Here is a 115,343-nt window from a genome sequence, read left to right as displayed (position 1 = left end):
CAAGCCGCTCGCCATCTCCGGCGCGCCGTTCATGATGCGCGACTTCAATCACTGGAAGGCCTATCGCGACAGCAAGCTGTTTCGCGATATCGCCAAAGGTTACGAAGACAAGACCAAGCACAAGATCGTGGCCCTGACTTACTATGGCGAACGCATGGTCACTGCCAACAAGGCCATAACCAAGCCCGAGGATATGAAGGGCATGAAGCTGCGCGTGCCGCCCGCGCCGCTTTATCTGATGTTTGCCAAGTCGGTTGGCGCCAACGCCACGCCGATCGCCTTCGCCGAAGTCTATCTCGCTCTTCAGCAAAAGACCGTGGACGGTCAGGAAAATCCGCTGCCGACCATCATGGCCAAGAAGTTCTACGAAGTGCAGACGCACGTGATGCTGACTGGCCACATCATCGAATCGCTGCTCTCGATCGTCGGCGCGACGACCTGGTCCAAGCTCTCGGACGCCGACAAGAAGGTGTTCGAGGAGGTGTTGGCGCAGGCCGCGGCCAAGGCGTCGGACGAAATCCGCACCAGCGAGCAGAAGACGGCCGATCAACTTCGTCAGCTTGGCAAGACGGTGGTTCAGGTCGACCGCGCGGCCTTCCGCAACGCGGCGATCGCGCTCCATAACGACGCCAGCGCCGGCGCCGGTTGGAGCAAGGCCGAATACGACGCCCTGCAGGCGCTGAAGTAAGCCAACTGCGGCGGCCGCGGCGGCGACAATTGCCGCGGCCGTCCTTTCTCATTTGCCAGAATTGTTGATCGCACGAGCGAGTTTTCGTTGCGTGCGACTGAGATGGAAATCTGTCGATGACCGGAGTAAATTCCGCCGACGGTGCCGCGAAGGACGCCGGCAGCGAGCCGTTGATCGTTGCTCACGATGAGGAAGTCGTCATCGAGCATCATCCCGAAGACTGGCTTGCCTTCGTGCTGTTCTGGGCGCTGGCATCGATCGTCTTTCTGCAGTTCTACACGCGCTACATCCTTAACGACAGCCTGGCCTGGACCGAAGAGATCGCGCGCTACGGATTGATGTGGATCACCTTCATCGGTGGCGGCATCGTCGTGCGCAAGCAGGCCAACATTGCCGTCGAGGTTCTGCTGCATTTCGCGTCGAAGCCGGTTCGGCGCCTTCTTCTCGTGGTCATCGACATCATCAAGCTCGGCTTTATTGCGCTGCTTGCCTACTTCTCGGTGACGATAACGGAACGGATGGCTGTGCAAACCATGACCGTGATCGACTGGCCGATGTCCTACGTCTATGGCGGTGTCGCCGTCGGTTGCTTCCTGATGTTCGCCAGGCAGATCCAGTGCTTCTGGCGTAACGCCCGCGACGGCTGGCGCGCGGCATCGGAGAACGTCGGCACCGGCGTGCAGATCGATTGAGGAATGTGAAATGGCTCTTCTGTTCGTTGCTTTCTTCGTATTGCTGATTGTCGGCGTTCCGATCTTCATCGCGCTCGGTCTGTCGTCGTTGATCTACACTCATTTCATTTCTGGCATTCCAGACTTCGTCGTGCTGCATCGAATGGCGGGCGGCGTCGACAGCTTCCCGTTGCTGGCGGTGCCGTTCTTCATCCTGGCCGGCAATCTCATGAATTCGGCTGGCATCACGAACCGAATTTTCGGCTTCGCGACGGCCGCGGTGGGCTGGCTGCGTGGCGGTCTCGGTCACGTGAATGTCGTCGGCTCGGTGATTTTCGCCGGTATGTCGGGAACCGCTGTGGCGGATGCCGGCGGCCTCGGTACCATTGAGATCAAGGCGATGCGCGATCATGGCTATCCGACGAATTTTTCCGTCGGCATCACGGCCGCGTCCTCGACCATCGGGCCGATCATTCCGCCGTCGCTGCCGATGGTGATATTCGGCGTCATGGCCAACACCTCGATCGGTCAGTTGTTCGCCGCCGGGTTTGTGCCGGGGTTGCTGATGGCAGCGTCGCTGATGATCTATACGACCTGGTTTGCGCGGCGGCACGGCATCGGCAGCGACCAGGCATTCCGCTGGCTTGAGCTTGGCCGGTCGTTCCTGGCGGCCGTTCCGGCGTTGATGACGCCGGCGATCATTATCGGCGGAATGACCTTCGGCTGGTTCACGCCGACCGAGGCGGCGATCGCCGCTTGCGTCTGGGCGCTCATCCTCGGCGCGTTTCTCTATCGCACGCTGACGCTCAAGCAGTTCTATAAAATTACGCTCGACACGATCGAGACCACCGCGGCGGTTCTGTTGATCGTGGGCGCAGCCTCGCTGTTCGGCTGGGTCCTGACGACGACGCAGGTGACTGACAAATTCGCGGCGCTGGTCCTGTCGATCACCGACGACCCCCTGCTGATCCTGCTGATCATCAACGTCCTGTTGTTGATCGTTGGCTGTTTCATGGAGACCATCGCTGCCATCTCGATCCTGGTACCAGTTCTGATGCCTGTCGTCCTCAAGGTCGGCATCGATCCGGTGCAGTTCGGGGTCATCATGGTGCTGAACCTGATGATCGGGCTGCTGACACCACCGGTCGGCATGGTGTTGTTCATCCTGGCGAGGGTCGCCAACATTCCCTTCGACCGGACGGTGAGGGCGGTGTCGCCGTTTCTCATTCCGCTGCTGATCGTGCTGTTGCTGATCACGGCGATCCCCGAACTGACGCTGGTTGTGCCTCAGTATTTCTATCGCTGACGAGGATCAGATGAACGCGCCGCGCACCATTCGTCTTGCCGCCGACGATAACGTCATCGTTGCGGTCGATCAGATCGGGCAGGGTACGGCTGTGGCCGGTGCGACCGCGCAGGCACGCATCCCGCGCGGCCACAAGATGGCGATCATGCCGATCGCGTTGAACGAGCCGGTGCGCAAATACGGCCAGATCATCGGGTTCGCGTCGCAGGCCATTGCGCCGGGCGACTGGGTTCACGAGCACAACGTCGTCATGGGCGACTTCGCGCGCGACTATCGCCATGCCGAGGACGCCCGGAACGACGAGGTTTTGCCGCCGGAGCTGCGCGCCACGTTCGAAGGCTATGTGCGACCGAACGGTCGCACGGGTACGCGCAACTATGTCGGCATTCTCACATCGGTGAACTGCTCGGCGAGCGTCGCCAAATTCATCGCCGAGGCCGTCAATCGTTCCGGCATTCTGAATGAGTTTCCGGAGATCGACGGCATCGTGCCCTTCGTCCACGGCACCGGCTGCGGCATGGCCAATCGGGGCGAGGGCTATGATGTGCTGCAGCGGACGCAATGGGGCTACGCCACCCATCCCAACCTCGGCGCGGCGCTGATGGTCGGGCTCGGCTGTGAGATGTTTCAGATCGAGCGCATGAAGAGTGAGGGACACCTCGTCGAGGGCGATCACTTTCAGTCGATGACCATCCAGGCCGTTGGTGGCACGAAGAAGACCGTGGCCGAAGGCGTCGAGCGCGTCAAAGCCATGCTGCCCGTCGCAGCGAAAGCCCGTCGCGAGACGCGGCCGGCGTCGGAAGTGGTGCTGGCGCTGCAATGCGGCGGTTCGGACGGTTATTCTGGTATCACTGCCAACCCGGCGCTCGGCAAGGCGGTCGACCTGCTGGCGAAGCACGGCGGCACCGGCGTGCTGGCCGAGACGCCGGAAATCTACGGCGCGGAACATCTGCTGACCCGCCGTGCGCTCAATACCAAGGTCGGCGAGAAGCTGGTCGAGCGCATCCGCTGGTGGGAGGACTACACCACGCGCAATCGCGGAGAGATGAACAACAATCCATCGCCCGGCAACAAGGCCGGCGGCCTCACCACCATCCTGGAGAAGTCGCTCGGCGCCGCCGCCAAAGGCGGATCGAGCACATTGCGCGCTGTTTATGAATATGCCGAGCCGATCACGGAGCGCGGTTTCGTATTCATGGATACGCCGGGCTACGATCCCGTCGGCGCGACCGGGCAGGTTGCCGGCGGCTGCAATGTGATGTGCTTCACGACCGGGCGCGGTTCGGCCTTCGGCTGCAAGCCGACGCCGTCGATCAAGCTCGCCACCAATCATTACGTCTACGAGTCCATGACCGACGACATGGACATCAATTGCGGCGATGTGCTCGACGGCGTGTCGCTCGAGGACAAGGGCAAGGAGATTTTCGACAAGGTGCTCAAGGTCGCCTCCGGCGCGCACACCAAGTCGGAAGACCTCGGCTATGGTGAGCTCGAATTCGTGCCCTGGCAGATCGGCGCGACGATGTAATCTATCTGGTGCCGTAGGCGCGGTCGCCGGCATCGCCAAGGCCGGGAACGATGAAGGCGTCGTCATTGAGGCCGTCATCAATGGCCGCGGTCCAGACATGGACGTCGGGGTGTATGCCGCGGATGCGCTCCAGGCCTTCCGGCGCGCTGATCAGGCAGACGAGGCGGATGTCTTTCGCGCCGCGTTCCTTGAGCCGGTCGACGGCGGCGACCGCCGTGTTGGCCGTGGCGAGCACCGGAACGACGACGATCACCAGACGCTCGTCGAGGTCGTGCGGCGTCTTCATGTAGTATTCGACGGCGGAGCGCGTCTCCGGCTCGCGGTACATGCCGATATGGGCGACGCGCGCCGCCGGCAGGAGATCGAGCATGCCTTCCGCGAAAGTGAGTCCGGCGCGCAGGATCGGCGCAATGACGAGTTTCTTGCCGGCGAGGATCGGCGCCTTCATCTTCGCCAAGGGCGTTTCGATGTCGATCATTTCCAGCGGCAGGTCGCGCGTGACCTCATAGCCGATCAACATGCCGACTTCGGTCAGCAGTTCGCGAAAGGATTTGGTCGACCGCTCCTTGTCGCGGATCAGGGTCAGCTTGTGCTGCACCAGCGGATGGTTGACGACGGTGACGCCTTCCATTTTGACCTCTCCAGAACTTCAGAACACAGTGCCGTCGCTGATGACGGTGATTGGCGGCGCGCCGCCTTCGCGCTTGTCGCGGGCGATGGCGCGGCCGGCGGCCCAGGTGCCGCCTTCCAGTATCTTCGCGAGCGGCAGCGTTTCGGCATTCATGCCGAGGCGGGCACGGATGACGTCGGCGAGCTTGTCGAGCAAGGCGACAGTGAGACTGCGCCATTCGACGACAAGCTCGGACGATACGTCATGCGCTTCGAGGATACGCAACGGTTCGTGCAGCTCGAGCACGGAGGCATCCACGAACAGGCCGCCGTTACGATATTCGGCGAGACCGGTGAGACCGTCGATGTTGGAGACGGTCACGCCGGCGCGCTGCAGCGGCTCTATCAGCGAGTAGGACAGCCATTGCGACAGCTTGTGCAGCGGCACGAGGCCGCTGGTTGCATCGTCGGTGACCAGCATGCGGTGCCGCCAGCAGTCGCCGAGCGGCACATTCCCGAGAGAAAGCCGGGACGGCCAGATCGGACCGAGTTCGCGGAGCAGGGCAGCGAGGATGTCGGGTGCGGTGAGAGCGTTGCCGTGCTGTGCGACGAGGTGGTCGAACAGACCGCCGGGTCGGGCGCTGTCGTTTCGCGCGAACACGTCCGGTTTGGCAAGCGCCAGTTCGCCGAGGCGGCGCAGCAGCGCCGCGCGGCCGTCGAGCCCGACCAAAGGATTTGCGTCGCTGACCTGAAAGCCGCAGGCGAGATCGTCGGCGGTGAGTTGCGCCAGCTTGCCGGCATCGACACGCAGCGGGTCCTTGCCATCCGCCGAGAACAGGCCCGACGTGAACATGTCGAGGCTGGCCAGCGCCAGACCTTCCGAGCGGCCAATCTGCTCGCCGGTCTTTGCGTCGGTGTAACGCCACTGCGCGCCGGCGCCGGCATCGAGGAATACGCTGACAATGGCGAGATCGAACTCGGTGCGCGCCTGCGCGGCGCTGTCTTTCTTCTTCGCCAGCACCGCAAAGCGATCCGCACCCTTGTGCACAAAATGCCGCCAGCGCGAATGGAATGGCACATCGAGCGACGGATAGGCCGCGCGCGTCACGGCGATGACACGATCGGCGACCTTGTCCAGCTTCGACAGGTCGACGCGGAAGTGCGGCAGCCGGCCCTCGACGCCGAGCGCCAGCAGTTTATGCGCACGGCTGCGCACCGCATCGGCGGTGAGAAGAGAAAAAGCGGCGTCGGTCTCCGAACTCATTCGGGTTCCCATCATTTCGTGTGGTGGGGAAAACGCGCTCAGTACTTGTTGAGCGCGCGGCCGACGGTACCGGTCAGGTCGTCTGGCTTGACCGCCTCGGGCGAAAAATAGCCAGCCGCCTTCTTGGCCGCGATCTCGACATGAGCATCGGCCGGGATCATGTCGTCGGGGATCGAGACGCGCTCGACGATGTCGATGCCTTGCGAGACCAATGCGTCGTGCTTCATGTCGCTCATCGAGATGAAGCGGTCGAGCCTTCTGAGGCCGAGCCAGTGGAGCACGTCGGGCATCAGTTGCTGGAAGCGCGCGTCCTGCACGCCGGCGACGCATTCGGTGCGCTCGAAATAAGCGGCCGCGGCGTCGCCGCCTTCCTGACGCTTGCGCGCATTGTAAACAAGGAACTTGGTGACCTCGCCCAGCGCGCGGCCTTCCTTGCGGTTATAGACGATGACGCCGAGACCGCCGTCCTGCGCGCCGCGCACGCATTCCTCAATGCCGTGGATGAGGTAGGGCCGGCAGGTGCAGATGTCGGAGCCGAACACGTCGGAGCCGTTGCATTCGTCATGGACGCGGCAGGTGATCTTGGTCGCCGGCTTGTTCAGCTTGCCGACGTCGCCGAACAGGTAGACCGTGATACCGCCGATCGGCGGCAGGAACACCTGCTGATCAGGCCGCGTCACCAGTTCGGGAAACATGCCGGCGGTCTGCTCGAACAGCACACGACGCAGCGCGCTTTCGGACGTGCCGAAACGCTCGGCGATGCCGGGCAGGTACCACACCGGATCGACTGCGATCTTGGTGACGCCGATGCTGCCGTTCTCGCGCACGAGGTCACCGTCGGCCTTGATGCGGCCGGCGCGCAGCGCGTCCTGCATTTCGATCAGATCGAGTCGCGCCTTGGTGATAGCGATGCTGGGACGGATATCGACGCCTTCGGCGATCTCGCTCTTGAAATCGTCGGCGACACGGTGGCCCCATGGATCGAGCGACACGATGCGCTTGCTCTCGGCCCATTGCGCGAAGGGGCCGATCTCCTCGGCCGGATGCGTATTGTGGAGGTCGGGACGGCGGATCGGATCGAGTGCGCCGGACGATACCGCCAGTGCACGATAGACCGAATAGGAGCCGCCATGCGTACCGATGACATTGCGGTCGCCGGGCCGCGACACGGTGCCAATGATCGGGCCGCGTTCGCGCGCGGTCGGCGCGCCCCAGTGAATGGGAAAGCGCGGCTTGCCGCCGGGAACGGGATGCGAGGTGAGACGGATATGGTCGGGTCGATTGGAGCGTGTCATTTGTAAAACCGGAGTTGTTTTCGCCTGAATTCAGGAAAACCAAAAGCACAAAGCCCGCCTGCGACGACGGGCCAGCACGTTCGGATGCTTACTCGGTTTTAAAGGCCGCCTCGTTTCCCCCGCCGGATCGAGCGATCCGGTCGTTGAGGCCGTCCCTTAAAAGAAAAATATAGCGTCTTTTTTGGATTCCGCAATCGCCTTCCTGCATGTCTCACATTCTGACATGTGTCACACAGGCTTAATCAAGGCTTTCAGCCGTTTGTTTATATGTTCGGCGAATACGGCGGTGGCGACCGGGAGATTGCGTTCGCGCAACTGGCCGAACACCAGCTTGGCGGGCGGCACGTCGCGGCCATCGATTTCTTTGGCAACGAGGCCGAGCTTGTTGCCTTCCGGCATGGTGCCGATGGCGATCTGAAAAGAAACAAGGTTGGCGTGCAGCACCAGTCCGCGCAGCAGTTCGAAGGAGTTCGATTCAGCGGCAATGTTGAACTTCAACCCGGTGCGCGACATCGCTTCTTCCAGCAATTGCCGTCCGCCGATCGAACGCTCGGCCAGGGCCACCGGATAGCCGGCGCAATCGCGCAGCCTCACCTTCGGTTGTTTCGCAAGAGGATGGCTCTTGGACACAACAGCGACGAGGTTCTGCTCCAGCGTCATCAGGGGCTGAAAGTTCGCCAGGAAAGGCGGTCGAAACACCAGGACGAGATCGACCTCGAAGGCCGACAGCGCGGTCATGGCGTATTCATGATCGACCACCTTGACGTCGAACTCGACCTTGGAGTGTTCCTTGCGGAAATCGGCAATAGCGCGCGGCAGGAAATCCAGCGCCAAGGCCTGGCTGCAGGCAATGCGCACCGTGCCGCGGCGCAAACCCTTCAGATCTTCAATCTGAGATTTCATCCGCTCGGCTTCGCCACCTTGCTTGCGCAGATAATTGACGAAGACTTCGCCAGCGGCGGTTAAACGCACGCCACGCGGCAGACGCTCGAACAAATCTGCCCCCAGTTCTTCCTCGAGATCGGCGATGCGGCGGTTCACCGCGGAGGCGGTGACGTTGAGATGCTCGGCCGCCTTGCGGATCGAGCGGGCCCGGGCGACGGCGTCGACATAGTCCAAAATCCGCTGATGCTTCATTGGGTTACCCTGATGCGGCGAGGAGGTCGCTTCTGTCGGCGTGGGACAGGCGCGCGCTTGGTGATGCCTTTTCGGCACCACTATAGCAAAAAATCAGCAGCAGAAGGCAACGCTCGACCGCGCTAGCTTCGGCATCGCGCTTGCATGGTTCGACGCATGGTCCGCGCCGAACGCCGAGATGACCTGAACGAAAAGCTTCGACGCATTCCGAAACGATAGCGGACGGTAAGCCGGAACCGGGATCGCTTCTCGCCACCCTCCTGACAGGAGTTCGAACATGACGTTTTCGCCTCGCTCTTTCCTGGTCGCCGCAGCCGCGGTGATCGGGCTGACTGCTCCGCTTCTCACGCCAGCGCCGGCCGCCGCGCAGACCAAGCTCAAGATGGTGCTGAACTGGAAGTATCAAGGCCCGCAGGGCTGGTTCTTCCTCGCCGAGGACCGCGGCTACTTCAAAAAGGCCGGCATCGACATTCAGATGGACCAGGGCAATGGCTCCGGCGCGCCGATCCCGCTGGTTGCTAACGGCACCTATGACGTCGGCTTCGGCGACATCAATGCGCTGATCCAGTTCGCCGCCACCAAGCCGGCGGAAGCGCCGATTGCCGTTTACGTCATGTACAACCAGCCGCCGTTCACGGTGGCGGTGCGCGCCGACAGCCCGATCAAGACGCCGAAGGATTTCGAAGGCAAGAAACTCGGCGGTGCGGCTGGCGACGGCGCGCTCAAACTGTTCCCAGCTTTGTGCAAGATCGCCAAGATCGACTGCACGAAGGTAGAGATCACCAACATGCAGCCGAACCTGCGCGAGCAGATGCTCATGAACAAGCAGGTCGATGGCGTGTTCGGTTACGTCAACACCATCCGCTTCTCCGCCAAGCTGATGGGGGTCGCCGACAATGACATCCGCTACGTCAATTACGGCGACTATGGCATGAACCTTTATTCGAATGCCATCATCGTGTCGAAGAAACTGGTGGCCGAGAAGCCCGAAGTGGTGAAGGGGCTTGTTGCGGCGATCAATCAGGGCCTGCAGGATGCGCTGAAGGATCCGGATGCTGCGATCGCCGCAGTCGCCAAGCGCGAGCCGCTGATCAAGCCGGCGGTGGAGAAGGAACGCTTCATGGCGACGCTCCATGACGAGATGAACTCGCCCGAGATCGCCAAGATCGGTCTCGGCAATGTCGATAAGGACCGCCTGAAGAAGTCGATCGACATCCTGGTCGAGGCCAACGGTCTCACCCGCACCCCGACTGTCGATGAGGTCTTCACCGACAAGTTCATTCCGCCGGTCGCCGAGCTGCCGAAGAAGCTGTTCTAGAGCATGATCCCGAAAAGTGGGAACCGGTTTTCGGGAAAGATCATGCTCAAACAAAAGCCGGACCACGGTCTAATTCGACCAAGATAGATCGTGGTCCGGAGACTGCCCGCCAACTTGCCGTTCCCCTCAAAAAGGGGAACGGCGTCCCTTCGGCCCGCGGGATCGATCGGGGCCACGCTATTCAGGTGATATGATGGATTTGAAGCTCGCCGGCCGCGTCGCCATGATCACTGGCCCGGCCAAAGGGATGGGTGCGGCCATCACCAGGGCCTTCGCCGCCGAGGGCGCGAAGCTGTCGCTGATCGGCCGCGACACCGCGGCGATCGAGCCGGTCGCCACGGAGGTACGTCAGGCGGGCGGGGAAGCCATCATCATTGCCTGCGACCTCACCGATCCCAAGCAGTGCGAGGCGGCGGCGCAGAAGACACGCGACGCCTATGACGGCCGTATCGACATTCTCGTCAATGTCGCCGGCGGCTCGGGTCCTGTGGGAAAGACCGGCGTCGAGACCACGCCGGAAGAGTTCGACGAGATTGTCACGCTCAACATGAACGGGTGCTTTCACACCATGCGCGGCGTGCTGCCGGCGATGATCGCACAACGCTACGGCAAGATCGTCAATGTCGGCGGCACCTTCGGTATGCGCGGCCGTGCCGGGCGCATGTCCTACTCCGCGTCGAAGTGGGGCCTGCGCGGCATCACCAAGAGTTTCGCCCTCGAAGTGGGGCAGTACAACATCAACGTCAATTACGTCGCGCCAGGCATGGTCGATGGCCCGCGTTTTCGCGACAAGGTCTGCGCCGATATGGCGAAGAAACTCAACATTACCGTCGAGGAGGCGATGGAGCGCCACGCCTCCGAATATGCGCTGCGGCGCGTGACGGTCGATGCCGACGTCGCCAATGCCTGTCTGTTCTTCGCCAGCGATGTGTCGCGCCAGATCACCGGTGCCGATTTGCCGGTCGACGGCGGTTGGGCGGCGTTGTGAGGAGTCCGAAGATGAATTTCGGCGACAAAATCAATTCTCCGTTCACCCCCGCGAAAGCGGGGGCCCAGTCCTGTCTTGCCAAGGTCTGGGTTCCCGCTTGCGCGGGAACGAACGGAGTTTGGGACGGCGTCCTGATTCCCCGTGAGGTGTTGTGATGAGCGCAACAATCGCCGACCTCATCATCACCAACGGCAAGATCGTCACGCCGGACAGCGTGTTCGAAGGCGCCATCGCCATCAAGGACGGCAAGGTTCTGGCCGTTGGCGAGGCCAACGCAATGCCGCCTGCGACGGAGACTTTCGATGCCGGCGGCCTGCACATCCTGCCCGGCGCCATCGACGACCATGTGCACTTCCGCGACCCGGGCCTCACGCACAAGGAAGACTGGGAGAGTGGTACGGCCGCGGCTGCCTTCGGCGGCGTGACCTGTGTGTTCGAAATGCCGAACACGCTACCGCCCGTTGCCACGGGGGAGATCCTCGCCGCCAAGCACAAGATCGCCTCGTCGAAAGCGCATGTCGATTACGGGCTTTATGGCCTGCTCGGCGATGAGACCATCAAGGCCGTGCCGGAGCTGATCGAGAACGGGATCATCGGCTTCAAGCTCTATATGGGCAACACCTTCGGCAAAATTCCGTCTCCCGACACCGGTGCGACGCTGGAATGCTTCGAGGTAGCGGCGGAAACCGGCAAGCGCGTCTCGCTGCACGCCGAAAACAACGACATCATGGTGCGCCGGCAGACGCGACTGATGGCTGCCGGCATCAAGGATCAATGGGCGCATCTGGCGGCGCGGCCGAATGTCGTCGCCATCGAGGCTGTAAGCCGCGCGGCGATCCTGGCCGAATGGACCGGAGCGCGCATTCACGTTCTGCACATCTCGACGGCGGAGGAACTGCGGCCGCTGCGCGAGGCCAAGGCGCGCGGCGTGGACATCACCGGCGAGACCTGTCCGCACTATTTCCTGCTCTCGACCGACGACTACGCCCGTGTGCCCGGCATCATTGCCGTCAATCCGCCGGTGCGCGAGAAGCAGAACCAGCAGCCAATCTTCGACGCGCTGTTGGACGGCACGATTGACGTTATTGCGACCGATCACGCGCCGCACGCCTACGAGGAAAAGACGCGCAACGACATCTGGACCGTCGATTGCGGTTTCCCCGGCGTCGAGACACAAATGCCGTTGATGCTCACGCAGGTGAATGCCGGCCGCATGACGATCTCGGACTATGTGCGCGTCAGCGCCTACAATCCGGCGCGCATCTGGGGACTTTATCCGCGCAAGGGCGCGCTGCTGCCGGGCTCCGATGCCGATATCGCCATTGTCGACCTTTTCCGCGATCACGCCATCCGCGATGCCGAGACGCAGTCGCGCTCCAAGGTGTCGCCGTGGGACGGCTATAAGGTGAAGGGCCTGCCGATGCACACTTTGGTGCGGGGGCGTTTCGTCATGAAGGATCGCAAGCTCGTTCCCGCTTCGAAAGGCTGGGGACGCTCCGTGCACACGATCCAGGCGATGCCGGCGCCGGTCGTGAAGAACGCGGAGCACACGATGCGAACCATCACTCAAGGAAAGGCGTGAGAGGGCAGGGACATGACCGGCGAACTATCTCCGCGCACTGACGGCACTTTCGTCGAGCTTGAAAACGTGACGCTGGCCTATGGCCGCGGCGATCGGCAGGTCGTGGCGCTCGGCGAGACCAACCTGCGCATCGATCAGGGTGATTTCGTCGCGCTGGTCGGGCCATCGGGCTGCGGCAAGTCGACGATCCTCAAACTGGTGACGGGCCTGATCTCGGCGACCTCCGGCTATGTCTATGTCGCCGGACGCGAGGTTGGCGCCGAGCAAGTGCGTGTCGGTATGGCATTCCAGAACCCGACCATGCTGCCGTGGCTCACGGTGCGCGACAATGTGATGATGCCGCTCAAGATCGTGCCGCCGTTCCGGCAGGAATATCAGAGCAAGAAGAAGACCGAGTTCCGCGACCGCGCCGATGCCCTGCTCAAGGAAGTCGGGCTTGCCGGCTTCGGCGACAAGCATCCCTGGCAGTTGTCCGGCGGCATGCTGCAACGCGCCTCGCTGTGCCGGGCGCTCATCCACGAGCCGCAGCTCCTGATGCTCGACGAACCGTTCGGCGCGCTCGACCAGTTCACGCGCGAAGAACTCTGGGCGGTCATGCAGGAGCTGTGGCTCAAGCTCAAACCCACCGTGCTTCTCGTCACACATGACCTCAAGGAAGCCGGCTATCTCGCCAACCGCATCTGCGTGATGCGCTCGCGTCCGGGCCAGATCATCGACGATGCCGCCGTGCCGTTTGCGCGGCCGCGCACCATCGACATGTCCTACACCCCCGAATTCGTATCCATGACCCAGCGCCTGCGCGAACTGATCGTCTCGGCGCGTCCGGTAAGGGAGACCATGTGATGGATCAGCAATTGCGCCGCCGCCTCTGGTCGGTCCTCCTGATCATCGGCTTCTTTGTGATGTGGCAGGCGTTCTGCTGGATATTCCATATCAGCGACATCGTGCTCCCGAAGCCAAGCCAGATCATCGTCACGCTGGTGCAGCGCATGCCGGCGTTGTGGCCCCATGCGGTGCAGACGCTGTACACGACACTGGTCGGCTTTGCGCTGGGCATTCTCGCCGGCGTCCTGCTCGGCGTCATGATTGGCTCGTCGCGGCTCGCTTATGACGTGGCTTATCCGTTGCTCATCGGTTTTGCGTCTATCCCGAAGGTCGCGGTGGTGCCGATCTTCGTGCTGTGGTTCGGCTCCGGCGCCGTGCCCGCGATCCTCACTGCGATGATCATGAGTCTGTTCCCGATCGTGGTGAACGTCGCGACGGGCCTCGCCACCACCGAGCCGGAGCTCGAGGATGTCATGAAGGCGCTGCGCGCCACCAAGCTCGACATCCTGTGGAATGTCGGCCTGCCGCGCACCATGCCGTACTTCTTCGCCTCGCTGAAGGTCGCGGTGACTTTAGCCTTCGTCGGCACCGTCATCTCCGAAACGGTGGCGTCGAACCGCGGCATCGGCAACGTGATGATGATCGCGTCGTCGAATTTCGACGTGCCGCTGGTGTTCGCCGGGCTGATCATTCTCGCCATTATGGGCGTCGCGCTCTACGCGGTGTTCTCGCTGATCGAGATCCGGATCACCGGCTGGGCGCACCGCAAGGACGAATTCGCGATGGGCTGATCGCCTCACTTCCGATTTTGCCGGTTATCGACCAACAGGAGTCTGTCTATGTCTGTCATCCGTTTCGGCATCGCGCTGGTCACCGCGCTATGCCTGTCCGTATCGGCCCACGCGCAAGAGCCGACCAAGATCCGCTTCACCCTCGACTGGAAGTACCAGGGCCTGCACGCCTACATCTTCTGGGCCAAGGACAAGGGCTACTTCGCCAAGGAAGGCCTCGACGTCTCCATCGACCAAGGCACCGGCTCGGCGGCGACCGTGTCGCGCATCGTCTCGGGAACCTATGACGCCGGCTTCGGCGACATGAACGCCATCATTCAATTGGCCGGCACCAAGCCGGGTCAGCAGCCGGTGATGGTCTACATGATCTACAACACGCCGCCTTTCGCGCTGATCGTGAAGAAGGATTCGCCGATCAAGACGCTCAAGGACCTCGAAGGCAAGAAGATGGGCACGCCCGCCGGCGGCGCCGCCGGCGTTCTCTTCGCGGCGCTGGCGAAATCCAACGGCATCGACCCGGACAAGGTGCCGGTCGTCAACATGCAGCCGCAGCTCCAGGAGCAGATGCTGGTAAAGGGCGACGTCGACTTCTCAGCGATCTTCACCGTCACCAGCTACGCCAACCTGATCGGCATGAAGATGGACCCGCTCAAGGACTTCCGCTGGTTCTACTACTCGGATTACGGCATCGACCTTTATTCCAACGGCATCATGGTCTCGAAGGCGCTCATCACCGAGAAGCCGAAGGCGGTCGCCGGGCTTGTCCGCGCGCTCAACAAGGCCATGATCGAGGTCGCTGCCAATCCGGCGGCCGGCGTCAAGGAAATGCTCAAGGTCGAGCCCTTGATGAACGGGGACATCGAGGTCAAGCGCCTCGAATACGCGCTCAAGACGCACTTCGTCTCCAAGGAGACCGACGCCAACGGCCTTGGCGACGTCTCCGATGCGCGCATGGAAAAGGCGATCAAGTTGCTCGCCGACACCTACAAGCTGCCGAACACGCCAGCAGTGAAGGACGTGTTCGACCGCTCGTTCCTGCCGCCCAAGGCCGAGCGCACGCTCAAGCTCAGATTCTGAGTTAGGACGACACACGTCATGAATCGGACCGTCGCGGCCTCCTGGCTGCTTTCAGGAGCGGGCAGGGCCGCGGCCGCCAACCAGGCCATCGCCATCGGCGATGGCCGCATCGACAGCGTCACGGCGGGCGAGGGTAGCGGCACTCTCGTCATGCCCGCGCTCGGCAATGCGCACGACCACGCCCGCATCGCGCGGCTGAGCCAGACCGGCAGCTACGACGTGCCGCTCGAGGCCTGGCTGCCGTATCTCACATTGCTGCCGGCGGTCGATCCCTATCTGTCGAGCGCAGTGTCGTTCGCGCGGTCGGCGCGCGGGGGAGTCGGTTCCGTGATGGCGCATTACACGCGCGTGCAGGGCCTCACCGATTTCCCGACCGAAGCCCGCGCGGTGGCCAAGGCCGCGCGCGATGTCGGCATCCGCATGGCACTCGCCGTGCATTGCCGCGATCTCAATCCGCTGGTCTACGATCCGCATGAGAAGCTGCTCGCCGAATTGTCGCCCGAAGCTTGCGACTGCGTGACGCGGCGTTTCCTGCGCAAGCCGGTACCGGCACGCGAGCAGGTGGCGATGGTCGAAGCCGTCGCCCGCGATATCGAAGGCGGCGGCGTCACGGTGCAGTACGGCCCTGCCGGCGTGCAGTGGTGCACCGATGAGATGTTGCGCCTGATTGGTGAAGCCTCCGCGGCGTCGAAACGCCGCGTCCACATGCATCTGCTCGAAACGAAGTATCAACGGCAATGGGCCGATCGCACGTTCCCGCAGGGTATCGTGCGCTATCTCGACGAGATCGGCCTTCTCAACGATCGGGTCTCCTTTGCGCATTGCATTTACCTGCGGCCGGACGAGATGGACCTGATCGCAGAACGCGGCGCCACCATCGTGGTCAACACCTCGTCGAATTTCATCGTCAGTTCCGGTCTTGCGCCGCTCGGCGAATTCATCAAGCGCGGCTGCCGCGTTGCCATGGGTCTAGACGGTCTTGCCTTCGACGAGGACGAGGACGGCTTACGCGAAATGCGGCTCGCCTATAACGTCCACAAGGCCTCCGGCTTCGATGTCCGCGTGTCGCAAGCCGATTTGCTGCGTTTCGCTACGTCCAACGGCCGCTTCGCCGTTACCGGCATGAAGGACGAAGGTCTCGTACCCGGCGCGCCGGCCGATCTGGTGACGCTCGACTGGAAGGCCTTGTCCGCCGAACTGATCGAGCCGAACGTGCCGCCGTTCGAGTTGCTGCTGGCCAAGGGCGTCAAGCAATACATCACGGGTCTCATCGTCGCTGGCCGCGACGTCGTCAGTAACGGCAAGGTTGTCGGCGTCGATCTGCCGGCGCTGGAGGCCGAGTTGCTCGCGATGCTGCGTGCCAAATATTCCACCACCGCCGATGTGCGTGCTGCCATGCCGGAACTGAAGTCGGTGTTGCGCAAGCACTACACCGGCCCACTGTACTGTGCGTGACGTTATGCCGATCGCCAAGGTTCACCGCATCTCCGCCGCCGCGCCGAACGATGTCAGCGGCATCGAGGCTGCCATTGCCGCCGGCCGCGTCGATCCGAAGGGAGTCATGGCCGTGCTCGGCAAGACCGAGGGCAACGGCCTGGTCAACGATTTCAGCCGCGGCCTCGCGACCACGGCGCTGACGCTGCTGTTCGAGCGCCATCTGCCGAAGGCGGAGGCCGCGCAGGTCTGCCTGGTCATGTCCGGCGGCACCGAAGGCGGCATGGCGCCGCACTGGATCGTGTTCGAGCGCGGGGAGGGTGAAGGTGGGGCTTCGCCTTCTCTCGCGATCGGGCGCGCGCACACGCCGGCTTTGCCATTCGAACATCTCGGCCGCGTTGCCGAGGTTGAACAGGTGGCGGCCGGCGTGCGCGCTGCGATGAAGGACGCGGGTATTGTCGATCCCGCCGATGTTCATTTCGTGCAGATCAAATGCCCGCTGCTGACGGCGCAACGCATCGCCGAGGCCGATGCGCGCGGCGTGTTGGTCGCGACGCGCGACACCCTGAAGTCGATGGGGCTGTCGCGGGCGGCGAGCGCGCTCGGTGTCGCCGTTGCGTTGGGCGAGATCGCGGCTGAGAAGATCGCCGACGCGCAGATCGGCAGCGACTGGTCGCTGTGGTCAGGCCGCGCCTCGACATCTTCGGGCATCGAGCTCGTCAATCACGAGATCGTCGTGCTTGGCATGTCGAAAGCATGGTCGGGTCCGCTCGCGGTCGATCACGCGGTCATGGCCGATGGCATTGATATCGAGCCAGTGCGCTCGGCGCTGGCGCGGCTCGGCCTCGGCACGCCGGGACAACTCGATGCGGCGCAGAGGCAGAAGCTTGTCGCGCTGCTGTCGAAGGCCGAAGCCAGCCACGACGGCCGCCTGCGCGGTCATAGGCACACTATGCTCGACGACAGCGACATCGCCTCGACACGCCATGCCCGCGGTTTCGTCTGCGGCGCGCTGGCCGCTCTTGTCGGCCACGCGGAAATCTATGTTTCCGGCGGCGCCGAGCATCAGGGCCCCGATGGCGGCGGCCCGGTGGCGGTGATTGTGGATAGATCTTAGCAGGAGCGTGCGGCAAACTCGGCGCGCTCCCTCTCCCCTTTGGGGAGAGGGTTGGGGTGAGGGGGCAAGTGAGCCCATTAGTTTGTAACCCCTCACCCGACGCGCTATCGCGCGTCGACCTCTCCCTATGGGAGAGGTGAAGCGTGTCCGGCGTTACCGCCCCAGCAACTCCTTCGCCATCATCACATGCACGCCCTTGGCGACGTTGACGAGCTGCGTCACGCAGCAGTCGCCGGCGACGCTGATCAGCGAGAAGGCATCTTCGCGCGATAGCCCGTTGATTTCGCCGATCTTCCTGATCATGGCGCGCAGGGCGAATTCGGCGGCGAGGTCGAGATCCTCGTTGAAGCCCATGGTGATGATGTGCGTCGGCGTCTGGGCCCAGGGATGATCGATGCCGGTTTGTTTCAGCAGCGAGACGCGTAGCTTGCCGCGCAGCGCAGTCTCGATCGCCGTAACGCAGACCTCGCCGTCGCCCTGAACGGCATGGCCGTCGCCAACCGACAGCAGGCCGCCATTGTTGAACACCGGCAGATGCAAGGTCGAGCCGACGCCGAGATTCTTGTTGTCCATGTTGCCGCCGAAGGAACGGGGGATGTTGGAGATGCAGGCGCCATCGGCGGGCCTGGGCGCCACGCCCATCACGCCGAAGAACGGCGAAACTTTCAGTTCCAGCCCCCACGGCATGGTGACCACGCCGCGCTTCTCGTCGATCGACACGTGAATCGTGCGTAACTTGTCGAAATCGTTGGGCAGGGCGCCGAGGCCCGGCTTAATCATGTTCCAGCCCCAGGGTTGGGCGAAGCCAAGTTCTAGCACTTCGATGACCAGTTCGTCGCCCGGCGCGGCGCCGGCGATCTCGATCGGTCCCGTCATGAAATGGGCGCCGATGCCGCGCGGTACCTGCGCTAGCACTCGCTGGTGTTCGGGCGTCAGTGCAAAACCGGAGTCGGGCGGCGGGAGATTCTCGTCATTGGCCGTAATGGTCGTCACTTCGACGGTGTCGCCGGACTCGATCCGCAGTGCCGGCTTGATGCTGGCATCGAACACGCCGCGATGCACGGTGCCGACGTCGCCGCGAAGAACGTGATGTTTGCTCATGGCGCGCGCTGCTCCGTTTCCTGATGCCGGCGGCCCGTGCGCACCGGGCGAATGCCGAGCGCTTTCATGCGCGAGGCGAGGGTGGTGGGTTTGACATCTAGCAGTTCTGCGGCGCCGCCGCGCCCGAAAACCTTTCCGCCGCAGGCGGCGAGCGCCGCCATGATGTTGCTGCGGTCGCGCTCGCGGCGGTCATCGTCGGTCAGCACCTGCGGCTTTACCACGGCGGTCGGGCCACGCCGGCTGCCTCCCGAAGTGGGTACATCCGGCAGGTCGAGACGGATGCGGCCGCCTCGCGCCAGGATGGCGGCGCGCTCGATGACATTCTGCAATTCACGCACATTGCCCGGCCAGTCGTAGATGGTCAGGCGGCGAGCATCGCCCTGTGTCATCCGCAATTCGCCGGTGTTGAGCTTCTTGGCGGCATTGCCGAGCAGGTGCATGGCGATGAGTGGGATGTCCTCTGTCCGTTCGCGTAGCGGCACGAGGTGAATCGGAAACACGTTCAGCCGGAAATACAGGTCTTCGCGAAAGTGCCCGCGCTTCACCTGCAGTTTCAAGTCGTGGTTGGTGGCGGCAATGACTCGGACATCCACCTTGCGCGTGCGCGCTTCGCCAACGCGCTCGAACTGGCCTTCCTGCAACACGCGGAGCAGCTTGCCCTGAAGTTCGGGCGGGATTTCCCCGACCTCGTCGAGGAACAAGGTGCCGCCGTCGGCGAGTTCGAAGCGCCCGGTGCGGTCGCGCAGCGCGCCGGGAAAGGCGGCCTTGGCATGACCGAAGAATTCGCTCTCGAACAGGTCGCGTGGGATGGCGGCGCAATTGACCCGGATCAGGGGCCGCTGCGCCCGTCGGCTGGCCTCGTGAATGGCACGCGCCACCAATTCCTTGCCGGTGCCGCTCTCGCCGGTAATGAGCGCGGTGGCGTCGGTCGGCCCCACCAGTTCGACTTGTTGCAGCGTCTGCTGGATCGCTGCGCTGCGCCCGATAATGCCGTGATGATTGCCGTCGATCCTGATCTGCTCCTGCAAATAGGCGTTCTCAAGCTCCAGGCGCTTGCGCAGCATGTCGACTTCTTCGTGCGCGGCGCGCAGCTTCTCGGCGGCCTCGTGCCGCTGCGTGACGTCGCGAAATACGATGACGGCGCCGATGAGGCCCCTTTCATCGCGGATGGGAGTTGACGTGTACTCGACCCAGAACGAGCTACCATCCTTGCGCCAGAATTTTTCGTGCTCGACAGTGTGGACCACGCCGTCACGGAACGCGGCGTAAATCGGACAGTCATGGGCATGATAGTGCGAGCCGTCCGGATGGGTGTGATGCACCATGGTGTGCATGTCGCCGCCGACGAGGTCTTCCGCCGCCCAGCCGAGCATGCGTTCGGCCGCCGGATTGACGAAGGTCGTCTTGCCCTCGGCGTTGACGCCGTAAATGCCTTCACCCGCCGCCCGCAGGATGAGCTGGTTCTCGCGCTCGATGCGACCAAAAGCGGCATCCGATCTGACATCTGCCTTATCGGTATGCACAGGCCGTGTGCCGCTCATGCCGTCGTCCTCCAACTCATGCGACATTCCGCCCGTTAAAACTACGAAAGTTCGTGGACTACGAAATATCGTTAGCAAGAAGTGGGCCAGTTACAGGCACTTAGGGCCTGTGAGCCTCCCGGACAAGCTTGCCCTGACCACTTGGCACTGAAGTTGCTCTTCTTCCCGGCAAGTGCCGAGGACCAACTGGGAGCGACATTCATGTCCACCTTCGACAATCCATTCGATGCCAAGCGCGGTCTCAGTCACACTGGTTGCTCCTGCGGCCAGCATGCGACCCAGGCCGAACACGATGGCGTTGCTGATCTCAATCTGCGGGCGGTGACGCCGGATGTCAGCGAAGAGAAGGCTTACGAGAATATCGTCGCTTCCGCCGTGATGCGGCAATTGTTTCCGCAGGATGTCGGCCGCCGCGCCTTCCTCCAGTCGCTCGGTGCGTCGACGGCGCTTGCCGCGCTCTCGCAGTTTTTCCCGATCAAGGCCGCGACCGAGGCTTTTGCCGCGTCCGGTCCGGTCGAAAAGAAGGATCTCAAGGTCGGCTTTATCCCGATCACTTGCGCCACGCCGATCATCATGGCCAAACCTATGGGCTTCTACGAGAAGCACGGCCTCAATGTCGACGTGATCAAGACCGCCGGCTGGGCGGTTATTCGCGACAAGACGCTGAACAAGGAATATGACGCGGCGCACATGCTGTCGCCGATGCCGATCGCGATCTCGATGGGCGTCGGTTCGCAGCCGATCCCCTATACGATGCCGGCGGTGGAGAACATCAACGGCCAGGCGATCACCCTGTCGATCAAGCACAAGGACAAGCGCGATCCGAAGGACTGGAAGGGCTTCAAGTTCGCCGTTCCCTTCGACTATTCGATGCACAACTACCTGTTGCGCTATTACCTCGCCGAGCACGGCATCGACCCGGACAAGGACGTCCAGATCCGGGCCGTGCCGCCGCCGGAAATGGTCGCCAACTTGCGCGCCGACAATATCGACGGCTTCCTCGGCCCCGATCCGATGAACCAACGCGCCGTTTACGACGGCGTCGGCTTCATCCACATCCTGACCAAGGATATCTGGGAAGGGCACCCGTGCTGCGCCTTCGCGGCGTCCAAGGAATTCGTCACGACGGCGCCGAACACCTATGCGGCGCTGCTCAAGTCGATCATCGACGCGACCGCGTTCGCGCATAAACCGGAGAACCGCAAGCAGATCGCCGAGGCTATCTCGCCGGCGAACTACATCAACCAGCCGGTCACGGTGCTCGAGCAGATCCTCACCGGGACCTACGCGGACGGCCTCGGGACAGTGAAGAAGGACGCCAACCGCATCGATTTCGACCCGTTCCCGTGGCAGTCCTTCGCCGTCTGGATCATGACCCAGATGAAGCGCTGGGGTCAGGTCAAGGGCGACATCGACTACGACAAGGTTGCCAAGGACGTATTCCTGGCCACCGACACGGCGAAACTCATGAAGGAAGTAGGGCTTACGCCGCCGACCGCGACGACAAAGACATTTGTCGTCATGGGCAAGACCTTCGATCCGGCGAAGCCCGAGGATTACATCAAGAGCTTCAAGATTCGGAAGGAATCATGAGCGTTTCGTTGACATGGCGGGCGGCCATCGTTTCGGTCGCTCTCTTTGCCTGCTTCGTCCTTGCGTGGCACTTGGCCACGCAAGGCGCAGGCGCGACCGCCAAGATGGATCCGGAATATGCCAAGCTGATGGGCGCGACCGCGACGCAGGGCAAGTCCGCCATGCCGGGGCCGCTCGATGTCGGCGCGACGTTGTGGGGACACATCAAGCGTCCGTTCTACGACAACGGCCCGAACGACAAGGGGCTCGGCATTCAGCTTGGTTATTCGATACTGCGCGTCATGATCGGCTATTCGCTGGCAGTTTTGTTCGCGGTGCCGGTCGGGTTTCTCATCGGCATGTCGCCTTTGATGAGCCGGGCGCTCGATCCTTACATTCAGGTGCTCAAGCCGATCTCGCCGTTGGCGTGGATGCCGCTCGCGCTCTACACGATCAAGGACTCAAGTCTGTCGGCGATCTTCGTCATCTTCATCTGCTCGGTGTGGCCGACATTGGTTAACACGGTATTCGGGGTGTCGCAGGTACGCAAGGAGTGGCTCAACGTCGCCAAGACGCTTGAGGTCGGTGCCTTCCGCCAAGCCGTAACCGTCATTCTTCCCGCTGCAGCGCCTACCATCCTCACCGGCATGCGCATTTCCATCGGCATCGCCTGGCTCGTCATCGTTGCCGCCGAAATGCTGGTCGGTGGAACGGGCATCGGGTACTTCGTCTGGAACGAATGGAATAATCTTTCGATAACGAATGTGATTGTGGCGATTGTGGCGATCGGGGTGGTCGGGATGATCCTCGACCTGATCCTGGCGCGGCTGGCCAGACTCGTGACGTTCCCGGAGTAGCCGCGCATGGCCGACAGCTTCATTTCCATTGAGGGAATTTCGCGCCGCTTCGGCGCCACGACGATCTTCGAGAACTTGTGGCTGTCGATGAAGCGTGGCGAATTCGTCTGCGTCATCGGCCATTCCGGATGCGGCAAGACCACGGTGCTCAACATCCTCGCCGGCCTCGACGCCCCCACGGAAGGCGCCGTCATCGTCGATAACAAGGAGATCAGCGGCCCGAGCCTCGATCGCGCCGTGATCTTCCAGGGCCACTCGCTGCTGCCGTGGCGCACCGTGCTCGGCAACGTCGCTTACGCCGTGTCGTCGCGCCACCGCGACTGGTCGCGCGCGCAAGTCAACGCGCATGCGCAGAAGTTCATCGACCTCGTTGGCCTCACCGGCTCGGAGCACAAGCGTCCTTCCGAACTGTCAGGCGGCATGAAGCAGCGCGTCGGCATCGCGCGGGCGCTTTCCATCGAGCCGAAGATCATGCTGATGGACGAGCCGTTCTCCGCGCTTGACGCGCTGACGCGCGGCACGCTGCAGGACGAGGTGCGCCGCATCTGCCTCACCACCGGGCAGACCGTGTTCATGATCACCCATGACGTCGACGAAGCGATTTATCTTGCCGACAAGGTGGTGCTGATGACCAACGGCCCCGGCGCAGTCCTTGCGGAAATCGTCGACAACCCGCTGCCGAAGGCGCGCTCGCGCACCGACTTCCACAAGCACCCGCTCTATTACGCGGTGCGCAACCACATTCTCGACTTCCTGGTGGAGCGCAGCCGCACGTTCAAGCTTGAAGCCGGCGCTGCTTACGATCCGCGCCGCGTTGCGCACGTCACGCCGGGCCTGCCCGAGCCCACCATCGCCACCGACACCGCATTCGCGTCCGCCAGAAGGAGCATCTCATGAAGCGCGCCGACCTCACCGAAAAGCTGCTCGACATCAAGCGCGAGAAGGGCTGGACGTGGAAATACATCTGCGACGAGATCGGCGGCATGTCGCCGATCCTGGTGACGGGCGCGGTGCTCGGCCAGCACAAGATGACCAAGCCGATGGCGGCGAAGGCGGCGGCTTTGTTCGGGCTGTCGAAGACGGAAGAGGCGCTGCTCAACGAGGTGCCGATGCGCGGCACCGCGACGCCGATGCCGCCGACCGACCCGCTGATCTACCGCTTCTACGAGCTGATCCTGGTGAACGGCCCGGCGATCAAGGTGCTGATCGAGGAGGAGTTCGGCGACGGCATCATGTCGGCGATCGACTTCGACATGGACATCACGCGCAAGGCGGACCCCAAGGGCGACCGCGTGCAGATCGGCATGACCGGCAAGTTCCTGCCGTTCAAGTATTACGGCGCCAAGGGCAACGAGATGCAACTCGGGTTCAAGGAGGAGTAGGGGGCTTTCTCTTCACCTCCCCCTGGAGGGGGGAGGTCGGCGAGCGCAGCGAGCCGGGAGGGGGTGAGCTTGCTTCTTATGAAGTGACAAGGCCGTTCACCCCACCCCGATTGGCCTTCGGCCAATCGACCCTCCCCCTCCAGGGGAGGGTGGAAGAAAGCGTCTCACTGCTCGCGTTGCCCGCGATTGCCGCCCGCCTTACCATGACGCGGCGAAACCGCGAGGAAAGGCCGATGATCGAAGGCGTCATCCGCACCGTCATGACCAATTTCACGGTGACGTTTTTCGTCATCGGCCTTGCGTGCGCGGGCGTTGCGCTGATGCGCGCGCCGCGCCCGCTCGGCGGCGTGCTGATCGTGGAGAAACTGCTCGCCTGGTTCGTGTTCTGGACCGTCGGCGTGCTCTATCTCTACAACGGCATCTTCCATGTTTTCTTCGGCAAGATGGCGGCGGCCTATATCGGCTGGGCCGACAGCCCGTTCCAGCTCGAGGTCGGCGTGGCGAGCTTCGGCTTTGCCTTCATCGGCTTTTTCGCGGCGTTCCGCAGCTTCGAGCTGCGCGTCGCGGCCATCGTCGGCTCCGCCATCTTCCTCATCGGGGCGGCCATCGGCCACGCCTATCAGATCGCGCTCACCCACAACATGGCGCCCGGCAATGCCGGCATCATGTTCTACAGCGACATCGTGCTGCCGATTATCGGCGTCGTGCTGTTGGGGTTGCAGTGGAAGTGCGGGAGACCGGAAGGAGCGTTGGCATGAGCGGCAAGTTCCTGCCGTTCCGCTATTACGGCGACAAGGGCAACGAGATGCAGCTCGGGTTCAAGGAGGAGTAGGGGGCTTAACCAGCCGCTCGCAGGCGCACTAGTTCGTTCTTGAACTCCGACGTCAGTTCCTCCGCCTCGTCGGCGGGTAACGAAGCCGCGAGTTGCGGGAACAGCTTCTCCCAGCTTTCTGCTTCGCCTTCGCTCCACGGCATGATCTGCGCGTCCCGGGCGATGCGCAGGAGGCGGTTGAGGCTCTTGCGGATATGGACGAGGTCCGGAGAACGTTGTTCCGGCTCTGAGCGGGTGGTACGGAAGAGGGGAAGCTGACTCATGGCGAGACCATAGGCGGATCGCGCCGGAAGTTCACCCGGCAGTCAGTGCCGCGTTACGGCGTCCGGGCTCGTTCTCCACAAGATTCCGTTCGTCGGGCGTAAGGGCGTAAAGATCGTAGAGAATCTCGTTCAACGCCCGCTCGTCGGCCTCGATGGCCGCAACCTCTTCGGCCAAATCGGCGACGCGCTCGATGAACTGAGTGGCGGCGGGGGCGTCGGTCGGGGCTGGCGGCCGGCGCAGTTCACTCGCAAATTTCTCGGCTTCGCGCGCGGTTCCACTCAGCAGAAGCCAGCGCCAGTAGGCGGCCACCAAGGGACCGGTGGCCTCATCGAGATAGATCTTTTCCAGTGCGACGGCGCCGCTCATATAAAGCCGAAGCTCGCCGCGCTCGAAACGTACCTGGCGCCGCCCGCCGCGATCAAGTGCCGCTTGCAACGCCTCGACACGCGCCGCTTCAATTTCATCGAGCCGTTCGTTGGCCCATTTGCGGCGGTCGGTCGTTAGGCGAAGCGCCTTGGGCGCCTGCTCGATAATCTCCGGCAAAGTCGGGAGGTCGGGCCAGAGCCAGCGAGCCTCGTGTGGCGCGCGCGCCAGCACGGATAATCTGTTGGCCGCCTCCTGCAGGAGATGACGGCGGTGCGTCCATCGCTCTTGGAGCCGCTGCGCACGCATCGCGAGGTCAGTACGGGATTCTCTCGAAGTGTTGGGAATAGGCAAAGGCGCAATAAACTGTTTGTTAGCCTCGTACCAACCGCCCTGTTTCGGTTTACCGATACGTCGAAAAACAAAATCAACAACGGGGCCGTTGAGTACGCTGAGCAGATAATTTTGATCTGTGGGCTCAGTGGCCAGGATAGCATTGACACGAACGTTATTTAGATACTTCGTTCCGTGAAAGTCGGCGCAAACGCGCATCTCGGGCACGGTTTGGGCGACTATCAGTTTGGGGGCGTCCTGTTTGTCGAGGTTTTGGTTTCGGCCGAAACGATACCAAGCCACGTCGTTGAAAGCATCTTTCTCGCGTGACCGTAACTCTTGCTCCCAGCGGCGGAGATGTGCCCAAGCCAAGGGGAATCGCTGTTCCATTTCATCAGTTGGGATCAATTTCATTACGCCGCGAGCGTCACGCTCATAAGGGAACAGCAGATAGGTGGCGGTCTCCGGATCTTCGTAACGTTTTGCCTCAGGGCCCGATACGAGCGGCTTCATAATCTCATCTTCTATCATGACCTCGTATGACGCGGCGCCTTTGCCTTTTGGCGTGCATTTGTAACGGCCGGCCCCAAGTCTTTCTAGGTGATAGATATGGTCGGCGCTCGTTTGAATCCCGACGATGATCCCGCTCGTAATCGATGGATGATCAAGCCGCACGCAGTGTCCTGCCAGCCGTCGGATAAGCGCTCGCTCTGTTCCGGTGGCCATCAGCCACTCCTTGGACTCCTGAAGCCCATCGTAGGAAACTGCGAGCTCCGCATTAGACCAATCGATATCGGCCATCTCGCCCTTCGGCGCCGTCGCTATGCGCACAGTGTCGTTCGGCTCGCGCGTGTAGAATTGCAACGCCGTATAGGTAATGACATCCTCAAAAATCTGGTGAGCTTTGAAATCAAGCCAGCGATCGAGATGCTGTCCCTGGCGCACAAGGCCGCGCAGGCCTTCGCCATACTGGTTCACGGTCCAGAGGCTTGGCGCGATGTAGGCCATGCGTCCGCCCGGCGCGAGCAGCCGCAGGCCTTTCTCGATAAAGGGAAGATACAGGTCGAAATTTCCGGTGCGGGCGCTCTGGTAGGTGTCGCCGCCGCGTTCCGCCGACAGATAGGCGACCACGTCCGGATCGACCGTCATAAGGTTCTGCAGCTTCACATAAGGCGGATTGCCGAGCACAATATCGAAACCCCCATCGCCACCTTTGGGCCAGACTTCCGGAAAGGCGATGCGCCAGTCGAACGCCCTGACGCGCTCATCGCCGTCGGCGGTTCGCTGCCGCCCCGCCCAGAAGTCCGGACCGACCAGGCTGTTGCCAATGCGAATTGTGTGCTCCAGCGACGACAGCGGCTTCGAGGCGCGGGCGGAATGCAGCCATAGCGCCAGCTTCGCGATCTCGACGGAGGCCGGATTGATGTCGACGCCATAAATGTTGTCGCGCAGGATTTGTGCAATGATTGGCGCTTCCTCGATGGCTCCCGGAACGGCGCCGTTCGTCCGTGCGACATCGCGCTCGGCAGCGACCCGCTCCTGCAACAGCCGTCGAAACGCGGAGATGAGAAACGCTCCCGAGCCGCAGGCCGGGTCAACGATACGGATCGCCTTGAGGCGCTCAACATAGGCTGTGGCCGACGCGGCCGTCGGAGCGCCTTCTTCCGGGGTCGGATAGCCGCAGGTCGCCTTCGCGTCCGCGAACCATGGGCCGAGCGTCTGTTCAACCAGATAGTTCACCACAGCTTCCGGCGTGTAATAAACGCCGTCGCGTTTGCGTTTCGACAGCTTCGCGACCGTATCGCGGCCTTCGAGCTCGCCCTCGCGATATTCCAGTTCGGTAATGGACTGCTCGAAGATATGGCCGAGGGTATAAAGGCTGAGACTTTCCTTTACGTCACCGCGCGCGGCGTAATTATAGGCGCCACAAAGATACAGAAGCGTCTGCCGGTCGCTTTCGAGCGATGCCTCGTTGGCGCCTTGTCCCGCCTTTGCGAAGACATGGTTCGGAATGTTCAGCCCGTTGATCAGTGGGTCGGGCTGGAACAGGCCGCCATTGATCTCTGGCAAGGTGATCCGATTCAAGGCGCCGCCGGTGTTCATTTTTTCGAACACACGCTTGAACTGTTCCCACAGTTCAGAACCATTCTCGTCATAAAATGGTTCACTGCTGCGGTTGCGCATGAAGTCGCGGATCAGCTGCGGCGGGAACATCAGCCTTTCGCCCATATCCTCGCAGAAGAATGCGAAAATGAAGCGATCAAGCAATTTCTGAGTCAGCCGCAGCAATTCGCCAGGGCGGCCTGGAAAATCCGGGTTATTCAGCCGGATGACATTGAACAGCCGCTCGCGGACGTCCTTATATCGGTCGTAGAATTCACCTTCAAGCTTGCGGCCCCTTACCCACTGCCGCTCGACAAGACGCAGCAATTGCGGCCGACCCGCTTCGGACAGCAGCATGTCACGGGCAAACAGCTTTGCGAAAAGGTACCTATCGAAGCGAGCATCTTCGGAATCTGCCAGGAGATCGTAACTGCCCGAAAGCAGGTCCTCCCGCCGAATGATGAAGCGAATGTATTCCGACGGCGCCCGGTCCCACCAGTAGAGGCGAAACTCGTTCATGTCGGTAACAAGACCCCACCAAGGCTGGACGGTTTCGTTGCCGAACAGGCCGCGTCGTGCGCCGCGCACGTAGTTCAGGCATTGCTCTACCGGCGTGCGGGTACTGCCCTTGCGGTTCTGCTTGGCGTCGAGCCGGGAGCGAATGTCCTTGAACTCACAGAGGACTTGCGGAATGGCATTCCGCCTGCCGCGAAACCAACCGAGCGCCAGATCGGCTTCACCGGCTCCGCCGCCGGCGCCTTCGCCGGGAACCGGCAGCTTGGCGATGATTGTGTGCTCATCGGGTGCAACACGGCCGGCATCGCCGTAGCCCCACAGCTCGACAAAGAAGGTCTGAGTAAAAGCCCCTTCGGCCTGCGTTTCCGTGAGAGGAGGGCGGGCGTCCCAGCCGCGCAATTTTGCAAGCATTTCGGCATCGCGCTCCGCCGTATAGGCGCGATAGTCGAGATCGAACTCGGCGCGCAGGAAGGCTCGGGTAACAAAGGACCGGCTGTCGTCAAACACGAGCTATCTCCCGGCGCTGAGGCGCGCGGTCGAGATTGACGCGAGAGGTGCCTGGTAGCGCGAACATTCCGGCTTTTCTAGCCCAACCTGAACTTGCACAGAAGGGGCAACCGTTACCCGGTTGGAGCCATGAATCAGGCCGCTGAGGATATCCCGGATTTCGTTCTGCTCCATAGGGCTATGGATTTGCCCATCCTTCGAGACGCGACCTTTCGGCCGCTCCTCTGGGTGAGGGCGGGTGAGAGGCATGAATTCGCGGATGCGCCAAAAGAAAGTCTGGGTCCCCGCTTTCGCGGGGACGAACGGGAGGGCGGGGCACTGCGGGCTGCTTGTGCGGGGACGTGTAGGGTTGGGGGACGCTTCGGCCGCCCTTCGTTCGAGGCGCGCCCGCGTAGCGCCGTGCCTCACGCCCTCATTTGCCACACACCAGCGCGAGCGCCTGCGGCGTTGACAGGTCGAGCCGCGCATTGACGATCTTTGTCACCAGGCCGCGCGTATCGACGAAGTAGTGCAGCGGCGTCATGACCTGGCCGGTGGTCGTCGCGCCGGTGAAGGCGCGATAGGTGTCGTAGGGCGCGCCGTCTTCCAGCATGGTGCGCGACACATTGTAGAGCGGCCAGGGCAGGCCCTGCCTGTTGAATTTTTCCAGGTCCTTGGCGTAGTCGTCGTGCCGCGCCGAGACGAAGACGATATTCCAGCGGTTGGGGCAGGCCTGCGCGATGGCGCGGAAGCCCGGCAGTTCCGACTGGCAGATCGGGCACCAGTGCGCCCAGAGCGACACCAAAGTCGGCTTGCCGCTCGCGATGATGGCGGCGAGATCGAGCGGCCTGTTCGCCTCATCGACGAACTTGACCGAATGCAGCGAGGCGCGCATCTGCGCCTCGGTGGCCGCCCGCTCGATGCGCGGGCCGACGATCTCGGCGCGCACGCCGCCCGCGATCGCGAGCGCCGTGCCCAAGACGATAGAAAGAATGAACCCAGTCTTCATGATCGGTCCTTCGTCATGAGCGCCATTCGGTGCGGTCGGTCTCGTCCCGTCTGTCGCCGGGACGAGACCTTTGTCATGACGGTCAGAACTTCACCGTCAGCCCGGCATAGACATTGCGTCCCGGACCCGGAACGGGGCGCCGGGTGCTGGTCGCCTTGTAGTAGGTGTAGTCGAAGCCGCCGAGCGGCAGCGCGTAGTTCTTGTCGAAGATGTTCTCGACGCCGAGGTCGAAACGCAGGTTCTTCCACGTATAGCTCGCGCGCCAGTTGACCAGCGTATAGGCGGGCGTTGTCTGCTCGAGACGCAGCGACTGCACGTTCGATTTGGCGCCCACCATCTGCGTCTCGACCAGGCTGGTCCAGTCGCCGAGCTTCTGCTCGAGGCCGATGCGCCCGTTGACCGGCATGATGTGATAGAGATTATCGCCGGTATCGAGGTTCTTGCCGTTCACATAAGCGAACTGGCCGAGCAGCGCGAACTCGCCCCAACGGGCCCGCTCGAGCACCTTGACGCGGCCCGACGCATCGACGCCGTAGAGACGCGCGTTGTGGTTGGCGAACTGCAGGATCGGGAAAGTGCCGCCGTTCTTGTCGGTGAAAGTGCCGTAGCGGTTCACGTCGATGAAATCCGCGACGTAGGAATAGTAGGGCTTGACCTTCAGCTCCCATTTCTTGCCGGCGGGATCGCTCCATGCGGCCGTGAAGCTGATATTGTTGGCGACCTCGGGCTTGAGATCGAGATTGCCGACATAGCCGTTGCCGTCGCCGAACCACCCGGTCATGCTCGAGGACATGCCGCCGGTGCCCCAGGCGTAGCGCTCGTAGAGATTGGGCGAGCGGGTCTTGCGCGAATAGCCGAGCTCATAGCTGCTGCCGAGGCTCGGCGTGTAGCGGACCAGCGCGGTGGCGTCGAAGTTGACGTCGCGGCGGGCGTGGTCCTTGGCGTTGAACGCCGTGGCGGCATTCGCGTTCGGGTTCATCATGCTCGGCACCGGGTTATAGGGCTGAACGTCGCCGGTGTTCGACCAGACGGTGTCGTTGCGGACGCCGACGAGGGTGGTCCAGCTCGATGACCACTTGCGCTCCCATTCGCCGAACGTGCCGATGCGGTCGCGTCGGCCGTCGCGAATATTCCAGTAGTCGTTGGGCCCCATCATCGTGCTGCCGGCGATCGCCGGCCACCAGTCGTCGAGCAGCTGGCTGTGCAGCTCGTTGCCGACGCGTACCGTGTCGGCCCGTGTAAGGGGAATGTCGAACTTGACCGAGTAGCCGAGATCGGTCCCCTTGGTGTCCATCGGCATCTGCGCCGGCTGTTTGTCGGCCAGAAATTCCATTTCGTGCCGGGTCTGCTGCCAGTAGATTCGGCTGTCCATCGTGCCCCAGGCGAATTCGCCCTTGTATTTCAGGTTCAGCGACACGGCGTCGTTGCCGACCATGTCCATGCGCTGATTGGCGTAGCCCTGATAGGGAATGTGCTGGATGGCCGTGGTCAACGAGAGCAGCTGGCCGTCGTGGCGGTAGGCCAAAGTCGCGGCGTGGTTCTGCGTCTCGTACAGCGTGGACCGTATTTTCTCGCCATTGCCGGCCCGGTAGTTTTCGCCGCGCGAGAAGTCGCCCTGATAGTTGACGCTGAATTTGTCGGTTGCGACGGTGGCGTTGCCTGCCGTCGCAAAGCCGTTGTTGACGCTGCGATAGAATGCCGACACCTCGCCCGTGGTGAGGACAGTGCCCTTGGTGGCCGCGAACTGCGGAGCCTGCCGGTCGACGATGATGGTGCCGCCGATGCTGTCGCCGCCCTTGCTGACCGGGGTGACGCCGGACAGGACCTCGACCTTTCCGATGTTCAGCGGCGCGATGTAGGAGAGCGGCGGGTTCATGTGATTGGCGCAAGCCGAACTGATGCTGGCGCCGTCGATCAATATGTTCAGGCGGTCGTCGGCAAAGCCGTCGATAACGGGGAGGCCGGATACGCCGCCGGCGGAGTACACGTTCACGCCCGGGATATTGCCAAGGACCGAGGCGGTGTCGCTGCTGGCCGCCGCTTCGGGTTTTGTATCGGTACGCTGAAGTGTCGTCGCCGACAGCGGCGTTTCAAGCCCATCGACCTGCGGTGCGGTTGTCGCCGCGGGCCCGACGGGGGTCACGATAATGGGCCGCAGCGTAACGCCGTCGTTCTGCTGCGCGTGAATGGGCATAGCCATGAGCAGGCCCGTCGCCATGGCGACCGAGCCCAGGAGTCGATTGCGAAGCATTGCGCTTCCTCTCGCTGGGATGAAAAAATGTCTCGTGTGAGCGGCGCCTAGGACGCCGGGTGGTTACGAGACGCCAGGAGGGGCGCGAGACTGGTAGTCGTGGAGGGTAATGCCGTTCGGCGCGACGCTTGCGGCAACGCAAGGTACGGCGAATGTTGCGAAGCGGACGACGAGATAGCCGGTGTCGGGCACCGCGACGAGGCCCGGCGCGGCGGTGAGCCGGCAGGCTTCGCACGGCCCGGCCTTCGCGGCGATTTTGCCTGTCCCGTCCTCATTCTCCGAACTCAGACAGAGAACGAGGCCCGTCGCGCCCGGGATTGCATAGGCCGAAAGATTGGTTGGCAAATCGACAGAGGCTGCGGCGACGGGGCGATGCGACAGACCGACGAAGATTGTCGCCAGCGCGTAAAGCGCGGCGATGCCGAGATGCAGCCCCGATGTCCGAAACGCGCGCAACACGATTGCACAACCCCCACGATATTATTGGGCCAGCGCGGCGGCTTGAGTCAATTGGCTCCGGTGCGGCCGTACACCATCGACTTCGGACGTCGATACCGGGTCAATGACAGAGATGAATTGTGAATCGCTGGAGGCGGAGCCGCTCATCCTTCGAGACGCGGCCTCTCGGCCGCTCCCCAAGATGAGGCGGGGAGAGGTCGGCGGATTTTCAATATGAGGCTAGGGAGGTTCACCGCCTCCGTCCCTTCGGCCTGAACGCCGCGTGCTCCTCCGCCGGCAGATTGGCATCGATCACCATCTGCACCGCTTCGTCCGACGCGACGTCGACCGTGACGCCGCCGCGGTGCCGTTCGCGGATGGCGGTGCGGATGGTGTTTTCCTCGGCGATGCGCTGATGGCCGGTTTGGGCCGACGCCCACAGCGGCATCCGGCGCCATGCTCCCTTGCCTTGCGCCCGGATCAGGCGGCGGTGCCGCCCGCCGCCGCGCGCGGCATAACGCCTTTGAGGAAAATGGAAACGCACCGCCGGATATGATCCTGGCGTTTTTGTGCGCTGGGCCAAGCCAGATGCCGGCCGCCCTTAAGGCCGCCTTTGGGGCCGGCGATGCTGAAGATCATGTTCATGAGGATATGCGCCGTGCTGTCGGCATCGTCGATAGCGATGCGTCCGGCGCGTGCCTGCGCTGCCAGCCATGCGGCGAGTTCGCCGCGCGATTTGTCGGCGCCGTGGCGCAGCAGCGTCTTTTCCAGCTCGGGAAACTGTTGGCTTTCCATCAGCACCAACTGCAGCAGCGCGACGCGCTCGCGATCGGCCTTCGGGTCGATATCGATCCTGAAGATTGTTTCCAGCGCCTTGTCGAGCGGCAAGTCGCCATAATCGCCGGGTAATGCCAGCATGCTCTGCCGGTGCGACTCGACAATGGCGGCGAACAAGGCCGGCTTGCCGGGAAAATGCCGATAGAGCGTCTGCTTCGAAATTTTGCACGCCGCGGCGATATCGTCGGTGGTGGTGTGGGCGTACCCTTTGCTGAGCAGGAGCTTGCGCGCCCCCTCGACGATGCGTTCGCGCTGCGCGGCGTCGGACATGACTTTAGGACGGCCGCGCGGGCGCGGCGGCGTGGCTGGAATTGACATCGCCATACCGCGACCATATTGGTACGGCATAGTACTGTAAAGAGGAGCCCCGACGTGATGTCGACCTTGACCCTGGCGCGCCGGCACACGCGGCGTGGCGCCTCGCGGTTCGGCGTAGCCGCGGCGTTGCTGCTGTCGCTGGCCGCCTGCGGCGACGGGCAGAACAAGGCCGCCGCGCCGCCCGGCGCCGGGCAGAAGCCGCAGGTCAGCGTCGTCACGCTCCATCCGCAATCGGTGGCCGTCACAGCCGAACTGGCGGGGCGCACGACCGCGTCCTTGACCGCGGAAGTCCGCCCGCAGGTCAACGGCATCATCCAGTCGCGCTTGTTCAAGGAAGGCGGCGAGGTGAAGGCCGGCGATCCGCTGTATCAGATCGACCCCGCGACCTATCAGGCCTCTTTGGACAGCGCGCAGGCGTCATTACAGAAGGCCGAAGCCGCGGTACCGAGCGCCGAAGCCAAGGTCGAGCGCTATCAGGGACTGGTGAAGCAAAACGCGGTCAGCAAACAGGACTTCGACGACGCCAACGCCACGCTCGCGCAGGCCAAAGCCGATGTGGCGGTCGCCAAGGCCAATGTCGAAACCGCCCGCATCAACCTGGATTATACCAAGATCGTAGCGCCGATCGGCGGCCGCATCGACAAATCCGCGCTTACGCCCGGCGCGCTGGTGACGGCGAGCCAGACCACCGTCCTGACGACGATCCGCACCATCGATCCGATCAATGTCGACGTGAGTGCTTCAAGCACCGATCTCTTGAACTGGCGGCAGGCGATCAAGGAAGGCCGCCTGAAGTTCAGCGGCACCGATGTCAGCGTCAAGCTCAAGCTCGACAACGGCATGGACTATCCTCACAACGGCGAGGTCGCTTTCGTCGAGTCCAATGTCAGCCAGACCACCGGTACGTTCGCGCTGCGCGCCGAATTTCCCAACCCCGACCGGTTGCTGTTGCCGGGCATGTATGTGCGGGCGGTGATCTCGGAGGGCGTCGCGGAGAACAGTTATCTGGTGCCGCAGCGCGCGGTGACGCGCAACACCAAAGGCGAGGCGACGGCCATGTTCGTCACCGCCGCCGGCAAGGTCGAGCAGCGCGTGTTGACGCTCGGCAAGAACGTCGGCAACAACTGGCTCGTCAGTACCGGGATTCAAGATGGCGACCGCGTCATTGTCGAGGGCACCCAACTGGTGCGGGTCGGCATGGACGTCAGCGCCGTCGAGGTCACCATTGACGAAAACACCGGCGAGGTCCGCGCGCGCAAGCAAGGCGCGCTGTCGCCGGCCGGACCTGAGCGAACCGCCGCGGCCGGGAAATAACGATGTCCCGATTTTTCATCGACCGGCCCGTCTTCGCCTGGGTCATCGCCATCGTCATCATGCTGGGCGGCCTTTTGGCGTTGAACTCGCTGTCGATCGCGCAATACCCGCAGATCGCGCCGACCACCGTGAGCATCAGCGCCAGCTATCCCGGCGCCGACGCCCAGACTGTCGAGAACTCGGTGACCAAGGTCATCGAGCAGGGCATGACCGGCATCGACAATCTCGATTACATGACGTCGACATCGACATCGACCGGGTCGGCGCAGATCACCATCACTTTCACCGCCGGGGCCAATGCCGACACCGCGCAGGTGCAGGTGCAGAACAAGCTTCAGCTTGTGACTTCGCTGCTGCCGCAGACCGTGCAGAACAACGGTTTGTCCGTAACGAAATCGTCGACCGGCTTTCTGATGGTCATGGCTTTTGTCTCGACCGACGGCAAGCTCTCGGCCTCGGACCTTGCCGACTACGTCAACAGCACCCTCAACGATACGATCAAGCGTCTGGAAGGCGTCGGCGACACGCAGCTTTTCAGCTCCGGCTACGCGATGCGAATCTGGATGGATCCCGACAAGCTCGTCAAATATTCGCTGATGCCGAGCGACATCTCCACGGCGATCACCGCTCAGAACGCGCAAGTCTCGGCCGGTCAGTTGGGCGGCCTGCCGGCCCGCAAGGGGCAGCAGCTCAACGCGACCGTGACCGCGCAAAGCCGCCTGCAAACCGCGGAGCAGTTCCGCAACATCATCCTCAAGAGCGCCACTGATGGCTCACTGGTGCGGCTGAGTGACGTCGCGACCGTCGAACTCGGCGCCGAAAGCTATACCACCTCGTCGGCTTACAACGGTATGCCGGCAGCGGGCCTTGCGGTAACCCTCGCCACCGGCGCCAATGCCATCAGCACATCCGAAGCGGTACAGGCGACCATCAACCGCCTGTCGCCGACCTTCCCCGAAGGGGTCAAGGCCGTTTACCCCTACGACACTACGCCGTTCGTGCGACTGTCGATCGAGGAAGTGGTCAAGACTTTGCTCGAAGCCATCGTGCTGGTCTTTATCGTGATGTTCGTGTTCCTCCAGAACCTGCGCGCGACGATCATTCCGACCTTGGCGATTCCGGTGGTGCTGCTCGGCACGTTCGGCGTGCTCTCCGTGCTCGGCTATTCGATCAACACGTTGACGATGTTTGCCATGGTGCTGGCGATCGGCCTTCTGGTCGACGATGCGATCGTGGTGGTCGAGAACGTCGAGCGCGTGATGCAGGAAGAAGGGTTGCCGCCGAAGGAGGCGACGCGCAAGTCGATGGATGAGATCACCAGCGCGCTGATCGGCATCGCCACGGTTCTGTCCGCGGTGTTCGTGCCGATGGCGTTTTACGGCGGTTCGGTCGGCGTCATCTATCGACAGTTCTCGGTCACCATTGTCTCGGCGATGGTACTGTCCGTCATCGTCGCGCTCATCCTGACGCCGGCTTTGTGCGCCACCATTCTGCGGTCGCCCCAAAATCATGGCGAGAAGAAGGGTGTGTTCGGCTGGTTCAACCGCAACTTCGATCGCGGCACCACCCTTTATCGCAACGGTACGAAAGGCATGATCGAGCGGTCGAAGCGCATCCTGCTCATTTTCGTGGCCCTCGTCGTCGTGATGGGTGTGATGTTCACGCGACTGCCGTCCTCGTTCCTGCCGCAGGAAGACCAGGGCATCCTGATCACCAGCGTACAGCTGCCGGTCGGCGCCACGCAGGACCGCACGCTTCGCGCCCTTGATGACGTGCGCAAATATTACTTGGAGCAGGAAAAGGATGCGGTCGAGGGCGTGTTCACTGTCGCCGGCTTCGGCTTCGGCGGGCAAGGCCAAAACGTGGGCCTCGCCTTCATCCGGCTGAAACCGTTCGACGAGCGCAAGGTGGCCGCCCTGAAAGCGCAGGCGGTGGCAGGACGCGCCACAATGGCTTTCATGAAATTCTCCGACGCCCGGGCGTTCGCGCTGGCGCCGCCGGCTATTCAAGGCCTCGGCAATTCCAACGGCTTCGATTTTTACCTTCAGGACGTGAACGGCGCCGGCCACGCCAAGCTGATCGAAACCCGCAATATGCTGTTGAGGGCGGCCGGCCAGAGCAAGCTCGTCGCTAACACCCGCCCGAACGGACAGGAAGACGAGCCGCAATATCAAATCGAGATCGATCAGGAGAAAGCCAGCGCGCTCGGCTTGAGCCTGTCCGACATCAATACGACTTTGTCGACCGCTTGGGGCAGCTCTTACGTCAACGACTTCATCGACCGCGGGCGCGTCAAGAAGGTCTATCTTCAGTCGGACAAGGACTATCGCATGCAGCCGAGCGATCTCGATCGCTGGTATGTGCGCAATGCGTCGGGCGACATGGTCCCGTTCTCCGCCTTCGCCTCGGGGCACTGGACCTTCGGTTCGCCAAGGCTGGAGCGATATAACGGTTCGGCGGCGGTGGAAATCCAGGGCGAGGCGGCCAGTGGCGTCAGCTCCGGCGCCGCCATGGACGAGATCGACAAGCTCGTGGCGCAGTTGCCGGCCGGGTATGCTCACCAGTGGACGGGCCTGTCGGCGCAGGAACGATTGTCGAGCAATCAGGCCATGTCGCTCTACCTGATATCGGCCCTGGTGGTGTTTCTCTGCCTGGCTGCGCTTTACGAAAGCTGGTCCATTCCGTTCGCCGTCATGCTGGCGGTGCCGATCGGCATCTTCGGCGCGCTACTCGCTGCCTTCCTTTTCGGCCAGACTAATGACGTGTACTTCAAGGTCGGTCTGCTGACGACCATAGGATTGGCGGCGAAGAACGCCATTCTGATCATCGAGTTCGCGCTGGAGCGGCAGGCGTCCGGCATGGGGCTCGTGGAGGCGACGCTGGAGGCCTCGCGTCAGCGGCTGCGCCCGATCCTGATGACGTCCTTCGCATTCATTCTTGGTGTCACGCCTTTGGCGATTGCGAGCGGCGCCGGCTCGGGTGCGCAGAACGCCATCGGCATCGGCGTCATGGGCGGCATGATCGCTGCCACCGTGCTCGGCGTGTTCTTCGTGCCGGTTCTGTTCGTCTTCATTCGCGGCCTGTTCAAGGGAAAGGCCAAAGAGGACGAGAACGAGGGCGAAGTTTCGCCGAAGCTTTGAGAAGCGGCGCGGTGGCGTGTATTCTCGTTGCGCCCGGATGCCGCGACGTAACGTTGGGGCATTTCAGCCACTGGAATCCATGATGGGTTGGCTCATCCGCATTGTCCTGATCGGCGCCGGTGTCGTGGCCGGCTGGTTCGTGCCGCGCGATCAAGTCGGCTACGCGATCGTTCAGTTCGTGGTGGCGTTACTAGCGATCCTGATGGTCTCAATCGCGGTCCTGTATTTTCCCAGGCTCCGCAGCATGTTGAAAGGGCGACCAGCCGGGAAGGGCGATTGAGGGAAGTGAGCGGCGTGTGGACGACCGGCGAAAGCTATTTCTGCTTCCCTCTCGTCCTGAACGCCGCGTGCTCTTCCGCCGGCAAGTTGGCGTCGATCACCATCTCAACCGCTTCGTCCGGCGCGAGGTCGACCGTGACGCCGCCGCGGTGCAGTTCGCGGATCGCGGTGCGGATGGCGTCTTCCTCGGCGATGCGCTGATGGCCGGTCTTGGCCGGCTCCCACAGCGGCTTGCGGCGGCGGCGCCGGCCTTGTGACTCGAGCCGTGCCATCTTCAGAAGCTGTAGCGCGGCCACCAGTTTGTCGGCGTCGATTTGCGGCGCGCGCTCGAGCTCGGCGACATGGCGCTCGGCCAGAAGGCGCAACCGCTCGGCCAGGGTGCGCAGCTTCTTGCGCTGCAAAGCGCGCCGCGTCGGCATGCGGTCGGTCGCGCGCGGCGCGTCGAAGGGGCGCGTCCAGGCAAAATCGCGCGACCAGCGGCTGATCGAAGCCCGGCCGACGCCGGTGCGCGCCGATATCTCGCTGTAGGTGAGAGTGGTCTGCTCGATCAGGCGGCGCACCGCGGCAACGCGTGCGTCGGAATGCGGCCGCCGCGAGCGTTTGCCGTCCGGGCCCTGCGGCCGCGGCGCCTCGGGCTCGGCGTCGGGCTCGGCCAGCGAGGCCAGCACGCGGCGCATCGGCGGGTGGAAGAGGGGAGAGAGGGCCATGGTTTAGGAATATATACTATGAGGGAGGGTGGAGGCAAGGCTGCTTTTACCCTCCCCCTTGTGGGGAGGGTCGATCACCGAAGCGCAGCGAAGGTGATCGGGGTGGGGGTAGCTGATACAGCCACGACCCCCACCCCGGCTCACTTCGTTCGCCGACCCTCCCCACAAGGGGGAGGGTGAAGAAAGAGCGCCCATCGCTGATCCTGCGGTGACAGCGGCGGCGCGCGCGCCTAGATAGGGCGCAAAGGACACCACCCATGACCAACCGCAAATCGATCGGCTTTCTCTCCTTCGGCCACTGGACGTCGTCGCCGCAGTCCGGCACGCGCAGCGCCGCCGACGCGCTTACGCAATCCATCGAGCTGGCCATCGCGGCCGAAGAGCTGGGCGCCGACGGCGCCTATTTCCGGGTGCATCATTTCGCGCGGCAGCTCGGCTCGCCGTTTCCGCTACTGGCGGCGGTCGGCGCGCGCACATCGAGGATCGAGATCGGCACCGCCGTCATCGACATGCGCTACGAGAACCCGTTCTACATGGCGGAGGATGCCGGCAGCGCCGACCTCATCAGCGGCGGGCGCCTGCAGCTCGGCATTTCGCGCGGCTCGCCGGAACAGGTGATCGACGGCTATCGCTATTTCGGCTACGTGCCGCCCGAGGGCATGACCGATGCCGACATGGCGCGGCGGCACACCGAAGTGTTTCTCGAACTGCTCAAGGGCGAGGGCTTCGCCAAGCCGAATCCGCGGCCGATGTTTCCCAACCCGCCGGGTTTGCTGCGGCTTGAGCCGTTCTCCGAAGGCTTGCGCCAGCGCATCTGGTGGGGCTCATCGACCAACGCCACGGCGCAGTGGGCGGCCAAGCTCGGCATGCATCTGCAGTCATCGACCCTGAAGATCGACGAGAGCGGCAAGCCGTTTCATGTGCAGCAGGCCGAGCAGATCCGGCTCTATCGCGACGCGTGGAAGGAGGCGGGCCATGCGGGCACACCGCGGGTGTCGGTGTCGCGTTCGATCTTCGCCATCGTCTCGGATCGCGACCGGATGTATTTCGGTCACGACGAAAGCGAGGACCAGATCGGCCTGCTCAGCGCGACGGAGCGCGCGATCTTCGGCCGCTCTTATGCCGCTGAGCCGGACAAGCTCATCGAACAACTGAAGGGCGATGAAGCCATCGCCGAGGCCGACACCTTGTTGCTGACGGTGCCGAACCAGCTCGGCGTCGATTACAACGCCCATGTCATCGAGGCGATGTTGAAGCACGTCGCGCCGGGGATGGGCTGGCGCTAGTATCAACCGTCATCGCCCGCGAAAGCGGGCGATCCAGTACACACAAGTTTTTCAAGAGATTACTGGATGCCCCGCTTTCGCGGGGCATGACAGAGCAGGGGCGATCGGTCTTTAAAAACGAAACGATGCCGCCTTCGGGGAAAGGCGGCATCGCTCGTTTTGCCGTCGCTCAGGGGGCGTGAGCGGCGGCGGGTATTTCCTCAGTCGCGGCGTTGTGGTTGCGCAGCGGGCGGAAGCCCGACAGCGCGCGCACCAAGAGATAGAAGACCGGGGTGAGGAAAATGCCGAAGAGAGTGACGCCGATCATGCCGGCGAACACCGCGACGCCCATGGCGTGACGCATCTCGGCGCCGGCGCCGACCGAGGTCACGAGCGGCAGCACGCCCATGATGAAAGCCATCGACGTCATCAGGATCGGCCGCAGCCGCAGGCGGCTCGCCTCAAGCGCGGCCTCGAACGGCTTCTTGCCGTCGAATTCCAGTTCGCGGGCGAATTCGACGATCAGGATGGCGTTCTTGGCCGACAGGCCGACCAGCACGAACAGGCCGATCTGGGTGAAGATGTTGTTGTCGCCGCCGGTCAGCCAGACGCCGATCATCGCCGCCATCAGGCCCATCGGCACGATCAGCATGATCGCTACCGGCAGGACGAGGCTTTCATAGAGAGCGGCCAGAACGAGGAAGACCAGCAGGATCGCGATCGGATAGATCAGCACGGCCGAGTTGCCGGCGAGGATCTGCTGATAAGTCAGTTCGGTCCACTCGTAGCTGATGCCTGCAGGCAGCGTTTCCTTGGCGATGCGCTCGATCGCTTCCTGCGCCTGGCCCGAGGAATAGCCGGGGGCGGGGCCGCCGGAGATGTCGGCGGCGAGGAAGCCGTTGTAGCGCTGCGCGCGTTCCGGACCGGCGGTGGTCTTCATCTTCAGCACGGCGCCGAGCGGCACCATCTGCCCAGTGGTCGAACGCACCTGCAGGCGGGCGATGTCCTCGGCGTGGGCGCGATACTTGGCGTCGGCCTGGACGCGCACCGAATAAGTGCGGCCGAACTTGTTGAAGTCGTTCACGTAGACCGAGCCGAGATAAGCCTGCAACGTCTCGAAGATATCCGGCACCGCGACCGAAAGCTGGCGCGCGGCGGTGCGGTCGATATCGGCGTAAAGCTGCGGCACGTTCACGCGGAAGGACGTGAACAGGCCGGCCAGTTCCGGCGTCTGATAGGCCTTGCCGAGGAACGCCTTGGTGGCGTCGTCGAGGGCCTTGTAGCCGAGGCCGGCGCGATCCTCGATCTGCAGCTTGAAGCCGCCGATGGTGCCGAGGCCCATCACGGGCGGCGGCGGGAACATGGCGATGAAGGCTTCGTCGATGCCGAAGAACTTCCGGTTGAGCGCCATGGCGATGGCGCCGCCGGACAGGTTCGGCGTCGTGCGCTCGGCGAAGGGCTTGAGCGTGACGAAGACGATGCCGGCATTCGACGAGTTGGTGAAGCCGGCGATCGACAGGCCGGGGAAGGCGACGGCGCTTTCGACGCCCGGCTCCTTGAGTGCGATGTCGCTCATCTTGCGGATAACGTCCTCGGTGCGGTCGAGCGTGGCGCCGTCGGGCAATTGCGCAAAGCCGACGAGGTACTGCTTGTCCTGCGCCGGCACGAAGCCGCCGGGAACGATGTTGAACAGTCCGAGGGTGAGGCCGACCAGCACCGCATAGACGCCCATGACCACGGCCTTGCGGCCGAGCAGGCCTTTGACGCCGCCGGTGTAAGCCTGCGTGCTGCGGGTGAAGCCCTTGTTGAACAGGCGGAAGAACGGCCCAAGCACCTTGTCCATGGCGCGCGACAGCCGGTCCTTCGGCGCGTCATGGCCCTTGAGCAGCAGGGCGGCGAGGGCCGGCGACAAGGTCAGCGAGTTGATCGCCGAAATCACCGTCGAGATGGCGATTGTCAGCGCGAACTGGTTGTAGAATTGGCCGGACAGGCCGCTGATGAAGGCGAGCGGCACGAACACCGCGACCAGCACCAAAGCGATGGCAACGATCGGTCCCGACACTTCCTTCATCGCCTGGTAGGTGGCATCGCGCGCCGACAGGCCGTTCTCGATGTTGCGTTCGACGTTTTCGACCACGACGATGGCATCGTCGACCACGATGCCGATGGCCAGCACCAGGCCGAACAGCGACAGCGCGTTGATGGAAAAGCCGAGCAGGTACATCACGGCGAACGTGCCGATGATCGATACGGGCACGGCGAGCAGGGGGATGATCGAAGCGCGCCAGGTCTGCAGGAACAGTATGACGACGAGCACGACCAGCGCGATGGCTTCGAGCAGGGTGTGCACGACGGCCTCGATCGAGGCTCTGATGAACTGCGTTGGGTCGTAGACGATGGAGTAATCGACGCCGTCCGGCATGGCGGGCTTCAATTCGGCCATCACCTTGCGGACATTCTGCGAGATGTCGAGCGCGTTGGAGCCCGGCGCCTGCATGATGCCGATGGCGACGGCGTCTTTGTTGTCGAGCAATGAGCGCAGTGAGTAGTCGGCCGAGCCAAGTTCGAGGCGCGCGACGTCCTTGAGGCGCGTGATCTGTCCGTCGACGCCGGTGCGCACGATGATGTCGCCGAAATCCTCAACCGTGTCGAGGCGGCCCTGGGCATTCAAGGACAGTTGCAGATCGAGTCCCGGAACGCCGGGCGAGGCGCCGACGATGCCGGCGGCGGCCTGCACGTTCTGCGCTCGGATTTCGCGCACGATGTCGCCGGCCGACAGGCCGCGCGCCGCGATCTTCTGCGGGTCGAGCCAGACGCGCATGGCGTAGTCGCCTGCGCCGAAGAGCTGCACGGTGCCGACGCCCGGAATGCGCGACAGGCGATCCTTCACGTTGAGGATGCCGTAATTGCGCAGGTAAGTCATGTCGTAGCGGCCGTTTGGCGACAGCAAGTGCACGACCATGGTCAGGTCGGGCGAGCTCTTGGTCGTCGTGATGCCGAGCTGGCGCACTTCCTCGGGCAGGCGGGCTTCGGCCTGAGCGACGCGGTTCTGCACAAGCTGCGTCGCCTTGTCGGGATCGGTGCCGAGCGCGAAGGTGACGGTGAGGTTCATCGCGCCGTCAGTCGTCGCCTGGCTGTTCATGTACAGCATGCCTTCGACGCCGTTGACGGATTCCTCGATCGGCGTTGCCACCGTCTCGGCGATGACGCGCGGATTGGCGCCGGGATAGGTCGCGCGCACCACGACGGAGGGCGGCACCACTTCCGGATATTCCGAGATCGGCATGGAGCGCAGCGCCAGCAAGCCAGCGAGGAAAATCAGAACCGACAGCACACCAGCGAAAATCGGTCGATCGATAAAAAAGCGTGAGAAATTCATGACAGCACCGGCTGTTCAACAGCGATCGAGAAAGAAACGGAAGCGAACCGCCGTTACTGGCGGTTCGTCTGGTCGTTGGAGGCGAGCATCGGCACCAGCTTGGGCTCGACCGGAGCGCCGGGGCGTACCCGCATCAGGCCCGAAACGATCACCTGGTCGCCGGCCGACAGGCCGTCACGGATGACGCGCAGGCCATCGACCGCCGAGCCGAGAGCGACTTCGCGATAGGCGGCCTTCTTGTCCTTGTCGACGATCAGTACATAACGCTTGTCCTGGTCGGTACCGATGGCGCGTTCGCTGACCAGCAGCACCGGCTTGTCGTCGGCGCGGCCGAGGAAGAGGCGGGCGAACTGGCCCGGGATCAAGGCGCCATCGCTGTTGTCGAACACGGCGCGCACACGCACCGTACCGGTGGCCGTGGCAACCTGGTTGTCGATCAGATTCAGTTTACCCTGCCGCGGCGTGTCGCTGTCGCCCAAGACCATCTGCACCGGAATGCGGTCGATCTCGTTACGCGCCGTCTGCGTCGGCAGAGAGCCGAGCGCTCGGCGGATCGAAGCCTCATCGGCGTCGAAGCTCGCATAGATCGGATTGACCGAGACAAGGGTGGTCAGCACCGGACCCGAGGATCCGGCGGGGACGAGATTGCCGACGGTGACATTGAGCCGACCGACACGGCCGGCGACCGGCGCGCGAATCTGGGTGTAGTCGAGATTGAGCTGAGCCGATTCGAGACTTGCCTGCGACGCGCGCACATTGGCTTCGGCCTCGCGTGCGGCGTTCTCGCGCTGATCGAGATCGCGTTGTGACACGGTGCGCGAGTCGATGAGCTGTTTGCCGCGTTCGAGATCGGTCTGCGTCAGCGCGGAGCGCGCCTGCGTCGCCGCGAGCTGAGCTTCGGCCCGCATGACCTCGGCCTTGTAGGGGGCGGGATCAATGGTGATCAGGATGTCGCCCTTGTTGACCAGGGCGCCTTCGCGGAAGTGCACCGCCTCGACCGCCCCGGAGACGCGCGAACGAATGTCGACGCGCTCGACCGCTTCGAGGCGGCCGGAGAACTCATCCCAGAGTTTGACGGATTTCGGCTCGACGATGGCGACGGAAACCGGAGCAGCGGGCGGCGGCGCTGCGGCCACCGCCTTGCCCGGATTGTCCGTCACCGGCAGCAGCATGTAAGCGCCTGCCGCCGCGACGACCGTGATGGCAACCAGCCCCGCGCCCCAGAGGCGCGCACGGTTCGGTCCCTTTTCCATTGCAATTGCTCCAATCGGCACGTATGTAAGTTCTGTAACGAGTGCTACAGATGTACCGAGTGGAAGAGATAGTCAAGAGACTTATATAGTCCTTGTTACAAAAATAAAGCCGGTTTGTGGGGAAGCGGCTGAGAGGGAAAATTCTTCAATGGCTACAATGGGAAGACCGCGCGAATTCGATACGGAGAAGGCCTTGGACAAGGCCTTGGACGTGTTCTGGCGCAACGGATACGAGGGTACCTCGATCTCCGAGCTCACCCAGGCGATGGGTATCAGCCCACCGAGTCTCTATGCCGCCTTCGGTAATAAAGAGAAGCTCTTTCACACGGCGCTCGACCGGTATGCCGAAGTCCGCAAGCAGCTCTGGGCCGATCTCAAGAAGGAGCCTACCGCTCGCGCGATGATGGAGCGCTTGTTCAACCTCGTGATCGATTTTTACGCGACGGAAGGCAATCCGAACTGTTGCATGCTGGTGAAGCTGCAAACGGCCGAATGCGACACAGTATTGGCCGAGCACCTGAGCGCCAAGCGCGCCGAGAGTGAAGCGGTTCTGCTGGAGCGCTTCGCCATGGCCAAAGCGGATGGCGAGTTGCCGAACGATGTCGAGGCGAAGGATCTTGCCGGCTATTTCATGACGGTGCTGGACGGCCTTTCGGTGCGCGCCGCTGCCGGCGCCAGCCGCGAGGAACTGCAAAAGGTCGCAAATCTCGCAATGCGTAGCTGGCCAGGAAAATAGCTGCACGGATTCAACGGGGACGTATTTCGCGACGCTGGCGACGCTGATACCGTGGCGTTGTGGTGGGGCGGTTCTTTTATTCTGCAATGCAAAACTCCGTGCGCGTGGGCCTTTGCGGTTCCGCCGTCGCGTTTCTCCTGCATGTGGCGTTTGTAGCGCCAGCGGCTTTTGTGCTGCTCGCAATGTGCGCTCCGATTGCCTTCGCGATGGAAGGCGGCCAGAGTCCTAATCTCAAAGGCTATCGAGACTTCACGAGCGGCGTGCTGCCGCCGCCGGGCGTACAGTTTCGGCAAGACGTCCACGTCTATCGCGGCCAGGAGAACTCGCAAATTTCCCAAGGCCGGCTCGCCACCGATGCCCGTAACGTCACGAGCATTCTGGCCTTCACCGTCGTGACGCCGACGCAGCTATGGGGCGGCAACTATGCTTTCGCTCTGCGCGCCGCTGCGACCGGTGCGTCGGCGGATCGCACCGTGACGACCCGGCTGGGGCGAAACAGTACCAGCGGCGACGTCACGGGTTTCAACGATATCGTGGTCACGCCATTCGTGCTGGGCTGGCATCGCGGCAACTGGCATTGGAATGTCTCGGCTTCGATATGGATGCCGGCCGGCACTTACGACGCAGGCCGGATCGTCAACACCGGCCGCAATTTCTGGTCCTGGGCGCCGCAGGCCGCCATCACTTATCTCGACCGCGAGAAGGGATGGGAGTTTTCGGCGGCGGCGGCCTACCTCCTCAGTTACGAGAACACAGCGACCCGCTCCGAGTCCGGCGACATCGCGCATCTCGATCTGGCGGCGATGAAGGCATTGAGCCCGCGGCTGTGGGGCGGCGCGGTCGGCTACGCCATGTCGCAGGTGACGGGCGACAGCGGCGCCGGCAATACGCTCGGTGCGCGCAAGGCTCAGGTGTTCGGGGCAGGGCCGGCGATCCGCTATGTAATCGCCGCCGGCAAAACACCGGTGATGCTGACCGCCAAGTATTATCGTGAATTCTCGGCACAAAACACGACCCAGGGCGATGCCGGCGCGATATCGCTGCGCGTGCATTTTTAAATCGTAAGTCCGCCACTCTCGATGTGTCCCGAAGAGCGTCGAGACTGGCGCATTCAGGCGACCTTGCTACGCCAGCTTTCGATTTCGGCAAGTTCGGCTTCGGCCTGTTCGGTAATCACCGTGCCGCGGCCGAGATAGATCGCTCCGGTCTCGCCTTCGATCGATAGCCAGTCACCTTCCTTGATCGACGTTTCGCCAAGCCTGGCGCCTTGTCCGTTGGTGTCGACGGTCAGCGTCGCGCAGCCGACGACGCACGGCTTGCCCATCTGTCTGGCGACCAGCGCGGCGTGCGCCGTGCGACCGCCAACCGCCGTGACGATGCCGGCGGCTGCCGAAAAACCGGCGACATCGGCCGTGCTGGTGTCGGGCCGCAGCAATATGACGGGCGCACCGGATTCGGCGAGGGCGACCGCTCGTTCGGAATTGAACGTCGCGCGACCGACGGCGATGCCGGGCGAAGCCGAGATGCCCCACGCAGCCGGTGTTCCGATGTTGCTGAGATGCTGGCGCGACAGCCGTTCGAAGGGCTCACCATCGAGACGCCGCAAGGCCTCTTCTCTACCGATCAGGCCTTCATGAACGAGATCGATGGCAATTCGTAGCGCCGCGCGGGGCGTGCGCTTGGCGGCCCGGGTCTGCAAGACCCAGAGCTTGCCGTCTTCGATGGTGAATTCGACGTCCTGCACGTCGGCGAAATCGCGCTCGAGCAGGCCGAGGACCTCGCGCAATTCCCGCGCTACATCCGGCAGGCGCCGTCCCAGTGCCGCTTCATTGTCGGGCGTGCGCTGGCCAGAAACGACGTCTTCGCCTTGCGCGGCGAACAGCACATCGATCACAGGCTCGCCGGCGCCGGTCGAAGGGTCGCGCGAAAAGGCGACACCCGAACCGGACCGGAAATTACGATTGCCATAGACCATCGCCTGTACGGTTACGGCGGTGCCCATAAGATCGTCGAGGCCCTGAAGTTTGCGATAGGTCACTGCACGGGGACTTATCCACGAGCGGTAGACGGCGTGGGTGGCGGCTTCGAGCTGTTGCATAGGATCGTCGGGCAGCACTTCGTCTTCGTTCTCGACGATCTGTCTGTACTCGGCCGCAAGACGCTCAAGCGTCTCGCTGTCGAGCCCGTGCTCGCCGCCGGCATGCTCGGCGGCAATGAGTTCATCGAGCTTCCTTGCGAACGGCGCGGGGGCGAGCCGGAGCACGATTTGGGCGAAGCTTTCGATGAAACGACGCCGGCAGTCCCAGGCAAAGCGGGCATTGCCACTCATGCGGATCAGTCCGTCGACCACCGCCGGCGCGCAGCCGACATCGAGAACGGTGTCGAGCATGCCGGGCATCGAGCGTGCCGCGCCGGAACGCACCGAAACGAGCAAGGGATTGCGCTTGTCTCCGAATTTTCGTCCCGTCGTCTGCTCCAGGAAGGCGATGCCGTCGCGCAAGGCGTTTCCGACGGCAGCACGCGCTTCGGATTCACCGGCCACGATGGCCGCGCACAGATCGATCGGCAGCACGAAAGCAGGCGGAACGGGCAGGCCGAGCGCGGCCATGCGCGCGAGATTGGCGGCTTTGCTGCCAATCATATCTGCCGCGGGCTGTTCGGCCGAGCCGCCGCCGATACGGGCGATGTGCATGAGCGCTTCTCCGGTCAGGTGGCGAGTTCGTCGAGCACGCGCTCGCGCAAGACATGACCGAAGGCGGCCAGGCAGTCGGTCGCCCGCTCGATGGCGCGCGCCAGTTCGAGAACGGACAGGGCGGTCTTCAGGTCGGTTTCCCCGCGCAGCACGCGGGTGGTGAGCGCGCGCTCGGCGCGGTCGCCATCGTGCTCGGCCTCGATGAGCCTAGCCACGGCGGCGAAGGCGTCCTCGGAGTCGATGCGGCGTCCGTCCGGCACGTCAGCCGCTGCGACGGCGCCCCGCGCCGCGGCCTCGGCGCCGGCGATCGCCGCGTCGGCGAGATCGGCGAGAGGGCTCAGGAGGTCGGCGTCCATCGTCTCGGGCGCCAGCGAGGCGATGAACGCGGCCTGTTCGAGGTCGTCGATAGTCTGCTCGGCGATATCGACGAGACGCTTGATCGTGCCTTCGGCTTCGAAGCGTTCGATTTCCTGACGCGCTTCGAGCGCGATCCGGTCAGCCTTTTCTTCGATATGCCGCGCCCGGGCCGCGAAGGCCGCGCTGTCGAAATGTCGTCCGGCCTGTCGCTCCGCGATGAACAGCGCAATGCCGCCGGCGATATCGTGCGCCAGCCCCAGTTGGCGAACGACGATGGACAGCAGAATCCGATCGGCGCGCTGCAGGTGCCGCACCAGTTCGGCCTCGATGCGATCACGCGCGAGCCGGACCGAACCGCCTTCGAGCAGCGCTTCGGCCGATACGCGCAGTACGCCCCGCAGGAATTCCACGGCAGCGTCGCGGCCGAGCGCGCGATCGAGCCTTTCCCCGAAGCCGATTCGGTTGGGGGCGGCATGATGCACGGCGGAGGCGACCAGTTCGTCGCCGCCAAGCGCAAGAAAGCCGCGGTGGCCGAACCTGTTGCGTGCGCCCCAATCGAGAATGCCGATGGCGTCGCCTTTGGACACCCAGTTGCGCAGCACCTTGCGGGCCTTGTTCCAGTCGATGAGGAACACCAGCGAGGCGCCGAGCGCCTCAAGAAAGGCGTCGCGCAGTCCAGTGCCGTCGGCGGCGAGGCGACCGCTGATGAGATAGAATACGCCATCGTCGCCGAGGCCCTCGGCGCTCTTGCGGTCGAGCCCGCTCCATTCGACCGGGAAATCGCGCAACAGAGCGGTGAAGAATTTGGCTCGCGGCAGGTGCACGTCGGTATAGGTGACGGTCACGGCACGATCCTCGACGGCAATCACGACGACATGGGCGTCGGTCTCGCCGATATCGTTCTGGATCAAGAGGCGATTGCCGGTGCGCGCGGCAGTGGTCGACAGGCCCGGATGATCGAACTTGAGTTTGCGGGTGGCATCGAGGCCGCGCATGAAAGCGGCGACGGCAATACGGTCGTCGGCATGAAGACCGTGAACATGGGCACCGGCGAAGTCTTCTTCGGCGTGCGCTGCCGCGAGCCGATTGAGCGCCTTGTGCAGCTCCATGACCAGCCGGTGCAGGCTGACGCCGTTGCCGGCCGAGACGCTGGTCAGACGCGTGACCTCGGAAAGTTCGATCGTGTCCGCCGCTTGCGCCGCGCCGTCGGCGTGCAAGGCGGCTGCCCGTTCGCGGGCACGCGCGGCGTCATCCGGATCGCCGGCGGCGACGGCATCGATCATGGCATCGACGTCGCCCCAGATTGAATTGCGAAGCGCCGTCAGGCCCGGAGCAACGAGAATGTCGTGCGCCGTCAGCGTTGCGCCGTTCACCAGTGTTTCCAGCGGGAAGACATCGAGATTTACGCCGCGGCATTCTTCGCCCAGGTTGAAGGCCGCGCCTTGCGGATCGCAGGCGTGCCGTGCCGCCGCCTGCAGCACGCTCAAGCGCACCTTGACCCGGTCATTTGCGGCAAGCCCTTCCGCGATGCGGGACGGCAAGAGAATCTCGCCTTGTCCAAGATGCTCGACGATTTGCGACTTCATGACCGTGCCCGATTGGGCCGCCATTTGCGCATGCTGATGTGACAGCGGCTTTGCGGTAGATCATTCACAAAAATGTCACGTGCCGCGATTGTTCTGATCGCGAAAACGCCGCGGCTTGCGGCCGCGGCGTCATGTCTCGTGCGCGTTGAGACGCCGATCCCTCACGCGGCAGCGTGAGGTCGCGCGGCCAGCTTGAAGAACGCCGCCGCCAGATTGACATCCGTCTGCGTGAGGCCATGGCCGCCGGGCACGATGCGCTGTTCGGCCTTCGCGCCGCGTTCGTTCAGTTGCGCGGCGAGGCGCGCCGGATTGTCCGGCGAGGCCAGCGGGTCCTGCGCGCCGGACAGGATCAGCACCGGCGTGCCGGGGATCGGCAGCTTCGGCGGATCGGCGAGCGGCACCATCGCCCGCAGCAGCACTGCGCCGGACAGAACCTCCGGCCGTTGCAGCAGCATCGCCGCGGCGATGTTGGCGCCGTTAGAGAAGCCGAGCGCGATTGGGGCTTCGATGCCGTAGCGCTCGCGCGCCGCGACAACGAAGTCGGCCAGCTCGTCGGCGCGCCGCTTCACGTCGTCCTCATCGAACACGCCTTCAGCGAGGCGGCGGAAGAAGCGCGGCAGGCCGTTCTCCAAAACCTTGCCGCGCGGCGACAGCAGCGCCGCGCCCGGCGCCACGGCGCGGCCGAGTTCGATCAGGTCGTTCTCGTCGGCGCCGGTGCCGTGCAGAAGAAGGACCGGCGGCGTGTTCGCCGCCGATCCCTTTTCGAAGCGATGGATGAAGTCGGTCATCAAACCGTCTCCTCAAGCGAGGGCAGCACTTTCTCGATCTCGGCGCGGTGGCCTTCGAGGAAGGCCGGCAGCTTGAGATCCTTGCCGAGCGTCTCCACCGGCTCATCGACCGCGAAGCCGGGAACGTCAGTGGCGATTTCGAACAGCACGCCGCCGGGTTCGCGGAAGTAGATCGAGCGGAAGTAGTTGCGATCCTTCTGCTCGGTCGGATGCTGGCCGTGCTTCTCGATCAGCTTCCTCGCCATCGCCGCCTGCTCGGCATCGTCGGCCGCGCGGAAGGCGATGTGATGCACGGAACCGCGACCCATGCGACCCGGCAGGAAGCCGCCGGCTTCGTAGATATCGACATACGCACCGGGTGTCGCGGAGGCCTGATAGCGGATGATCGAGCCCTCACGCGCGACTTCCGTGTAGCCGAGGACATCGGTGAGGATCGCGCCGGTCTTGGCCGCCTTCTCGAGCAGCAGCGTCACGCCGTGAAAGCCGCGGATCGCATGCTCCGCCGGGATCCCGTCGACAGCCCATGCGGGTTCGCTGGCATCGGCGACGCCAACAAGAGCGAGCGACATGCCGTCCGGATCGGTGAAAGCGAGCACCGGTTCGCCGAAGCGCTTTTCCAGCGGTTCATAGGCGACGCCCTTTTCGGTGAGGCGATGCGTCCACCAGCCGATCGACGAGGCCGGCACGCGGAACGCGGTCTGGTGCGTCTGACCGACGCCGCCGCGGCCGGGGGCGGCATGCTCCCAGGGGAAGAAGGTGAGGATAGTGCCGGGCTGGCCCGCTTCGTCGCCATAATAGAAGTGATAGGTGCCCGGATCGTCGAAATTGACCGTGCGCTTGACGAAGCGCAGGCCGAGCGTGCGTGTGTAGAAGTCGAAATTGGGCTGGGCGTTGCCCGCGATCGCGGTGACGTGGTGGATGCCTGACATGACGGGCTCCTTTTCTGTGGGGCTCCTTGGCCCCGCCTGAATTCGTGCGGTTAAAGTGGTCCGTCCTTGATTAAACGACAATCTGGTAAAATGTGATCAGATTGTCTATGATTTGGCGACAATCGAGGATCGCCATACCGCCATGGACAAACTCGCCGGTCTCCGGGCCTTCATCAACGTTGTCGAAGCGGGGTCTTTCGCCGAGGCGGGGCGCAAGCTGCGGCTGTCGCGCTCCGCGATCAGCAAATATGTCGGCGAACTGGAGCGCGACCTCGGCGTCCAGCTCCTCAACCGCACCACACGGCAGGCGTCACCGACCGAGACCGGTCAGACTTACTATGAGCGTGCCGTCGCGGTGCTGGCCGATCTCGACGCCGCCGATCAGGCGGCGAGCCAACTGCAATCGACGCCGCGCGGCCTCTTGCGCGTCAACGCGCCGATGTCGTTCGGCACCATCAAGCTCGGGCCCGTGATCGCCGATTTCATGGAGCGCTATCCGGACCTGCAGATTCAGCTCGTGTTGACTGACGAGCAGGTCGATCCGGTGCAGGAAGGCCTCGACGTCACCTTGCGTATCGCCGAACTCGAGCCGTCATCGCTGATCGCGCGCAAGCTCGTCGATATCGAGCGCGTGGTCTGCGCCTCGCCGGGCTATTTCAAAAAGCATGGCAAGCCGAAGCAGCCGGCCGACCTGCGCCAGCATGAATGCCTGACCTACGGCTTTCTCTCCACCGGCAATCAATGGAAGTTCACCGGACCCGACGGCGCCGATCACTGGATCGCACCGAAATGGTCGCTCTGCGTCAACAATGCCGAGGTGCTGCGCGATGCCGCGGTGAAGGGCAGGGGCATTGCCGTGCTGCCGGTGTTCCTCGCCGAGCAGGAACTCAAGAGCGACAAACTCATCACCACGCTCGACGATTTCAAATCGCCGCAGCTCACGCTCTATGCCATCTACGCGCCGACGCGGCATTTGTCGGTGAAGGTGCGGCTGTTCATCGACTTTCTGGTCGAGCGCATGCGTTGACGCGCCCTCAGATGTCGCGGCGCACGCCGCCATCGAGTTCGACGGCCGCCCCATTGAGATAGCTCGCCTGACCCGACACCATGAAAGCGACCAGGCTGCCGACTTCCTCCGGCTGGCCAAAGCGTGTCGTGCCGCGCGCTGCGAGCAGGGCTTCCGCCACCTCGTCCTGCGATTGGCCGGTCCGTTCCATCTCGACGCGCAAGGTGGTCCTGAGGCGGTCGGTCATGAAGTAGCCGGGATTGATGGCGTTGACGCGCACGCCATCGCGGATGCCGATCTCGGCCAAAGCCTTGGTGAAGTTCAGCAGTGCCGAATTGACAGAGCCGCCGATGGTGAAGTCGGCGGCCGGCATGCGCGCGCCGAGGCCGGCGATGTTGACGATGGCGCCGCCGCTTTTCTTCAGCGCCGGCCACAGCGCCTTGCTGAGATGCACCGCGCCGAAGAATTTCAGGGCGAAGCCGCTCGTCCAGTCGTCGGCCGTGAGCGCAAAGAAGTCGCCGCGCTTGGTGGCGCCGGCGCAGTTGACCAGGACATCGACGGTGTCGAGCGTCGCCAGCGCGGTCTGTGCCGCATTCGCCAAAGTCTCCGGCGAGGCGAGGTCGGCGGCATGAACGTCGACTTTCACGCCGTAACGTTTCGTCAGATCGGCGGCGACCTCGTCGAGCTTGGCCCGGTCGCGGGCGATCAGAAACAGCCGCATGCCCTCGCGCGCCAGGGCTTCGGCGATGGCGGCGCCGAGGCCGCGGCTCGCGCCGGTCACGATCGCCGCCTTGCCGGCGAGGCCGAGATCCATGGTCGCACTCCTTCTCTAACCATGTCCGCGCCAAGATAGATCTGGCGAGCACGGTGGCAAACGCCGCGATGGGAGAGAATAGAAAGCCCGCGCGCGATGTCGAGGACAAGTATCGCGCGCAGCTCACGCCGATGAAGGCGCCCGCGTCACGCGGTCGGGCGGGTGAAGACGTAAGCCAGTCCAGTGAGCATCAGCGCCGCCACCGCCGTTGCCGAGAGCCAGCCCGGCTCGCTGCCGAACCAGAAGACGAGGAAGCCGGCGCTGATGCCAGCCAGCGACAAGAGCTTGCCGCGCCATGGAATGGCGCCGCTTTCGCGCCAGGCCCGCAAGGTCGAGCCGAAGCGGGGATGATCGAGCAGCCAGGCCTCGAGGCGTGGCGAGGAGCGCGCAAAGCAGGCCGCGGCCAGAATAAGGAATGGCGTCGTCGGCAGCACGGGCAGGAAAGCGCCGGCGAAGCCGAGGCCGACGAAAAGCACTCCCAAAGCCAGATAGATTTGACGCATTGCCTCTTTCGCCTCTCGCGACTGGCACCCTATGGCCGTGGCCGCCCGCCATGACAACGTGAACGTGGTGCCGCGCTGCGAGTATTTCCATGCGTGGCACGCAATTGGGGCGGAAGCGGCGCGGGATTCATCGTCGAAAGCCTTCCCCCGGCAATTGTTTTAGGGTTAAAATATCTCCCGGTACCATTGTTTCGGACACGGGTTCGGTCAGGTGAGGCTCATGAAAATCGCGGTTCTGGGTGGCGGCAACGGCTCTTACGCAGCGGCCGTCGACATGTCGGAAGCAGGGCACGAGGTCCGCTTCTGGCGGCGCGATGCGGCGGCGCTGGCGCCCGTGCTGGAAAGCGGCACGATCACGGTGCGCGACTTCAAGGGCGTGCGCGACGTCAAGATCGCCAAGCCGACCGCGGACCTTGGCGAAGCGGTGCGCGGCGCCGAGTTGATCGTCGCCCCGGTGCCGGCCTTTGCGCAGGAGGATCTGGCGGCGGCGCTGGCACCGCATCTGACCGACGGGCAGGTGATCTATCTGCCGCCCGGCACCTTCGGCTCATACCTGATGATGAAGGTGCTGCGCGCCAAGGGCTGCAAGGCCGACGTCGCCATCGCCGAGACCGGCACGCTGCCATGGCTGACACGCAAGCGCGGGCCCAATGAAGTCGCCATCACGACGCGCGCGACGCGCCTGCCGACCGGCGTTTTTCCGGCGCGTCTCACCGACAAGGCGCTCAAGGTGATTTCGGCGGCATTTCCCGGCGCCATCGAGCCGGTGGAGGACGCGCTGTCCGGCGCGCTGATGAATGCCGGGCCGATCATTCATCCGCCGCTGATCATCATGAGTGCGGCGCCGATCGAACATTTCGACCGCTGGGACATTCATAAGGAAGGCACGCAGCCGTCGGTGCGGCGCGTGCACGACGCGCTCGACGCCGAACGCATCGCGCTGCGCGAGGCGCTCGGCTACAAGGCACCGCATTTCCCGCTGGCCGATCATTACAAGACGTCGAACTGGATGTATGGCCAGCTCGCGCATGACAAGCTGGTCGACTCCGGTGACTGGCACGAGCATCTCGACCTCAAGACGCATCGCTATTTGCAGGAAGATGTCGGCATGGGTCTCGCCTTGATCGTCTCGCTCGGCGAATGGGCGGGCGTGCCGACGCCGGTCGCGGCCGGGCTTCTCGCCATCGCCGGCGCGGCGAGCGGCAATGACTTCCGCAAGACCGGCCGCACCATGGAAAACCTCGGCCTTGCCGGCGAAAGCCGCGAGAGCCTGTCGGCCATGCTGGGGAAGGGCATCTGATGAGCGCGCCGGTGATCGCCTGCGTTGGCGCCGGCCGCATGGGTCGCGGCATCGCCCATGCCTTCGCTTATGCCGGGCACGACGTTCGGCTGATCGACGGCAAGCCGCGCGACAAGGACGGACAGAAGCGCCTGTTCGCCGATTGCGACAGGGAAATCCGCGGCTCGCTCAAATCGGTCGCCGATATCGGCGGCTTCGACGCGGCCGATATCGATCCGATCATGGCGCGCGTGTCGTATTACGGCTTTGACGAAATCGGCGCCGGCCTCGACGGCGTGCGCATCATTTTCGAGGCGGTGCCGGAGACGGTGGAAGCCAAGAGCGAGGCTTTCTCCGTGATCGACCGTGTTGCGGCGAAGGACGCCATCATCGCCTCGACAACCTCGACATTTCTCTCGACCGAATTGTCGGGCTACAGCCGGCGGCCGAGCCACTTCCTCAACGCGCACTGGCTCAACCCGGCTTTTATCGTGCCGCTGATCGAACTGAGCGCCACCGACGACACCGATCGCGGTGTGATGGCAGAGTTCAAGGCAGTGCTGGAATCGATTGGCAAGGTGCCGGTGGAGTGCAAGGCCTCGCCCGGCTACATCGTGCCGCGCATCCAGGCGCTGGCGATGAACGAGGCGGCGCGGCTGGTGGAAGAGGGCGTCGCCTCCGCCGAGGATATCGACAAGGCGGTGAAATACGGCTTCGGCTTCCGCTTCGCCATTCTCGGCCTGCTCGAATTCATCGACTGGGGCGGCGGCGACATTCTGTTCTATGCCAGCCGCTACATGACCGACGCGATGAAGAGTGATCGCTTCGAGGCGCCGCAGATCGTCAAGGACAACATGGCTGCGGGGCGCAACGGCCTGCGCGACGGCAAGGGCTTCTACGATTTCACCAAGATGGACGTGCCGGCCTATCGCCGTGAGCGGCTGTCGGCTTTCCTCAAGGCGCTCGACCAGATGGGGCTGGCCAAGCCGCCGGTCGTCAGGCGGTAGGGACTAACCCTGTTCGATCAGTGATTGGCCTGGCCGCCGAGATAGGTCGCGATCAGGCGCGGATCGTCGATCAGGGTGGCGGACGAACCGGAATTCACGATCTCGCCGGTCTCCATCACATAGCCGAAGCTCGCGGTCTCGAGTGCGGCGCGTGCATTCTGCTCGACCAGCAGGATCGATACGCCGGTGTCCTGCAGCGAGGCGATGATGCGGAAGATCTCCTTGGTGATGAGCGGCGCGAGACCGAGGCTCGGCTCGTCCAGCATCAGGAGTTTAGGCTTGGCCATCAGCGCGCGGCCGAGCGCCAGCATCTGCCGCTCGCCGCCGGACAAGGTGCCGGCTTTTTGCGCATGGCGTTCGCGAAGGCGCGGGAAGCGCCCGTAGACTTCCTCCATCGAAGCCTTGATCGCCACTGAGCCGTCGCGGCGCGTATAGGCGCCGAGCAGCAGGTTGTCATAGACCGACATGTCGGCGAACAGTTCGCGCCGCTCCGGCACCAGACAGAAGCCCATCTCGATGCGGTCTTCGGTCGGCAACGACGTGATGTCGATGCCGTCGAAGACGACGCGGCCGGCCGCCGGAATCATGCCGATGGCGCTGGTCAGAAGGCTGGTCTTGCCGGCGCCGTTCGGGCCGATCACGGTAACGATCTGGCCGCGATCGACTTCGAGCGAGACATTGCGCACGGCCTCGGCCTTGCCGTAGCTGACGCTGACATTCTGGATGGAGAGCAGGGCCATCAGGCGACGCCTCCGAGATAAGCTTCCTGCACGCGGGTATCGGCGCGCACCGCGGCCGGATCGCCCTCGCACAGCTTGCAGCCGAATTCCATGACGACGATGCGGTCCACAAGACCCATGACGAATTCCATGTCGTGCTCGACCAGCAGGATGGTGAGGCCCTCGGCGCGCAAGGTGCGCAGCAGTTCGGCGAGCGCCAGCTTTTCCTGGCGGCGCAGGCCGGCGGCCGGTTCGTCCAGCACCAGCAACACCGGGTCGGCCGCGAGCGCGCGGGCGATCTCGAGAACGCGCTGATTGCCGAGCGGCAAATTGCCGGCGAGTTCGTAGGGCCGGTCGCCGAGGCCGACGCGATCGAGTTGTTTCATGGCCTCGTGGCGCGCGCGGGCCTCCTCGGCGCGATCGAGACGCAGCGCGCTTTTGATGAAGCCCGCTTTGGTGCGGCCATAGGCGCCGAGCAGCACGTTGTCGATCAGCGTCATCTTCGGCCGCAGCTTGACGTGCTGGAAGGTGCGGGCGATGCCGGCGGCGGCGATCTTCGAGGCGTTGGCACCGGTGATGTCCTTGCCGGCGAAGGTGATGCGCCCGGCGCTGGGCTGCAGCGCGCCGGTGATCAGGTTGAACATCGTGGTCTTGCCGGCGCCGTTCGGACCGATGAGCGCCAGGATTTCGCCGGCACGAACGTCAAAGCTGACGTCGTTGACCGCGATCAGGCCGCCGAAGCGGCGCGTCACCGCGTCGACCTGCATCAGGGCCGTGTCCTTGGCCGGCTGTTGCTGGCGCGGCAGGGCTTCGGCCTGCGGCGGGCGTTCGCGATGCGGCTCGGGAATCCACTGCGCGATGAAGGGTACGATGCCGTTGCGGGCACGCTGCAGGAACAGGATGAACAGCGAGGCGAAGACCACGACCTCGAGCTGGCCGGAGGAGCCCGGCGCTATTTTCGGCAGCACGTCCTGGATGCCGTTCTTGAGCAGGATGATGATCGCCGCGCCGACCACGGCGCCGAGCAGATAGCCGGAGCCGCCGATCATCGCCATCATCAGGAAGATGATGCTCATGGTGACGTCGAAGGGCGTCGGGCTGACGAAGCGGCTCATATGGGCGTAGAGCCAGCCGGACAAAGCGGCGCAGAGCGCAGCGATGACGAAGGTGATGAGCCGGATCTGCAGAGCATTGACGCCGAGCGATTCCACCAGCGCATTGCCGCCGCGCAGCGCCCGCAGCGCGCGGCCGACACGCGAATCCAGGAGGTTGTGAATGCCGAGCATGGACAGCAGCAGCGCACCCCAGATCAGGTAGAAGATCTGTCCGCTGTCGGTGAGCGCAACGCCGGCGATTGAGATAGGCGGCAGCGACGGGATGCCGTCATAGGCGCCGAGGCCGGGGATATTGCCGAAACTGAAATACAGCGCCAGGCCCCAGGCGATCGTGCTCAGCGACAGGAAGTGGCCGCCGAGGCGCAGGGTCACGGCGCCGAGAATGGCGGCGATCAACCCAGTCAGCACCAGCGCGAGGATGAGGCCGAGCCACGGCGAATAGCCCATCACCGCCGATGCCCAGCCCGTCGCATAGGCGGCGATGCCCATGAACGAGGCCTGGCCGAACGAAACCATGCCGGCATTGCCGGTGAGCAGCACGAGGCCGAGCGCAATCAGCGAATAGACGCCGATATAATTGAGCAGCGTGATCGAGAACGGCGCGAGATAAAGCGGCGCCCCGAGCAGTGCGACGAAGGCGAGAACGCCGACGGCGATGGTGATCTGCCGGCTCATTCCTCGTCCTCTTCCTCGGCGTGAACCAGCGTATAGGACCGCCACAACAGGACGGGGATCAGGATCGAGAACACGATCACGTCCTTGAACGGGCTCGACAGGAACGCGGCGAAGCCCTCGAGAATGCCGACGAACATCGAGCCGACGGCGGTGACCGGGAAGCTCACCATGCCGCCGATGATGGCGCCGACGAACGACTTGAGGCCGATCAGGAATCCTGAGTCGTAGAAGATGGTGTTCACGGGCGCGATCAGGATGCCGGACACGGCGGCGAGCACGGAGCTGAGCAGGAAGGCGATAGTGCAGGCCTGCTGCGGGCGGATACCCATTAGTCGCGCGCCGGTGCGGTTGATCGCCGTGGCATGCAGCGCCTTGCCGTAAAGCGTGAAGTTGAAGAACAGGTAGAGCAGGAAGCTGAAGAAGATTGCCGAGCCCAGGATCAGCATGGCCTGGCCGGATACCGGCGTGCCGGCGATGATAGTCGTGAAGTCGACCAGGCTCTGCGTGCGCACGCCTTCCGGGCCGAAGAACAGGAGGCCGAGGCCGCTCATGGCGAAGTGCAGTGCGACCGACACGACCAGCAGCAGGAGCACGGTGGCGTCCGCGATCGGCTGATAGACGATGCGATTGAGCAGCGGCGCGATCGGCAGGATGACGGCGACCGTCAGGAAGAGGCGCAGCGGCGTCGGCAGCAGCGTGCCGGCGGTGAGCCAGATGACCGCCGCGGGGATGAGCGGCAGAACGAGATAGAAAAGGAGGGCGCGTGGGATCTTGCCGGTCGCGCCGGACCGCCAAAGGCTGAAGATTTCCATCAACGTCGCCAGGACCGCGAGGAAGGCGACCATGCCGACGGTGCCGGGCAGATGCTTGTTCTCGAGGCTCGCCAGCGTCAGGGCCGTGAAGGCGGCGATGTCGCCGAAGGGGACGAAGATGATCCGCGTGACCGCGAAGATCAGGACGAAACCGATGGCGATCAGGACATAGATGGCGCCCGAGGCGATGCCATCGATGGCCAATATCGCGGCGATCTGTGCGTTCATGGTGGTGTGCTCAAATCGCCGCGATACCGGATTCGCTGTTTAGGGCTGGTACACCCACTTGCCGTCGACGAGCTTGACGACGACGAGGCTGCGCTCATCGACGCCGAAATAGGACTTCGGCGTGAAGTTGTAGACGGCATGCACGCCGGCGACGTTCTTGTTGGCATAGACCGCGTCCATCACGGCCTGGCGGAACTCCTGGGTGCCGGGCTTGGCCTTGGTCATCGCGACCTTGGCGGCTTCGAGGAACACGACCCAGGCGTCGAAAGCATAGCCGGAGAAGCCGTCGTCGGCTTCGCCGCCATTCACCTTCTTGAAGGAATCGTGGAACGCGGTGCCGATCTTCTTGGCGAAGTGATCGTTCGGCAGCTGGCTGGTGACGACGACCGGACCGGCCGATACCTGCGTGCCTTCGGCAGCCTTGGCACCGATGCGCACGAAGTCGCGGTTCAAGAGCGAAGGGGTGCCGTAAAACGGCCCCTTGAAGCCGAGCTTGCGCAGCTCGAGCAGCGGCAATGCACCCTGTGTCGCCGAACCGCCGTTGATGAAGGCTTCGGGGCTCGCCGCCACGACCTTGAGCGCCTGCGCGGTCACGGACGTGTCGGTGCGGGCATAGCGTTCGTTGGTGAGGACCTTCGGACCGCCATTCGCTTCGGCCGCCTTGGCGCCGTTATAGACGAGGTCGCCCCAGGAATCGGAGAAGCCGATGAAGCCGACGGTCTTGATGCCATCGCGTTTCATGCGATCGGCGATCACCTTCACCATCAGCGGCGGCGTCTGCACCATGCTGATGCCCCACGGGTGGCCGTCGGCCGGGATCGGAACGCTGACCGGCGATACGGCGAAGAACGGCACCTTCAATTCATTGGCGACGGTCAACATCGCGTTGGTGCCGGGCGCGCTCGACGTGCCGATCATGACGTCGACCTTGTCCTGCTCGACAAGCTTGCGCGCATTCTTGGTCGCCTGAGACGGATCCGAGCCGTCGTCGAGCTTGATCAGTTTGATCTTCACGCCGCCGAGCTCGCTCTGGTAGGCGTAGGCGGCGTTCATGCCCTTTTCGTAGTTGAGACCGATCGAGGAAGCGGGCCCGCTGAGCGATGTCACAAAGCCGACCGTGATCTCCTGTGCGTGCGCCGTACCTGCAAGAAGCAAACCGGCAAACGCTGAAACGCCGAACACGAGTTTTCGCATGGTGATCTTCCTGCCTTTAATGGTGTCGCCTGTTCACGAGACTTCCAAAGAAACTCACGCTGTCAGAGGCCGGCCGGACATTCCGGTCTGCTTCCCATGCCGCTGCGACATGCATGTCTCGCGCCAATTCCGCGACGCAGGACAACAATCCACGCCCGAAGCACGTGCTTGCCGCTGTCGGCAATTATTTTAATCTTAAAATGATCGGTTTTGGCGAGTCAACAAGCGCCCGCGTCGCAAGCGCTTTTAAGTGCGTTTAACCTTGTAGCCGGCGGCTTCGCGGTCCCACGTCTGGGCGGTGACGCCCCGTTCGGTCAGTTTGTATTTCTGAACCTTGCCGTTTTCGGTCGTGGGCAGGACATCGACGATGTCGACGTAACGCGGCACTGCGAAATAGGGTAGGCGCGGTTCGCAATACTGGATCAGGTCGAGCGGATTAAGCGTCTGGCCGGGATGAAGAACCGCGGCGATCATTACTTCATCCTCGGCCAGGGAGGATCGCACCGGGAAGGCCGCGGCCAGTGCAACCGCAGGATGGCTCAGAAGAACCTGTTCGACTTCGAATGACGAGATATTTTCGCCGCGGCGGCGGATCGCATCCTTGATGCGGTCGACGAAACGGAAATAGCCGTCGCTCTCGCGCACGACGCGGTCGCCGGTGTGAAACCACAGATTTTGCCACGCTTCGACGGTCTTTTCGGGTGCGGCAAAATAACCGGTGGCAAAGGCAAACGGTTCGTTCGCGCGCACCAGCAATTCGCCGGGCTCGCCATCGGGCACGTCGTTATCGTCTCCATCGACGACGCGCGCCTCAAAGCCGGCGAAGACGGTGCCCATCGTGCCCGGACGTTGCCGGTCCCATGTCGTGCCGATGGCAAAATTGGTTTCGGTCGAGCCCCAGCCGTCGACCAACTTGATGCCGGTGCGTTCGGTGAATTCCTCATGGAAGCGCGCGGGCACACCGGGCGCCAGCGCAATCTTCACCTTGTGTGCGCTTTCCTCGGGCGAGCGCGCGCGCGACAGCAGAATGGGCACCATGGCGCCAAGCACATAGGTGGCGGTCGCCTGCGAGCGCGTCAGTGCGGCATAGAAGTCCGATGCGGAGAAACGCTTTTCGTAAACGACGCTGATGCCCATCAGCATCGCCTGGAAGAATGTGTTGAGCGCGTTGGTGTGGAAGAGGGGCAATGTCGATTGCAGACGATCATCGCCGCTCAGGCTTAGAAGCGCGGCGGTGTTGGCGCCCCACCAGAAATATTGTGCGTGCGGACAGCAGACGCCTTTCGATGGCCCGGTCGTGCCGGATGTATAAAGAATGGTCAGCATGTCGCGCGGCCGCATCACCGCGGCTTCGCAGGTCGCGCGCGCGGCCGGCACCGGCTGCGACACGAACTTGCCGGCCTGCAGCGGCTTGTCCGCGTCGATGGTCCAGATCGTTTCGAGCGGCAGCGCCGCGAAATCGAGATGCTTGAGATTGCCTGCGAATTGGCCTTCGACGATGAGCAGGCGGGCAGCCGAATTGGTCAGGATGTGCTGCAACTGATGGCCGCGCGAGGCGGTGTTGATCGGCACGGAGACGGCGCCGATCCAGGCGCAGCCGAGAAAGGCGCGTATGAACTCGAAGCGGTTGGAGCAGATCAGCGCGACGCGATCGCCTTTTTTGATGCCTGCGGCGAGCAATGTCGCGCCGAACGCGGCGGCTTCATCGCGGGTTTGCGCATAGGTCCAGGACCGATCGCCAAAGCCGACCAGTGGCTTATCGCCATACCGGACGGCTTGTCGCGTCAGCATCGCCGGCACGGTGCGATCGCCGGGCGCGAAGCTTTGCGACAATTGCCGCACCAGCGCCGCGGCGGCGGGGTTCGGTTCGGACGAGAATGGCTGCGATGACTTGGACATTCTGGAAAATATTTCTAACTTAAAATATCTTGGCTCCGCAACGGAATTCGCACAAGGGCGGGCAGGTCCGCGGGAGGCATCGATGCGCATCTGGTATCAAAGCTATGTCGACTACGATAACGGCAAGATTTATTGGGACCGGCTGCGTGCCCATTTGAAGACAGTTGTCGACGAAGGCACCGAGGTTGAGGTGCATGGCATCACGCCGCACGATTCCTATGCGCATCCGATCGTCGAGATGCGCTGCGCGCGCGAGGTCATCTGCAACGCGGTGCGTGCCGAGCGTGAGGGCTATGACGCCTTCGTCGTCGGTCACTTCCAGGATGCCGGCCTTTACGAAGCGCGTTCAGTTGTGAACATCCCGGTGGTGGCGCTCGGCGAGGCTTCGATGCTGTACAGCTGCCAGCTCGGTCAGCGTGTCGGCATTGTCACCATCAATACCCGGTACATTCCGTGGTTCCGTCATCAGATCGCCAAGTATGGCCTTGAGCGCCGCATCACCGGCATCCATGCGATGCAGTTCGAGCCGGGGCAGATCCTGAAAGCCTATGAATCCGAAGCGCTCGCCGAAAAGGTGAAGGACCTGTTCGCCGAGCAGGCCAAACCGCTGGTCGCGGATGGTTGCGAGGTGCTGATCCCCGGTGGCGGCATCCCGATGCTGCTGTTCTCGGCGATCCACGGCCATGCCGTGGACGGCGCGCCGGTGATCAACGGCATCCCGATCGCCGTCAAAATGGCGGAACTGGCGGTGAAACTGCGCAAACTGGCCGGCGTCGGCGTCAGCCGCGCGGGCGAATTCGTCAAAGCGCCGCCGGAAATCATCGAGGAATTCATGACCCACCCGAAAGGTCTGTAAAACCGGGCCACGGGGACATTGCCAAGCGGATTATTTTAGACCTAAAATAATCCGCACATGTCCGAAACCCTGACATTGACCGTGACGGAAGCGCGGTCCGAAACGCCGCTAGTCCGCGCCGTCACCCTGGCGCGGACGCATGGCGAACCGCTGCCGTCCTGGCAGCCGGGCGCGCATATTCGCGTCAAACTGCCGGGCGGCGATGATCGTTCCTATTCGCTGATCAACCTGCGCGACGATGCGCAGGCGACGACACGGCCCAAGGCCTACAGCCTCGGTATCCGGCTCGAAGACCCGAGCCAGGGCGGCTCGCGCTTCATGCATGCGCTCAAAGCCGGCGACAGCGTCGAGGTGCTGGCGCCGTCCAACAATTTCCCGCTCAATCCGGGCGCTGAACCCGTCGTGCTGATCGCCGGCGGTATCGGCATTACGCCGATCGCCTCGATGGCGGCGGCGCTGACCACCGACAAGCGGCCATACCGACTTTACTACGCCGGACGCTCGCGCGAGCAGCTCGCCTTCGTCCCGGCGCTTCAGGCGTTATGTGGTGACAAGCTTGTGCTGCATGTCGACGATACCGCCGGACATGTATTCGACATTCGCGGCCTGATGGCGTCGCTGAAGAACAATGAGCCGGTCTATTGCTGCGGTCCGCGCGCGATGATCGACACCGCCATTGCCGCCGCCAGGGATCTCGGCTGGGACAACGGCCGGCTGCGCTTCGAGCTGTTCACCGCGGCGGTGCCGGCCGCCGGCGATGCGTCGTTCGAGGTCGTCTTGAAAAGCTCCGGCGAAAGCTTTCTAATTCCGCCCGACAAAACCATCCTCGACGTGCTGATCGATGCCGGCAAGGACCCGCTGCACGACTGCAAGCGCGGCGATTGCGGCATCTGCCAGGTGGATGTGGTCGAAGGCGTGCCGGACCACCGCGATTATATCCTCACCGATGCCGAAAAGGCCGAGGGGAAAAAGATGCAGATTTGCGTGTCACGATCCAAGAGCCCGCGTCTGGTTCTCGATTTGTGACGACCGTAACGGAGAAGGGCGATGGCGAGATACCGCGACAACGTCGAAGCAGTCCGTAACCTGGTGCGTCCGGCCGAAGTGCATCGCGACGTCTATATCGACGACGAGGTGTTCCAGCTCGAGATGGAGCATCTGTTCGCCAACACCTGGGTCTATATCGGCCATGACAGCCAGGTGCCCAACCCGGGCGATTACTTCGGCACCACGATCGGCCTGCAGCCTGTGTTGATGGTTCGCCACACCGACCAGTCGGTGAAGGTGCTGTTCAATCGCTGCCCGCACAAGGGCACGCGCATCACGACGGAAACCTGCGGCAACACCGGCAAGTTCTTCCGCTGCCCGTATCACGCCTGGAGCTTCAAGACCGATGGTTCGCTGCTCGCGATCCCTCTGAAGAAAGGTTACGAGAACACCGGTCTCGAGCAGAGCCATGCCGGGCAGGGCATGACGCCGGTGCGGCACGTGCACAATTATCGCGGCTTCGTTTTCGCCAAGATCAATGATTTCGGCCAGGGCTTCGAGGAATTCTTCGGCGAGAGCCTGTCGAGCTTCGACAACATGATCGACCGCTCGCCGGTCGGGAAACTCGAAGTCGCCGGCCTGCCGTTGCGTTACATGCACAACTGCAATTGGAAGATGCTGGTCGAGAACCAGACCGACACCTGCCACCCGATGGTCGCGCATGAGTCCTCGGCCGGCACCGCGGTCAATGTCTGGAAGAATGCGCCGCCCGGCACCAGAAAGCCGATGGCGGTGGAGATCTTCGCGCCGTTCATGAGCCCGTATGAGTTCTTCGAGAACATGGGCATCCGCGTCTGGCCGAACGGCCACGGCCACACCGGCGTTCATCACTCGATCCACTCGGACTATTCGGCCATTCCGGGCTATTTCGAGAAGATGGTGGCGGCCTACGGCGAGGAGCGCGCAAAGCACATCCTCGGCGAAAACCGCCACAACACGGTCTATTTCCCCAATCTGATGATCAAGGGGCCGATCCAGCTCATCCGTCTGTTCAAGCCGCTGGCACCGAACAAGACCCTGGTCGAGTCCTATACCTTCCGTCTGGTCGATGCGCCGGATGTGCTGCTCGAGCGTACGCAGATGTACAACCGGCTCATCAATGCGCCGACCTCGGTGGTCGGCCATGACGATCTGGAAATGTACGAGCGCGCCCAGGAAGGCCTGCATGTCGACGCCAATCAATGGGTCAATGTGCAGCGGCTCTACGATCCGGCCGAACCGGTCGATGTGACGGCCGAGACCAACGGCACGACCGAATGGCAGATGCGGAACCAGTTCCACGCCTGGCAGAAATTCATGACAATGTCGATGTAAGCAGGCGCTCATGACAAGCCCGACCGACAAAGAGATCATCGACTTCGTCATCCACGAGGCGCGGTTGCTCGACCAGCACCGCTTCGAGGAGTGGCTCGCCCTCTACACCGACGACGCCTATTACTGGATGCCGCTGGAGTGGGGGCAGACCGATCCCAAGCTGGTCGGCTCGTTGATGTACGAAGACAAGCTGCTGCTGCAGATTCGCGTCGAGCGGCTCAAGGGCAACCGCACTTTCTCGCAGAAGCCGAAGAGCCGCTGCCACCACGTCCTGCAGACGCCGCAGATCGACAGCCGCGACGATGCGAAGAACGAATATGTCACCTGGACGCCGATGCATTACGTCGAGACGCGGCACGACGATCAGCAGCTTTACGCCGCCTGGGCGACGCATACGCTGACCGTGGTCGGCGGCGTCCTCAAGATCAAGCTGAAGCGCGTCGACCTCGTCAATTGCGAGGCGGCCTTCGGCAACATCCAGTTGTTCATGTGATGGGGGCATTGAGCGACCCGCAACGAAACGCCCGTCGTGGATACGACGGCGTGGTGATGTGCGCGCCGGTGACGGTGCCCTATGTCCGGTATTCGACCGACACCGCGCATTGGTGGATCGGCCGCGCGCTGCATCAACTGACCAAGACGGCGGGCATTACGCCGAAGGACCTCGACGGCCTCGTTCTATCGAGCTTTACCACCGGCGCCGACAGCGCGGTGGGCATGACGCAGCATCTCGGCCTGTCGCCGCGCTGGCTCGATCATGTGCCGATGGGCGGGGTGAGCGGCGTTGTCGGCCTGCGCCGGGCCGCCCGCGCCGTGCAGAACGGCGATGCCCAGTTCGTCGCCGTTGTCGCCGGCGACACCAACCACGTCGATTCGTTCCGCAAGACGCTGTCGTCGTTCTCGCGCTTCGCGCAGGACGCGGTCTATCCTTACGGCTCCGGCGGCGCCAACGCCTCCTTCGCGCTGATCACCAAGAACTACATGAACAAGTATGGCGTAACGCGCGAGGATTTCGGCAAAATCTGCGTGGCGCAGCGCGACAATGCGCTGTCTATCCCCTTCGCCATGATGAAGAAAAAGCTGACGCTCGATGAATACATGAATGCGCGACCGATTTCGGATCCGCTGCATCTGTTCGACTGCGTCATGCCCTGCGCCGGGGCCGAGGCGTTCCTTGTCTGCCGTGAGGATGTGGCCAAGTCGCTCGGATTGCCGGCGGTGCGCATTCTCTCCACCATCGAACGGCACAACTCGTTTCCTGACGACCCGATCCAGGTGCGCGGTGGCTGGGCCGTGGATATCGATGACCTCTGGCAGATGGCCGGCGTCAAGCCGGACGACGTCGATCTGTTGCAAACTTACGACGACTATCCGGTGATCATCACCATGCAGTTCGAGGATCTCGGCTTCTGCAAGAAGGGCGAGGGCAAGGATTTCATCCGCCAGCACACCTTCACCACGGACGGCAGCTTTCCGCACAACACATCGGGCGGACAGTTGTCGACCGGGCAGGCGGGCGCGGCGGGAGGCCATCTCGGCATCACCGAGGCGATGCGCCAGTTGATGGGCCAGCCGATCGGCAAGCCGGTCAAGGATGCGAAGATCGCCGTGGTCTCCGGTTTCGGCATGATCAATTACGATCGCGGCCTGTCGTCGGGCGCCGCCGTTCTGGCGAGGGCATCATGACCGAGCCACTCGTTCGCCCGAAACGCAAGAACCCGCTCAAGCGCACCCGGCAGCCGCTTTATCCGCAATCAATCCGCAGCCGCACCGCCCATGGCCTGACCTTGGCGGCGGCCGAAGGCCGCTTCGAGCTGCAGACCTGCGAGGAATGCAGCGCGGTGTTCTATCCGCCGCGCGATGCCTGCCCGAAATGCCTGTCGGACCGGGTTCCGTTCAAACCGGTCGACAATCGCGGTATGCTGCTCGCCGAAACGACGATCCGCACCTCGACCGATCCCTACTTCCGCGAACGCACGCCCTGGCGCGTCGGCCTGACCAGGCTCGACATCGGGCCGGTGATCCTGTCGCATATCCACGGCGACGTTCTTGAAGGTGACCGCGTACGCCTCGATCTCAAGCTCGACAAAGGCGGCGCGCCGGTGATGATTGCGTTGCCAGCGAAAGACACCCCCAACATGGCCGACGATCCGCACTTACGCGAAATGACGTCCGACCCGAAGTTCCGCCGTGTGCTCATTACCGATGGCCGCACGCCGGTCGGGCAGGCGATGGCCAAGGCCTTCTCCGAGGCCGGATGCAATATCGTCTTCGTCGGCATTGCCGATCCGTGGAAGCCGTTTCCGGGGCAGGACGAGCTGAAAAAGATCGAGCGCGTCGAGATCGTGCCGCTTGATGTCACGGACACCGAGTCGGTGACCGAGCAGGCCGAGCAGAATGGCGGGCGCATCGACATCGTCGTCAACACCGCGGAGCACATTCGCGCCGGCGGCATCATGCAGCGCCGCGGCCTCACGGTGGCGCGCGAGGAGATGGATGTCCGTTACTTCGGCCTGATGCGGCTGGCGCAGGCGTTTGGCCCGGCGATGCGTGGCCGCGGCGCCGACGGCGTCAATTCGGCGGCGGCCTTCGTCAATCTCTTGTCGGTGCACGCGCTGATGAACTGGCCGCAATACGGCGCCTATTCGGCGGCCGAGGCGGCGTCGCTGTCGGCGTCGCAATGCTTGCGCGCGGAATTGCGACCCGGCGGCGTCAAGGTGCTCAATGTGTTCTTCGGGCCGCTCGACACCGAATGGTTCCAGACCGTGCCGCCGCCGAAGGTGACGCCGGCGGTGCTCGCCAAGGCGGTGGTGCAGGCGCTGCAGCGCGGGCTCGAGGATGTGTTCGTCGGCGACATAGCTGAGGATATCCGGGCGCGGCTCGCCGCCAATCCCAAGGCGCTCGAGCGCGAACTGGCAGGATAGGACAGGGTTATGGCTTCCGATCTTCTCGGCTTCGCCCAGCGCATCGCGCAAGGTTCGATCAAGGTGATCGACCTGACCGCGACCCTTTCGCAGGAATTTCCCACCATCGTATTGCCGCCGGAATTCGGCCAAGCGGCGCCGTTCCGCATCGAGGAAATCTCGCGTTACGACGAGCGCGGCCCGGCGTGGTACTGGAACAACTTTTCGATGTCCGAGCATGCTGGCACGCATTTCGACGCGCCGGTGCACTGGATTTCGGGCAAGGACCTGCCGAACAACGCCGTCGACACGATCGACCCGCGCAATTTCATCGCGCCGGCATCGGTGATCGATTGCTCCAAGGAATGCGCCGACAATCCGGACTTCGAACTGACCGTGCCGTTCATCGAGGCCTGGGAGAAGGCGCACGGCCGCATCAATGCCGGCGACTGGGTGCTGTTGCGCACCGACTGGTCGAAGAAGCCTTATCCGGAATATGCCGGCATGGGTGACGATGGCGCGCACACGCCGGGCCCGGTGCCAGCCGCGGTCAAATGGCTGGTCGAAGAGCGCGACGTGCACGGCTTCGGCACCGAGACCATCGGCACCGATTACGGCCAGGCGCAGCATTTCAATCCGCCTTATCCGGCGCACTTCTATATGCACGGCAAGGGCCGCTATGGCCTGCAGTGCCTGACCAATCTCGACCAGCTGCCGCCCAAGGGCGCGGTGATCGTGGCCGCGCCGCTGAAAATCAAGAACGGCTCGGGCAGCCCCTTGCGCGTTCTGGCGCTGGTGGAGGGGGCATGAGCGCGAATATTGCGATCGTCACCGGCGGCGCCTCCGGCATCGGCGCCGAGATCGTACGGCAATTGCTGGCAGCCGGCTACGAGGTCGTGGTGTTCGACCGACAGAAGCCGAAGAGCGCGGACGCCAAGTTGCACGGCGTCGAGGTTGATCTTTTGGACAACAACGCGGTGGCGCAGGCCGCCGCCGATATTGCCAAGCGCTTTGCCATTACTCACGTTGTGCACAATGCCGGCGCCATCCGGCCGGCGACCATCGAGCAGACGAAAATCGAGGATGTGCAGGCGCTGACGCAGCTGCATATTGGCGCGGCTTTGACCATCACGCAGGCCGTGCTGCCCGGCATGAAGGCGCGCGCCTTCGGCCGCATCGTCCTGATGTCGACGCGCGGCGCTTTAGGTTTGGCTTCGCGCACGGCCTATGGCTCGACGAAAGCCGGCGTCATTGGACTGGTACGGAGCTGGGCGCTTGAATTGGCGCCGGCCGGCATCACCGTCAACGCCGTGGCGCCGGGACCGATCGGCGACACCGACATGTTCCGCGGCGTCATCCCGGTCGGCGATCCGCGCGAGCAGACGCTCGCCGCCGCCATTCCGGTGAAGCGACTTGGCCGCAGCGACGACGTCGCGCGCGCGGTGATGTTCTTCGCCGATCCGGCGAACTCCTTCGTCACCGGGCAGACGCTTTTCGTCTGTGGTGGGTCGAGCGTGGGCTCGATTGTGATCTAGCGCGCTTAACCTCTCCCATGGGGAGAGGTCGGATCGCCGCAGGCGATCCGGGTGAGGGGTTACAGACCCGCGATTCAGGAACCCCCTCACCCCAACCCTCTCCCCGATGGGGAGAGGGAGCAGGCAGTGCGCTGGGCTAGCGCGCGGGCCAATTCGCTCTAATGCAAAAAGCTGTCGACGGTCTTCATTGCGCCGTCGAGCGCGACGCCTTCCTCATCCTTGAGTGCGGCCTCGCGCAGGCGGCGGACCCATTCGGCGGCGTCGTTGCGCCCTTCAAGCTTGTCGGCGGCGGCCATGACGCGGTCGAATTTCGAGAGCCCGCGCGCATGGGTGTCGGAGTAGCCTTTGACCAGACGGCGATTGTTGAGCAGTTCGACGGCGAGCTCGTAGTCTTTCACGGCAGCTTGTTTCACCCGCGCGAGCCAGGCATCGCGATGCGCGATCTCATTGGCGTGACGCAACGTGCCGCGGCGGAAGCGCTTCAGCCCGCCGAGAATATAAAGCATTAGGAACCAACGGATCGTCCCGGTGCGCACGCGGCGGCCGCGATTGACGATTTTGTCGAGGCGCTGAAAGAGACGCGGCCGTGACTCGATGAATCGGCCCAGCGCCTTCGGCAATGAACCGGCGACTTCGTCCATGCGCGGATGCATGAATTCGGTCGTATAGATGAGCTGATCCGGCGCGACGCCGACTTCCTTGCGCACGCGCTCGAAGCGGCTGGCCCGCGTCTTGAGATCGGCGACGCGATAGACGTCGTCATAGGCCATGGCGACGGCGATATATTTGGCGGCTGCCTCTGTGAGGGCATGGCCGCGATCAGCGCGATCCAGTCCGAGAATGCCTTTGACGAGATCGAGATATTCGCGGCCATAGGCGATATCCTGATAGTCGACGACGCGTTGCAGGCCGGCCGTGAGCATCGCCTGCGCTTCGGACGGAAACTCGGCCTGCGCACGCATCATCAGCGCGGCGTAGTCGCCTTGCGGTGTTTTCGGCGCGGCAACGGCCTTCTTCGGCGGCGTCGTAATCTCAAGCGGCGTCCCGGCCTTGGCGCGTTCATAGCCGGCGGCAAAGCCACGCAAGCTAGGCTCAACGCCGATGCCGGCGGCGCGGATGGTTGCTTCGTAAGCTTCGCGCGGGAAGGGCAGAGCGTCTGCGCCGGCGAGCGCGCCGAACAGCACCGCCGAAATGGCGCTGCCGGACTGCTCGCCGACGGCCGCCATGTCGAAGGCGATGAGCTTCCTGGCGCTGGCTTCCGCCGCCGTCAGCACGGTAGCCGGATCGCCGATGCCATCGCCCGGCGTCTGCTTCTCAACCACGGCATAGGCGCGATGCGACGACGCAATCAGCGTGGTGCGGTCGGGCGTCACCAGTCCGCGCTGGATGGCGCGGCCGGCCTCCATGAACTCTGCGCCGATGACGATGTCGACTTCGCCCGGTACCGCCATCAGCGACAGCACGGGCTTGAGGCCGTGCGGCGCGTTCGACGGCAGAGGCAATGCTTCGATGTAATAAATGGTGGCGCCGGTTCGCTGCGCGACGCCGGGCACGGACGTCGATTGCGCGGCCCAGCCATGGGCCTCGCACAGCGCGACGATCCAGTCGACCAGCACGCCGCCGCCCTGGCCGCCCATCGCCAGCACGGCAATGGCGAGCGGCTTGGTCGTATCGAGCGCGGTCGTTGAAGGGGCGGCGTTCATGGGGAAATGCCGTCAGGAGATCGCAAGCGCATGCCGGGCGCGCCGGCGCTGCAGAAAGCCGATCACCGCAGTGCGGATGCGCGCCATGAAACGATCGAACGCGGTCGGATTGTGAATGATCTCGGCGCGATAGAAGGACGGGCACAGCACCGCGGCTTCCGCGACCTCGCCGCAATTGCCGCAGCCGACACAGCCATTGTCGACGGCCGCGACAGGATCGTCCTTTAACGGATCGTCGCTGTGCTTGATGCTCAGCGACGGACAACCCGACAGGCGAATGCAGGCGTGATCGCCGGTGCAGACATCTTCATCGACACCGTAGCGCTCGCGCACCATGCGCTTTCCGCCTTTGACGGCCTTGGCGAACAACGGCTTCTCGCGGCGCTGCTTGTTCAGCATGCATTCCGACGAGGCGACGATCACCTTCGGTCCCGGCGATCTGTCGCTCAGCGCTTCTTTGAGCGTGTCGCGCATCTTGCCGACATCGTAGGTGCGATCGACCTGACGCACCCAGGTGCCGCCGATGCCTTCGACCGCCTTGGCGATCGGATGCTGGGTCGAGCGCGTGGCGTTGTCGGCGCGTGAGGACAGAATGTCCTGGCCGCCGGTCGCCGAGGCATAATAATTATCGACAACGACGATGACGCCGTCATGCTTGTTGTAGACGGCGTTGCCTATGCTGGTGGTCAGGCCGTTGTGCCAGAAACCGCCATCGCCGATGAACGAGATCGATTTCTTGGACGACGGCACGTTGAACGCCGCCGCCGAAGCGGGGCCGAGGCCGTAGCCCATGGTCGAGGCGCCGATATTGAACGGCGGCAGGATCGAGAACAAGTGGCAGCCGATATCGGCGGCGATGTGATGCTGGCCGAGTTCCTTCTCAACCAGCTTCATGGCCGCGAAGATCGGGCGTTCGGGACAGCCGACACAGAAGCCGGGCGGGCGTGGCGGCACAACGCCGGTCAGCGCCTTGACGCGCGGATCGTCGGCGATGGCCGGCACGTTCGGCGCGCGGCTGGCATCGGAGAGCGCGGACGGCAGCGCGGCGGACAGGAAGTCGCGCACGCCCTTGAGCATCACATCGGCGGTGTATTCGCCGGCCATCGGCAGCACGTCCTTGCCGAATAGGCGGGTCGGGATGTCGCGCCGGCGCAGGATGGTGTTGACCGCCTGCTCGATATATTCCGGCTGGCCTTCCTCGACGATCAGCACACCACGCTTTCCGGCGCAGAACTGCGTCAGTTCATCGTCGATCAGCGGGTAGGCAACGTTCATCACATAGAGCGGAATGCGCGTCTTGCCCCAGACATCGGCGAGGCCGAGCCGCTGCAAGGCGCGCATGACGCCGTTATACATGCCGCCCTGAACGGCGATGCCGACATCGGTCAGGTCGCCGTCGAAGAATTCGTTGAGCTTGCGGCTCTTGATGAATTCGACCGCGGCCGGCCAGCGCTTCTCGATCTTCTCCTTCTCCTGAATGTAGGAGGCGGGCGGCAGCACGATGCGGTTAACGTCGCGGACCGGATTTTCCAGCGCCTGCTGCAGGGTGTAAGGCGGGCGCTTGTTGTCCTTGGCGATGAAGGAGCCGTGGACATGGCAGGAGCGGATGCGGACCTCCAGCATCACCGGTGTGTTGGAGGCTTCCGACAGTTCGAAGCCGTCTTCCACGGCCTTGACGATCGACGGCAGGTCGGGCCGCGGATCGAGCAGCCAGATCTGCGACTTCATCGCAAAGGCGTGCGAGCGCTCCTGCATGATGGAGGAGCCTTCGCCGTAATCCTCGCCGACGATGACCAGCGCGCCGCCGACGACGCCGGAGGAGGCGAGGTTGGCCAGCGCGTCCGAGGCGACATTGGTGCCGACCGTCGACTTGAAGGTCACCGCGCCGCGGATCGGGTACATCATCGAAGCCGAAAGTGACGCTGCTGCCGCTGCTTCCGAAGCAGAAGCCGAGAACTGGACGCCGAGCTTGGCGAGCAGGTCCTGCGCGTCGGAGAGCACGTCCATCAGATGGGAGATCGGCGAGCCCTGGTAGCCGCCAACATAGGCGACGCCGGACTGGAGCAGGGCCTTGGTCAGCGCGAGGATGCCTTCGCCCCGGAACTCCTGGCCTTCGCCGAGTTCGAGGTCCCGAACTTCCTTGGCAAACGAACGCTCGGCCATTCTCAGGTCCCAGGCCCGAAGGCGGCGTGCCAGCCTGTTCAAGCGGTGGCGGCGGGGCCGGCCTCGCGGCGTTTTCCACGGCCTTTGAGGCCCTGGAATTGTTTCAATCTTAAAACATTTCGTATGCTATAGGTCAACAAGGTTCCTGTCGGGAGAGATATTCCGTGGCTGGCGAGACAAAAGCCGCGAATCCGGGCGCGGCGCGCCCGGTCCGCAAACAGCGGTTGCGGCTGTGGATTCGCCTGCTTCGCGCGCGTCAGGTGATCGAAGCCGAGCTGCGCAAGCGGCTTCGCGACCGCTTCGATATGACCATGCCGCAATTCGATGTCATGGCGGCGCTGGAGCGCAATCCGGAAGGCATGACGATGAGCTCGCTGTCGGAAGCCCTCATGGTATCCAACGGCAACGTCACCGGCATCATCGATCGCCTGATGGCCCGGAAATATGTGGCGCGGGAGGCCTTCGCCGGCGACCGGCGGCGCTTCATCGTCCGCCTGACGCCGGCAGGTCTAGACCAGTTCCGCAGCGTCGCGACCCAGCACGAAAGCTGGGTCGATGAATTGATGTCCGTTGTCGAAATCGACCAGGCCGAGAACGCCCTCGGCAAGTTGGCGGCGCGCCGCTGATCGCGGCGTTCGAAATATCACCGCCGCCTCGCGCCTGATGGTGGTTCGCACAACTAATCCTCGATCGCGCCGGCGACGAAGGCTGCCAGCGACAGCGAACTGGTGAGCCCCGGCGATTCAATGCCGAACATCTGCACTAGCCCGGGCAGGCCGTGGTCGGCCGGCGTATCGATGAGAAAGTCGGCGGCCGGTTCGCCCGGACCCGTCAGTTTCGGCCGGATGCCGGAATAATCCGGCGCCAGCGCGCCATCCTTCAGCGCCGGCCAGTAGGTGCGAATGCGCTCATAGAAAGCGTCGGCCCGTTTCGGATCGACGGGGTAGAATTCGTCCTCGATCCACTCGACGTCGGGGCCGAAGCGCATGCGGCCGGCGAGATCGAGCGTGACATGTACACCGAGGCCGCCGGTCACCGGCGTGGGGTAGATCAGCCGCGTGAAGGCGGGCTTTCCAGCATAAGTGAAATAGTTGCCCTTGGCGAGCACGCGCTTTGGTACGCGGGCGGCGGGATAGTCGGGCATCGCGCGGGCGATCTTCTGCGCCGACAGGCCGCCGCAATTGATCACCGCGTCGAACGCCATCTCGGCGGCTTCGCTGCCGCCGAACGAAACCAGCCACTGACCATCCTTGCGCGCCGCGCCGATGACTGGCGTATTGAAGGCGATGACGCCGCCGGCGTTTTCGAGATCGCCACGCAGCGCCAGCATGTAGTCATGCGCGCTGACGATGCCGGTTTCCGGCGAGAGCAGCGCTGAGGTGCAGGCCAGCGCCGGCTCAAGCTCCTTGGCTTCGGCAGCCGTCAGCATGGTCAGGCCTTCGACGTCGTTGATCTGGCCCTGCGCCGCGATCTGTTCGACCTTTTTGGTCTCGTCGTCATTGGTAGCGACGATCAGCTTGCCGCATTTCCTGTGCGGCACGCTGTGCGAGGCGCAGAATTCGTACAGCATGCGCCGGCCTGCGACGCAGTGCTTCGCCCGCAGCGACCCGGTCGGGTAGTACATGCCGGCGTGGATGACCTCGGAATTGCGCGATGATACGCCAGTGCCGATGGCGTTCTCCGCCTCGGCGACGACGACCTCGTGGCCCTTGCGCGCCGCGGCCCGCGCCACGGCCAAACCGACGACGCCGGCTCCGATCACCAATACCTGCATCTGCTTCCGAATCCCCACGAGGCACCCCGGCGCCTCAATAGGGAACTGCGAATAGCAGGTCTATCCGGGGCACCCAAGGGGGCCGGGACGCGGGGCGGGGACTATGACCAGGACGCGGTCAAGGCCTCGCTGTCCGTAACCACGGCGACATTCTGCAGAGCGTAGTTGACCGACGCCGTATGCCATTCGGCATTCATCGTCGAACAGCAATCCTCCGGCACCACCATGTAGTAGCCCTTGTCGGCGCCGGTGCGAGAGGTGTGCTCGATCGACATATTGGTCCAGGCGCCGGTGACGATGACGATATCGCGCTTGAGCGCCTTGAGGATGGTCTCGAGGCGCGTGCCTTCCCAGGCGCTCATGCGCTGCTTCTCGACGATATGGTCGCCCGGCTGCGCCTCGAGGCCGGGCACCGGCGCGACACCCCAGCCGCCGCGCACCAGGGCGCGCGCATCGGCAAGGCCCTCGAACAGCGGCGCGTTCATGGTTACGCCGGGGCAGCCGGCTTCGACCACGAACCAGACATGGATGACCGGAATGCCGCGCGCCCGTGCCGCCGACGCCAGCCGTGAGGCATTGCCGATGGCGTTCTGCTCGCGGCAATGGTTCGGCGAACCGGAAGCGGCGAAGGCGCCGCCATCCATCACCACGTCGTTCTGCATATCCTGGATGATCAGCGCGCAGCGCGACGGATCGAGCGTATAGCCGGGCGCGGCCTTTTTCGTGCCGTTGCGGGCGATGCTGGCGCCGGCCTGCGGCGCCGATGGGCTGCTCGCCGCCGTGGCGCCTTGCGCGCCTTGCCGCATATAGGGCTCGATGCGGGGGCCGACTTTGGTCTCTACCGCATACACCGAATGGGTCGCGGTGAGGAACAAGGTGCGGAAGTCCTTGTCGCCCCAGGTGAGATTGCCGACCAGTTCCGGCACGCGCAGTCTGCCGATCAGCCCGCCATCCGGCGCATAGACCCAGACGCCGCCCGGTGCGCAGACCCAGACATTGCCTGACGCATCGCATTTCATGCCGTCCGGCACGCCCGGCTCGGTGGGCGAGTAGATGCCCGAGGCGAACAGCCGTCCGCTGGATAGTTTGCCGTCGGGCAGGACATCGAAGGCACGGATCAGCTGCTGCATCGTATCGTTGATGTAGAGCAGCTTCTCGTCCGGCGAAAAGCAAAGCCCGTTGGGCTGGTCGAACAGATAACGATCCACCAGCAATTGCGGTTTGCCGCCGCCGGGCGGCACGCGATAGACGCCCTGAAAGCCGAGCTGGCGCGGCCGCTCCACGCCGTAGACCGGCATGCGGCCATACCAGGGATCGGAGAAATAGATCGCGCCGTCGGACTTGACGCAGACATCGTTGGGGCTGTTGAGCTCCATGCCGTCGAAATGCGAGGCGATGACCTCGCGCCGCCCATCGGGCCGCTCGCGCACCAGCGTCGAGGTCGCGTGTTCGCAGACGATGAGGTTCAGTTCGGCATCGTAGGTCATGCCGTTGCACTTGTTCGCCGGCTTCATCACCTCGCGAATGCCGGCTGAATCGTAGCGGCGGCGCACATCGCCCGGCATGTCGGAGAACAGCAGGTAGCCGTCCCGCGGATGCCAGATCGGTCCTTCCGTGAACTGGAAGCCGGTGCCGATCTGGCGGACCGGCGCCCACAAATCGACGAGTTCGGCAAAGCCGGGCCGGACCGCGACATGCGTTGTCATGGCAAGGCTCTAGGCCGCGAACCAGTTACGCGCCGGCAGGCTCTGCACCACCGGGCCGGGGACGGCCATGTCCATGCGTCCGATCACCTGTCCGTGGGCGATCTTCGCCGGCTTGTCATGGACCGGCAGCAGGAATTGCGAGCTGTTGAGCAACTTCTTGATCGCGGCCTTTTCCTCGCGCTTGGAAACGCCGTGGTTGCCGGTGGTGCGCGGCTCGTTAGCGTGCAGCTCGTGGAAGGGGTTCACGATCTGGTCGTTGAAGTCGTAGATCACGTCACCGCAGATCGTGGCGCGGCCCTCCGCCGTATCGACGTGCACATTCATCGAGCCTTCGGTGTGCGCGCCGGCCATCTCCATATAGCAGCCGGGGAACAGTTCGATCGGGCCGGAGAGTTCGAGATCTTCCAGGCGCAGCGCGTCGCGGGTGTGCAGGCGGTCGATCAGGTGCTTGATGTCGGGCGCGGGGTATTGCGGATGCATCAGACCGGACACCGAATATTCCAGTTCGCGGCGGTTGATGATCACCGCGGTGTTCATCGGGAACAACTCGTCCTTGCCGGCGTGGTCGATATGCAGATGCGTGTGCAGCACGTAGCGCACGTCGCCCATGCGCACGCCGAATTTGGCGAGCTGGTTCTCGATCATGTTCTCGTGGAACTGGAGGCCGCGCATGCCGAGGCTCTCCATGATCTGGTTGTGGCGATAGCCGGTGTCGACGACGATGGGCCAGGGACCGCCGAGGATCAGAAATCCGAAGGTGTTGACACGGCGCACGCGGCCGCAATCGCGCCCGAGCACGAGGAAGCTCGATTCAAGCTCGATATCGCCGTAGTCGAGCACCTTGATTTCCAGAGCCATCAGAGCCTCCCATTCGTTTTCTTGGCCGAGCCGGTAGTGCAGGGCGCGGTTTTGTTAAAAGCATTTGCGTTGTCGATCGTCGTCATGCGGCGCGGGCCTCCCCGATGGCGAGAATGGCGCGGCACAACCGTGACGTTGAACTGGCATCACCCAGCGATGCGAGCAGCGGACGCACCGCGCGTAGCGCTTCGGTCTCGGGCCGGTACCCGGGATCAATGGCGAGCGGCGTGAACCAGTCGATGCGGTGGGCGCGGGCGGCGAGACGCTGGACGGCGCGGATCATGGTCGTCGGATCGCCGCGCTCGAGCCCGTCCGACAGCACGATGACATTGGCACCGCGGGCGTAACCGGCAAAGCGCGGCACGGCGAGAAACGCCTCGAGCGCATCGCCGATCCGCGTGCCGCCGTCCCAGTCGGCGACCAGTCCCGAAGCCTCGGTGAGGGCTTGCTGACGATTCCTGAGCCTCAGCGCGCGGGTGAGCCGGGTGAGCCGGGTGCCGAAGGTGAACACCTCGACCCGCGGCATGGCATGGACGATCTCATGCGCCAGCGCCAGATGTGCGTCGCTGCGCTGTTTCATCGAACCGGAGACGTCGATCAACAGAAGGACGGGGCGCGGGCGCGGCGCGCGGCGCAGCCGCTTGAGGCTCATGACCTCGCCTTCGTTGCGCATGGCGGCGCGCAGGCTGCGTGCCAGATCGATACCCTTGCCGCGGCGCGCCGCCTTGTGGCGATAGCCGCGCCGGTGCGGCAGGGCATTGGGTAAAGCATCGCCGAAACGCCGCAAGGTGTCGGTGTCGTCAGGCGCGCGCAGTTCGCGCACGGCGAGCGCTTCCGCGCCGGTGGCGGCCTGGCCGGTCTCGTTGACCTCGTCGCCGATCACGATTTCTTCGGTGCCGATATCGTCCTGCACCTGCATCTCGTCGTCGGGTTCGAAGCTGTCTTCGCCCGGCTCGCCGACAGCGCCGATGAAATGCATGTCGAACAAGGCATCGAACAGTGGGCGCTGCTCGGGATGTGGCGCGAGCGTCGCCACCGCGGCCTTTCGAACGTGTTCGATGGTGCGGGGCCCAAGCAGTTCGACCGCTTCAAGGAAGCTCACCGTCTGCTCCGGCGCAACCAAGAAGCCGTGACTGCGCAGCAGCGCCGGAAACGCGATCAGCGGACGCACGGCACCTGGAACCGTTGCGCTCATGCCGCCATTCCCGGAATGAATTGCGCGAGGCGCGGGCGTAGATGCGCGAGGTCTTCCTCATCCTTGATCGCCGCGCCGATGGAGCGGCGGAAAGCCTCCGGCCAGGAGGCGCCGGTGTGGGCCAGCGCCGTCGCGGCTTCGGCCCAGTCCACCGCTTCGGCGACGCCGGGCGGCTTGGAGAGCGGCTCGTTGCGCAATATGCCGACGGCCGCCACCACGGCGCGCGCCGTGCTTTCGGCGACGGCGGACGAACGCAGCATGATGATCGCGGCCTCGCGCGCCGGATCGGGATAGGCGATGTAGTGATAGACGCAGCGCCGCCGCAACGCCTCGTGCAGGTCGCGCGTGCGGTTCGAGGTCAGGATCACAACAGGGCGTTCCGCCGCGCGCAAGGTGCCGCGCTCGGGGATCGAGATCGAGAAGTCGGACAGGAATTCCAGAAGGAACGCTTCGAACTCATGGTCGGAGCGGTCGATTTCGTCGATCAGCAGCACGGTCGATTCCGGGCGGCGCAACGCCGTCAGCATCGGCCGCTCGATCAGAAATTCGTCGCGATAGATATCGATATTGGCGCCGTCCTGCGCCTGACGGATCGCCAGCATCTGGCGCGGATAATTCCATTCGTAGAGCGCCGCCGCGGCGTCGATGCCTTCGAAACATTGCAGGCGGATCAATTGCCGGCCGAGAATGCCGGCAATGGCCTTGGCGGCTTCCGTCTTGCCCACACCGGGCGCGCCTTCCAGCAGCAGCGGCTTGCCGAGCGCCAGCGCGAGATAACCGGCGGTTGCGATGCCATCGTCCGCCAGATACATGGCCGACTTGAGCGCCTCCGCGAGCGCCTCGGGGCTGGAAATGCCGGCGATGGTGGTGCGCAAGGCCATGGTCAGCCGCCCCGCCGCGCTTGCGGCTTGGCGCCGCCATTGGCACGCAGACCGCGCAGCACTTTCTCCGGCGTGATGGGCAACTCATCGACCCGCACGCCGACGGCGTTGAACACGGCATTGGCGACCGCCGGCAGCACCGGATTGGCGCACATCTCGCCGGGGCCCTTGCCGCCGAAAGGACCATCCGGCGCGGGACGCTCCAGAATGCTCACGGAGTAGGGCGCGATGTCGCCGGGCCCCGGCATCAGATATTCGTTGAAGTCGCGCGGGCCGTGATCGGGGTTCGGGTAATAGGGCTCTGGCGTTTCGTAGAGCGCATGGCTCTGGCCCATCCAGGCGCCGCCGACCAATTGCTGCTCGACCATTTTTGGATTGAGCGCGCGGCCGAGTTCATAGGCGCTGGTGATGCCGAGCAGGGCAACTTCGCCAGTCTCGTCATCGACTTCGACATCGGCGACGAGGCAGGCGTGGGCGAATGCGGTGTTGGGGTTCATCTCGCCGGTCTCGGCATCGACGGCCGACAGCGGAATGAGGAAGATGCCGCGCCCGGCGATGGTCTTGCCCTGCTTGAACTGCGCGGCTTGCGCCGTGGCGCGCACGGTGATCGAACGCGACGGCGCGCCGCGCACATGGATGTTGCCGCGGCCGTCGGTGACGAGATCGGCGGCGTTGACTTCGAGCTCTTCCGCCGCTGCTTCCAGCAGCACGCCACGCGCTTCGCGCGCCGCGGCGATCACGGCGTTGCCCATGCGGTGCGTGCCGCGCGAGGCAAAGGAGCCCATGTCGTGCGGGCCGGTATCGCTGTCGGCGGTGTCGACATAGACATCCTCGACCGGAACGCCGAGCGTTTCCGCCGCGACCTGCCGGGTGACCTGCTTCATGCCCTGGCCCAGATCGATGGCCGACAGCGCGACGGTGAACTTGCCGTCGGGGTTGGAATGGATCAGCGCCTGGCTGGGGTCGCCGCCGAGATTCATGCCGATGGGGTAATTGATGGAGGCCATGCCGCGGCCTTTGTGCCGTGCCATGTCAGCGCCTCCTTGTGCCGAAGACGGATGAGAAACGCATGGCGCCGTGCTGCGGTGTGGCGCCGGGAGCCGGTGGCGGCGGCGGCGCTTGCGGTGCCGCGTGCGGCGGCGGAGCGGCGGGCGGCATCGGCGCCAGCGGCGCGGGCGCCTGCACGACGGGCTGTGCCATCGGACGCGCCGGTTCATAGCGCGGCACGTTGGCGGCGACGGGGCGGGCGTCGCGGCTGCCTTCGAGTTCTGGCTGCTTGGTCACGGCGATGCGTGTGGTGCCGGCCGGCAAGGTCTGCGTCGATGGCGCATTGCGCGTCTCCGGACGGCCGATCTGGCCGCGTTGGTCGATCGGCGTCGCCGGAATCTGGCCGCGCTCGCCTTCGCCACCGCCGACCAGCGACGACATGCGTTTGGCGTTGTCGGAAATCGGCCAGCGCGCTTTTTCCGCCGCCACCTGCACGCATTCGATCAGCGCCGTGTTCTTGGCGACACGCCGGTGCGGCTTCATGTCCCCATCGCGGTAAGCGTTGAGGATACGAAATTCCATCGGGTCCATGTTCACGGCATGGGCGAGCTTGTCCATCTGCACTTCGATGGCGAAATCGACCGCCGTGATGCCGAAGCCGCGCATGGCAGTTGATGGGCAGCGGTTGGTGTAGGCGACATAGATGTCCGAGGACACATTCGGCACCCAGTAAGGGCCCGGCACATGCGCCGTGCATTTGACCGCCGCGTAAGAAGAGAGGCGCGTATAGGCGCCGGCATCGAAATAGGAGCGGATGTGGCGTGCGACGATGCGGCCATCGCGCATCACGCCGTCCTTCACATAGATGCGTTCGGCGCCGCGCGGCGAGCCGTACAGCATCTCCTCTTCGCGATCGAGCACGTAGCGCACCGGCCGGCCCGTCATCATGGCGCCGAAGATGGCGAGCGGTTCGGTGAGCGAGTCCACCTTGCCGCCGAAGCCGCCGCCGACCGTGCCGCCGATGAAATGCAGTCGGTTCGAATCGAGATTGAGAATCTTGGCCGCGGTGCCCAGCGAAAAGAACAGGCCCTGCGCGCAGGAGTGCACGACAAAGCGGTTGTCCTGTTCCGGCGCGGCGATCGAGCCGTTGGTCTCTGTCGGCGCATGCTCGATCGGCGACATCTGGTAGCGCTCTTCCATCACGATGTCGGCGGACTGGAAAGCCTTCTCGGTATCGCCGAAGCGCAGCTTCTGGTGATCGAACTTGTCGTGATATTCGAAGTAATTGTTCGGATAGGTCTCGTTGACGACCGGCGCACCGGGCTTGAGTGCTTCCTCGACGTCGAAGACGTGGGGCAGCGTCTCGTAGTCGATGCGCACCAGCTTGCGCGCCGCCATGGCCGCGGCCTCGCTGTCGGCGATGACGGCGACGACGGGCTCGCCCTTGTAGTGCACCTTGTCGACGGCGAGCGACGGCTCGTCATCCTTGCCGAAATTGATCAGGCTGAGCAGCGTGTTCTTGTTCACCGGCACGTCGGCGGCGCGCAGGATGCGCTTCACGCCCGGCGCGCGCTCGGCGGCGCTGGTGTCGATCGACCGGATGCGCGCATGGTGATGCGGGCTGCGCACCACCTTGAGATGCAGCAATCCCTCGAAAGCGTGATCGTCGAAGAACGGGGAGCGGCCGGTGACATGGCCTGGCATGTCCTGACGCTGAATGCCCTTGCCGACGACATTGAGGTTGTCGTCGCGCTCGTTGGCAAAAAGGTCTTTCCTGAATTCGAGCATCGCGTTCTCCTTCAGGCCTGCCGCTGGCTGCGGTTGCCGGCCGCGGCGAGGATGGCGGCGATGATGGGCTCGTAACCGGTGCAGCGGCAGATATTGCCGGCGATGGCCTCGATGACGTCCTCACGGGTCGGGTTCGGATTGCGCTCGAGCAGGGCACGCGCCGCCATCAGCATGCCGGGCGTGCAGAAGCCGCACTGCGCCGCGAAATTGTCCATGAAGGCCGTTTGCAGCGGATGCAGGTTCGGTCCGTCCGCCATGCCGGACACCGTCTCGACATGGCGGCCTTCGCAGGCGACAGCCAGAGTGAGGCAGGAGAGGTGCGGTTCGCCGTCGATCAGAACGGTGCAGACGCCGCAGGCGCCCTGGCCGCAGCCATATTTCGGACCGAACTCATTAAGCCCGCGGCGCAGCGTCGTCAGGAGATTATCGCCCGGATCGACGAAGGTCGCGCGGTCCGAACCGTTGAGGCGAAACTGGACGGGACTTTTGGCCATGCGGTTCTCCTCAACGTCCTTCGCCGGCGAGCAGCCGTCCGAGATGCACGGGCATGACCTCGCGGCGATACCATTCGGTCGCGATGGCGTCGGTGGCGGGGCGGGTGCCTTCGAGCGCGGCGGCCTTCGCGGCCTGAACACTGGCCGCGTCGAGCGGCTTGCCTTCGAGCGCGCGTTCGACGCCGCGCGCGCGCACCGGCGTTGGCGCCATGGCGCCGTAGGCGACTCGCGCCTGGGTGATGCGGCTTCCCGAGTTCGGCAGATGAGCGGCGATGCTCATCACCGAAATGCCTTTCGGCTTGACCCGGCTGATCTTGCGGAAGCGGAAGTCGGCGGCGTTCTGCGGTTTGGCGAACTGGACGGCGGTGACGAGTCCGGCGCCGCCGCGCTCGCGCGCATTGAGGAATTCCTCGATCGCTATCGCGCGCGCCGAGCCGTAGCCGGATTGCACCATCACCTGGGCGTCGAGCGCCAGCAGCGCGACGGCAAAATCGCCATATGGGGTTTCTGCGAAGAGATTGCCGCCGATTGTCGCCATCTGCCGTATAGCCGGCCCGCCGACGGCGCGGGCGACCGGGTGCAGGAAAGCGAGATCGCGATTGGCGAGCACCATCGCCATGGTCGCGCCGGCGCCGAGTTCGACGCGGGCGCCGGAGGCATTGATCTGGCGATAGGCGGGATCGGTGAGCCGCAGCAGCGTGCCGTCGAGAAAGCGGCCCTCATTGACGTCGCGCATCACCAGCGTGCCGCCGGAGAGCAAGCGCGTGCGCTGATCCGCGGCGAGGATGCCGGCGGCTTCCGCCATGCTGGTGGCAACGCGTACGTCCAGCGCCATGTCAGATGCCCTCTCGTTGTAGTTCGGGGAGCTGGCGCACGGCTTCCATGCCGGCGACATAGACGTCTTCACCCACCTTGCGCGCCAATTCTTCCTCGCGCCCGGGCGGTGTGGTGAAACGGCTTTCCCAATGCCAGAAGCTGCGATTGCCGTCGGTCACGGGCAGAAGTCGGATATGAGCGACGTAATTGAAGAGCGGGATCGGCGTGTCGAGCAGACAGTAGCTGTAGGTCATTTCCAGATCGGACAGCGACAGCAGTTGTTCGCGCAGCTCGCTGCCATCGGCGAGGAAGAAACGGCGCACGCAGCCGACCTTGTCGACCGGATAGCCGCGCTCGATGCTGCTGGTGGCGACAATCGGATGGTACTGGTCATGTGCGTTGAAATCGCGCACCACCGCCCACAGCCGGTCGACCGGGACATCGATGATCGTACTGCGGACGACCTTCGGCACATCAGGCTCCGAATGCGCGCTTGAGGGCGTCGAAGCCGCCCTGGAACACATTGCCGCCGATGCCGGACACCAGCTCGGCTTCCTTGTCGGGCGCGCAGTCGAATTCCGCCGACCATTCGATGAAGGTGCGGTCGTGATCGGTGATCGGGGTCAGCCGCAAGGTCGCCACGTAGTTCGTCAGCGGCATGGGCGAGTCGAGGATCGAATAGGTGCAGAACATGTCGTAGTCGGACAGGCCGAGCAGCTGCTCGCGCAGACGGTCGCCGTTGCGCAGCGAGAAGGCGCGCACGCAGCCCACCTTATCGGCGGGTTCGCCATTCTCGATCCGGCTTTCGGCGATGCCCGGATGCCAGTTCGGCAGTCCGTTGAAATCGCGCACGCGGGCCCAGACCCGGCTCGCCGAGGCGCCGATGACACTGGATGCATAAACGCGGGCCATGGCCGCTTACTCCTTGGCCTTGCGGCCTGAGCCGCCGCCGCTACCACCATCGCCGCCATCCTTCGGCTTGGCGTCCTTTGCATCCTTGGCCGAGTCCTTGCCGATGCGCTGCATGTCGCTGGCCTCGCGGATGAGGCCGCCCATCTTGGCGAGATTGCCGCCCTCGATGCCGATTTCCTTGAGCACCTCGTCGATCAACGGCGCCTGGACGCGGTAGCGCAGGGCGCTCTCGATCACCTCGTCGGTAGGTGAACGCGCGGCGCCGCCGGCACCGCCGCCGACGCCACCGAGTCCATCTACGTGCAGGATCTTGATGCCCTCGATCCGCTCCATCGGCTTGACGCTTTCGCGCACGATGCCTTCGATCCGGTCGAGCAGGCGGCGGCGGAACAGGCCGTAGCGCGCGCCATCGGTGAGGACGTTCTCGGCCTCGTAGAGCAGCTTCTGCGATTCCGCTTCGACGGCGCGGCGCACCTTGTCGGCCGCGGCGGCGATGCGCATCTCTTCTGCCGCCTTTTCGGCGAGGGTGACTTCCACCACCTTGCGCCGCTTCGCACCTTCGCTCTCCTGCACCAGCTTGACGGCTTCTTCGGCTTCCACGGCTTTGGCGCGGGCCATTTCGGCCTTCACCCGGGCGGCCGACTCCTCGAGCGACTTGGCGTAAAGGGTGATGGCCTTTTCCATCGCGGCGTTCTCGACGTCGCGTTCGCGCTCGATTTCCAGCCTGCGCAGGTCGCGCTGGCGGCCGATACGGGCCTCGTCGAGGCCGCGATCCGACGAAATGCGCGCACGCTCGACTTCCTCGTTCGAGGCGATCTGTGCTTCCTGCAGCGACTGGTTACGGGCGATCTCGAGCTGTTCGAGTGCGCGCCGGCGTTCAACGCGGGCGGCTTCAAGCGCCTGTTCGCGGGCGATGTCGACCTTCTCGACCTCCTGCCGCGCCACGATCTCGGCCTGACGCAGCGCCTTGTCGGCGTCGGTGCGCTCGGCCTTCTTGGCTGCCAGCGTGATGGCGCGCTCTTCCTCGGCGACCTCGATGGTCTTCTTCTGGTCGATCTGGAGCATTTCGCGCGTCTTGGTCGACGCGATGCGCTCCTGCTCGAGCTTGAGCTCGGTCGCGATGCGCTGGCGTTCCACGCTGTCGCGCTTCTTGATCTCCTCGGCTTCGAGCGCGGCCATGCGCTGGATGTCGAGCTCCCGGGTCGCCTTCTCCTGGGCGATGCGGGCGGCTTCCGTCGCTTCGCGCGCGGCGATTTCGGCGGCGTTGATGGCCTTGTTGCGCGCGATCTGAAGGGCCTGAACGCGCTCTTCCTGGGCGATGCGCGCGGCCTCGATCTCTTCGCGCGCCGCAATGTCCTCCTGTTCGAGGGTGCGGGTGCGTTCGATCTCGAGGTGGCGGACTTCCTGTTCGCGGGCAATGCGCTCGACATTCACCGCCGCTTCCTGAAGGACGCGGGCCTTGTCGGTGGACTCGCGCGCCGCGATCTCGGCGGCTTCGAGCACGCGCATGCGCTCGATTTCCTTCTGGCGGATTTCGCGTTCGGACGCGATGCGCGCGGCGTTAATCGCCTGTTCGTTGGCGATGCGGGCTTTTTCCACCAGCTCGCGGGCGGCGATTTCGGCTTCCTCGACCGCGCGGGTCCGCTCGATCTCCTTCTGGCGGATATCGCGGTCGGAGGCGATGCGCGCTTCGCTGATGGCGCGCTCGTTGGAGATGCGCGATTTCTCGATCTCCTCGCGCGACTGGATCAGCGCCTGTTCGGCCTCGGTGTCGCGCGCGGCGCGCTCGCGGGCGACTTCCGCGCGCTGCATAGCGCGGCGGATCTCGATCTCGCGCTGCTGCTCGAGCTTGGCCGACTCGCTGTCGCGCTCGATATCGAGAGACTGGCGCTCGGCTTCGAGGTTGCGGGTGCGGATGCGGATCATCGCCTCTTGTTCGATGTCGTTGCGCAGCTTCCGCTTTTCCTCGATCTCCTCGATGATGCGCGTCAGACCTTCCGCGTCGAACCGGTTGGAGGGATTGAAATACTGTAGGTCGGTCTGGTCGAGATTGGTGATGGCGACGCTTTCCAGCTCGAGGCCGTTCTGGTCGAAGGCCTCCGCGGCGGACTCCTTGACCCGCAGCACATAGGTGCCGCGCTTCTCGTGCATTTCCTCCATTGTCATTTCGGATGCGATCGAGCGCAGCGCCGAGACAAGCCGGCCGGAGAGCAGGGTATTGAGCTGTTCGGGCTGCAGCGTGCGGCGGCCGAGCGTGGCGGCCGCGATGGAGACCGCTTCCTTTTGCGGGCGCACCCGCACATAGAACTCGGCGTCGATATCGACGCGCATCCGGTCGCGGGTGATCAGCGCCTCGTCATTGGCGCGGGTCACCGCCATGCGGATGACATTCATGTTGACGGGCGTGACGTCGTGGATGATCGGCAGCACGAAGGCGCCGCCGTTGATCACGACCTTTTCCCCGAACAGGCCGGTGCGGACGAACGATACCTCCTTCGAGGAGCGGCGGTAGAGCCAGTTCACCAGGTAGACGATGATCGCAATGACGATCACCGCCACGATGAGCCAGAGGATGAGGGTTCCGATCAGTTGCCCCGTCATGTCACGTTCTCCTGTCCGCCGGCCCGGCCGTCACCGGGTGGCGCTTGATCGGCGGGTTGTCCCTGCCGGGTTGTCTGTGCCGCCTTTGCGGCTGATCGTCTTGAAAGCCCGTGTCTGATCACGGATGGCGGCCTCGACCGGCAGCCGCTCCATGGAGGAGGCGCCGTAGAAGCCGTGGCAGTGCCGCGTGTTCTTCATGATGAAGTCGGCATCCGGCGGTTCGGCGACAGGTCCGCCATGGACGAGAATGATGGCGTCGGGCTTCACCGACAGCGCCGCCTCGGCGTAGCGATCGACGAGCGCCGGGCAGTCGGCGAGCTTGAGCGCGGTTTCCGCGCCGATCGAGCCGCCGGTGGTGAGGCCGAGATGGCAGACGATGATGTCCGCACCGGCCTTGGCCATGGCGACCGCGTCCGCCTCGGAGAACACATAAGGCGTGGTGAGGAGATCCTTGCGGTGGGCGAGGGCCACCATCTCCACCTCGAGGCCGTAGCCCATGCCGGTCTCTTCGAGGTTCTTGCGGAACACGCCGTCGATCAGGCCGACGGTGGGGAAATTCTGCACGCCGGAGAAGCCGATGCGCTTCACCTCGTCGAGGAAGACATCCATCGAGCGGAACGGATCGGTGCCGCAGACCCCGGCGATGACCGGTGTGTTCTTCACCACCGGCAGCACTTCGCCGGCCATGTCCATGACGATGGCATTGGCGTCGCCATAAGGCATCAGACCGGAGAGCGAGCCGCGGCCGGCCATGCGGAAGCGGCCGGAGTTGTAGATGACGATCAGATCGATGCCGCCGGCTTCCTCGCATTTGGCGGACAGGCCGGTGCCGGCGCCGCCGCCGACGATCGGCTCGCCGCGCGCGATCATGGCGCGGTAGCGGGCAAGAAGATCGGTGCGGGAAAAGCGGGGCATGGTCAGGTCCTGCCGGATGCGCCGCGCGCGCGGCTCTGGTGCAAGGCGCGGAAGTGCTGCGCCAGAGCGGCGGCGAAAGCCGGATCGTTGATGTGATGCGGAAGACGGATGATCTGGCGGGTTGCGGTGACGCGCACTGTCTCCGTGATGGCACCGAACAAAGCGGCGTCCGCTTCAGGACTCCAGAACGCTTGTCCCGGTGCGTCAAGCGCCGACACGCCGCCTTCCGGAATGAGGAAGCGCACTTGGCCTTCCATCTGATTGAGCTTCTCGCCGATCCAGCGCCCCATGCGCCGGTTCTCGTCGTCCGTCGTCCGCATCAGTGTGACTTGCGGATTGTGCGGATAGAGATTGCGGCCGCGGTAATGCGCCGGGACCGTGTCCGGCGGTCCGAAATTCACCATGTCGAGGGCGCCGACCGAGCCGACATAAGGAATGCGCGTACGGATGATGGCGCCGAAGCGGTCTTCCGTGGCCGGCAGAATGCCGCCCATCATCATGTCGCAGATCTCGGTGGTCGAGACATCGATGACGCCGCGGATCAGTCCCGAGTCGATGAGCTTCTCCATCGATCGCCCGCCAATGCCGGTGGCGTGGAAGACCAGCGGCTCCCATTCCTTCTCGATCAGCTTGACGACCTGCTGCACGCAGGGCGTCGTGACGCCGAACATCGTCATGCCGACAAGGGGACGGTCGGCGTCGGCGCGCGGGCTTTGCCCCGGTGCGTTCTGTTCGATCCAGCTGCGCGCCATCGCCGCCATGGCATGCGCGCCGTTGCCGAGCACCGCCCGCGACACGCGGTTGAGGCCCTGCACGTCGGTGACCGAGTGCATCATGGTGATGTCGGTCGGACCGACATAGGCGGCGACATTGCCGGCCGCCATGGTCGAGATCATGATCTTCGGTACGCCAACCGGTAGCGCCTGCATGCCGGCCGTCGCGATCGCCGTGCCGCCGGAGCCGCCGGCCGAGATGATGCCGGCAACGTTCTGCTGCTTGCCGATCCAGGCGCGGAAGGCCTCCGTCATCGCCGCCACCGCCGTGCCGCGATCGCCCGAGGCGATGCCGGCCGATCCGGTCGGCGAGGCGAGGGCGACTTCCTGCGCCGACACGTCGGCACCCTGGTTGCGGCCGACCGTCGACAGATCGACCAATCGCGTGCGCAATCCTGCGGCCTTGATGATGTCGCGGATGTAGCGAAGTTCGTCGCCCTTGGTATCGAGCGTGCCGGCGATGATGACGTGGGGCTCCTGCGGCGCGCGTGCCGCCAGCGGGGAAATGTCGCCGACACGCCGGCCGTCGAGCGTCGCCAAAGTGGGACGCGACACGGTGCGCGCGGCGGCTTCGATGCGGGCGGCGGGAACGTCCTGCGACCAGCGTGTCGGCAGCACCGGGTTGGCAACGTAAATGCGCGTTGGTCCCTGCGGCGCGTTTGCTGCCGGTTGGCGCGGGGCGGTGGCTGTGCTCGGGTCGACTTCTTCCGTTTGATCGTGACCGTGGCGGCCGACACCGAGCAGGCGCTGTTGCAGGTCGCGATCCGCCGCGAGCGTTTGCGAAGCGATGACGCGATGAATACGGCCATTGACCATGATGGCCACGGGATCGGACATCTGCGTGGCGACGCCGATATTCTGTTCGATGACCAGGATCGAGACGTCGCCATCGGCCGCGAGGCGCACCAGCGTTTCCTCGACATGGGCGACAATGACCGGAGCGAGTCCCTCGGTCGGCTCGTCCATGATCAGCAGGCGCGGGTTCATCAGCAGCGCGCGGCTGATCGCGAGCATCTGCTGTTCGCCGCCGGAAAGTTCGCCGCCGCCATTGCGCCGCCGTTCGGCAAGGCGCGGGAACGTTTCGTAGATGCGCTCGGGCGTCCAGGGGCCTTTGCCGCGCGACATCACACGCAGATGCTCGTCGACCGTGAGCGAGCGCCACAGGCGGCGCCCTTGCGGCACATAGCCGACGCCCAGGCGCGCGATCTCGGTCGGCGAGCGGCCGGCGATTTCTTCGCCCATGAAGCGGATCGACCCGGACGAGACCGGCACAAGGCCCATGATCGCCTTGCACATCGTGGTCTTGCCCATGCCGTTGCGTCCGACGACGGAGAGGACGCCGGAATGGAGCGACAGGTCGACGCCCTGAAGGGCATGGCTTCGCCCGTAGAAGACGTTCACGCCCTGCAATTGAAGGATAGGCGTCGACGCGCCTGCGGGACGCGGAGGGCGCTCAACCATGTCCGCCTCCGAGATAAAGCTCCTGAACCTCGGGATCGTCCTCGATTTCCTCGGGCCGGCCTTCCTTGAAGATGCGGCCGTTGTGCATCATCGTCACGCTCTCAACGACGCGAAGTGCGACGTCCATATCGTGCTCGATGATGATGTAGCCGATGTGGCTGGGCAGCGATGTCAGAATGTGGATCAGATCGGCGCGCTCGGTGGGCGACAATCCCGCCGCCGGTTCGTCGAACAGCACGAAACGCGGCGCGCCCGAGAGCGCGAGAGCGATTTCAAGCTGTCGCTGCTGGCCATAGGCGAGTTCGCCGACCAGCCGATCTTTTTCGCCGGACAGATGCACGGCATCGACCAGCGTAGCCGCGGCATGCATGAGGGCGTCGTCCGGGCGCGGGCGGATCAGCGAGAACCGGCTTCGCGAGACACCGACGCAAGCAAGGTACACATTGTCGATGACGCTCAGGCCGGTGAAGAGCGACGATATCTGGTAGGTGCGGCGCAGGCCGCGACGGATGCGCTCGTGCGGCGGGAAGACCGTGACGTCCTCGCCGAAGAAACGGATCAGGCCCGCAGTCGGAAGGAAGTCTCCGGTGATGCAGTTGAACAACGTGGTCTTGCCGGCACCGTTCGAACCAAGCACGGCACGCCGTTCGCCGGGCCGCACGGACAGCGTCACGTCCGAGATGGCGGCCAGCGCGCCGAACATCTTGGTGATGCCGCGCAGCTCGAGCGCATTGCCGGAGGTGGTTTGTACGGGACCCAGCGGGCTCATCCGGGACGGCGTGACGGGTGCGTTCATGGCCCGCCTCCCGTCTCGGCGGCCTTGCGCGCGGCGGTCCGCGCGCGCCAACGGTCCCACAGGGCGAGCACGCCATCCGGCGAGAACAGCACCACCGCGAGGAAGCCGATGCCGATGATCAGCTTGAAGCGGTCCGCCGAGAAGCCGAAGAAGCCGAGGGTGTCGGCGGAGAACACCTGCAGCAGGACGTAGATGAAAGCGCCGATGAACGGCCCGAGCGGCCGGCGTAGCCCCCCGACGACAGCGACGACGAGCACATCGATCGCCGCCGAGATGCCAATCGTGCCCGGCGCGATCTGCGCATTCTGCCAGACCAGAAGAATGCCGCCGGTCGACGCGAAGATGCTCGCCAGCGCATAGGCGGCGACGCGGTGAGCCGTCACGTTGAAGCCCAGCGCTGCCATGCGGCGCGGGTTGTCGCGCACGCCCTGAAGAGCAAGGCCGAAGGGAGATCGTGCGATATAGACGACAGCGCCGTAACAAAGCGCGGCGCAGGCCAGTGACAGATAATAGAAGGGAACGGGGTCGCGCCAGTTCACGCCGAACAGCTTCGGCGGTAGCACGAGGTTGAAGCCGGAATAGCCGTTGAAGATCGAATAATTCTGGCGCGTGAAATAGAAAAAGGCGGCCGCGATCGCGAGCGTGATCATGATGGTGTAGATGCCGTCGGTGCGGACGGCGAGCGCGCCGGACAAGGTCGCGAAAATCGCGGCAATTACGAAAGCGGCCGGCAGCACGATCCACCAGGGGAGACCGAGGCTCACGGCGGCGCCGGACGGCCCCAGGATCGCGACCATGTAGCCGGCCATGCCGGCAATCGACATCTGCAGCAGGCTGACCATGCCGCCATAGCCGGCGAGAAACATCAGGCTCAGTCCGATCATGCCGAGAATGAACGTCCAGCCCATCACCTGAAACAGCCAGAAGCTGTTGGCGACAATCGGTAGCAGCAGCAGGACGGCCGCGACGGCCCACCAGACCGCGGGGATGCGTTCGAACCACATCCGTTTGTCGGTGCGGTTGGCGAAGGGTGGGGCGTGATCGGCGACAGACATGGCCTATCGCCTCGTTCCCAGAAGGCCCTGCGGCCGGAATGCCAGCACTGCGGCCATGATGAGGAAGGTGAAAACGACCGAATAAGTCGGCGCGTAGAGGAACCCCATCTGCTCGGCGACGCCGATGATGAGCGCGCCCAGGGCGGCGCCGACGATCGATCCCATGCCGCCAACGATCACCACGACAAGGCTCGACAGCAGAAACCGCGTATCTTCGCCCGGCGACAGCGACTGGAACGTGGCGCCGACGATGCCCGCGATTCCCGCAAGTCCGGCGCCGAAGCCGAACACGATGAGAAACAGTAGTTGGACGCGCACGCCGGAGGCCGCCAGCATCTCGCGGTCGTCGACGCCGGCGCGGATCAGCATGCCGAGCGCGGTGCGGTTCAGCACAAGCCACATCGCAACGCCGATGACGATGGCCGCGGCCAGAATCCAAATGCGGACGGCGGGGTAGCGCAGCCACGTCACTGCGCCGGTTGCCTCGTTGACGGTATTGACGATGGGTAACTGCACCGGTCCCTGCAGGAACTGCGGCGCGAGGATCGAATAGGATTGCCCGCCCCACCACCACAGCATCAGATCGGCGAACACGATCGAAAGGCCGATGCTGACCAATGTCTGGCGCAGTTCTTCGCCCTCCATCTTCGAGAAGATGAAGTGCTGCATCAGCAGGCCGATGATTGCCACGACGACGAACACGATCGGAAAAGCGAGCAGCCAGGAATCCGAAGCGACCGCGATCTCGTAGCCGACATAGCCGCCGATCAGGAACAGCGAGCCATGCGCGAGATTGACGACGCGCATCAGGCCGAAGATCAGCGTGAAGCCGGCGGCGACGAGGAAATAGAGCGCGCCGAGGGTGATCCCGCCAATCAGACCGTTCAGAAAGATCTGCTTGCGGCCCCAGCTTGCCACCAGCTCGGGCGGCCACGATGCGAGCACCAGCCACAGGAACACCGCCACCAGAAGTACGATGATCAGGCTCCAGAACGGATAGCGCGCGATGAACTTGTCCATCTGAGAACGGCCTGGCAGCTCCCCGTGGCGGACCTTCGCCACCGTTGAAAGGCTAGATTGAAGTTCCCGTACTGTCTTTTCCCCACCGTCTTTTCATTAGCCCGAACGTCTCTTATTTGCGGCGCGCACCTCTTTTTCAGTGGGCCGGGCCCGCGACGCTGCGCCGGTAGGCGCTCGGCGGCACGACCCCGTTGGCGATGAAGAACCGCGAGAAGCTTGCTGGCGTCGCAAAGCCGAGATCGAAGCCGATCTCGGAGACCGTCTCCGTGCCTCGCGCCAATCGCTCGATGGCGTGCTCCATGCGCAAGGCGTTGAGGAAGATCGTGGGCGGCAAACCCATCTGTTCGCGGAACAGTTTGAAGAAGTGAGGCCGCGACAGGCCGGCGTTCCGCGAGATTTCCGCGAGGTCGATCGGTTCACCGAGTCTTTCGCTCAGCATATTTATCGCGCGCCTCAGGCGGAAATCGCGCAAACCCGCGCATTGCGCGGCCGGTCGGTCGCCCGCGCTCGTCCATTGCCAGGTTTGATCGAATGCCGCCTGAGTGAGCGCGCTCAGCCGGTCCTCGAAGGACCCGTCGCAGCCGCCGTGGCGGGCGAGCAGACGGGCGGTTTCCGAGGCAAGCCGGGTGATGTGATCGCTCATTTCGACGGCGGAGCGGCCGAAGCGAAGGATTTCGAAGGCGGTATGACTCGCATCGACGAACCAGCCGGGCCGAATATAAAGAACGAGCGTCAGTGTCGGCTCGCGGTGGCCGAGCGGCGCAAAGTAATGCGGTTGCCACGGACTGATCGCTGTCGCTGCGTGAGGCGTGAGAGGCAAGGTCTTGCCGTCGATCACGACGCTGGCGGCCGGTCCGCTGACATGAAAGATAAGATGACCTTCGCGATGGGCATGCGGCACCATCGGACGGTCCAGCGCATACAGACAGGCGCGCCCGAACGCGCCATGTGCGACCGCGTGAGCGATACTCATCGACTTCCTCCCGGACCGCTTATGTCTGCGGTTTTGGATGAGTGTATAAGCAGATGGCGTTGCGACAACAGGCAAAATGCCCCGGTCCGGATTTGCCCGGATCGTCTGTCTGGCGCCGGTGTTCCTCGTTCGTACTCACCACGCTGCCTCGAAAATGCGACGGCAATCGCCAGGGGTCAGCCGTCTGGGATTAGCCAGGGCACCGGGGTCGTTCGCCGCCATTTCGGCGAAGCGATCGAAGCGGGCCCGGTCGATTCCGACCTCGCGCAGGGAACTCGGTAGGCCGACCGCGCGGGCGAAAGCTCCGATGGTGGTGCTGAAGTGTGGTTCCCGCGTCGTGCGGGCAAATGTCTCGGCCATGGTGGCGTATCGATCGCCCACGGCTTCGGTATTGAAGTCAGCCATGGCGGCCATCAAGGGCGCATGGAGATCGCCATGTAGAATGTCAGGTCCAAGTTCGACTTTGATGGGATGCGCCAGCGCATCGACGCCGCCAATCGCCTTTTCGAGCGCGAGCCCGGCGGTGAGAGCTGCTGCCATCAATTCGCGCAGCGCTTCCCTGTGAGGTGTGGGCGAAGCCAGCGCCACGGGCAGCCAGCGCGTGAGGCGTCTTGTCGCTTCGAGAGCAAGCGCGTCCGCCGGCGGATGGTAGACGGGGCTGGCATAGGCCTCGATGGCATGGACCAGTACTTCCATGGACGCGGCGGCTAGGCGGCGCGGCGGTGTTTCTTCGAGCACGGTGGGATCGGCGATGATCTCGTCGGGCCGTGGGCAGACGACCGGCTGGCCGTGGCTGAGGCGAACGCGGCGCGCCAGTCCGAAATCGCAAAGAGTGGCGGGAACCGCGATCAGCGTAAGACGCTCGCCCCGTCGCGCTGCCTGTTCCGCGGCGAGCCGCGCTTGTCCGATGGCCACTGTTCCGCCGATGGCGATCAGCGTCCCGGTTCGGATATCGCGAAGGGCGCTCAGAATCCGGGAGATGGCTTCTTGCTGAGCAGCGTCGGCGTCTGTCCGGGCGAGGCTGATTGTCGTGTTGCCGAGGGCCTCCTGAACGCGCGCGCAAACGGCCGCGTTTCCCGGCTCGTCTTCGACGAGCACCAGAGCGCTCGAAAGTGATCCCACTTCTTCGGGAAGCGCGTCTTCAATCGCAGCTTCCGCGAAATGCGTGCGGGTGAGATAGCCGATCAGGGTCATCAGAGATGCTCCCGGCACGTCCGCGGCATGAGATTCATGACCGAGGGGCATGAATTGGGTGGCCGGCCGAAAAGGCCGGCCACCGACGACGACGTCAGTGCCAGGCGGCCTCAGCCGCCTGCGCGCAGCTTGGCGCAATCGACCACATCGCGTGACGGCAGCCCCAGGGCCTTGAACTGGGCTGGTGTCATGCCGAGCGTCTGGTTCACGTTCTCGGTCTTGGCCACCATCTTGCTGGTCATGTTGCCATCGGGCCCGTCGACCACTTCGTTGACGAAGACGGTTCCGGTCGCTTGGCGGTTTTCGTTCAGCGTTATCTTGCCGACCGGGCTGGCGAGTTCCATTTTGTTCAGGGCCGCCTTGAGCTTGGCCTGACCGTTAGACAAATCGCCGCCGGCTTCCTGGAGTCCTTTGATGGCCGCGAGCGTCGCCGTGTAGTAGCCCAGTCCGAAGAGTGACGGCGAGGGCAGGCGCTGATTGGCCGGGAAGCTGTCCTGATAGAGCTTCACATAGGAGGTCCAGGCGGGGTCGGTATTGTCGGCGGCGAACGGGCCGGAGGTAGGCGTGCCCTTCAAGGCGTCTTTCGCGCGTCCGCGTGCCGTCAGAACCGTCTGGTCGGCCATGATGGTGCCGCCGATCAGCCGGAGCTTTTCACCGGCCTGCTGGTATTGATTGAGGAAGTTGATCGCGTCCGTGCCGCCGAGGCCCAGATAGATCGCGTCCACGTCATTCGGCAGTTGCGCAATGATGCCGCCGAAATCCGATTGGCCAAGCGGTTGCCAGAAGCGCTGAACGATGTCGCCGCCGGACTTACAGTAGTCCACCGCGAAGCCCATGAAGTTCGTGTAGCCGAACGAGTAGTCGGCCGCGATCGTTGCCACCTTCTTCCAGCCTTTCTTCTTCACGACGTAGCTGCCGAGGCCGTAGCCCCATTGCGAGCCGTCGAGATTGAAGCGGTAGAAGTTCGGCGCGGGATCGACCCAGGTGGTCTCGAGCGCGCCGGAAATGCCATTGATCACCACCTTGTCGGGGATGGTCTTGGCGAAGTCGCGCATGGCGATGCCTTCCGAACCGGACAAGGGGCCAATAATAATGTCGACCTTGTCCTGCTCGATGAGCTTGCGGGCCATGCGGATCGTTGTGTCGGGTTTGGTGTCCGTCGGAGCGACGACGGTTTCGATCTTCTTGCCGGCGACGGTATTGTTCACCTGCTTGAGAGCCAGTTCGACATTGCGGACACCGTCCTGGCCGCCAGTGGCGAAGGCGCCTTCGAGAGCGACCAGAATGCCGATCTTGATCGTGCCGTTCTGGGCGATTGCTGCGCCGGGCAAACTGAGGGCGAGCATTGCGACGGCGCTAAGAAGAGACTTGCGCATTGTTGTTCCTCCCTGTGACGCGAGAAGAGAGAGCCCGGCCATCGCGCCGGATTTTCTCTATGCGCGCGTCGTAACGCGCCCCTCGGCGCGCCTTCGGGAAAACTGCCGTTCAATATTCATGCAGCCCATATCCAAGCGTCTCATTTTCGGGAACGCTATTTGGAGGCGATACCTCACGACCTGCCGCATGGCGGACCAATGCGAGGAATGCTGCAGTACGGAATAAACATTGGAACGGGCTCCCTGCGTCACAATGTCTCGTCTGGGGATTCGCCGTGTTGGGCCAGCCGCTTGGCTCGCAGGCATGACCGGTGCTCGCCAATTGTCATCTCTTTCCAAGGCCACCGGTCGAATCTGCTACCGTCCCGGCAAAGGCCGGAGGAGTGCAGCAATGCTGGCTTACGGGCGCAAACGTCGGTTAGCGAACCGCGCTAGCGCCGCCATGCCGTTGGCCATCCTTGTTTTTGCGACGTTGCTGCCGGTCGAACCTCTCAGGAGCGCGGCGGTTGAGAATTCGATCGTCGTTCGGGAGCATTCCGGCTGGGACAGGAATTGCGAGGCTATTCCGTATCCACCGCTGTCTCTCATCACGCCACCGTCACATGGCAAAGTGTGCGCAAAGGCTCAGGTCATCACGATCGCTTCGATGTTTGCCGGGACCGAGTCTCAATGCATTGGGCGTGACGTGAGCGGCGTGAGAATCATATACCAACCCGATGCGTCCTATCGCGGCGAAGATACATTGGTCTATGGCGTTCAGTATCCTTCACGTTTCCGTGCCGTTTCCGTCAAAGTGAATATTGGAGCCACGGTGCCCGCGACGGTGAGTGTGGCGGATGCGGATGTCGCCGCGCAGCCAAAACAAGCGCCGGGACCCATGCCGACTTGTCCTCAGTACGTCTTTTGACGCTGGTCCCTCAATCGGCTTGGCGACAGTCTCTCAACGTTCGCCTAGTGTGCGCGCTGCCAACGCAGCAGCCGAGGTTCTATTCTCGACGCCGAGCTTGTTGAATATTTGTTCGAGGTGCTTGTTCACCGTCCGCGGGCTTAATGTGAGGATGTCAGCGACATCCCGGTTCGACTTGCCGCGCGCGATCCACAAGAGCACCTCGGCTTCGCGTTGTGTAAGTTGCAGCTTGTCGCGGAGGATAAGCTGGTCGTCCTTCGGATCGCCGTCAATCAGTCGAAGCAGAATCTGGTCGGCGCCAATCTGACTGATCACCGAAAGTTCGATCTGCGTGCCAGAGCCGGCTTGGCCGATATTGATCGTATCCGCCGATGCGGCGATCGATCGATCGACGTGGCTTGCCAGCCAGTTACGTATCGGCGCGGGCAAGGTGTCGCGCTCGGGATTGAAATCAGGAAATGCCCGGACGATCAATTTTACGGCCTGCGGTGTTGCCCACAGGACTTTTCCCACGCGGTTGGCGGCGAGCAAATAGCGGCCGGAGGCATCGAGCGCTGAGCGCGCGCTTTGCGATATGCGCGCATTGGCGAGGTGCACGCGAATGCGCGCCAGCAACTCGTCCGGCGAGATCGGTTTGGTGACATAGTCGACGCCGCCCGCATTCAACCCTTTGATGATGTCTTCCGTCTCGCTGAGGCCCGTCATGAAAATCACCGGTACGTGGCTTACGGCTGCTCTCTGCTTGAGCCGGCGGCAGATCTCGAAGCCGTCGATCCCGGGCATGACGGCGTCCATCAGAATAACGTCGGGCGTGATCCGTTCGGTCAGCGATAGCGCCTGCTCGCCGTCGAGCGCGACCAAGACGGTCATGCCGGCGCCTTCGATGGCGTCGGTCAGCATACGCAGGGTGTTGGGCGAATCATCAACGACCAGGACGATGTCGCGCGGTTCCAGGTTAGCCACGACCGGTCCTGAATGTTTCGAGGACGGCGATGTAACGCTTGAGATCAAAGCCATCGGAAAGTGCTCTCATGTAGCTGACAAAATCACGATGAGCGGATGAGTCGTTTTCGATCGCATCCAGCTTGTCCTGGATGCCGCGGACGTAACCGATCTGACCGAGCCGGATCAGATCGTCGATATCGCGCTGCGAAGGCACCATCGAGGGAGTCAGCATCGCGGCGTTGAAGGGCGATGTTGCTGCCTTTTCATCGTAGACCCACTGGATGTTGAGTAGCGCGTGGATCTTGCCGAGCAACTGGCGCAGATCGAAGGGCTTGATCAGGTAGTCGTCGTTGACGGGGAAGGGATCGACCTTCTTCTTCGGATCGGGGGCGAAGGCGGACAGCATGACGATGGCCGGCCTCTCGCGCGTCCGTCGAAGTTGTTGCGCGACCTGCCAGCCATCCATGTCGGGCATCGATACGTCGAGAAGGATGAGGTTCGGACGGTTTTCTTCAACGAGCGCCAGACATTCGGCGCCGTTGCTGGCGGTGAGGATCGTGAACCCGAGCGGCTCGAGCAGATCTCGCACCAGATCGCGGTGATTCTCATCGTCGTCGACGACCATGATGGTTTGCCGGTCGCCGATATAGCCGCGAACGCGATCTTCCATGATTGAGATAGCGCGCGGGTTGAAGGATTCCGAGAGCAGCAGCCGGACGCGGAATGTGCTGCCTTCGCCGACCTTGCTGGCCACCGTAATCTCGCCGCCCATGACCTGGGTGAGCAGACGGGTAATGGTGAGGCCAAGCCCGGTTCCGGCCGCTTTGCGATGGCCGGTCATGCGAGCGCGCTCGAAGGGCAGGAAGATGCGTTCGAGATCGTCGGGATGGATGCCAATCCCCGTGTCGCTGATAATGAACTCCGCGACCTGCCCGCGATACGCCATCCGGAAGGTGACGGAACCTTCATCGGTGAACTTGATGGCGTTGGACAAGAGGTTAATCAGAATCTGCCGAAGCCGGTTCTCATCGGTCTGGACGGCGAAGGGCAATCGCTCCGGCGGCTCGAAATGGAAGGCAATGCCGCGCGCCGCCGCCTGCAGTCTGAACATGTCGACGAGTTGGTCGAGAAATTCCTTGGTCCGCACTTCGTTGCGGTCGAGATGAAAGCGGCCGGCTTCGATCTTGGATATGTCGAGAAGTCCGTCGATCAGCCCGGACAGATGCTCGGCGCTGTGGTGGATGACCTTGACCGCGCCGAGACGTTTGTCGGGTATGGCCGGGTCGCGCTCAAGCACCTGCGCATAGCCGAGAATGGCGTTGAGGGGAGTGCGCAGCTCATGGCTCAGGCCGACGAGGTGGCGGCTCTTGGCTTCGTTGGCGGCTTCCGCGACTTCCTTGGCGCGCTGAAGCTTGGCGTCGGTGCGCTTGTGCGCCTCGATTTCGCGCATCAGCAGGTCGGTCTGGCGCGTCGTTTCCTCTTCGGCGACGCGGCGGCTTTCTTGCGCCAGTACCAGAAGCCAGGCGCCGATCCCGGCAATGATCGTGAGGATGAAGTAGACCGTCCAGAGTGCGGATTTCAGCCCATCGCGATCGAGCGGGGAGCCGGCCGGAATCTGGAAGTAGACCAGCGTCAACACCGCGGCGATCAGTCCGGAGAAAAGCAGCAGTACGCCGAGATAACGGCCGAGGTCGGTGTTGATCGGCTTGACGGCCCAGGCCGGCAGCAACCGCTGCATATGCTTGAGGAACTGGTGTGAAACCCGCGCATGCGGTTTGCAGAGGTCGTGGCAGCGCGCCTCGAGCGAGCAGCACAACGAGCATATCGGTCCCGAATAGGCCGGACAGGGCGCCATGTCCTCGGTCTCGAAATGATGCTCGCAAATCACGCAGCGGGCGGTCTTCTGATCGCCCCAGTCGCGAGGCTGCCGGGCGATGTAATAGGCGCCGCGGGTGACATAGGCGATGGCGGGAGCCGACACGAACGCGATGGCGAGGGTGAGAAACGCCGCCAGCGATTGCAGGCTGGTGCCGAAGGCGCCGGTCAACGCGATGATGCCGCCCGCGGCGGCCAGGAACATCGCCCCGACACCGACCGGGTTGATGTCGTAAAGGTAGGCACGCTTAAACTCGATCATCGGCGGGCTGAGGCCGAGCGGCTTGTTGATCACGAGATCGGCAACCAGCGCCCCGACCCAGGCCACGGCAACGATGGAGTAGTAGCCGAGAATGCGCTCCAGCGCCTTGTAGATGCCGAGCTCCATCAGCATCAGAGCGATGGCGACATTGAATACCAGCCAGACCACGCGGCCCGGATGACTGTGCGTCAGCCGCGCGAAGAAGTTCGACCACGCGATCGAGCCGGCATAGGCATTCGTCACGTTGATCTTGAGCTGCGACACGATCACGAAAACGCCGGTGAAAGCGAGCGCAACATTCGGCGACGAGAACATGTAGTGGAACGCGACCAAATACATCTGTGTCGGTTCGGTCGCCTTGTCGAGCGGCACCATATGACGGATGGCGAGCACGGCGAGAAACGAGCCGGCGAGTAGTTTTAGAACGCCGGGAATGATCCAGCCGGGTCCGGCAGACAGATAAGACAGCCACCAGGCAGTGCCACGCTCGCGCGCAGGCAGAAATCGCAGGAAGTCGACCTGCTCGCCGATCTGGGCGATCAGCGAGAAAACGACGGTCGACGCCATGCCGAACATCAACAAATTGAAGGAATTCTGGCCGCCTTGCTCGAGGCCTGCGAAATTCGTCCATTCGTCGAACAGCGACAAATCGGCGAAGGCGATGAACACGAAGGGCAGGAGATGCAGGCCGATCCAGATCGGCTGCGTCCATAGCTGGAAGCGGCTGATGAAGGTGATGCCGTGCGTCACCAGCGGAATGACCACCAGCGAGCTGATGACATAGCCGACCGATAGCGGAATATCGAAAAACATCTCGAGTGCCAGCGACATGATCGCGGCTTCGATGGCGAAGAACAGGAACGTGAAGGAGGCATAGATCAGCGAAGTGATCGTCGAGCCGATGTAGCCGAAGCCGGCGCCGCGCGTGAGCAGGTCGATATCGACGCCATAGGTCGATGCGTAATAGGCGATCGGCAGGCCGGTGAGAAAAATGAGTGCGCCGACCAGGAGGATCGCCGCGGTCGCGTTAGTAAATCCGTAGTTTACTGTGATCGTGCCGCCGATGGCTTCGAGCGCCAGAAACGAGATAGCGCCGATGGCGGTGTTGGCCACGCGCGAGCTTGACCAGCGCCGCGCGCTCTTGGCTGTGAAGCGCAGCGCAAAGTCTTCGAGGGTCTGGTTGGCGACCCACTGATTATAATTGCGGCGGACGCGCACAATCCTCTGCTGCACGTTCATCGCCTGTCGACCTTCGTTAAAGCCCGCCCCACATGCGGCCTTTCGCTGTTCGATCCGGTTTGGTCGGCCCCGGTTGATGGTACAAAAGCAGGCAGTGTGCGCCGCAAAATATTGCACAAGCCGGGTCGCGGTTAACCGGCGCCGTCACGCCTGAGAACCCGTTTATTGGCAGGCATTCTCATACGGCATTCGACGTAAGCGTATACGTCAATCGACGTATGCTGCAATGCATCATTTGCAGCCAGCATCCGGACGTGGGGGAGCGGATTCATCGCCTCCTCGGTCTTCAACCAGCAAGAGGCGTCCGATGCCACAAAAACCGCCTACAGGGCTTCAATCACCCCTTCGCCGCAAACTGCTTGTCGGCACCGCCGCTGCGTCGGCCGCCGCCATCCTGGGCGTTCCGCCGTCGGCGCTCGCCCAGGCATTCCCGACCGCCAAGGTCAACACGACCGGGCTTGCCGTCACCGACACCGAGGTCACCGTCGGCATTCTGCACTCGGTGACCGGCACCATGGCGATCTCCGAGACCGGCTCCGTACAAGCGGAGAAGCTGGCCATCGAGCAGATCAACGCATCCGGTGGCGTGCTCGGCCGCAAGATCAAGTTCATCCAGGAAGACGGCGGGTCCGACTGGCCCACCTTCGCCGAGAAGGCGAAGAAGCTCCTGGTCAACGACAAGTGTGCCTCGGTCATGGGCTGCTGGACTTCGGCGTCGCGCAAGGCCGTGTTGCCCGTGTTCGAGCAGTACAATGGCATGCTGTACTACCCAACCTTCTACGAAGGCCTCGAGCAGTCGAAGAACGTCATCTACACCGGTCAGGAAGCGACGCAGCAGATTATCGCCGGGCTCGACTGGGTGACCAAGGAGAAGGGCGCCAAGTCATTTTACCTGCTTGGCTCCGACTATATTTGGCCGCGGACGTCGAACAAGATCGCGCGCAAACACATCGAAAACCACCTCAAGACCAAGGTTGTCGGCGAGGAGTACTTCCCGCTCGGCCACACGCAGTTCAACTCGGTCATCAACAAGATCAAGCTGACCAAGCCCGACGTGATCTACGCCATCATCGTCGGCGGCTCGAACGTCGCGTTCTACAAGCAGCTTAAGGCGGCGGGCATCGATCTGTCCAAACAGACGCTGCTCACCATCTCGGTGACCGAAGACGAGATCGATGGCATCGGCGGCGAGAACATCGCCGGCGCCTATGCCTGCATGAAGTACTTCCAGTCGCTGAAGAACCCGAACAACGAAAAATTCGTTGCCGCTTTCCACAAGATGTGGGGAGACAAGACAGTGATCGGTGACGTGACGCAGGCGGCCTATCTCGGGCCCTGGCTGTGGAAACTCACGGTCGAGAAGGCGGGCTCCTTCGACATCGACAAGGTCGCTGCCGCTTCGCCGGGCGTCGAATTCACCGGCGCACCGGAAGGCTACGTCAAGATCCACGAGAACCATCACTTGTGGTCGAAGACCCGCGTCGGCCGCGCTCGCGCCGATGGTCAGTACGATCTCATCTACGAGACCGCCAACCTGGTCGAGCCCGATCCGTTCCCCAAGGGCTACCAGTAAAGGCCGCAGGCCGGTCCTCGACGATCACGTCCCGGCGGCGCCGCCGCCGGGACGCCTCGACCCTCTCTCATTCATGTCGGCTCACAATGCGCGCTCTGCCGGCGCGCGTGCGGAGGCGCAATGTTCGACTATTCGCTCGGCGAGCTCGGTTCCATTCTGGCGATGCAGGCTTTCGCCGGCCTCATCCTGTTTTCGGTCTTCGTTCTCATGGCGCTCGGGCTGGCCATCATTTTCGGCCAGATGGGCGTGATCAACATGGCGCACGGCGAGTTCATGATCCTCGGCGCCTACATGACCTACCTGACCTCGCATATCTTCCAGGCTTACCTGCCGGGCGCCTTCTCCATCTACTTCTTCGTCGCCATGGCCGTCGCCTTCATCGTATCGGGCGCGGCGGGGCTCGCGACCGAATGGCTGCTGATCCGCCATCTTTATGCGCGGCCGCTGGATACGCTGCTCGCCACCTGGGGCTTGAGCCTCATCATGCAGCAGGCGTTCCGCTCCATCTTCGGCGCGCGCGAAGTCGGCGTCGAACTGCCGCAATGGATGATGGGTGCGCTGCCGGTCACTGACGTGATCGAGGTGCAGATCAACGGCTTGTTCGTGATGGGCCTGACATTGGCGATTACCGCCGTAGTGGCGCTTCTGCTGTTCCGCTCCCGCTGGGGCCTGCAGGTGCGGGCCGTCGTCGCCAACCGCACCATGAGCGGTGCGGCCGGCATCGACACGCGGCGCGTCGATCGTCTCACCTTTGGGCTCGGCTGCGGCATCGCAGGCGTCGCCGGCTCGGCCTTCACCATGATCGGCTCGACCGGTCCGACGGCGGGCCAGCTCTATATCGTCGACACTTTCCTCGTCGTCGTGTTTGGCGGCGCGCAGAGCCTGCTCGGCACCATCGCCTCGGCTTTCACCATCTCGCAATCCCAATCGACTCTCGAGTTCTTCCTCACCGGTTCGATGGCCAAGGTCCTGACGTTGCTCGTCGTCATCGGGCTCCTGATGCTGCGGCCGCAGGGTCTGTTTGTCCTCAAAGTCAGAAGGTGAAACGATGTCACCGGCATTCAATAAGAAACTCGACCTCGAACTTTTCGGCTTCCTGCTGCTGGCCGTTCTCCTTGTCGTCGTCCTGCCGCTGACAGTCGATGCCTTCCGTCTCAACCTGATCGGCAAGTACCTGACCTACGCCTTCGTCGCCGTCGGCCTCGTGCTGTGCTGGGGTTACACCGGCATTCTGAGCCTGGGGCAGGGCGTGTTCTTCGGCCTCGGCGGCTACTGCATGGCGATGTTCCTGAAGCTCGAAGCCTCGAGCGTCGAGAACACCAAGATTCAGTCGACGCCGGGAATCCCGGACTTCATGGACTGGAACCAGATCACCGAGCTTCCTTTCTTCTGGGTGCCGTTCAAGTCGCTGCCACTCGCCCTGATCGCGGTCATCGCCGTACCGGCCATCGCCGCCTTCATCCTGAGCTTCGCGATGTTCAAGCGGCGGGTCGGCGGCGTCTACTTCGCCATCATCACCCAGGCCGTCGCGGCGGTGCTCACCATCCTGATCATCGGCCGCCAGGGTTATACCGGCGGCATCAACGGCATCACCGACCTGCGCACTTTACTCGGCTGGGACATCCGCACCGATCATGCCAAATACATCCTGTATTTCGTCTGCGTCGCGCTGCTGTTCGGCTCGATGTTTCTGGCCCGCTTCGTGATCGGCTCGAAACTCGGCCGGCTTCTGGTCGCTATCCGTGACAAGGAGGATCGCGTCCGCTTCTCGGGCTACGACGTCGCGAACTTCAAAGTCTTCATCTTCTGTCTGGCTTCGGCGCTGGCGGCGGTTGGCGGCGCCATGTTCACGCTCCAGGTCGGATTCATGTCGCCGTCCTTCGTCGGCATTGTGCCGTCGATTGAGATGGTGATTTTCGCCGCGGTGGGCGGGCGTCAATCGATCATTGGCGCGGTGGTTGGCACGCTCATCGTCAACTGGGCCAAGACGTCGTTCTCGGAAAGCTTTCCCGAACTGTGGCTGTTCGCCATGGGCGGCCTGTTCATCGCCGTGGTGCTGGCATTCCCGCGCGGTCTGGCCGGCCTGTTTACCGACCAGATCCTGCCGCGCCTGAAGCGGGTTCGCCTTCCCGGCGGCCTCGTGAAGCCGGCGCCGGCGGAGTGAGGAGAGCCTTATGTCCAACAGCACCGATTTCCTGCTCGCGCTCGAAGGCGTCACCGTCTCCTTCGATGGCTTCAAGGCCGTCAATGGGCTCAATCTCTACATCGACAAGGGCGAGCTGCGCGTGATCATCGGCCCGAACGGTGCCGGCAAGACAACCGTGCTCGACCTGATCTGCGGCCGCACCAAAGTGTCCGACGGGTCGATCAAGTTCAAGGACCAGGAGATCACGGGTCTCAAGGAACACGAGATCGTCCGCCGCGGTATCGGCCGCAAATTCCAGACGCCGTCAATCTACGAAGACCTCACCGTGTTTGAGAACCTCGAGCTGTCGATACCGCGCGGCCGCGACGTCGTCGGAGCGCTGTTCTGGCAGCGGTCGGAGGCGGTGACGGAGCGGGTGCGCGAGATCGCACAGATGATATTTCTCGCGGATTCACTGGACCGTCCTGCCGAGACGCTGAGTCACGGCCAGAAGCAGTGGCTCGAGATCGGCATGCTGCTGATGCAGGACCCTGAACTCTTGATGCTCGACGAGCCGGTCGCCGGCATGAGCGTTTCGGAGCGCGTCAAGACCGCCGAGTTGCTCAACGAGATCATCAAACACCGGTCCGTGATCGTGATCGAACACGACATGAAGTTTGTCGCCAGCATCGCACACCGCGTCACCGTCCTGCACCAGGGCAAGATTCTGGCGGAAGGCGACATGGACACGATCCAGAACGATCCGAAGGTCAAGGAAGTCTATCTCGGCCATTGATTCAACCCTGCGCAGAAGTGCGGTGAAGACATGTTCAAATTGCACAATCTCAACGTCGCCTACGGTCAGAGCCAGGTTTTGCACGGCATCGACCTGTCGGTGGCGCCCGGCGAGATCGTCGCTGTGGTCGGTCGCAACGGCATGGGAAAGTCGACGCTGATGAAATCGCTCATCGGCGTGATCCCGTCGAGGTCGGGTGAGATCGTCGTTGAAGGCGCGGACGTCTCCGGTCTGCCGAGCCACCTGCGCGTCAAGCGTGGCCTCGCTTATGTCCCGCAGGGCCGTCAGATATTCGGCACCATGACGGTCGAGGAGAATATCCAGACCGGACTCGTCGTCACCGGCAAGAGCGAGGTTCCGGACGAGATTTATAGCCTGTTCCCGATCCTGTGGGACTTCAAGAAGCGTCGCGGCGGCAATCTGTCGGGCGGCCAGCAGCAGCAACTCGCCATCGCGCGCGCATTAGCATCCGATCCGAAGATTCTCCTGCTCGACGAACCGACTGAAGGCATTCAGCCGTCGATCATCAAGGAACTCGGTGTGGTGCTGAAGCAGATCAGGCAGTTGCGCAACCTCACCATCGTGGTTTGCGAGCAGGTTCTGAGCTTCGTGCTCGACGTCGCTGACAGCATCGTCGTGATGGAGAACGGCCGTATCGTCCATACCGATCGACGCGAGCGCGTCGATGAGGCGGCGATCGCCCGTTACCTCGCAGTCTGAACGGACAAGGGTGAGCCGGTTCTGAAGGGGCTGGCCGGACTCGCTCACATGCCAATGCCTCGACCTGGTTGTGCGGAAGGAGCCAAGACATGACCGAGACCCTGATCAAAGTCGATCTGAAGGAGTCGCCCTACAAGAATCCGATGATCCACAACCGCTGGCACCCGGACGTCCCGATGGTGGCGTCGGTTAAGCCTGGGGACGATTTCATCATCCAGACCTACGACTGGACCGGCGGCTACATTCAAAATAACGACTCGGCCGATGACGTTCGTGACGTCGACCTCACGACGGTGCACTTCCTCTCGGGACCGATCGAAATCAAGGGCGCGGAGCCGGGCGATCTCCTGGTGGTCGATCTGCTCGACGTCGGTGCGCTGCCGGAGAGCCTGTGGGGCTTCAACGGCTTCTTCTCGAAGAAGAACGGCGGCGGCTTTCTGACCGAGCATTTTCCGCTGGCGCAGAAGTCGATCTGGGACATCAAGGGCATGTTCACGGAATCACGCCATGTGCCGGGCGTGAAATATGCCGGTCTCATCCATCCGGGCCTGATCGGCTGTCTGCCGGACCCGAAACTGCTGGAGACCTGGAATAAGCGCGAGGTCGATTTCATCGCGACCAACCCGGCCCGCGTGCCGCCGCTCGCCAACGCTCCCTTTGCGGCGACCGCGCATGCCGGCAAGGCGACCGGCGACGTCAAAGCCAAGATCGCTGCGGAGGGCGCGCGCACTGTGCCGCCGCGCGAGCATGGCGGCAACTGCGACATCAAGGACCTGTCGCGCGGTTCGAAGATTTACTTCCCGGTCTACGTGCCGGGTGCCGGCCTCTCGATGGGTGACCTGCACTTCAGCCAGGGCGACGGCGAAATCACCTTCTGCGGCGCCATCGAAATGGCCGGCTGGCTGCACATCAAGGTCGACCTGATCAAGGGCGGCATGGCGAAGTACGGCATCAAGAATCCGATCTTCCGGCCGTCGCCGATGACGCCGAACTATCAGGACTACTTGATCTTCGAAGGCATCTCGGTCGACGAGCAGGGCCAGCAGCACTATCTCGATGTCCACGTCGCCTACCGCCAGGCCTGTCTCAATGCGATCGAGTATCTGACCAAGTTCGGCTACTCGAAAGCGCAGGCCTATTCGATCCTCGGCACGGCGCCGGTGCAGGGCCACATCTCCGGCGTCGTCGATATCCCGAATGCCTGCGCCACGCTCTATCTGCCGACCGAAGTCTTCGACTTCGACATCATGCCGAGCGCGGCCGGCCCGGTGAAACACATCAAGGGTGGCGTCGATATGCCGCTGTCGCCCGACAAATAGTTCCCCAGCGCGCGACCGGGCGTGGGGTGTGACGGAAGCACCTCACGCCCGCCCTTCAATCACATACCGAGGCCCTCCGATGCCGACTTACGAATATCTGTGCGACGACTGCGGGCCATTCACTGACTTCCGGCCGATGTCGGAGAGCGACCTGACGTGCGAGTGTCCGGCCTGCGGAAATAGCGCGCCGCGCGCGTTTTTGACGGCGCCCTATATGTCCGGCCTGTCGACCGAGCGACGCCACGCATTCTCGACCAATGAGCGCAGCGCCCACGAGCCGAAATCGACGAAGACCACGGGTCACGGTCCGGGTTGCGGCTGCTGCGGCGGCAAATCCTCACGTATGACGTACAAATACAAGGACGGCAGCAAGGCTTTTCCGAAGAGCCGGCCCTGGATGATCTCGCATTAGGCGCGCCGTGCCGTCGCAAGGGCAATCTGTCCTTCTTTGTGCCCCTTGTGAAGACGCGGGCAGCACTTGCACATGCATGCGGCTATTCCGTTATGCGCGGGCCTGCGATAGAGTTAAATGGCCGGCGACACAGGTGATAATCAGTGCTGACAATCTGGGGGCGCAAGAGTTCGTTCAACGTCCAAAAAGTAATGTGGCTCGTCGGCGAGCTGGGACTCGAACATCGGCACATCGAGGCGGGCGGCCAGTTCGGTGGTCTCGATACGCCAGAATTTCGCGCGCTGAATCCGCATGGCAAGGTCCCGGTAATCGACGACAGTGGCTTCGTCGTCTGGGAATCGCACGCGATCCTGCGCTATCTCGCGGCTCGATACGGAGAGGGGCGGTTCTGGCGCACTGCGCCGGCTGAACGCTCATTGTCCGATCGCTGGATGGACTGGGCACACACGACGCTGCAGCCCGATTTTCTTGGCGGCGTTTTCTGGGGTTTCTACCGGACGCCTGAGCTGCAGCGCGATCTCCCGGCGATTAGGAGCAAGGTGGAGGCCTGCGCACGGCATTTCCAATTGCTCGACCGCGAACTGATGGGGCGGGATTACATGCTGGGCGACGCGCTGACCCTGGCGGACGTCCCGCTCGGGACCCATCTCTACCGTTACCTCAATATCGACATCGAGCGCCCGCGGGTGCCGAATGTCGAGGCCTGGTACCGGCGCCTCGAAGAACGACCGGCTTATCGGCAGCATGTCATGGTGCCGTTTGAGGATCTCTACGGCCGTCTCGATTTCTGAGCAGTCTAGGTGATCTCGCGCCAGAAGCGCCGCGTTAGCAGCAGAGCGACAATGCCTTCTGTACCGATCGTGAGGATCGCGTATTTGGCACCCATGACATCGGCCAGGAGCCCGATTTGAAGAAAGCCCAGTGGGCCGAACCCGATGGTGACGGTGAGAAGCCCGAGCATGCGCGCTCGCATCTCCAGTTGCACTGAGCGGAACACGATCGCCGATTGGGTGATGGAAAAGCCGGAGCCGCCGAAGCCGGCGACCACCAGCGCAATGCCGGCGAGGACCGGATGCGGCATCAACGCGAACGCGATCAGCGCGGCGATATAGATCGGCACGCTGAAAGTGTAGAGCTTCACCTGATGCTCGGGGCGAGCGAACAAAAGCGCCATGATCACGCCGGTGATCGCGCCGACGCCTTCCATGCTGGCGAGGATGCCGACACCGCTCGGCCCGAGGTGCAGATAATCGTGCCCAATGACGGGGATCAGGCTGAGGATCGGCCAGGCGAAGAGATTGAAGATCAGCGTGATTGCGAGAATGCCGATCAGGTGTCTGTCGCTTTTGACCACGCGCAGCGCATCCAGAATATCGTGCAGCAGAAAGCCACGGCCTTGTGTTTTGTGCTGATGACGGTAACTCAGTCTCAGGGCGGCCGTCACCGACAGCATGTAAAGTAATGCCCCGAGTGTGAAACAGCCGCCGATGCTCCATGCGGCAAGGACGGCGCCGCCGATCGCGGGACCGGCCATGCGACTTACATTGCTTGATCCGATGTCGAAGGTCATGGCGTGGGACATGCGATCGGTGCCGACCACACGGCCAATCATGAGACGGCGGATTGCGTTGTCCCCTGCCCAGACCGTACCGTTGATGAAAACCGAAACGGCAAGATGCCAGGTTTCGATGTGGCCCGAATAGGCGAGCAAAGCGATCGCGGCCGAGGCCAGGAATTGAACCGAGGTGGTGACGACGAGCACGGTGCGTCCTTCGAACCGATCCGCCGCGGCGCCAATGAAGGCACCGAACAAAGCCATCGGCAGCACGCGCAGCAGGGCCATAAAGGTCACGAGAAAGGCCGAGCCGGTGGTCTGATAAACCATGACGGCAATGGCCAGCATCTCGATCCAGCGGACGCCGAACTGTATGGCGCCGATCAACCAAAGGCGCCAGAAATCCGGCTCCGTCGGCCACCGGCTCGGATGCTTCGGGGGCCGAATATTGAATTCAGTGGTGCTGAGCCGATTCATTCTCTGCCCGCAGCGCCTCGACTCCCATTTGTTTTCTCAAAACCTGTAGCTTTCTAAAAATTTGGCTTACTCTCCGGCGAAGCCCAGCAGATGGCCCATCTTGGTCTGCTTGGTGTGCAGATACTTGACGTTCTCGCAGTTCGGCTCGGTGATCAGCGGAATGCGCGCTGTGATCCGCAATCCGTAATCGGCGATGCCATCATATTTGGCCGGGTTGTTGGTCATCAAACGCAGGCTTGTAATGCCGAGATCGGCCAGTATCTGGGCGCCGACTGAGTAATCGCGCTTGTCGGCAGGCAATCCGAGTTCGAGATTGGCCTGTAACGTATCGAAACCGCGGTCTTGGAGCTGATAGGCGCTCACCTTGTGGCCGATGCCGATGCCACGGCCTTCGTGGCCGCGGAGATAGACCAGGACACCACGTCCGTCGGCCGAAATCTTTTCCAATGCGTCGTTGAGCTGAGTCCCGCAATCGCAGCGCATGGAGCCGAACAGATCGCCCGTCAGGCATTCCGAATGAACGCGGACCAGGACGTCCGGCTTGGTGGCGACATCGCCGATGACGAGTGCAACGTGCTGGATGCGGTCGATGACCGACTCATAGGCGTGAATGGTGAAGTCGCCATAGCGCGTCGGCAGGCGGGCCTCCGACAGTTTGCGGATCAGCCGGTCATGCCGGCGGCGATAGCGGACGATGTCGGGAATGCTGACCATGACGAGGCCGTGCGCCGCCGCCAGCGCTTCGAGGTCGGATCGCCGGGCGACCTTGCCCTCGTCGGTGATGATCTCGGCCAGAACGCCGCCGGGATAGAGTCCAGCTGCCTTAGCCAAGTCGATGGAAGCCTCGGTGCGGCCCGCGCGTTGCAGCACGCCGCCGTCATAGCCGCGCAGCGGAAATACGTGGCCGGGCCGCACCAGATCGGTGGGCTTGGCAGCGGGGTCGATCAGGGTTCTGATCGTCGCGACGCGTTCGGCGGCGGAAATGCCGGTCGTCGTATCCTTGCGTGCGTCGACGGAGATCGTGAAGGCGGCCTTCATCGTGCCTGCGTTCTCGCTCACCATCAGCGGAATGCGCAGGGCATCGAGACGCTCATTGGTCAACGCCGCACAGATGACGCCGCCGGTATTGCGGATCAGGAACGCCATGGCCTGCGTCGTGACACGCTCGGCCGCCAAAACCAGATCGCCACCGCTTTGCGGCGTGTCGTCGTCTGTAACAATGACCGGGCTGCCTTGAGCCAAGGCGGCAAGGGCTTCGTTGATTTTGGCGTCCGACATGGGATGTAGGCTCAACACCGGGCGGCCGTCAGGCGCCCAGTCCCGTATAGGTTTTGCCACGGAAGTAGATCAGCGGTTCGCCATCGGACCGCGACGTTGCGCCGGCCACGGTGCCGATGATGATCGAGATATTGCCGCGCTCGACAATGTCGGCGACGGTGCAGTCGAATACGCCGAGCGCTTGCTTGTAGACCGGTGCGCCGGTCACCAGCGTCGTCCACTCGCCGTCGGTGAAGCGGGCGGCGCCGCTCAGGCCGGCCTTGCCGCCGAAGGCATCGGCCACCTTGCCGGCGTCGGCGGGCAGGAAGTTAATGGCGAAATGCTTTCGTGACACGATGCCGGCAAGCGCGCTGGTTTTGCGGTCCACCGACACGAGCATCGTCGCCGGATCGGCGGTCACATGGCTGGCGGACAGACCAAGGAAGCCCGTCGGCCCTTCATCGCTGTCGGCGGTCACGATCGTCATACCGGTGGCACGCTGGCCGAGCGTGGTCCAGAAGGTCTTCATGTCGATGGGGGAGGGAGGCGTCATGGTGGGTTTCCACTAGTGAACGATGGCCGGGCGCGGCTCATGGCCGCCGAGATCGATATTGCGGATCGGCGAGAGGTTCATCTCGCCGGCAATCAGTTCATATGACTTCAGCCGGTCGGCAGGATCGTGCGCCATGGTGACGATCACGACCTCGTCGATGGCAAATGTCGCGGCGATATCGCGTAGCCTATGCACGACGGCGTCCGCCGTGCCGAAGATCGCGGTGTCGCGCAGCCGGTCGATCTTGGCCTGCGCCTGCGGCGGGACATGGCGCGAGGCGACCTGCGCAAGGCTGGGAAAGGCGGAATTGACCAGCCGGTCACGGTCCAGCCGCCAGTGCGCGTAGGGCAGGAAAAGCTGTTCGGCTTTCTCCGCGGTTGGGGCGGCGATGGCCCAGACGCACAGGCTGACGAGCGGACCCGCCCCTGAGGCGTTGGATGAGAAATTCCTGCGGTAGGTATCGAGGGCTTCGGCGCAGCCTTCGCCATCGTGAAAGAAGTGCGCAAAGCAGTAGGGCAGGCCCATCTGCGCCGCGAGACTCGCAGTGTAAGGGCTGCTGCCGAGCAGCCACGGCTCCGGCGCAGTGGTGCCCTGCGGCTGGGCGCGAACACCGGCCATGGGGTGATCCTCGGGCAACGGTTCGCCCCGCGACCATGCGATGAGATCCTCGAGATCGCTGGCGAAGCTGTCGCCGCCGCCCATCGACAGGAGATCGTCCATCAT

99 protein-coding genes (2 of these 99 only partly in view) are annotated in these 115,343 nt (G+C 63.6%); 44 read left to right on the top strand and 55 right to left on the bottom strand.

The features are described from left to right. From E8Q40_RS15835 to E8Q40_RS15820, 4 genes are all read left to right on the top strand, one after another. On the top strand, nt 1-688 hold the 3' portion of the coding sequence (locus E8Q40_RS15835) for a sialic acid TRAP transporter substrate-binding protein SiaP (protein WP_168197867.1). The gene continues 302 nt to the left of window position 1, outside the view; 688 of the gene's 990 nt are visible here — the last part of the coding sequence; the start codon falls outside the window, past its left edge; its stop codon occupies nt 686-688. A gap of 116 nt (nt 689-804) precedes the next feature. Continuing rightward, nucleotides 805-1,380 (top strand): TRAP transporter small permease, encoded by a 576-nt coding sequence (locus E8Q40_RS15830; RefSeq protein WP_137045450.1) that lies wholly within the window; start codon nt 805-807, stop codon nt 1,378-1,380. Nucleotides 1,381-1,390: 10 nt separating this feature from the next. Beyond that, nucleotides 1,391-2,665 carry a TRAP transporter large permease gene (locus tag E8Q40_RS15825; RefSeq protein WP_137045449.1) on the top strand — a complete coding sequence of 425 codons (1,275 nt, stop codon included), beginning with the start codon at nt 1,391-1,393 and terminating at the stop codon, nt 2,663-2,665. Nucleotides 2,666-2,675: 10 nt separating this feature from the next. After that, the gene (locus tag E8Q40_RS15820) at nt 2,676-4,193 is read left to right on the top strand and encodes a UxaA family hydrolase (protein WP_137045448.1); all 1,518 of its coding nucleotides are present in this window, start codon (nt 2,676-2,678) and stop codon (nt 4,191-4,193) included. A gap of 1 nt (nt 4,194) precedes the next feature. Here E8Q40_RS15820 and upp read toward each other — a convergent pair whose 3' ends face one another. The 4 genes from upp to E8Q40_RS15800 form a co-directional block, all read right to left on the bottom strand. Beyond that, a complete protein-coding gene (upp, locus tag E8Q40_RS15815) occupies nt 4,195-4,824 on the bottom strand; it encodes a uracil phosphoribosyltransferase (protein ID WP_137045447.1) in 630 nt (209 codons plus the stop codon). Between the two features lie 18 nt (nt 4,825-4,842). After that, nucleotides 4,843-6,066 carry a URC4/urg3 family protein gene (locus E8Q40_RS15810; protein ID WP_137045446.1) on the bottom strand — a complete coding sequence of 408 codons (1,224 nt, stop codon included), beginning with the start codon at nt 6,064-6,066 and terminating at the stop codon, nt 4,843-4,845. Between the two features lie 38 nt (nt 6,067-6,104). Continuing rightward, on the bottom strand, nt 6,105-7,361 hold the full coding sequence (locus E8Q40_RS15805) for a GTP cyclohydrolase II (RefSeq protein WP_137045445.1): 1,257 nt from the start codon (nt 7,359-7,361) through the stop codon (nt 6,105-6,107). A 228-nt stretch (nt 7,362-7,589) separates the two neighbouring features. Then, nucleotides 7,590-8,498 carry a LysR family transcriptional regulator gene (locus tag E8Q40_RS15800; RefSeq protein ID WP_137045444.1) on the bottom strand — a complete coding sequence of 303 codons (909 nt, stop codon included), beginning with the start codon at nt 8,496-8,498 and terminating at the stop codon, nt 7,590-7,592. Nucleotides 8,499-8,775: 277 nt separating this feature from the next. Here E8Q40_RS15800 and E8Q40_RS15795 point away from each other — a divergent pair, with 277 nt between their 5' ends. The 8 genes from E8Q40_RS15795 to E8Q40_RS15760 all read left to right on the top strand — a co-directional run bounded on the left by E8Q40_RS15795 (nt 8,776) and on the right by E8Q40_RS15760 (nt 17,630). After that, entirely contained in the window at nt 8,776-9,816 is a 1,041-nt protein-coding gene (locus tag E8Q40_RS15795; protein ID WP_137045443.1) for an ABC transporter substrate-binding protein, read from the top strand. A 193-nt stretch (nt 9,817-10,009) separates the two neighbouring features. Beyond that, nucleotides 10,010-10,804, top strand: a complete 795-nt coding sequence (locus E8Q40_RS15790) for an SDR family NAD(P)-dependent oxidoreductase (RefSeq protein ID WP_137045442.1) — start codon at nt 10,010-10,012, stop codon at nt 10,802-10,804. A gap of 154 nt (nt 10,805-10,958) precedes the next feature. After that, on the top strand, nt 10,959-12,386 hold the full coding sequence (locus tag E8Q40_RS15785; RefSeq protein WP_137045441.1) for a dihydroorotase family protein: 1,428 nt from the start codon (nt 10,959-10,961) through the stop codon (nt 12,384-12,386). A gap of 12 nt (nt 12,387-12,398) precedes the next feature. Beyond that, nucleotides 12,399-13,229, top strand: a complete 831-nt coding sequence (locus E8Q40_RS15780; protein ID WP_137045440.1) for an ABC transporter ATP-binding protein — start codon at nt 12,399-12,401, stop codon at nt 13,227-13,229. Beyond that, nucleotides 13,229-14,002 (top strand): ABC transporter permease, encoded by a 774-nt coding sequence (locus tag E8Q40_RS15775; protein WP_137045439.1) that lies wholly within the window; start codon nt 13,229-13,231, stop codon nt 14,000-14,002. Before E8Q40_RS15780 ends, E8Q40_RS15775 begins: the two co-directional genes overlap by 1 nt. A gap of 48 nt (nt 14,003-14,050) precedes the next feature. Next, nucleotides 14,051-15,079: an ABC transporter substrate-binding protein gene (locus E8Q40_RS15770; protein WP_137045438.1), complete on the top strand. Its 1,029-nt coding sequence runs from the start codon at nt 14,051-14,053 to the stop codon at nt 15,077-15,079. An 18-nt stretch (nt 15,080-15,097) separates the two neighbouring features. After that, a complete protein-coding gene (locus E8Q40_RS15765) occupies nt 15,098-16,534 on the top strand; it encodes an amidohydrolase family protein (protein ID WP_137045437.1) in 1,437 nt (478 codons plus the stop codon). Between the two features lie 4 nt (nt 16,535-16,538). Beyond that, complete coding sequence (locus tag E8Q40_RS15760) at nt 16,539-17,630, top strand: ring-opening amidohydrolase (protein WP_137045436.1); 1,092 nt, start codon at nt 16,539-16,541, stop codon at nt 17,628-17,630. A gap of 153 nt (nt 17,631-17,783) precedes the next feature. On the opposite strand, the gene E8Q40_RS15755 is transcribed toward E8Q40_RS15760, so the two are convergent. Next, nucleotides 17,784-18,731 carry an acetamidase/formamidase family protein gene (locus E8Q40_RS15755; protein WP_137045435.1) on the bottom strand — a complete coding sequence of 316 codons (948 nt, stop codon included), beginning with the start codon at nt 18,729-18,731 and terminating at the stop codon, nt 17,784-17,786. Beyond that, nucleotides 18,728-20,272 (bottom strand): sigma-54 interaction domain-containing protein, encoded by a 1,545-nt coding sequence (locus tag E8Q40_RS15750; RefSeq protein ID WP_370455264.1) that lies wholly within the window; start codon nt 20,270-20,272, stop codon nt 18,728-18,730. The genes E8Q40_RS15755 and E8Q40_RS15750 overlap by 4 nt, the downstream gene beginning before the upstream one ends. Nucleotides 20,273-20,473: 201 nt before the next feature. On the opposite strand from E8Q40_RS15750, the gene E8Q40_RS15745 reads away from it, so the two are divergent. The 5 genes from E8Q40_RS15745 (at nt 20,474) to E8Q40_RS15725 (ending at nt 24,841) form a co-directional block, all read left to right on the top strand. Beyond that, complete coding sequence (locus E8Q40_RS15745; protein WP_137045433.1) at nt 20,474-21,865, top strand: CmpA/NrtA family ABC transporter substrate-binding protein; 1,392 nt, start codon at nt 20,474-20,476, stop codon at nt 21,863-21,865. Next, nucleotides 21,862-22,701 (top strand): nitrate ABC transporter permease, encoded by an 840-nt coding sequence (ntrB, locus tag E8Q40_RS15740; RefSeq protein ID WP_137045432.1) that lies wholly within the window; start codon nt 21,862-21,864, stop codon nt 22,699-22,701. Before E8Q40_RS15745 ends, ntrB begins: the two co-directional genes overlap by 4 nt. A 6-nt stretch (nt 22,702-22,707) precedes the next feature. Then, nucleotides 22,708-23,598 carry an ABC transporter ATP-binding protein gene (locus E8Q40_RS15735; RefSeq protein WP_137045431.1) on the top strand — a complete coding sequence of 297 codons (891 nt, stop codon included), beginning with the start codon at nt 22,708-22,710 and terminating at the stop codon, nt 23,596-23,598. Beyond that, complete coding sequence (cynS, locus tag E8Q40_RS15730; protein ID WP_137045430.1) at nt 23,595-24,083, top strand: cyanase; 489 nt, start codon at nt 23,595-23,597, stop codon at nt 24,081-24,083. Before E8Q40_RS15735 ends, cynS begins: the two co-directional genes overlap by 4 nt. Nucleotides 24,084-24,316: 233 nt before the next feature. Further along, nucleotides 24,317-24,841 (top strand): DUF6790 family protein, encoded by a 525-nt coding sequence (locus E8Q40_RS15725; protein ID WP_137045429.1) that lies wholly within the window; start codon nt 24,317-24,319, stop codon nt 24,839-24,841. Nucleotides 24,842-24,920: 79 nt separating this feature from the next. Here E8Q40_RS15725 and E8Q40_RS15720 read toward each other — a convergent pair whose 3' ends face one another. The 7 genes from E8Q40_RS15720 to E8Q40_RS15690 form a co-directional block, all read right to left on the bottom strand. Continuing rightward, nucleotides 24,921-25,178 carry a hypothetical protein gene (locus E8Q40_RS15720; protein WP_137045428.1) on the bottom strand — a complete coding sequence of 86 codons (258 nt, stop codon included), beginning with the start codon at nt 25,176-25,178 and terminating at the stop codon, nt 24,921-24,923. 31 nt (nt 25,179-25,209) lie between these two features. Next, the gene (locus E8Q40_RS15715; RefSeq protein WP_137045427.1) at nt 25,210-29,001 is read right to left on the bottom strand and encodes a DNA methyltransferase; all 3,792 of its coding nucleotides are present in this window, start codon (nt 28,999-29,001) and stop codon (nt 25,210-25,212) included. Nucleotides 29,002-29,413: 412 nt separating this feature from the next. Then, entirely contained in the window at nt 29,414-29,989 is a 576-nt protein-coding gene (locus tag E8Q40_RS15710) for a TlpA disulfide reductase family protein (protein WP_137045426.1), read from the bottom strand. Nucleotides 29,990-30,071: 82 nt separating this feature from the next. Next, the gene (locus tag E8Q40_RS15705) at nt 30,072-32,240 is read right to left on the bottom strand and encodes a TonB-dependent receptor (protein ID WP_168197866.1); all 2,169 of its coding nucleotides are present in this window, start codon (nt 32,238-32,240) and stop codon (nt 30,072-30,074) included. Between the two features lie 63 nt (nt 32,241-32,303). Next, nucleotides 32,304-32,699, bottom strand: coding sequence for a hypothetical protein (locus tag E8Q40_RS15700; protein ID WP_137045425.1), 396 nt, complete (start codon nt 32,697-32,699; stop codon nt 32,304-32,306). A 229-nt stretch (nt 32,700-32,928) separates the two neighbouring features. Further along, nucleotides 32,929-33,126 carry a hypothetical protein gene (locus E8Q40_RS15695; protein WP_137045424.1) on the bottom strand — a complete coding sequence of 66 codons (198 nt, stop codon included), beginning with the start codon at nt 33,124-33,126 and terminating at the stop codon, nt 32,929-32,931. Between the two features lie 32 nt (nt 33,127-33,158). Beyond that, nucleotides 33,159-33,920: a TetR/AcrR family transcriptional regulator gene (locus E8Q40_RS15690; protein WP_246662872.1), complete on the bottom strand. Its 762-nt coding sequence runs from the start codon at nt 33,918-33,920 to the stop codon at nt 33,159-33,161. On the opposite strand from E8Q40_RS15690, the gene E8Q40_RS15685 reads away from it, so the two are divergent. From E8Q40_RS15685 to E8Q40_RS15675, 3 genes are all read left to right on the top strand, one after another. Continuing rightward, entirely contained in the window at nt 33,891-35,147 is a 1,257-nt protein-coding gene (locus E8Q40_RS15685; RefSeq protein ID WP_137045423.1) for an efflux RND transporter periplasmic adaptor subunit, read from the top strand. The two genes, E8Q40_RS15690 and E8Q40_RS15685, sit on opposite strands and share 30 nt — an antisense overlap. Nucleotides 35,148-35,149: 2 nt before the next feature. Continuing rightward, nucleotides 35,150-38,287 (top strand): efflux RND transporter permease subunit, encoded by a 3,138-nt coding sequence (locus tag E8Q40_RS15680; protein WP_137045422.1) that lies wholly within the window; start codon nt 35,150-35,152, stop codon nt 38,285-38,287. A 79-nt stretch (nt 38,288-38,366) separates the two neighbouring features. Next, entirely contained in the window at nt 38,367-38,567 is a 201-nt protein-coding gene (locus E8Q40_RS15675; RefSeq protein WP_137045421.1) for a hypothetical protein, read from the top strand. A 34-nt stretch (nt 38,568-38,601) separates the two neighbouring features. Here the strand turns inward: E8Q40_RS15675 and E8Q40_RS15670 are convergent, their stop codons facing one another. Then, nucleotides 38,602-39,273: a hypothetical protein gene (locus E8Q40_RS15670; RefSeq protein ID WP_137045420.1), complete on the bottom strand. Its 672-nt coding sequence runs from the start codon at nt 39,271-39,273 to the stop codon at nt 38,602-38,604. A gap of 257 nt (nt 39,274-39,530) precedes the next feature. Between E8Q40_RS15670 and E8Q40_RS15665 the strand changes: the two genes are divergently transcribed. After that, a complete protein-coding gene (locus E8Q40_RS15665; protein ID WP_137045419.1) occupies nt 39,531-40,559 on the top strand; it encodes an LLM class flavin-dependent oxidoreductase in 1,029 nt (342 codons plus the stop codon). A gap of 169 nt (nt 40,560-40,728) precedes the next feature. Here E8Q40_RS15665 and E8Q40_RS15660 read toward each other — a convergent pair whose 3' ends face one another. Continuing rightward, on the bottom strand, nt 40,729-43,917 hold the full coding sequence (locus E8Q40_RS15660; protein WP_137045418.1) for an efflux RND transporter permease subunit: 3,189 nt from the start codon (nt 43,915-43,917) through the stop codon (nt 40,729-40,731). A 53-nt stretch (nt 43,918-43,970) separates the two neighbouring features. Then, the gene (locus tag E8Q40_RS15655; RefSeq protein ID WP_137045417.1) at nt 43,971-45,170 is read right to left on the bottom strand and encodes an efflux RND transporter periplasmic adaptor subunit; all 1,200 of its coding nucleotides are present in this window, start codon (nt 45,168-45,170) and stop codon (nt 43,971-43,973) included. Between the two features lie 193 nt (nt 45,171-45,363). Here E8Q40_RS15655 and E8Q40_RS15650 point away from each other — a divergent pair, with 193 nt between their 5' ends. Then, the gene (locus tag E8Q40_RS15650) at nt 45,364-45,906 is read left to right on the top strand and encodes a TetR/AcrR family transcriptional regulator (RefSeq protein WP_205995557.1); all 543 of its coding nucleotides are present in this window, start codon (nt 45,364-45,366) and stop codon (nt 45,904-45,906) included. A 182-nt stretch (nt 45,907-46,088) separates the two neighbouring features. Next, the gene (locus E8Q40_RS15645; protein ID WP_168197865.1) at nt 46,089-46,964 is read left to right on the top strand and encodes a transporter; all 876 of its coding nucleotides are present in this window, start codon (nt 46,089-46,091) and stop codon (nt 46,962-46,964) included. 53 nt (nt 46,965-47,017) lie between these two features. Here E8Q40_RS15645 and E8Q40_RS15640 read toward each other — a convergent pair whose 3' ends face one another. The 4 genes from E8Q40_RS15640 to E8Q40_RS15625 all read right to left on the bottom strand — a co-directional run bounded on the left by E8Q40_RS15640 (nt 47,018) and on the right by E8Q40_RS15625 (nt 52,258). Continuing rightward, nucleotides 47,018-48,598 (bottom strand): pyruvate, phosphate dikinase, encoded by a 1,581-nt coding sequence (locus tag E8Q40_RS15640; RefSeq protein WP_137045414.1) that lies wholly within the window; start codon nt 48,596-48,598, stop codon nt 47,018-47,020. A 14-nt stretch (nt 48,599-48,612) separates the two neighbouring features. Next, a complete protein-coding gene (locus E8Q40_RS15635) occupies nt 48,613-50,565 on the bottom strand; it encodes a hypothetical protein (RefSeq protein ID WP_137045413.1) in 1,953 nt (650 codons plus the stop codon). A 137-nt stretch (nt 50,566-50,702) separates the two neighbouring features. Beyond that, nucleotides 50,703-51,329: an alpha/beta hydrolase gene (locus tag E8Q40_RS15630; RefSeq protein WP_137045412.1), complete on the bottom strand. Its 627-nt coding sequence runs from the start codon at nt 51,327-51,329 to the stop codon at nt 50,703-50,705. After that, nucleotides 51,329-52,258 (bottom strand): ring-cleaving dioxygenase, encoded by a 930-nt coding sequence (locus E8Q40_RS15625; protein WP_137045411.1) that lies wholly within the window; start codon nt 52,256-52,258, stop codon nt 51,329-51,331. Before E8Q40_RS15625 ends, E8Q40_RS15630 begins: the two co-directional genes overlap by 1 nt. Before the next feature lie 142 nt (nt 52,259-52,400). Between E8Q40_RS15625 and E8Q40_RS15620 the strand changes: the two genes are divergently transcribed. After that, nucleotides 52,401-53,285, top strand: coding sequence for a LysR family transcriptional regulator (locus E8Q40_RS15620; protein ID WP_137045410.1), 885 nt, complete (start codon nt 52,401-52,403; stop codon nt 53,283-53,285). Between the two features lie 7 nt (nt 53,286-53,292). Here E8Q40_RS15620 and E8Q40_RS15615 read toward each other — a convergent pair whose 3' ends face one another. Together E8Q40_RS15615 and E8Q40_RS15610 are read right to left on the bottom strand one after the other, a co-directional pair. Beyond that, nucleotides 53,293-54,078: an SDR family oxidoreductase gene (locus E8Q40_RS15615; RefSeq protein WP_137045409.1), complete on the bottom strand. Its 786-nt coding sequence runs from the start codon at nt 54,076-54,078 to the stop codon at nt 53,293-53,295. A gap of 146 nt (nt 54,079-54,224) precedes the next feature. Beyond that, nucleotides 54,225-54,581 carry a YbaN family protein gene (locus tag E8Q40_RS15610; protein WP_137045408.1) on the bottom strand — a complete coding sequence of 119 codons (357 nt, stop codon included), beginning with the start codon at nt 54,579-54,581 and terminating at the stop codon, nt 54,225-54,227. A gap of 220 nt (nt 54,582-54,801) precedes the next feature. On the opposite strand from E8Q40_RS15610, the gene E8Q40_RS15605 reads away from it, so the two are divergent. After that, complete coding sequence (locus E8Q40_RS15605; protein ID WP_137045407.1) at nt 54,802-55,881, top strand: NAD/NADP-dependent octopine/nopaline dehydrogenase family protein; 1,080 nt, start codon at nt 54,802-54,804, stop codon at nt 55,879-55,881. Continuing rightward, a complete protein-coding gene (locus tag E8Q40_RS15600) occupies nt 55,878-56,867 on the top strand; it encodes a 3-hydroxybutyryl-CoA dehydrogenase (protein ID WP_168197959.1) in 990 nt (329 codons plus the stop codon). Before E8Q40_RS15605 ends, E8Q40_RS15600 begins: the two co-directional genes overlap by 4 nt. Before the next feature lie 17 nt (nt 56,868-56,884). On the opposite strand, the gene E8Q40_RS15595 is transcribed toward E8Q40_RS15600, so the two are convergent. The 5 genes from E8Q40_RS15595 to E8Q40_RS15575 form a co-directional block, all read right to left on the bottom strand. Then, nucleotides 56,885-57,610: an ABC transporter ATP-binding protein gene (locus E8Q40_RS15595; protein ID WP_137046765.1), complete on the bottom strand. Its 726-nt coding sequence runs from the start codon at nt 57,608-57,610 to the stop codon at nt 56,885-56,887. After that, nucleotides 57,607-59,376 carry an ATP-binding cassette domain-containing protein gene (locus tag E8Q40_RS15590; RefSeq protein WP_137045405.1) on the bottom strand — a complete coding sequence of 590 codons (1,770 nt, stop codon included), beginning with the start codon at nt 59,374-59,376 and terminating at the stop codon, nt 57,607-57,609. The genes E8Q40_RS15595 and E8Q40_RS15590 overlap by 4 nt, the downstream gene beginning before the upstream one ends. After that, nucleotides 59,373-60,416, bottom strand: coding sequence for a branched-chain amino acid ABC transporter permease (locus E8Q40_RS15585; protein WP_137045404.1), 1,044 nt, complete (start codon nt 60,414-60,416; stop codon nt 59,373-59,375). Before E8Q40_RS15585 ends, E8Q40_RS15590 begins: the two co-directional genes overlap by 4 nt. Nucleotides 60,417-60,455: 39 nt before the next feature. Beyond that, nucleotides 60,456-61,610 carry an ABC transporter substrate-binding protein gene (locus E8Q40_RS15580; RefSeq protein WP_137045403.1) on the bottom strand — a complete coding sequence of 385 codons (1,155 nt, stop codon included), beginning with the start codon at nt 61,608-61,610 and terminating at the stop codon, nt 60,456-60,458. 246 nt (nt 61,611-61,856) lie between these two features. After that, on the bottom strand, nt 61,857-63,509 hold the full coding sequence (locus E8Q40_RS15575) for an ATP-dependent acyl-CoA ligase (protein WP_137045402.1): 1,653 nt from the start codon (nt 63,507-63,509) through the stop codon (nt 61,857-61,859). A gap of 82 nt (nt 63,510-63,591) precedes the next feature. On the opposite strand from E8Q40_RS15575, the gene E8Q40_RS15570 reads away from it, so the two are divergent. The 8 genes from E8Q40_RS15570 to E8Q40_RS15540 are packed head-to-tail and all read left to right on the top strand — an operon-like array spanning nt 63,592 to nt 71,164. Next, the gene (locus E8Q40_RS15570) at nt 63,592-64,365 is read left to right on the top strand and encodes an aspartate/glutamate racemase family protein (protein ID WP_137045401.1); all 774 of its coding nucleotides are present in this window, start codon (nt 63,592-63,594) and stop codon (nt 64,363-64,365) included. Between the two features lie 57 nt (nt 64,366-64,422). Then, complete coding sequence (locus tag E8Q40_RS15565; RefSeq protein WP_137045400.1) at nt 64,423-65,391, top strand: PDR/VanB family oxidoreductase; 969 nt, start codon at nt 64,423-64,425, stop codon at nt 65,389-65,391. A 21-nt stretch (nt 65,392-65,412) separates the two neighbouring features. Continuing rightward, nucleotides 65,413-66,726, top strand: coding sequence for an aromatic ring-hydroxylating dioxygenase subunit alpha (locus E8Q40_RS15560; RefSeq protein WP_137045399.1), 1,314 nt, complete (start codon nt 65,413-65,415; stop codon nt 66,724-66,726). Nucleotides 66,727-66,736: 10 nt separating this feature from the next. Beyond that, nucleotides 66,737-67,219, top strand: coding sequence for an aromatic-ring-hydroxylating dioxygenase subunit beta (locus tag E8Q40_RS15555; protein ID WP_137045398.1), 483 nt, complete (start codon nt 66,737-66,739; stop codon nt 67,217-67,219). 56 nt (nt 67,220-67,275) lie between these two features. Next, nucleotides 67,276-68,412, top strand: coding sequence for a thiolase family protein (locus E8Q40_RS15550; protein WP_246663106.1), 1,137 nt, complete (start codon nt 67,276-67,278; stop codon nt 68,410-68,412). Further along, complete coding sequence (locus tag E8Q40_RS22010) at nt 68,409-69,650, top strand: SDR family oxidoreductase (protein WP_168197864.1); 1,242 nt, start codon at nt 68,409-68,411, stop codon at nt 69,648-69,650. Before E8Q40_RS15550 ends, E8Q40_RS22010 begins: the two co-directional genes overlap by 4 nt. 9 nt (nt 69,651-69,659) lie before the next feature. Continuing rightward, a complete protein-coding gene (locus E8Q40_RS22005; RefSeq protein WP_168197863.1) occupies nt 69,660-70,439 on the top strand; it encodes a cyclase family protein in 780 nt (259 codons plus the stop codon). After that, nucleotides 70,436-71,164 (top strand): SDR family NAD(P)-dependent oxidoreductase, encoded by a 729-nt coding sequence (locus tag E8Q40_RS15540; RefSeq protein ID WP_137045397.1) that lies wholly within the window; start codon nt 70,436-70,438, stop codon nt 71,162-71,164. The genes E8Q40_RS22005 and E8Q40_RS15540 overlap by 4 nt, the downstream gene beginning before the upstream one ends. A 158-nt stretch (nt 71,165-71,322) precedes the next feature. Here the strand turns inward: E8Q40_RS15540 and E8Q40_RS15535 are convergent, their stop codons facing one another. Both E8Q40_RS15535 and E8Q40_RS15530 read right to left on the bottom strand, forming a co-directional pair. Next, on the bottom strand, nt 71,323-72,867 hold the full coding sequence (locus E8Q40_RS15535; RefSeq protein ID WP_137045396.1) for an indolepyruvate oxidoreductase subunit beta family protein: 1,545 nt from the start codon (nt 72,865-72,867) through the stop codon (nt 71,323-71,325). Between the two features lie 12 nt (nt 72,868-72,879). Continuing rightward, the gene (locus tag E8Q40_RS15530; RefSeq protein ID WP_137045395.1) at nt 72,880-75,030 is read right to left on the bottom strand and encodes an indolepyruvate ferredoxin oxidoreductase subunit alpha; all 2,151 of its coding nucleotides are present in this window, start codon (nt 75,028-75,030) and stop codon (nt 72,880-72,882) included. A 164-nt stretch (nt 75,031-75,194) separates the two neighbouring features. Between E8Q40_RS15530 and E8Q40_RS15525 the strand changes: the two genes are divergently transcribed. Beyond that, nucleotides 75,195-75,656 carry a MarR family winged helix-turn-helix transcriptional regulator gene (locus E8Q40_RS15525; RefSeq protein WP_246662871.1) on the top strand — a complete coding sequence of 154 codons (462 nt, stop codon included), beginning with the start codon at nt 75,195-75,197 and terminating at the stop codon, nt 75,654-75,656. A gap of 53 nt (nt 75,657-75,709) precedes the next feature. Here E8Q40_RS15525 and E8Q40_RS15520 read toward each other — a convergent pair whose 3' ends face one another. The 20 genes from E8Q40_RS15520 to E8Q40_RS15425 form a co-directional block, all read right to left on the bottom strand. Then, complete coding sequence (locus E8Q40_RS15520; protein ID WP_137045394.1) at nt 75,710-76,804, bottom strand: NAD(P)/FAD-dependent oxidoreductase; 1,095 nt, start codon at nt 76,802-76,804, stop codon at nt 75,710-75,712. A 101-nt stretch (nt 76,805-76,905) separates the two neighbouring features. Beyond that, nucleotides 76,906-78,510 (bottom strand): isochorismatase family protein, encoded by a 1,605-nt coding sequence (locus E8Q40_RS15515; protein ID WP_137045393.1) that lies wholly within the window; start codon nt 78,508-78,510, stop codon nt 76,906-76,908. Nucleotides 78,511-78,519: 9 nt separating this feature from the next. After that, nucleotides 78,520-79,368: an MBL fold metallo-hydrolase gene (locus tag E8Q40_RS15510; protein ID WP_137045392.1), complete on the bottom strand. Its 849-nt coding sequence runs from the start codon at nt 79,366-79,368 to the stop codon at nt 78,520-78,522. An 82-nt stretch (nt 79,369-79,450) separates the two neighbouring features. Next, on the bottom strand, nt 79,451-80,563 hold the full coding sequence (locus E8Q40_RS15505) for a VWA domain-containing protein (protein WP_137045391.1): 1,113 nt from the start codon (nt 80,561-80,563) through the stop codon (nt 79,451-79,453). Then, on the bottom strand, nt 80,560-81,444 hold the full coding sequence (locus E8Q40_RS15500; RefSeq protein WP_137045390.1) for a MoxR family ATPase: 885 nt from the start codon (nt 81,442-81,444) through the stop codon (nt 80,560-80,562). Before E8Q40_RS15500 ends, E8Q40_RS15505 begins: the two co-directional genes overlap by 4 nt. Nucleotides 81,445-81,446: 2 nt before the next feature. Then, nucleotides 81,447-82,475 carry a xanthine dehydrogenase family protein molybdopterin-binding subunit gene (locus E8Q40_RS15495; RefSeq protein WP_137045389.1) on the bottom strand — a complete coding sequence of 343 codons (1,029 nt, stop codon included), beginning with the start codon at nt 82,473-82,475 and terminating at the stop codon, nt 81,447-81,449. A 1-nt stretch (nt 82,476) separates the two neighbouring features. Then, complete coding sequence (locus E8Q40_RS15490) at nt 82,477-84,219, bottom strand: xanthine dehydrogenase family protein molybdopterin-binding subunit (RefSeq protein ID WP_137045388.1); 1,743 nt, start codon at nt 84,217-84,219, stop codon at nt 82,477-82,479. Nucleotides 84,220-84,230: 11 nt separating this feature from the next. Then, a complete protein-coding gene (locus E8Q40_RS15485) occupies nt 84,231-84,713 on the bottom strand; it encodes a (2Fe-2S)-binding protein (RefSeq protein ID WP_137045387.1) in 483 nt (160 codons plus the stop codon). A gap of 10 nt (nt 84,714-84,723) precedes the next feature. Next, a complete protein-coding gene (locus tag E8Q40_RS15480) occupies nt 84,724-85,548 on the bottom strand; it encodes a xanthine dehydrogenase family protein subunit M (RefSeq protein WP_137045386.1) in 825 nt (274 codons plus the stop codon). A gap of 1 nt (nt 85,549) precedes the next feature. After that, nucleotides 85,550-86,002, bottom strand: coding sequence for an SRPBCC family protein (locus E8Q40_RS15475; protein ID WP_137045385.1), 453 nt, complete (start codon nt 86,000-86,002; stop codon nt 85,550-85,552). A gap of 1 nt (nt 86,003) precedes the next feature. Further along, entirely contained in the window at nt 86,004-86,441 is a 438-nt protein-coding gene (locus E8Q40_RS15470) for an SRPBCC family protein (protein ID WP_137045384.1), read from the bottom strand. Nucleotides 86,442-86,447: 6 nt separating this feature from the next. Further along, on the bottom strand, nt 86,448-89,042 hold the full coding sequence (locus E8Q40_RS15465; protein WP_137045383.1) for a flotillin family protein: 2,595 nt from the start codon (nt 89,040-89,042) through the stop codon (nt 86,448-86,450). Between the two features lie 30 nt (nt 89,043-89,072). Then, nucleotides 89,073-89,957: a phosphoenolpyruvate hydrolase family protein gene (locus E8Q40_RS15460; RefSeq protein ID WP_137045382.1), complete on the bottom strand. Its 885-nt coding sequence runs from the start codon at nt 89,955-89,957 to the stop codon at nt 89,073-89,075. 2 nt (nt 89,958-89,959) lie between these two features. Next, the gene (locus E8Q40_RS15455; RefSeq protein ID WP_137045381.1) at nt 89,960-92,191 is read right to left on the bottom strand and encodes an ABC transporter permease; all 2,232 of its coding nucleotides are present in this window, start codon (nt 92,189-92,191) and stop codon (nt 89,960-89,962) included. Next, entirely contained in the window at nt 92,184-92,987 is an 804-nt protein-coding gene (locus tag E8Q40_RS15450; protein ID WP_370455194.1) for an ABC transporter ATP-binding protein, read from the bottom strand. The genes E8Q40_RS15455 and E8Q40_RS15450 overlap by 8 nt, the downstream gene beginning before the upstream one ends. Next, nucleotides 92,984-94,042: a branched-chain amino acid ABC transporter permease gene (locus E8Q40_RS15445; protein ID WP_137045380.1), complete on the bottom strand. Its 1,059-nt coding sequence runs from the start codon at nt 94,040-94,042 to the stop codon at nt 92,984-92,986. The genes E8Q40_RS15450 and E8Q40_RS15445 overlap by 4 nt, the downstream gene beginning before the upstream one ends. A gap of 3 nt (nt 94,043-94,045) precedes the next feature. Continuing rightward, nucleotides 94,046-95,062: a branched-chain amino acid ABC transporter permease gene (locus E8Q40_RS15440; protein ID WP_137045379.1), complete on the bottom strand. Its 1,017-nt coding sequence runs from the start codon at nt 95,060-95,062 to the stop codon at nt 94,046-94,048. A 136-nt stretch (nt 95,063-95,198) separates the two neighbouring features. Continuing rightward, entirely contained in the window at nt 95,199-95,900 is a 702-nt protein-coding gene (locus E8Q40_RS15435) for an AraC family transcriptional regulator (protein ID WP_168197862.1), read from the bottom strand. Between the two features lie 270 nt (nt 95,901-96,170). After that, nucleotides 96,171-97,229, bottom strand: a complete 1,059-nt coding sequence (locus E8Q40_RS15430; RefSeq protein ID WP_168197861.1) for an iron-containing alcohol dehydrogenase — start codon at nt 97,227-97,229, stop codon at nt 96,171-96,173. A 110-nt stretch (nt 97,230-97,339) separates the two neighbouring features. Next, entirely contained in the window at nt 97,340-98,605 is a 1,266-nt protein-coding gene (locus E8Q40_RS15425; RefSeq protein ID WP_137045376.1) for an ABC transporter substrate-binding protein, read from the bottom strand. Nucleotides 98,606-98,996: 391 nt separating this feature from the next. On the opposite strand from E8Q40_RS15425, the gene E8Q40_RS15420 reads away from it, so the two are divergent. Beyond that, nucleotides 98,997-99,512: a hypothetical protein gene (locus E8Q40_RS15420; RefSeq protein WP_137045375.1), complete on the top strand. Its 516-nt coding sequence runs from the start codon at nt 98,997-98,999 to the stop codon at nt 99,510-99,512. A gap of 33 nt (nt 99,513-99,545) precedes the next feature. Here the strand turns inward: E8Q40_RS15420 and E8Q40_RS15415 are convergent, their stop codons facing one another. Both E8Q40_RS15415 and E8Q40_RS15410 read right to left on the bottom strand, forming a co-directional pair. Further along, nucleotides 99,546-100,412, bottom strand: coding sequence for a response regulator (locus tag E8Q40_RS15415; protein WP_370455262.1), 867 nt, complete (start codon nt 100,410-100,412; stop codon nt 99,546-99,548). Between the two features lie 55 nt (nt 100,413-100,467). Further along, a complete protein-coding gene (locus E8Q40_RS15410; RefSeq protein ID WP_137045373.1) occupies nt 100,468-103,833 on the bottom strand; it encodes an ATP-binding protein in 3,366 nt (1,121 codons plus the stop codon). A 307-nt stretch (nt 103,834-104,140) separates the two neighbouring features. On the opposite strand from E8Q40_RS15410, the gene urtA reads away from it, so the two are divergent. The 8 genes from urtA to E8Q40_RS15370 all read left to right on the top strand — a co-directional run bounded on the left by urtA (nt 104,141) and on the right by E8Q40_RS15370 (nt 111,569). Then, nucleotides 104,141-105,406: an urea ABC transporter substrate-binding protein gene (urtA, locus tag E8Q40_RS15405; protein ID WP_137045372.1), complete on the top strand. Its 1,266-nt coding sequence runs from the start codon at nt 104,141-104,143 to the stop codon at nt 105,404-105,406. A gap of 120 nt (nt 105,407-105,526) precedes the next feature. Beyond that, nucleotides 105,527-106,450, top strand: a complete 924-nt coding sequence (gene urtB, locus E8Q40_RS15400; protein ID WP_137045371.1) for an urea ABC transporter permease subunit UrtB — start codon at nt 105,527-105,529, stop codon at nt 106,448-106,450. A 4-nt stretch (nt 106,451-106,454) separates the two neighbouring features. Beyond that, nucleotides 106,455-107,570, top strand: coding sequence for an urea ABC transporter permease subunit UrtC (gene urtC / locus E8Q40_RS15395; RefSeq protein ID WP_137045370.1), 1,116 nt, complete (start codon nt 106,455-106,457; stop codon nt 107,568-107,570). Between the two features lie 10 nt (nt 107,571-107,580). Further along, entirely contained in the window at nt 107,581-108,327 is a 747-nt protein-coding gene (urtD, locus tag E8Q40_RS15390) for an urea ABC transporter ATP-binding protein UrtD (protein ID WP_137045369.1), read from the top strand. Between the two features lie 30 nt (nt 108,328-108,357). Continuing rightward, nucleotides 108,358-109,047, top strand: a complete 690-nt coding sequence (gene urtE / locus E8Q40_RS15385) for an urea ABC transporter ATP-binding subunit UrtE (protein ID WP_137045368.1) — start codon at nt 108,358-108,360, stop codon at nt 109,045-109,047. Nucleotides 109,048-109,136: 89 nt separating this feature from the next. Continuing rightward, entirely contained in the window at nt 109,137-110,366 is a 1,230-nt protein-coding gene (fmdA, locus tag E8Q40_RS15380; RefSeq protein WP_137045367.1) for a formamidase, read from the top strand. 79 nt (nt 110,367-110,445) lie between these two features. Then, the gene (locus E8Q40_RS15375; RefSeq protein WP_137045366.1) at nt 110,446-110,778 is read left to right on the top strand and encodes a zinc ribbon domain-containing protein; all 333 of its coding nucleotides are present in this window, start codon (nt 110,446-110,448) and stop codon (nt 110,776-110,778) included. Between the two features lie 143 nt (nt 110,779-110,921). After that, on the top strand, nt 110,922-111,569 hold the full coding sequence (locus E8Q40_RS15370; protein ID WP_137045365.1) for a glutathione S-transferase family protein: 648 nt from the start codon (nt 110,922-110,924) through the stop codon (nt 111,567-111,569). Nucleotides 111,570-111,574: 5 nt separating this feature from the next. Here E8Q40_RS15370 and E8Q40_RS15365 read toward each other — a convergent pair whose 3' ends face one another. The 4 genes from E8Q40_RS15365 to E8Q40_RS15350 all read right to left on the bottom strand — a co-directional run. Beyond that, entirely contained in the window at nt 111,575-112,720 is a 1,146-nt protein-coding gene (locus E8Q40_RS15365) for an MFS transporter (protein ID WP_168197860.1), read from the bottom strand. A 156-nt stretch (nt 112,721-112,876) separates the two neighbouring features. Beyond that, nucleotides 112,877-114,088, bottom strand: coding sequence for a bifunctional 3,4-dihydroxy-2-butanone-4-phosphate synthase/GTP cyclohydrolase II (locus tag E8Q40_RS15360; RefSeq protein WP_137045363.1), 1,212 nt, complete (start codon nt 114,086-114,088; stop codon nt 112,877-112,879). Between the two features lie 28 nt (nt 114,089-114,116). Next, nucleotides 114,117-114,620: a flavin reductase family protein gene (locus E8Q40_RS15355; protein WP_137045362.1), complete on the bottom strand. Its 504-nt coding sequence runs from the start codon at nt 114,618-114,620 to the stop codon at nt 114,117-114,119. 12 nt (nt 114,621-114,632) lie between these two features. Further along, a protein-coding gene (locus E8Q40_RS15350) for an LLM class flavin-dependent oxidoreductase (protein WP_137045361.1) crosses the window boundary here: on the bottom strand, nt 114,633-115,343 show its 3' portion. It continues 366 nt past the right edge of the window; 711 of the gene's 1,077 nt are visible here — the last part of the coding sequence; the start codon falls outside the window, past its right edge — the gene reads right to left on this strand; it ends in the stop codon at nt 114,633-114,635.

The sequence above is a fragment of the Pseudolabrys sp. FHR47 genome (genome assembly GCF_005153485.1).
In the GTDB taxonomy this organism is placed as follows: domain Bacteria; phylum Pseudomonadota; class Alphaproteobacteria; order Rhizobiales; family Xanthobacteraceae; genus Pseudolabrys.
The sequence above is the reverse complement of the archived record's forward strand: the minus strand, read 5'-3'. Positions and strand labels throughout refer to the sequence as shown.

What these genes read in the sequence shown, in the direction of transcription:
- E8Q40_RS15830 (WP_137045450.1), top strand. Translation starts at nt 805, where the DNA reads ATGACCGGAGTAAATTCCGCCGACGGTGCCGCGAAGGACGCCGGCAGC.
- E8Q40_RS15825 (WP_137045449.1), top strand. Translation starts at nt 1,391, where the DNA reads ATGGCTCTTCTGTTCGTTGCTTTCTTCGTATTGCTGATTGTCGGCGTT.
- E8Q40_RS15820 (WP_137045448.1), top strand. Translation starts at nt 2,676, where the DNA reads ATGAACGCGCCGCGCACCATTCGTCTTGCCGCCGACGATAACGTCATC.
- upp (WP_137045447.1), bottom strand. Translation starts at nt 4,824, where the DNA reads ATGGAAGGCGTCACCGTCGTCAACCATCCGCTGGTGCAGCACAAGCTG.
- E8Q40_RS15810 (WP_137045446.1), bottom strand. Translation starts at nt 6,066, where the DNA reads ATGAGTTCGGAGACCGACGCCGCTTTTTCTCTTCTCACCGCCGATGCG.
- E8Q40_RS15805 (WP_137045445.1), bottom strand. Translation starts at nt 7,361, where the DNA reads ATGACACGCTCCAATCGACCCGACCATATCCGTCTCACCTCGCATCCC.
- E8Q40_RS15800 (WP_137045444.1), bottom strand. Translation starts at nt 8,498, where the DNA reads ATGAAGCATCAGCGGATTTTGGACTATGTCGACGCCGTCGCCCGGGCC.
- E8Q40_RS15795 (WP_137045443.1), top strand. Translation starts at nt 8,776, where the DNA reads ATGACGTTTTCGCCTCGCTCTTTCCTGGTCGCCGCAGCCGCGGTGATC.
- E8Q40_RS15790 (WP_137045442.1), top strand. Translation starts at nt 10,010, where the DNA reads ATGGATTTGAAGCTCGCCGGCCGCGTCGCCATGATCACTGGCCCGGCC.
- E8Q40_RS15785 (WP_137045441.1), top strand. Translation starts at nt 10,959, where the DNA reads ATGAGCGCAACAATCGCCGACCTCATCATCACCAACGGCAAGATCGTC.
- E8Q40_RS15780 (WP_137045440.1), top strand. Translation starts at nt 12,399, where the DNA reads ATGACCGGCGAACTATCTCCGCGCACTGACGGCACTTTCGTCGAGCTT.
- E8Q40_RS15775 (WP_137045439.1), top strand. Translation starts at nt 13,229, where the DNA reads ATGGATCAGCAATTGCGCCGCCGCCTCTGGTCGGTCCTCCTGATCATC.
- E8Q40_RS15770 (WP_137045438.1), top strand. Translation starts at nt 14,051, where the DNA reads ATGTCTGTCATCCGTTTCGGCATCGCGCTGGTCACCGCGCTATGCCTG.
- E8Q40_RS15765 (WP_137045437.1), top strand. Translation starts at nt 15,098, where the DNA reads ATGAATCGGACCGTCGCGGCCTCCTGGCTGCTTTCAGGAGCGGGCAGG.
- E8Q40_RS15760 (WP_137045436.1), top strand. Translation starts at nt 16,539, where the DNA reads ATGCCGATCGCCAAGGTTCACCGCATCTCCGCCGCCGCGCCGAACGAT.
- E8Q40_RS15755 (WP_137045435.1), bottom strand. Translation starts at nt 18,731, where the DNA reads ATGAGCAAACATCACGTTCTTCGCGGCGACGTCGGCACCGTGCATCGC.
- E8Q40_RS15750 (WP_370455264.1), bottom strand. Translation starts at nt 20,272, where the DNA reads ATGAGCGGCACACGGCCTGTGCATACCGATAAGGCAGATGTCAGATCG.
- E8Q40_RS15745 (WP_137045433.1), top strand. Translation starts at nt 20,474, where the DNA reads ATGTCCACCTTCGACAATCCATTCGATGCCAAGCGCGGTCTCAGTCAC.
- ntrB (WP_137045432.1), top strand. Translation starts at nt 21,862, where the DNA reads ATGAGCGTTTCGTTGACATGGCGGGCGGCCATCGTTTCGGTCGCTCTC.
- E8Q40_RS15735 (WP_137045431.1), top strand. Translation starts at nt 22,708, where the DNA reads ATGGCCGACAGCTTCATTTCCATTGAGGGAATTTCGCGCCGCTTCGGC.
- cynS (WP_137045430.1), top strand. Translation starts at nt 23,595, where the DNA reads ATGAAGCGCGCCGACCTCACCGAAAAGCTGCTCGACATCAAGCGCGAG.
- E8Q40_RS15725 (WP_137045429.1), top strand. Translation starts at nt 24,317, where the DNA reads ATGATCGAAGGCGTCATCCGCACCGTCATGACCAATTTCACGGTGACG.
- E8Q40_RS15720 (WP_137045428.1), bottom strand. Translation starts at nt 25,178, where the DNA reads ATGAGTCAGCTTCCCCTCTTCCGTACCACCCGCTCAGAGCCGGAACAA.
- E8Q40_RS15710 (WP_137045426.1), bottom strand. Translation starts at nt 29,989, where the DNA reads ATGAAGACTGGGTTCATTCTTTCTATCGTCTTGGGCACGGCGCTCGCG.
- E8Q40_RS15705 (WP_168197866.1), bottom strand. Translation starts at nt 32,240, where the DNA reads ATGCTTCGCAATCGACTCCTGGGCTCGGTCGCCATGGCGACGGGCCTG.
- E8Q40_RS15695 (WP_137045424.1), bottom strand. Translation starts at nt 33,126, where the DNA reads ATGCCGCTGTGGGCGTCGGCCCAAACCGGCCATCAGCGCATCGCCGAG.
- E8Q40_RS15685 (WP_137045423.1), top strand. Translation starts at nt 33,891, where the DNA reads ATGTCGACCTTGACCCTGGCGCGCCGGCACACGCGGCGTGGCGCCTCG.
- E8Q40_RS15680 (WP_137045422.1), top strand. Translation starts at nt 35,150, where the DNA reads ATGTCCCGATTTTTCATCGACCGGCCCGTCTTCGCCTGGGTCATCGCC.
- E8Q40_RS15675 (WP_137045421.1), top strand. Translation starts at nt 38,367, where the DNA reads ATGATGGGTTGGCTCATCCGCATTGTCCTGATCGGCGCCGGTGTCGTG.
- E8Q40_RS15670 (WP_137045420.1), bottom strand. Translation starts at nt 39,273, where the DNA reads ATGGCCCTCTCTCCCCTCTTCCACCCGCCGATGCGCCGCGTGCTGGCC.
- E8Q40_RS15665 (WP_137045419.1), top strand. Translation starts at nt 39,531, where the DNA reads ATGACCAACCGCAAATCGATCGGCTTTCTCTCCTTCGGCCACTGGACG.
- E8Q40_RS15660 (WP_137045418.1), bottom strand. Translation starts at nt 43,917, where the DNA reads ATGAATTTCTCACGCTTTTTTATCGATCGACCGATTTTCGCTGGTGTG.
- E8Q40_RS15655 (WP_137045417.1), bottom strand. Translation starts at nt 45,170, where the DNA reads ATGGAAAAGGGACCGAACCGTGCGCGCCTCTGGGGCGCGGGGCTGGTT.
- E8Q40_RS15645 (WP_168197865.1), top strand. Translation starts at nt 46,089, where the DNA reads ATGTGCGCTCCGATTGCCTTCGCGATGGAAGGCGGCCAGAGTCCTAAT.
- E8Q40_RS15640 (WP_137045414.1), bottom strand. Translation starts at nt 48,598, where the DNA reads ATGCACATCGCCCGTATCGGCGGCGGCTCGGCCGAACAGCCCGCGGCA.
- E8Q40_RS15635 (WP_137045413.1), bottom strand. Translation starts at nt 50,565, where the DNA reads ATGGCGGCCCAATCGGGCACGGTCATGAAGTCGCAAATCGTCGAGCAT.
- E8Q40_RS15630 (WP_137045412.1), bottom strand. Translation starts at nt 51,329, where the DNA reads ATGACCGACTTCATCCATCGCTTCGAAAAGGGATCGGCGGCGAACACG.
- E8Q40_RS15625 (WP_137045411.1), bottom strand. Translation starts at nt 52,258, where the DNA reads ATGTCAGGCATCCACCACGTCACCGCGATCGCGGGCAACGCCCAGCCC.
- E8Q40_RS15620 (WP_137045410.1), top strand. Translation starts at nt 52,401, where the DNA reads ATGGACAAACTCGCCGGTCTCCGGGCCTTCATCAACGTTGTCGAAGCG.
- E8Q40_RS15615 (WP_137045409.1), bottom strand. Translation starts at nt 54,078, where the DNA reads ATGGATCTCGGCCTCGCCGGCAAGGCGGCGATCGTGACCGGCGCGAGC.
- E8Q40_RS15610 (WP_137045408.1), bottom strand. Translation starts at nt 54,581, where the DNA reads ATGCGTCAAATCTATCTGGCTTTGGGAGTGCTTTTCGTCGGCCTCGGC.
- E8Q40_RS15605 (WP_137045407.1), top strand. Translation starts at nt 54,802, where the DNA reads ATGAAAATCGCGGTTCTGGGTGGCGGCAACGGCTCTTACGCAGCGGCC.
- E8Q40_RS15590 (WP_137045405.1), bottom strand. Translation starts at nt 59,376, where the DNA reads ATGAGCCGGCAGATCACCATCGCCGTCGGCGTTCTCGCCTTCGTCGCA.
- E8Q40_RS15585 (WP_137045404.1), bottom strand. Translation starts at nt 60,416, where the DNA reads ATGAACGCACAGATCGCCGCGATATTGGCCATCGATGGCATCGCCTCG.
- E8Q40_RS15580 (WP_137045403.1), bottom strand. Translation starts at nt 61,610, where the DNA reads ATGCGAAAACTCGTGTTCGGCGTTTCAGCGTTTGCCGGTTTGCTTCTT.
- E8Q40_RS15575 (WP_137045402.1), bottom strand. Translation starts at nt 63,509, where the DNA reads ATGTCCAAGTCATCGCAGCCATTCTCGTCCGAACCGAACCCCGCCGCC.
- E8Q40_RS15570 (WP_137045401.1), top strand. Translation starts at nt 63,592, where the DNA reads ATGCGCATCTGGTATCAAAGCTATGTCGACTACGATAACGGCAAGATT.
- E8Q40_RS15565 (WP_137045400.1), top strand. Translation starts at nt 64,423, where the DNA reads ATGTCCGAAACCCTGACATTGACCGTGACGGAAGCGCGGTCCGAAACG.
- E8Q40_RS15560 (WP_137045399.1), top strand. Translation starts at nt 65,413, where the DNA reads ATGGCGAGATACCGCGACAACGTCGAAGCAGTCCGTAACCTGGTGCGT.
- E8Q40_RS15555 (WP_137045398.1), top strand. Translation starts at nt 66,737, where the DNA reads ATGACAAGCCCGACCGACAAAGAGATCATCGACTTCGTCATCCACGAG.
- E8Q40_RS15550 (WP_246663106.1), top strand. Translation starts at nt 67,276, where the DNA reads ATGTGCGCGCCGGTGACGGTGCCCTATGTCCGGTATTCGACCGACACC.
- E8Q40_RS22010 (WP_168197864.1), top strand. Translation starts at nt 68,409, where the DNA reads ATGACCGAGCCACTCGTTCGCCCGAAACGCAAGAACCCGCTCAAGCGC.
- E8Q40_RS22005 (WP_168197863.1), top strand. Translation starts at nt 69,660, where the DNA reads ATGGCTTCCGATCTTCTCGGCTTCGCCCAGCGCATCGCGCAAGGTTCG.
- E8Q40_RS15540 (WP_137045397.1), top strand. Translation starts at nt 70,436, where the DNA reads ATGAGCGCGAATATTGCGATCGTCACCGGCGGCGCCTCCGGCATCGGC.
- E8Q40_RS15535 (WP_137045396.1), bottom strand. Translation starts at nt 72,867, where the DNA reads ATGAACGCCGCCCCTTCAACGACCGCGCTCGATACGACCAAGCCGCTC.
- E8Q40_RS15530 (WP_137045395.1), bottom strand. Translation starts at nt 75,030, where the DNA reads ATGGCCGAGCGTTCGTTTGCCAAGGAAGTTCGGGACCTCGAACTCGGC.
- E8Q40_RS15520 (WP_137045394.1), bottom strand. Translation starts at nt 76,804, where the DNA reads ATGCAGGTATTGGTGATCGGAGCCGGCGTCGTCGGTTTGGCCGTGGCG.
- E8Q40_RS15515 (WP_137045393.1), bottom strand. Translation starts at nt 78,510, where the DNA reads ATGACAACGCATGTCGCGGTCCGGCCCGGCTTTGCCGAACTCGTCGAT.
- E8Q40_RS15510 (WP_137045392.1), bottom strand. Translation starts at nt 79,368, where the DNA reads ATGGCTCTGGAAATCAAGGTGCTCGACTACGGCGATATCGAGCTTGAA.
- E8Q40_RS15505 (WP_137045391.1), bottom strand. Translation starts at nt 80,563, where the DNA reads ATGAGCGCAACGGTTCCAGGTGCCGTGCGTCCGCTGATCGCGTTTCCG.
- E8Q40_RS15500 (WP_137045390.1), bottom strand. Translation starts at nt 81,444, where the DNA reads ATGGCCTTGCGCACCACCATCGCCGGCATTTCCAGCCCCGAGGCGCTC.
- E8Q40_RS15495 (WP_137045389.1), bottom strand. Translation starts at nt 82,475, where the DNA reads ATGGCACGGCACAAAGGCCGCGGCATGGCCTCCATCAATTACCCCATC.
- E8Q40_RS15490 (WP_137045388.1), bottom strand. Translation starts at nt 84,219, where the DNA reads ATGCTCGAATTCAGGAAAGACCTTTTTGCCAACGAGCGCGACGACAAC.
- E8Q40_RS15485 (WP_137045387.1), bottom strand. Translation starts at nt 84,713, where the DNA reads ATGGCCAAAAGTCCCGTCCAGTTTCGCCTCAACGGTTCGGACCGCGCG.
- E8Q40_RS15480 (WP_137045386.1), bottom strand. Translation starts at nt 85,548, where the DNA reads ATGGCGCTGGACGTACGCGTTGCCACCAGCATGGCGGAAGCCGCCGGC.
- E8Q40_RS15470 (WP_137045384.1), bottom strand. Translation starts at nt 86,441, where the DNA reads ATGGCCCGCGTTTATGCATCCAGTGTCATCGGCGCCTCGGCGAGCCGG.
- E8Q40_RS15465 (WP_137045383.1), bottom strand. Translation starts at nt 89,042, where the DNA reads ATGACGGGGCAACTGATCGGAACCCTCATCCTCTGGCTCATCGTGGCG.
- E8Q40_RS15460 (WP_137045382.1), bottom strand. Translation starts at nt 89,957, where the DNA reads ATGCCCCGCTTTTCCCGCACCGATCTTCTTGCCCGCTACCGCGCCATG.
- E8Q40_RS15455 (WP_137045381.1), bottom strand. Translation starts at nt 92,191, where the DNA reads ATGGTTGAGCGCCCTCCGCGTCCCGCAGGCGCGTCGACGCCTATCCTT.
- E8Q40_RS15450 (WP_370455194.1), bottom strand. Translation starts at nt 92,987, where the DNA reads ATGAACGCACCCGTCACGCCGTCCCGGATGAGCCCGCTGGGTCCCGTA.
- E8Q40_RS15445 (WP_137045380.1), bottom strand. Translation starts at nt 94,042, where the DNA reads ATGTCTGTCGCCGATCACGCCCCACCCTTCGCCAACCGCACCGACAAA.
- E8Q40_RS15440 (WP_137045379.1), bottom strand. Translation starts at nt 95,062, where the DNA reads ATGGACAAGTTCATCGCGCGCTATCCGTTCTGGAGCCTGATCATCGTA.
- E8Q40_RS15430 (WP_168197861.1), bottom strand. Translation starts at nt 97,229, where the DNA reads ATGACCCTGATCGGCTATCTCACCCGCACGCATTTCGCGGAAGCTGCG.
- E8Q40_RS15425 (WP_137045376.1), bottom strand. Translation starts at nt 98,605, where the DNA reads ATGCGCAAGTCTCTTCTTAGCGCCGTCGCAATGCTCGCCCTCAGTTTG.
- E8Q40_RS15420 (WP_137045375.1), top strand. Translation starts at nt 98,997, where the DNA reads ATGCTGGCTTACGGGCGCAAACGTCGGTTAGCGAACCGCGCTAGCGCC.
- E8Q40_RS15415 (WP_370455262.1), bottom strand. Translation starts at nt 100,412, where the DNA reads ATGCTGACCGACGCCATCGAAGGCGCCGGCATGACCGTCTTGGTCGCG.
- E8Q40_RS15410 (WP_137045373.1), bottom strand. Translation starts at nt 103,833, where the DNA reads ATGAACGTGCAGCAGAGGATTGTGCGCGTCCGCCGCAATTATAATCAG.
- urtA (WP_137045372.1), top strand. Translation starts at nt 104,141, where the DNA reads ATGCCACAAAAACCGCCTACAGGGCTTCAATCACCCCTTCGCCGCAAA.
- urtB (WP_137045371.1), top strand. Translation starts at nt 105,527, where the DNA reads ATGTTCGACTATTCGCTCGGCGAGCTCGGTTCCATTCTGGCGATGCAG.
- urtC (WP_137045370.1), top strand. Translation starts at nt 106,455, where the DNA reads ATGTCACCGGCATTCAATAAGAAACTCGACCTCGAACTTTTCGGCTTC.
- urtD (WP_137045369.1), top strand. Translation starts at nt 107,581, where the DNA reads ATGTCCAACAGCACCGATTTCCTGCTCGCGCTCGAAGGCGTCACCGTC.
- urtE (WP_137045368.1), top strand. Translation starts at nt 108,358, where the DNA reads ATGTTCAAATTGCACAATCTCAACGTCGCCTACGGTCAGAGCCAGGTT.
- fmdA (WP_137045367.1), top strand. Translation starts at nt 109,137, where the DNA reads ATGACCGAGACCCTGATCAAAGTCGATCTGAAGGAGTCGCCCTACAAG.
- E8Q40_RS15375 (WP_137045366.1), top strand. Translation starts at nt 110,446, where the DNA reads ATGCCGACTTACGAATATCTGTGCGACGACTGCGGGCCATTCACTGAC.
- E8Q40_RS15360 (WP_137045363.1), bottom strand. Translation starts at nt 114,088, where the DNA reads ATGTCGGACGCCAAAATCAACGAAGCCCTTGCCGCCTTGGCTCAAGGC.
- E8Q40_RS15355 (WP_137045362.1), bottom strand. Translation starts at nt 114,620, where the DNA reads ATGACGCCTCCCTCCCCCATCGACATGAAGACCTTCTGGACCACGCTC.